Origin of the sequence: Rheinheimera sediminis, assembly GCF_004005375.1 — a bacterium.
Classification (GTDB): Bacteria; Pseudomonadota; Gammaproteobacteria; order Enterobacterales; family Alteromonadaceae; genus Pararheinheimera.
This window is the reverse complement of the sequence record NZ_RZUF01000006.1, coordinates 1-115,343: the sequence shown is the minus strand read 5'-3', so window position 1 is coordinate 115,343 and position 115,343 is coordinate 1. Positions and strand designations below refer to the sequence as shown.

Here is a 115,343-nt window from a genome sequence, read left to right as displayed (position 1 = left end):
CAGTTCAGAAGCGAACATTTAAAACAACCCATGGTTGCCGAAACCGACCCCCGCTTAAGCTAATAAAAAAGGGGTCAGATCTGACCCCAAATTTTTATTCCACGCCAATAAAACCGCCGGTTTGGTGGGCCCATAACTGAGCGTAAATTCCACCTTTGGCGATTAGTTCCTGATGGCTGCCTTGTTCAACGATACGGCCCTGATCCAGTACTATCAGTCTATCCATCGCTGCAATAGTAGAAAGACGGTGTGCTATGGCTATCACTGTTTTACCTATCATGAGCTGAGTTAAACTTTGTTGAATAGCAGCTTCTACTTCAGAATCCAGCGCTGAAGTGGCTTCATCCAGAATAAGAATTGGAGCGTTTTTCAGTAGAACTCTGGCTATCGCAATCCGCTGACGTTGGCCGCCGGATAGTTTAACGCCACGTTCACCCACCTGAGCATCATAACCACTGTTGCCCTTCAGATCAGTCAGTTCCTGAATAAAAGTATCAGCTTCAGCTAAACGTGCAGCGTCTATCATTTCTGCTTCAGTAGCACCAGGGCGACCATACAGAATGTTTTCCCGCACGGTGCGATGCAATAAAGATGTGTCTTGAGTGACCATAGCTATCTGAGCGCGTAAACTTTCCTGCGATACAGTTTTGATGTCCTGTCCATCTATTAAAATCTGACCTGAATTGACATCGTAAAAACGCAGCAGTAAGTTCACCAGCGTAGATTTTCCGGCACCGGAACGGCCAACCAAGCCAACTTTTTCTCCGGGTTTAATAGATAAATCCAAGCCATCGATGACAGGACCTTGATCCCCAGCTACTTTGCCATAGTTAAAGTTTAGGTGTTTAAACTCAATCTGACCTTGTGGTACCGCAATAGGCTTAGCATCTGGCAGATCCTTTATATGTTGAGGTTGCGAAAAGGTAGCTATACCATCGGCCACAGTGCCTATGTTTTCAAACAAGGCACTGACTTCCCACATGATCCACTGAGACATACCATTCAAACGTAAAGCCAGGCTAACGGCTATCGCAATAGAACCTACACTGACAGCGTTTACAGTCCAAAGCCAAATGGCCAGCGCCGCAATAGAAAACACCAGCAAATAATTCAGGCACTGCACGCTGACATTCAGCCAGGTGGCTAAACGCATTTGTTTATACACCGGCACCAAAAATAGCTGCATGCTGTCACGGGCATATTGTGACTCGCGGCTGGTGTGAGAAAATAGCTTGATAGTGCTGATGTTAGTGTAACTGTCGACAATACGGCCAGTCATTTCCGAGCGCGCATCAGCTTGCTCCGTCGCCACTTGCTTCAGGCGGGGCACAAAATAAAACTGCAGACCAGTGTAAAGAATGAGCCAGGCAAGCATCGGCAATACCAGACGCCAGTCTGCTTCTGCAATCAGATACACCATAGCGCCAAAATACACCACCACATAAACCATGACGTCTAAAAGTTTGGTGGCTGTTTCTCTCACCGCCAGCGCGGTTTGCATCACTTTAGTGGCAATACGGCCAGCAAACTCATTCTGGTAAAAGCTCAAACTTTGTTTTAATAAATAGCGGTGTGCCAGCCAGCGAATCGACATAGGGTAGTTACCCAAAATGGTCTGATGGATCAGTGCTGAATGTAAAAACACTAAAAATGGCAAAACAACTAACATCACCACGGCCATGGTGATCAACGTATCTTGCTCTTCTTGCCAGAATGTTTCTGGATTTTTGCTAACCAGCCAGTCAACTAATTGCCCCATGAAGCCGAACAAAGACACTTCAAGGACTGCAAGCAAGGCGGTCGCTAACGACATGAGCAACAAAGGAAGTACCATGCCTTTACTGTAATGCAGACAAAACGCAAATAGAGTTTTCGGCGGTTGTGTGGGCTCGTCTGCAGGGAAGGGGTTAGTTAATCGTTCAAAAAAGCCCAGCATAAAATTCCTCAAAGGCGGCAAAAAAATAATCAGTTAGTGTACGCTAAAGTATAACCTACAGATGTAACTATTTGATGAAAGACTATTTTCCCGCGACGGCTTTTGTACTTGTTTAATTGGAACAAAGCGATTCAGGTTAAATTTTGTATAAAAAAATATGAAAAATTCAAGAGTCCTGAACGCATATGAAGTCAGCAGCTTAGCATTTCGTCTGGAAAGAGATTCGGTAAATATCGAAAAATCTATAACTTCCATCCGATGCTTAGGGCTTGCAAAGTTAAACAAGCTTTCTACACTAAAAAGCGAAAAGTACCTGATTTAGGTCGAGGTTTCGTTTCAAAGGAGTGATGAAATGGATACCAAAGAACTTCTGTTGTATCTAAGGCAAGCGCAATTGCAATGTGAGTTGATTATGCAGTCCGGACAGCAACTAGATAATGCGATAAAACAATTGCAAGATTGGTCAGAAGATTTGAGTTGTCAACGGCGGGCTTGCGAGGATATGTACCATGCGGTGCATTTTATTATGATCCATTGCTATCAGCTTTCCAGACTGTTTTGGCCAGCTAAGTGCTGCGGCGAGGTAGGGCTGGACAATTGCCACAGAGCTATGACACTCCGGACTGAAATCAACATGCCTGATTTGCAGCATCCGCTTCGTAACGAAGCATTGTGGCGTCATGCCGAGGCGTTGGACTATTCTGTAAGTGAGGCTAACTCATTACAGCGTTTCAAGCAGCACCATGTGACCAGTGTCAACCATCTGATCACCTGGATGGACAGCGAGGCTATGCTCAGCTGGTTTGACCCCGTAACTGGAACCTTTGTATTTCACAACGAGGAATTTGCGCTCACCGAGTTACTGACATCAGTAAAACAATTACAACAGGATATACTCCACTATCTCCATAATCAGCACTAATACAGCCAGATTTAACCTCGTATCAAAGGAATTAAGCTCACTCAATGTGAGCCTCCCAAAAACACCCAGTTAAACTGGCTACTGAAAGACTATTTAGTAATCCTGATAAAGCCATAACTTTGGATGTCCTGCACTTTGTTCAGTTGTAAACTTTGAGCAACTTCTGCCTGAAAGTCTTCAACATACAAGTGTAGGTCGTCCTGAAACTCTTCATCAAGTCGGCTTCGTTCCTCAGCATCACTTGCTCTTTGCACATAAAAAGCTTGCATACAAAGTTTATGTGCTCGCTGCTCCATCTGCTGCGACACTCTTTGCTCAATCTCGCTGACAGTTAAGTTTCGGCAGGTTTTTTTGTAGAAAAATATGCCGGTACACAGCAAAACAACAAGAATAGTCAATGATAACAACTCGATCATAAAACGATTCCTTTTTTAGTAGCTTGTATGTCTTTAACAAACCAGTACACAGCGAATGGAACTACTGAAATATTTATAGATACAATGACGTATTTATAAATTGCTATCAGCAAGTTAGTATCAAACACAGCTCTATCAGCGTAACGCATAAACTGCAACGCACAAAGGCTCAAAAAACATACCATGATATACCGGGTAAGTTGACTCACTTGTATATCGTGTACAGTATGGATTTTATAGATACACCAAACACACAATACATCGATTGCGCTCCATGCTATATACCACATTGATGCTCCAGCATCGCCATAAGCCGTTGCTAAGTTCATTACAATAGGTTGAGCTTTATCCATCACAAGATTGCCAGCTATCCATACAGTTAACGCAATTCTGGAAGATATATCTAGTTTACAAACTATTGATATGATTAAGAGCAAGAAACATACAAGCCAAATTACTTGATCTATTTTGTAAGCAAAGTCTCCCACCTTAGACTAATCCTGGCTTTTGTCCCCGTCTTCGTCTTTGTCTTTATCTCCACTCATCGGAGGTTCATTACCAGACCCATTGCCCATAGTCTGCATTGGTGGCTCGTATCCCAAACCACCGCCCAAAGTTGCAGTAGATGATTCGTATCGTACCTCAGCTTCAAATCTAGCTTTTGCTTCAGCTGATAAAGTTACAGTATCAGTTGCAGCAGGCGCTGGTGAAGTAGTAGTAGATTTTGTCTGGGTAGCAGGTGCAACAGGGGATGTAACAGAAGTTCCAGCTGCAGTAGCGGTGTTTAAATTGACTTGCATAACGGTTCCTTTTTGTTGTTACTAAATCAGAAAATAACTTTACACGAACTGTTTGTTAAAAAGCCAATAGTTTTTTTGCCAAATTAGTATATTTTTTCCAAGGTCAGGATTTTAACATTTGCGTCTCTGCTGGCTGGGCTGGGCGAGAGGTTTTAACTTTCTTACGTTTTGATTTTTGTCTAGCAAGGTGTTGTTTTTCAATGGGTTGATCAGAGTTTCAGCTTAATGCTATATCGCTGTTGCGAAATGGTTAGATGTTGCAGCTTGATTCGATGTAGTTGGAGGAACCCGGGTAGACAGGGTAAATCAGGCTCAGTCGAATTTTCGTGCTTAGATCCTGTCAGGTTCATAGTTCAAAGCATTTTCCACGCACAAAGCTACAGCAGGCATATTAAGGAGGCTTTACTCAGAGTTGGTGTCAGTACAGTGAAAGAAGGTGTAAAAAAATGCGTTAAACTGCTGCGACTGTCCAAAGCACTCGACAAATACCAGCAACAGAATCTGAAGCTGTAACTAAAAAGGATGGTGTTCAGTGATCCAGTAAGATAGGGAAAGCGCGAAGCAATTAGGCCACTAAATGGTCGGTACGAGAGGATTTGAACCTCCGACCCCTTCACCCCCAGCGAAGTGCGCTACCAAGCTGCGCTACGTACCGACATTGGGCCTTATAGTACTGTTTTAACCCGTAAAAGCAATGCCCATTAGTTTGACTGCTTTTTTTTTGTTCGGTTTGACCGCTTTTAGCTAATTTTTTAGCGCTAATTCAACCCAATACTGATACACAGGTATAGCGAGGAGCACGTTTACAGGGAAGGTGATACCCAGCGACGCCAGCATAGCTAAGCCAATATTAGCGTCAGGTATACTGGCTCGCACTGCGGCCGGTGCAGCAATATAGGAAGCACTGGCTGCTAAAGTGGTCAGAACCAGCAAAGTACCTTGTGGCAAATCAAGTAGTAACCCAAAAAACAAACCTAAAGCACCTAGCGCAAAAGGAGCCAGCGCAGCAAACAACATTAAACGCCAATGTTTCAGTGGCAGTGGGTTACACACTTTGGCTGTACACAAGCCCATTTCCAGTAAGAATAAAGCCAGCATAGTTTTAAAGCCACCAATCAACGCTGGTGCTATAGGGGCCAGACCTTCAGGGCCATACAAATATCCTATCAGTACGCCACCGCCTAACAACAATACACCGCGGCTGGTGAGTGCTTCATGCCAAATATGAGCTTGCTTCCCTTTGCCCTTTAATGCGCCATACAAGCCTAACATGATCACGATAGCAGGTAACTCGAGCATCACCAGATAAAGGGTGGTTTCTGGCAATAAAGGCATACCAGACTTTTCGGCGATAGCCAGTACCACTGCAAAAGTACCTGCACTGACAGAGCCATAATGTGCCGCAATACTAACTGAGTCTGCGTTGTTCAGCCGTACCAGATACCTGAGTAGTGGATAACATATCAGTGGGATAATTAAACCCAGAGCACCAACAACCAACAGATCTGTGACCATACCGCTATGGGCTTGACCATGCAGTGCCATACCGCCTTTAAGGCCCAGTACCAGCATCAGCAAGATAGATAGAGTTTCGTAAATTGATTGAGGAACCTTTAAATCCGACTTTAGCAAGCCTGCAATTAGACCAAAGGCGAAAAACGCAATCACAATATCTGGCATCACCCAACTCCATAGCTGTTAATGGCTGGAGATTGTGCCTGCCTTTGGGTATATTGGATAATTAATTGTTCGCCATTTTGGTATTGATGATTATCTATGGATGTTAGGCATTTAAGTTTTAGATTACTGCAGGTTTACATTCAGGTGGTGCGATTCGGATCTGTATCAGCTGCTGCGCGTTTATTGCATCTAACCCAGCCCACAGTGTCTTTGCAGCTTAAAAAGCTGGCGGATGAAGTAGGGCAACCTTTGCTGGAATACAGGGAAGGAAAAGTGCATACCACTTATATCGGCGATGCCTTGTTTCAGGCTGCATCTGATGTGTTAAGTCGCTTTGATGACTTTTCTTCTTTACTGGAAGAGGCCAAAGGCGGACGTAGTGGCAAGTTAAGTTTAGGCATAGTTACCACTGCTAAATATGTGATGCCAACTATTTTGGGGGCTTTCGACAAAGCCAACCCAAAAGTTGAAGTGACGCTCAATGTCGGGAATAGGGCTCACATTCTCAATCGGTTTGCGCATCAGGACGATGATCTTTATCTTTTCAGTCAGCCTCCAAGCGGAGAACTGGTGCAGGCTTGCCGTATTATTAAAAACCCGCTGCAACTGATAGCACCTGCAGAGCACTGGGCATCCCGTTATTGTGCAGAAGGCGGCGAACTTGATTTTACAACACTTAAAAATGAACGTTTTTTAATGCGTGAACCAGGTTCTGCCACTCGTATGCAATTTGAAGCCTGGCTAAGTAGTCAGGGCGTTGAATTATCTAAAACGATGCAAATTGAAAGTAATGAAGCCATACGACTTAGTGTTAGCAGTGGTTTAGGTCTAGCGGTTTTATCTGCTTATACTTTAGACCAACACAATGAGCAGTTTAAGGTGCTGAAGGTGAGAGGTTTTCCGCTAAATAGCCATTGGTATCTGGTGGCACGCAAAGATAAAAGGCTGAGCGCTTCAGCACGACGTTTGATCCAGTTTATCGCACAACATCTGACCGACTGCATTGAAGCGCAGTGGGTGGTTGACGATATAGCTCTGTTAGATGAGCATTTCAGCTAAACAGCGGGTAAAAGCTTTGCCTTCATTCTCTGAACAAGGCATCATTTTGTTTTACTGATTTTTGGAAGTCTACATGTCTTTATGGATCCCTTTTACGCTGCTGGCTGCTTTTATGCAGGCAATGCGTAACGCTTTGCAAAAACAATTGAGTAAAGACGTACCAGTGATGGGTGTAACTTTAGCTCGCTTTATTTATGCCGGGCCTTTAGCCCTGTTGTATTTAATTGGGCTTTACCAGTGGCAGGATTACGCCATACCTCATTTTAATTTCTGGTTTGTGTTTTATGTGCTGGCGGCATCCGCGATGCAAATTCTGGCAACAGCCTTGATGGTGGTGTTATTCAGGCTAAAAAACTATGCGATTGGGGTAGGTCTTGCCAAAAGTGAGGCTATTTTGGCCGCTATTGTTGGGGTAATGTTTTTTGGTACCTACATCAGTCCTCTGGGTTGGGTAGGCGTCTTTATTGGTGGCATCGCGGTGTTTCTGCTTACCGGAGCTACCAGCATTGGTTCATTATCTGCAAAAACTCTGGCTTTAGGTCTGGGCAGTGGTTTGGCTTTTGCACTGACATCGCTCTGGGTACGCGAAGCCAGTCTGACTTTGGGATTGCCTTTTTTACCCGCAGCAGCCTGGGTACTGTTTTTTGTGATCACCACTCAAACTGTTGTTTTACTGATGTATCTGGCGCTAAAGGATAAAGCGACCTTAGTGAAGTTATGGCAAAGGCCACAACTAACTTTGGCCACCAGCATTACCAGCTGTTTAGGCTCATTGGGCTGGTTTACGGCGATGAGCCTGCAAGCCGTGGCTTATGTCAAAACGCTGGGGCAGGTTGAAGTCCTTTTTACACTACTAATCTCTGTCTTCGTATTAAAAGAAAAACTAAAACGTCAGGATCTGTTGGGTCTGAGCTTCATTGTGCTGGCTGCTGTACTGGTAATGTGGGCTTAGTGTGTTGATGATCAAAAAGTAAATATTGTGTGTTTAATTTAAGCAGTTTGTCATAGAGCTGAGCTAATCTTGTGTGCTCTGACGGAGAAGCAGAGTCAATTTGGGGGCAGGAAGCAGATCCTCACACCATAACAAGAACTCACAGGATTACTAATGAAACAGATCTCAACCTTATCGCTGCTTGCTGCAGCGCTTTATTGCAGCAGCAGTTTTGCCAGTTTGCTCATCACCGAAGTACTGTACGACGCCCCTAATAACGACAACACTGAAGAGTTTGTTGAGCTCTACAACAACAGCTACACAGCCATTAACCTGCAAGGCTATAGCCTGCAGGACAACGGCGGCAGTTTTAACTTATCCGGCACTGTAGCGCCACGTAGCTATTTCCTGGTGGCAAAAAATACGGCGGCGATGCAAGCCTTATACGGGGTCACGCCACACTTATCGGGTTTGACTCTGGCTTTTGGCAATAGCGGCGACTACGTCAGGCTGAGAAATGGCAGCACAGAAATTGATGCGGTAGGCTGGGAAAATGGTTTATCCGGTTGGTCTATTAATGCTGTGGATAAATCCATTAGCCGCAATAAAACCACAGATAATAATCTTGTGTCTGACTGGGTTGTCTCGAGCAATTATGGCAATCCGGGTAGTGGTGTCTTCATAGCGACCTGCAGTGGAGGCGGTGGCACAGGCCCTGTGATTACCCAGCCCACCTATTATGCAGCTGCTGCGGGGAAAACAGGTAGTGAACTGAAAACAGCACTGAACTCAATTTTACGTGGCCATGTGCGGTTAACTTATAGTCAGGTGTGGGAAGCATTGTCTTACACAGATGAAGATGTAAACAACACCGATAACGTGATTTTGTTGTATGCCGGACGTTCGGTTGCCAAAACATTCCGCGCTGGTCAAAGTAATTCACTGGATGCCTGGAATCGTGAGCATGTCTGGGCCAAAAGCCATGGTTTCCCTAGCGAAAGCCAATATGCTTATACCGATATCCATCATTTACGGCCTGCCGATGTATCTATTAACTCCAGCCGCGGCAATAAAGACTTTGATACAGGTGGTACACCATTAACTGAAGCGCCGGAAAACAAAACTGATTCTGACAGTTTTGAACCCCGTAATGCGGTTAAAGGCGATGTCGCCCGTATGATGTTTTATATGGATGTGCGCTATGAGGGGGGGGATGAAACAGGCACGCCTAACCTGATTTTGCGTAACTTTGCACCTACCGGCAGTTCAGCGCCTGAAATGGGCAAACTCTGTGTACTGCTGCAATGGCATATCCAGGATCCGGTCGATAGTTTTGAAATTCGTCGTAATAACCGTATTTACGAGTGGCAACAAAACCGCAATCCCTTTATCGACAACCCACACTGGGCTCAGTCAATTTATGGCGCCAGCTGTGGCTTGTAACTGTTAGCTTGGACAGCTGCTTTTCAACAGAAAAGCAGCTGGACTGTATCTGCTCGCAGGTTAGAATAGGGCAACTTAAAAAAGGCGCTTAAGCGCTGGAGCCCGGAGCATCTATGAAGCCTGAAACGCTGTTGCAGCAACTGCAGCATGATCCTGATTTTCTTAAACTTACCTTAGCTCATCCTGATTTTTTACCTTATGCCAGCTATGCACTGCACAATGGCACAGAGGTCCAGATCTGGGATACAGGAGTGATCTATTTTCAGCCTGAGCAATTCGGCACTCAGGACATAGTGCTGTCCAGCGGTGTGCACGGCAACGAAACTGCACCTGTTGAGCTGTGTTCAGAGCTGTTAAATAAGGTTTTGGCAGGCAAGTTGCTGCTGACAGAGCGCGTGTTGTTTTTATTTGGTAACCCACCTGCTATCAATGCAGGCGTGCGTGAAATTCAGGATAATTTAAACCGCTTATTTTCAGGCCATCACAGCAAAGAATCAGGTGTACAAAGCGCTGAGCGCGAGCGGGCGAAAAAGTTAGAGAGCTATGTGCTGAAGTTTTTCAACGAAGCGCCGCAAGGCTTACGTGAGCCTAAGCTCTATGATTTACATACCGCTATTCGAGGTTCACGTTTTGAGAAATTTGCTGTGTATCCGTTTTTACATGGCAAAAACTGGAGCAAAAGCCAGTTTGAGTTTTTAAAAGCCTGCGGTGCAAATACTGTACTTCTGATGCAAACTCCTGCCAGTACCTTTAGTTATTTTGCCGCTCAAAGCTGCAATGCGCATGGTTTTACCATTGAACTTGGCAAGGCAAGACCTTTTGGCCAAAACGATATGAGTCGTTTTGCCGACGCAGCTGCGGCATTCAGTGCCCTGATCTCAGGTGGCGAACTTGCCACGACTGAATTTAACGAAGCCGACTTTAATCTCTATGAAGTGCGCCGTTCTATCGATAAAACCACAGAAGCCTTCACGCTACATTTTGCCGATAACATTGAGAACTTCACAACTTTTGAACTCGGCACTGTGCTCGCCAGCGATGCCAGTGTGGAATACAAAGTGGAAGTAGAAGGCGAAGCCATTATTTTCCCTAACCCTAAAGTGGCTATTGGCCAGCGCGCTATGCTGATGGTGAAACCTGTTTCAGTAGCAGGCAAAGTAAGCTAAGCAGTCACAAAACAGCCTTTCATAGTACAAAAAATCTGACAGCTGGCCCTGCTTTAGTGCATGGACCAGCTGTTTTTATTTCTGCCTCTGGTTGCAATGCAGTTTACGTAAAGGTAAAGTTGCGACCGAAAAATAGAAGAAAATAGCCATACTGATTAAAACACGTAAAACAAAAAATAATGGTCAGGGCAAACGGGGAAACGCAATCCATTTACCAAGAGTGGTCACCAAGCCACCATGCGTTCATACCCAAGTAACTTGATGTTGCGGCGAGGCGACAAGCCATTGAGACCCCAGGAGCATAGTAAACCTATGTGACTGGGGCGAAGTGGCGAAGCCAACAAAGCTGCAGCTTCAAGTACGACGGGTATACCCTTTGTCACAGTCTGACGGATACAACCAAAAGAGACACCTATGACTAACCCCAATAACGCAACCATCTCTACAGTGCACACAGCTGAATTTACCAGCGGTCACGCGTTACAAATTCCTACGCTGCGTATCCTGCAGGATGACGGCTCTATCTACCCTGGTGCAGAAGTACCGCAGCTCGACCAAGCCACAGCCCTTAAAATGTACGACAGTATGCAATTTATCCGCATACTGGACGAACGTATGTTGGCTGCTCAGCGTCAGGGCCGTATCAGTTTTTACATGCAGTGTTTAGGCGAAGAAGCCGCCACTGTCGGCAGCGCTGCGGCGCTGGATGATAAAGACATGATTATGGCGCAGTACCGTGAACAAGGCGCTTTGCGTTATCGTGGTTTTAGTCTTGAACAGTTTATGAATCAGCTGTTCTCTAACGAAAAAGATTTAGGTAAAGGCCGCCAGATGCCGGTGCATTACGGCAGCAAAGACATTTACTACATGACGATTTCCTCACCGCTGGGTACACAAATTCCTCAGGCCAGTGGTTACGCTTATGCGCAAAAGTTACGCGGACTGAAAAACACCACCATTTGTTATTTTGGTGAAGGTGCAGCCTCTGAAGGTGACTTCCACGCCGGTTTAAATATGGCCGCAGTGCATAAAGCGCCGGTGATTTTCTTCTGTCGTAACAATGGTTACGCTATTTCAACCCCTGCCAATGAGCAGTTTAAAGGCGATGGTATTGCCTGTCGTGGTGTGGGTTATGGCATGAAAGCTATTCGTGTCGACGGTGCTGATATTCTGGCTGTCTACAAAGCCACTCAAATGGCTCGTGACTATGCTCTTGAACACGAAGAGCCAATTTTAATTGAATCTATAGCCTACCGTTTAGGTGCGCACTCATCTTCAGATGACCCAAGTGGTTATCGCTCTAAAGAAGAAGAAGAGCTGTGGCGTAAAAACGATCCAATTTCCCGTTTCCGTTTATGGTTGGTGAAACAAGGCTGGCTGAATGAAGACGAAGATAAAACCAAGTCGGATGCTTTGCGTCAGGAAATTCTGGATGCATTAAAAGTGGCTGAGAAAGTGGCTAAGCCTGGTATCGAACATCTGATGAGTGATGTGTACGAAACACCAATTCCACTTTTGAACGAACAATTAGAAGAGCTAAAAGCACATATCAGAAAGTACCCGGATGCCTATCCGGTGACGGCGGGGAGATTTGAATAATGGCTAAGATGAATATGTTACAGGCGATCAATAACGCCTTAGATTTAGCCATGGCCAAAGACGATGGTGTTGTTTGTTTTGGTGAAGACGTTGGTCACTTTGGTGGTGTATTCCGTGCCACCAGCAAGTTGCAGGAAAAATACGGCAAAGCCCGTTGTTTCAATACGCCTTTAACTGAACAAGGCATCGCTGGTTTTGCCAACGGTATGGCGGCTCAGGGCATGAAACCTGTGGCTGAAATTCAGTTTGCTGATTATATCTTCCCGGCCTTTGACCAGATTGTGAATGAAACAGCTAAGTTCCGTTACCGCTCAGGCAACGAGTTTAATGTGGGTGGTTTAGTGTTCCGCACGCCATACGGTGGTGGTATAGCTGGTGGTCATTACCACAGCCAGTCGCCTGAAGCGTATTTTGCCCATACGCCAGGTTTAAAAATTGTAGTGCCACGTGATCCTGCGCAGGCCAAAGGTTTATTGTTGGCTGCCATTAACTGCCCGGATCCGGTGATTTTCTTTGAACCTAAGAAGTTATACCGCGCTTCTGTCGGCGAAGTATCGGAAGAGTATTACGAAATTCCATTAGGCAAAGCCGAAGTGTTGCAACAGGGCAAAGACGTGACAGTTTTAGCCTGGGGCGCGCAGATGGAAATTATCCAAAAAGCTGTGGATATGGCACAAGCCGAAGGCATTTCCTGTGAAGTAATTGATCTTCGCAGTATTCAGCCTTGGGATGTCGACACTGTGGCAGAGTCGGTGATGAAAACCGGCCGTTTAGTCATTAACCATGAAGCGCCATTGACGGGTGGTTTTGCCGCTGAGATTGCATCAACCATTCAGAAAAAATGCTTCCTGCACCTGGAAAGCCCGATTGAACGGGTCTGTGGTCTGGATATTCCTTACCCGCTGGCACTGGAAAAAGAATATGTGCCCGATCATCTGAAAACTTACGAAGCGATAAAACGCTCGGTGAACTTCTAAGGATAGCCAGATGAAAAAAGATTTTATTCTGCCGGATATTGGCGAAGGCATAGTCGAGTGTGAAATCGTTGAGTGGCTGGTGAAAGAAGGTGATCGGATCACTGAAGATCAGCCAGTTTGTGACGTGATGACCGACAAAGCTTTGGTGCAAATTCCAGCTGTGTACGACGGTGTGGTCACTAAGCTCTATTACGCCAAAGGTGATATAGCCAAAGTGCATGCGCCTTTGTTTGAAATAGACACGGACGGCGCAGCGCCAGCTGTTGCAGCTGTGTCTGCTCCTGCTCAAGCGGCCCCTGCAGCTGCCGCCACTGGCAAACAGCTGGAAGACTTTATCCTGCCTGATATAGGCGAGGGTATTGTTGAGTGTGAAATTGTTGAGTGGCTGATCAAAGAAGGTGATGTATTGGCCGAAGATCAACCAGTCTGCGATGTGATGACCGACAAAGCTTTAGTGCAAATTCCTGCCAAATACGCTGGCAAAGTGGTGAAGCTGCATTACGCCAAAGGTGAAATTGCCAAAGTACATAGCCCGCTGTTTCAGCAGGAAATTGCCGGTACTTCAAGTTCTGCTCCGACAGCAGTTTCGGCGCCAGTCGCCACACCAGCTTGTGCTGCTCAAGTAGCCTCTGTTGCCGCTTCAACTGCGGCTCCTGTGGGCAATGGCAAAGCCTTAGCCAGCCCTGCAGTGCGCCGTTTAGCTCGGGAACTGAATATCGACTTATCTTTAGTGCCAGGCTCTGGCGACAAAGGCCGGGTGTATAAAGAGGATGTCAAAGCTTATGCCAATGGTGGAGCTACTTCTGCTGTAGCCAAAGCTGCTGCAACGCCGGTTAAAGCCGCTGCGACCGTAGCTGTTGTGACCAGCGCTGGCGGCAGCCGTGTTGAGCCTATCAAAGGCATTAAAGCGGCGATGGCGCGTCAGATGCAGGATTCTGTGTCGAGCATTCCGCATTTTACCTACTGCGAAGAAATTGATTTAACAGAGCTGATTGCACTGCGCAGCCAGCTGAAAGATCAATATGCGAAGCAGGGTATTAAGCTGACGCTGATGCCGTTTTTTATGAAAGCCATGTCGCTGGCCATTAGGCAGTTCCCTATTATGAACAGCCAGGTCAACAGCGACTGTTCAGAGCTGACGTATTTTGATGATCACAATATTGGTATAGCGGTCGACTCGAAGGTGGGTTTGCTGGTGCCGAATATTAAAGGCTGTCAGAACAAGTCGATCGTGCAAATTGCTCAAGAGCTGACGAAGTTAACAGACGCTGCCCGTGAAGGTCGTGTTAGTCCGGCTGAACTGAAAGGTGGCACTATCACCATCTCCAACATTGGCGCAATTGGCGGCACCGTGGCGACTCCTATTATCAATAAGCCGGAAGTGGCGATAGTAGCGCTGGGTAAAACCCAGCTGTTACCACGTTTCAACGCCAAAGGTGAAGTGGAAGGCCGCTCTCTGATGCAAATCAGCTGGTCTGGTGATCACCGCGTCATAGACGGTGGCACCATAGCCCGTTTCACTAACCTGTGGAAAAGCTATCTGGAACAACCGTCATCCATGTTGCTGTCTATGGTCTAAACCATTGACGAATAGCTGGTAATTGGCATCGTTCTTTGTTACAAAACCCGGATGATCTTAAAGATCCTCCGGGTTTTTCGTTTTAAGGACTGTACGACGGGTAATGCATGGATAAACATCAGCTTCGTAACTTCTACATCCCCGAAGAGCAGTCGGTTTACCTGCTAAACGCCAATGATGCCAAAAAGCTCAAGGACTGGGTGGCGCTTTGTATCTCTGAACTGGAGAAACTGGGCTATCGTCAGATTGAGCTGGTGGGCAAGGGCGCTTATGGTTTTGTCTTTGCTGGCCTTGATCAAAAGCAGCAGGATGTGGTGTTTAAGTTCTCCCGCATTAATTTACCGCAGCATATTCAGGAACGCTTAGCCGACGAAGGTTATATGTTATCGCAGGCTGCTCATCCCAATGTACCGCCGTTTTTCACCTATCAGTTGGTGAAGAAGCAGGGCATTTTGATGATGGGCCGCGCCAAAGGCGTGGATTTGGAGCAATATAGTCTAAAACATGGCCGGGTGCCGGTGCGGTTATTATTGGATATTGCCACTCAGCTTGCCAGTTTGTTAGTGGCGCTGCGCCAACATAAAAAAGACGGCGAAGCTGCGCCCATAGTGCATGGTGATATTAAGCCGTCTAATATCGTCTACGACGAAAGTACTAATCAAATCAGTCTGGTGGATTGGGGCTCATCGGTATTTGCCCAGCTTGACAGTGAAGGTCATTACATTGGTAACAATGTGATGCAGCTCATGTCGGCAGACTTGCAAACATCGAATGCCCGACTAGGTGATGTGTATTTTATTGGCCCGGAGCAGCGCTCTGGTGCTTTATCCAGCCCACGCTTTGATGAGCAGGGCGTGGCCAGCACTTTGTATGCCTTGGCGTCCGGTCAGTCCTGTCGTTTTGGCCGCAAGGCGATCCCAGCGCGTAGCTTAGCTTTGCCGATGGAATTTGCCACTATGCTCGACAGTATGCTGTCTGATGATTTGCTACTGCGTCAGCAAGCAGGCGATTATTTCTTAAAATCTATGCCACGCTTACATCATCTGGTCACTCCTGACTTGCCAATTTTAAGCACAGAGTCAGTATTACCGGTTTGGATCAGCGACAAAGCGCAAGAATTGGATACAGTGGTCTATTCGTCGCGTAAATCCTTTTTGCGGGAGCACAGCGATGAAGAAGGTATTCAGTACATTGACGATGTGCAGCTGGAACGCTATTACAAAAACTACCTCGAGGGCATGGGCGAAACTGAAAAGGCATTCGTTGCTGCCGTCAGTCGTTTAGGTCGTTATCCTGTGGTCGGCGGTATTGCTATTCATTGGCAAAGCAGTGGTGTCTATATCGATTCCAGTCTGAATCTGTTTGACGAGCGCCTGCACAGGGCTTTTGCTGTTGCTGTGAACAATGTAGTGCAACTGGCACGTTGTATCGGCAAGGTGGGTATTTTTAAAGCCTGTTTATTTGATGCGCGCCAGACTATTCACATAGCACGGGACAGCACAGATGTGCCCTTTGTGGTACCACAAGGTACAGCGCTAAAATATGAACTGGGCCAAAGCCATTTTGACGACAGCAGCGCTCAGCACAGTTACTTTGAAGATGGCAAAGACCCAGACGAACAGTTGGTGTTGCCAGACAGCATTATGGATGATTTAACAGCACTGAATTTAATACGCCACACCGGCTGTATTATTTTTGAAGTGACGCCTTTGTATATGAAAATACACAATTATTATCGTTTGCTTGAACCAGCTGCTGAAACACAATTTGCCGCTTTGCTGCAGAGTATTTTGGCAAAAGTGCCTTTAATCAGCGGTGAAGGCGTCGGTGGTTTTATGAAATTGCCGCACAAAGATACCCGGCATTTCAGTCACCAGAGCCAGCAGGAACTTTGTTATTATCCTGCCAATCCTATGAATTACATTAATAATTAGTTTCGGAGTAAGAAAATGCGTGTTGTGCTGCTGTTGCTGGTTTTATTTTGCGCCAGGGTTCAGGCAACGGATCCCCATAGTTTCAGCAACTTTACTTTAGTCAGCCACCCGGAGCTGAAGCTTGATTTAACTGCAGATTTTGATAAGCAGCAATTACAGGGTTTTGTTGAGCTGAAACTGGACTGGCACTATCCGGACGCACGTCAATTGGTGTTAGATAGCCGTGATCTGACTATTGAAAACGTAGTGGGGCAATCTGCCGAAGGCCGTTGGCACAGACTGAGCCATAGTTTTGGTGACAAATCTCGCTACCATGGCCAAGCGTTATTGATTGAATTCCCGGCACAGTTTCCTGTAGTGCGTATTTATTACCACACCAGCCCACAAGCTTCAGGCCTGCAGTGGCTGACTAAAGAGCAGAGCAGCGAAAAACAGCAGCCTTTTATGTACAGCCAATCGCAGTCCATTCACGCCCGCAGCTGGATCCCATTGCAAGACACGCCAGCAGTGCGGTTGAATTATCAGGCTCGTATTCGCACACCTAAGCAGTTGTTAGCGGTGATGGGAGCGGATAACAGTGCCAATACCGAAAAAGATGGCGACTACTTTTTCCGTATGCCTCAGGCTATTCCTGCTTATTTGATCGCCTTGGCAATAGGGGATTTAGAATTTAAAGCTATGTCGGAGCGCACTGGCGTGTATGCCGAAAAAGTTTGGCTGGATAAAGCTGTGGCTGAATTTTCTGACACAGAGCAGATGATGCAAGTTGCAACGGCCTTGTATGGCGATTATCCATGGGGCCGTTATGACTTGTTGATATTACCTGCCAGTTTTCCTTTTGGCGGTATGGAGAATCCACGTTTGTCTTTTATTACGCCTACTGTGATAGCGGGTGATAAAAGTCTGGTCAGTTTAATAGCTCACGAACTTGCGCATTCCTGGTCTGGTAATTTAGTCACTAATGGCAGTTGGCACGAACTCTGGCTGAACGAAGGTTTTACCAACTATGTTGAAAACCGTATTATGGAGCAAGTCTTTGGGCCAGAACGCGCTTTATTGGAACGCCAACTATCGGTTCAGGATCTGGAAAATGATTTGCTGCAGCTCGATGCCAAAGACACCTTGCTGATCACAGATTACACAGGCCGTGATCCGGATGAGGCCTTTACTCAGGTGCCTTATATCAAAGGCATGTTGTTCCTGCAGTTTTTAGAGCAACGTTTTGGCCGTGCCGTATTTGATCCTTTCCTGAAAAATTATTTCCAAACCTTTGCTTTTCAAAGCATGGATACTGAAAAGTTCCTGCGTTATATGCGTAAAACCTTACTGAATGACCCGGATATTGTCTCTATGGGCGAAGTGCTGGAATGGCTGTATCAGCCCGGACTGGCTGGGACTTTTGTTGCACCAGAGTCTGATGCTTTTAAGCAAGTGGATTTACAACTGGAGTTATGGCAAAAAACCGGCAATCTGGCCGAATTACAGACAAACAGTTGGAGTATTCACCATTGGTTACATTTTATTGGTCAATTGGCTGCTACTGTCGACATTGCTCAGCTACAACAGTTGGATCAAGGCTTTGGCTTAAGCCAGAGTAAGAATGCGGAAGTAGCGACAGCCTGGTTTAAAGTGGCGCTGGCGAAAAACTATTCAAAGGCAATACCAGCGCTGGAGCAGTTTTTACTAAAAGTAGGGCGGCGTAAATTTGTGGTGCCTTTGTATCTGCAGCTCAGTCAGAACCCTGAGTATTTAGAATGGGCTAAAAATCTGTATCAGAAAGCAAGGCCGGGTTATCACCCTTTAACTCAGTCTGCTGTTGATAAGGTATTGAAGCTGAATTAAGTTTTAAGTGGCGGTTCAGCTTGGCCTGGTAGTCTGTACTGAACAGATAGCGTTGAACAGGATTAAAAAATGAAAACGAAATTAGTAGCTTTGGTTGTGTGTACTTTAAGTTGCGTCGCTTTGGCTGATACAACAGCGGTAAGAAGTGTCACAGTATCAGGCTCTGCCGTTATGCAGGCGAAGCCTGACGCTGTGCGTTTAACTATGCAAATTCAGCAGACTGCTGAAAAGGTCAGTGACGCCAAACAAAAAGTAGATGAGCAGGCTGCTGCATTAACTAAAGCTTTGCGTAAGCTAGGTGTAAAAGATGATCAACTGAACAATGCACCTTTGCGTATTCAGCAGGATTATCAGCACGACCCTGAACGTAAATTGCCACAGCGTTATCAGGTCAGCCGCGATATCCTGGTGTCTTTAAATGATTTATCGCTGTACAGCACCGTATTGCAACAAGCCGCTGATTTAGGTGTGACGCAGATGAATCAGGCTGAATTTTTAGTCAGCGGCTCGGATGAGTTGTATCAAAAAGCACTGCAGCAGGCGTTTTCTCAGGCTAAAATCAAGGCCGGTTTATTGGCAACAGCCAGTGGTTTAAAACTGGGTTCTGCACAAAAAATCAATGAACAAGGCTATGCGCCAGCGCCTGTGATGAAGATGGCCAGAGCCATGTCAGAAAGCGCTGAAGTCAGCTTTGGCCAGACCGATATCAGAGCCGAAGTATCAGTTGAGTTTGAAATGAACAGCCATTGATTGTTAATTAAGCAAAGACTGCTAAATCTTTTTGTAGCAGAGGTTTAAATTTCGCGACAAAACAAGTAATGTAGGGACCTTCGTAGTTATGGTAGAACCTATATTTCATGCGTGAGCAAAAATCAGAATTTTATCAGCTGCTGCAACAGCAGGCTCAGTCTCTGATCGAAGACGAAACGGACCTGATTGCTAACATGGCAAATCTGAGTGCTTTACTCTTCAATGAAATGCCTGATCTGAACTGGTCAGGCTTTTATATTTTAAGGGATGATGTTTTAGTTTTAGGCCCTTTTCAGGGGAAAGTAGCTTGTGTCCGTATACCAGTTGGCAAGGGCGTCTGTGGCACTGCTGTGGCAACAGGTGAAATTCAGCTGGTCAAAGATGTGCACGAGTTTCCTGGTCATATTGCTTGTGATGCGGCCAGTAATTCCGAAATAGTGCTGCCCGTCCGTCACGACGGAAAAATTATTGCCGTGTTGGATATTGATAGTCCAGTTCTTGCGCGCTTTGACGAGGATGACCAGCAAGGTTTAGCCGCTGTGGTCGAGCTATTCGAACAGCATCTGGCCAGGACTTTATGAAAGATCTAGTCAATATACAGGATTATTTGTTTCAGGTTGCCGATGTAGGTGACTGGGAAGGCGAAGAAGAAATCGTAGCTGATCGAATCAACGCCATTTATCACGCCGTATGGCGCCGTTTTCCTGATGATATTTTGCCAGCCGAAATCGAGCATTTACTGATTGCACTATGGAACGAGCTACGAGGTAGCTTGGTTTTATTAGAAGCAGACGAAGATGAATTAGTCGATTGGGCTATCTGTTACGTTAATAACCAACTAGAAGAAGGCATTAAGTTAAACGATGCCGCTGATGAAGAAGAGTAATTTTGCATGACAACCCCAACTGAACAAATTCAAGCTCAACCCGCAGGCAAAGATGTGAAACAAATCCTCGCCGAACTTAGCGAAAAGTTTCCTCTGTGCTTCAGCCAAAGTGGTGAGGCTAAACCCCTGAAAATCGGTATTTTTCAGGATTTAGCACAGCGGTTGTCTGAAGAAGATGGCATCAGCAAAACGCAAATTCGTCATGCGTTACGTTTGTATACCTCCAGCTGGCGTTATTTGGCTGGCGTTAAAGTGGGGATCGCTCGTGTTGATTTAGATGGTCAGGCAGGCGAACTGATAGACGAGCAACAAGCTGCTCATGCCGCTGAAACTTTAGAACAAAGTAAAGCCAAAGCTGCTGAAGTGCGTAAAGCCAAAGCAGCAGTAGAGCGTGCGAAGCACAAAGAACAGCAAAAAGAACTGGCTAAAGTGGCGCAAACCGACAAATCTGCTTACAAAAAATCTCAGCCAAATAAGGCTGCTGTCGCTGAGAAGGCTGCCAGACTGAAGTCGAAACCTCAAACTACTGAAAAAGTGGTTCAGGACCAAGTTATTGAACTTATTGCATTAAATACAGCCACATTAAAAGTTGGTAGCTCAGTGCAATTAAAAGTTGGCTTAAAACCAGTGCCAGCCACTGTCCTTGAAGTCGTTAAAAATGATGTTGTGGTACAACTTGCCTCAGGTATGGTGATTAAGACCCAAGGGGATAAGCTGTTCCAGGCTTAACAGAGATGAGTGTTTAATGAAAAAAATTTCCAGCGTAGCGGCGTTTTTTCTGGTGATGGGCAGCAGCGTAGCTGCGCCCGTGATTTCCCCTGTACCAAATCTGGCGCAGGAACCACAGCATGCAACAGCCAGTAAACGAGTCACCAATTACTTTACCCGAGAGCATTATTTAGGCTTGCGTATTGACGACGAGTTGTCATCAAAGGTCTTTGATCGCTATCTGAAAAGTCTGGATTTTTTCCGTAACGTTTTACTTAAATCTGACGTAGATGGCTTTGAAAAATACCGCAAGGAATTTGACAACGGTTTAGCCAAAGGCCAGTTCGATTTTGCCTATCAAATGTTCAATCTAAGCCAGACTCGTCGTTTGGAGCGTTACGACTACGCTATTGGACTATTAGATAAACCTTTTGATTTTACACAAAAAGACAGTTACGAATTTGAGCGGGAAGATGCGCCTTGGGCTGCTGATGTGGCTCAATTAAACGAGCTGTGGCGTCAGAAGGTGAAGTTTGACGCGCTCAATTTGAAATTAGCAGGTAAAACAGCAGAAGAAACAACAAAGCTGCTGAAAAAACGCTACGAAAATGCAAAAAAGCGTTTATTACAAACCGAAAGCGAAGATGTGTTTCAGATCGTAATGAACTCTTATGCGCGCAGTATTGAAGCTCATACCTCGTATTTATCACCACGTAATGCAGAGCGTTTCCAGCAAGAAATGAATCTGTCGCTGGAAGGTATAGGGGCTGTGCTGCAAAGTGATGATGATTTCACTGTGATTATGAGTCTGGTGCCAGGTGGCCCGGCTGATATGACAAAAAAAATCAAACCCAAAGATAAGATCATTGGCGTAGCTCAGGGTGATGAAGAATTTGTCGATGTGGTTGGCTGGCGACTGGATGACGTCGTTGATCTGATCAAAGGTCCTAAAGGTTCTACTGTGCGTTTGCAGGTCTTAGTCGGAGGAGATGCGTCCAAAGGGGTGCCTACTCAAATTTCTATAGTGCGGGACAAAATCCGTTTAGAAGATAGAGCTGCCAAAGCTGAAGTGCTGGAGCCTAAATTAAGTCCTTTGGGTAAAAAGATTGGTGTAATTAATATCCCAAGCTTTTACAACAATCTGACTGAAGATGTGAAAAAAGAAATAGCCAGCTTAAAGCAACAAAACGTGGACGGTATTATTGTTGATTTACGCGGAAATGGCGGTGGTTCTCTCCCTGAGGCTGTGACGCTGACAGGCCTGTTTATAGAGAAAGGTCCTGTGGTACAAATCCGTGAAGCAGGCAACCGAATTGGTATCAGTCAGGATCAGGATGGCAGTATTTTTTACGATGGTCCTTTAACTGTTATGGTAGACCGTTACAGTGCCTCTGCCTCTGAGATTTTTGCTGCAGCCATGCAGGACTATGGTCGTGCTCTTATTGTGGGTGAACATACTTTTGGTAAAGGTACTGTGCAGCAACATCGCGGTTTAGGCCGTGTTTACGATATGTTTGATGAATCTTTAGGTTCAGTACAGTTCACTATCGCTAAGTTTTATCGTATTGATGGTGGCAGTACTCAACATAAAGGCGTTACTCCTGATGTTCTGTTTCCATCCCCTATAGATCCGGCTGAGTGGGGCGAAAGCAAAGAAGAAAATGCTTTGCCTTGGGATAGCATTCCAGCAGCACAATACAGTGCATCAGATGAAATTAAAAAAGCTATCCCAGTTTTACTGCAGAAGCATCAGGAGCGATTCAGTAAAGAGCCTGAATACAGCTATCTGATGGATGATATTGCGCTTTATACCAAAGAAAAAGACGAAAAAACGATCTCGTTAAACGAGCAGGAGCGTCTGAAGAAAAAAGACGAAAACACGGCCCGTGATTTACAGCGAGTGAATGAACGTTTGGCACGGCTTAAGTTACCAGCTGTGAAAGATCTGGACGATTTACCTGAAGTTCTGGAAAAGCTGGATCCGTTGTTAGAGGAAACAGCGCAAATCACCGCTGACATGTTGAGTCTGGGTCATTTGGCAAAGCGTGCTCATTAATTAAATACTAAGGGGGCAGAGTGATGGGTTGCAAGCAACTCATGACTCTGGCCCTTTGCTCATTACAACAGAAACTGGCTGAAGCCAGTCGTGAAGAGAAGCCCCATGGAACATCAATCTGCACCACGCCTTGTTAAAGCTCCCAGTTTTTTAGATGCCAGCATACCTCTTATTGTTTTAGTTGTTTTACTCAGTCTGTCTGTTTACCTTTATGGCAGTGATTCTTCTTATGGTGCCAATCAAATCGCTCTGTTTGTGGCTGCTTTTGTTGGCGTTATAATAGGTCTGAAAAATGGCTATGGCTGGGCTGATATTGAGCAGGCCATGGTCAAAGGCATTTCATTGTCTTTAGGCGCCTTGTTAATACTGTTTTCAGTCGGCGCTCTGATAGGTACCTGGTTATTGGCTGGGACTGTACCATCACTGATTTATTATGGACTGCAGCTGCTGGATCCGTCGTGGTTTTATGCAGCCAGTTGTATCTTGTGTGCCATAGTGGCTATCAGTATTGGCAGTAGCTGGACTACAGCGGCCACTATAGGTGTGGCCTTGATTGGTGTGGCGGCGGGCTTAGGTATGTCGCCTGCAGTCACAGCAGGAGCTATAGTTTCAGGTGCTTATTTTGGTGACAAAATGTCTCCTGTCAGTGAGACGACCAACCTGGCTCCTGCTGTGGCGGGTTCGAACTTATTTGACCATATCCGCCATATGACCTGGACTACAGTTCCCAGTCTGGTTTTGGCCTTGATAATTTTTGCTGTGATGGGCTTTAACGCAGATGCTGCAGCTGATGATTCTCAAATCCGTGCCATCAGTGAATCTTTAAAGCAGAATTTTAATATCAGTCCTGTGATGTTGGTACCTTTGCTGGTATTGATGGCGATGGCTATTAAAAAAGTACCTGCTTTCCCGACCGTATTTATTGGCGCTTTGTTAGGTGGACTTTGGGCTGTACTATTTCAGCCTGAGTTGGTGGCTAAAATGGCAGATCCTGCATTAAATACTTTTCTTGCTACTTTAAAAGTAGTCTGGAGCACTTTGCATGGTGGTTTTGTCATTGAAACCCAAAATGCGCAGTTGGATAAGCTACTGAACGGGGGGGGGATGGTAAAAATGCTGAACACCTGTTGGCTGATTTTTTCGGCCATGATGTTTGGCGCTGTGCTGGAGCATGTAGGTTTGTTGCGTAAGTTTGTTGAAGCCATTTTGCATAAAGCCCACAGCACAGGCTCCTTAATTACCAGCACCATAGCCACGTGCATTGCGACTAATATTTTAACGGCCGATCAGTATATGGCCATTGTGATGCCAGGCCGCATGTTTAAAGAAGAGTATGAGCGACGTGGTTTAGCTCCGGTCAATTTGTCCCGCACTTTAGAAGACGGCGGAACTATTACCAGTCCATTAATTCCGTGGAATACCTGTGGTGCTTATATGCATGGCGTATTGAATGTGAACCCGCTGGATTATGCAATCTATGCATTTTTTAACTTGATTAATCCGGTTCTGGCTGTGATTTATGCCTATATGGGCATTAAGGTATTAAAACTGACACCACCTGACACGCCAATCACAGCGGCCGTGCAGGGAAAATAATAGAAAAGGCCAGTTTTAACTGGCCTTAATTTTTTCAGAGCAATTTTAAGTAAAGAAGAGAGTTTTGCGATGAGCGAGTTAAGCAGCCGTCAGGCGAAAAAACTAAGTGACTATAAAGCGCCAGAATTTACCATTACGGATGTTGAGCTGAGTTTTGAGTTAAGCCCTGAAGCGACTGCGCTGACTGCCGTCTATCAGGTCGTATCAGCCAGTGGCAAAGCAGGTACGCTAATTCTGGATGGCCAGGAGCTGAAGTTGTTGTCTGTGTCATTAGATGGTCAGTTATTAAATGCTGATAGTTATCAGGTGACTGCTGAGCAGTTGATCCTGCCGGGCATGCCAGCCAAAGCACAACTCGAACTTAAAATTGAGTTAAATCCAAAAGCCAATACGGCGCTGGAAGGTCTGTATTTATCCAATGGAGCCTATTGCACTCAGTGTGAAGCTGAGGGCTTTCGCCGTATCAGCTATTACCTCGACCGACCTGACGTTTTAGCCCGTTTTACCACTCATATTATTGCTGATGACAACACTTATCCGGCGCTACTAAGTAACGGTAATCTGGTCAGCTCCACTTTGTTGCCCGATGGTCGTCGTCATGTAACCTGGGTCGATCCATTTCCAAAGCCCAGTTACTTGTTTGCCTTAGTGGCAGGGGATTTTGACTGTTTAAAAGGCAGCTATACTACGGGGTCTGGCCGTGAAGTCGCGCTGGAATTTTATGTCGATAAAGGCAATAAGCAGCGTGCGCACTTTGCCTTAGAGTCGTTAAAACGCGCTATGCTGTGGGATGAACAAAGCTTTGGTCTGGAATACGATCTTGATGTTTATATGGTCGTCGCTGTCGACTTTTTTAATATGGGGGCGATGGAAAATAAAGGCTTAAACGTATTTAACAGTAAGTATGTATTAGCCGATCAGTCCTCTGCGACAGACACTGATTTTTTTAATATTGAATCTATTATTGGCCATGAGTATTTTCATAACTGGACAGGCAACAGAGTGACCTGCCGCGATTGGTTTCAACTGAGCTTAAAAGAAGGTCTTACAGTATTTCGTGACCAGCAATTTAGCGCTGATATGGGGTCTGCAACCTTAAACCGAATTGATGCGGTAAAAACTATTCGTACAGCACAATTTGCCGAAGATGCAGGTCCTATGGCTCACCCTATTCGGCCACAGCAAGTGCTTGAAATGAATAATTTTTATACTGTGACAGTGTACGATAAAGGCGCTGAAGTCATTCGTATGCTGCATACCTTATTAGGGCAAGCCGGCTTTAGAAAAGGCATGGATTTATATTTTAAACGCCATGACGGACAGGCCGTGACCTGTGATGACTTTGTCAGCGCAATGCAGGATGCTAATGGCCGTGATTTGACTTTATTCAGCCGTTGGTATCAGCAATCCGGTACCCCGCAGTTAAAGGTTCATAGTCACTATGACGCTAAAAAACGTGAGTTTAAGCTATTGATGCAACAACATACTGCGGGTACAGCTGATCAGGCTGAAAAGTTGCCTTTGTTGCTGCCTGTGCGTCTTGAGTTATTGGCTGAAGGCAAAAGCTATCCATACCTGCTCGAAATGACAGAAGCAGAGCAGGAATTTACTTTTGCAGTCAGTCAGAAACCCATACCAGTACTTTTGGCCGATTTCTCTGCGCCGGTGAAATTGCACTATCAGTACCAGATGGATGAGTTGTTGCTCATAGCTCGTGATGCAAAAGACGGAGTAGCGCGCTGGGATGCAATACAGCAACTGTGGCAAATGCAGGTCATAGCTGCTATCGATGCGAAAAACACAGGCGCAGAGTATCTGCTGCCGGGTGAGTTGCTTGAGTTTTATCGACAGTTATTGGCAAAGCCTTTGGAAGACTTAGCCTTTACTGCGGAATTACTGACAGTGCCAGGGTATGACATGGTCGCTGAGCAGTTTGATGAAATTCCGGTGCAGGATCTGGTGTGGGTTTTACAAAATTTTCAACAGCAACTGGCGACCAAACTAGTGGAACAGTGGCGGCTTTGTTATAAATCATTACACCCAGCAGCCTATCAGTATCAAGAGCAACACGTGGCTAAACGTGCTTTGCGTTCAGTCTGCTTACAGTATCTGGCTTTTGTTGTGGGTTCAGATGAATTATTACGTCAGCAATATCAGCACAGCGATAATATGACTGACCAATTGGCGGTGCTGCGTTCTTGCCGTACAGCCTCTCATCCATTATTCGCTGAGTTGATGGCGGATTTTGAACAGCGTTGGAATAATGATGTTTTGGTATTGGATAAATGGTTTAGTTTGTCGGCTTCTTATCCGCAATCCTCTGTGTTCGACACATTAGAGCAATTGACTGCGCATCCACAATTCAGTTGGCAAAACCCAAACCGGGTTCGGGCTGTGTTTGGTGCTTTTTATCAGCAAAATCCGCAGATGTTTCATTCAGCGGATGGCAAAGGCTATCAAGTACTGGCAGATGTAGTACTGAAAATGGATTCAATTAATCCTCAGGTTGCTGCCCGTTTAGTCACACCTTTGTTGTCCTGGAAACGCTATCAAGCTCAATCTCAGTTGCAGTTAAAGTCTGTATTGCAGACTATGCTGGCAAAGGATCTGAGTGACGACCTCTATGAAAAAGTGAGCAAGAGCCTGAATTGAAATGCGTCAGTATAAATTCAGATTGATACTGGATGTGGAACAGTGCCTGGCTTTTTATCAAGGCCTGTACACAGACGTGGTGGTGCAAGCCGAAAATGGCCAGACGGTGCAATTGCCTCTGCGCCATTTTAGACCTTATATCAGCCACAGCGGAGTGAACTCAGGCTTTGTTTTAACTTTAACCGATCAAGGCAAGTTCATCAGTTTAGAGAAAATAAATTAGAGCTATTACTTAAAACAGCAGCTTAAAACAAAGCAGGTGAAATTCACCACTTTAGCTATAATTTTCATTAAGTTAGATGATCTTTTGTCAACTGGTCAAACCGGATTGTGTCGAAGCCTGCTGTTTGTAGTGCGTTAAAGCGGAAAAACTGAATAAAAATCAACAGATTTGACAGTTCGCAAGCCTTGCGCCACGATCAAAATGATGTAATGATTTCTTTGATACAAGCTGACCTCCGATCAGTTGGTGAGCTAAAAATAAAAAATAACAAAATACCTGCAGGGACAGGGGGGGGATAACGAATGAATACTAAGCCAGGTGCCTTCGTCAGAAGTACTTTAGCTCTGGGTGTTGCTTCAGCATTATTGGCCTTGTCGGCCACCAGTGTTCAGGCTGCGACCTTCGACTTTGATGATGTGGAAGTTGTTTTCGACTCTACGTTTTCCTACGGCGCCAGCTGGCGTGCGGAAGATCGCGATTGGGACACTATCAGTAAAGTGAACCATCCTCGCTTCAATTGGACTGGTTATACTGCTTTTGCCAATCCACCTCTCTACACCAGCCAACAAATTTGGTCCCAACCCGGGGCTTACTCCAGCAATGGCGATGCAGGAAATCTGAATTACGACCGTGGTGACATGTTTTCTGAAGTGTTTCGCGGCACACATGAGTTATCTATTAAAAAAGATGATTTCGGTTTTTTCGGCCGATTCACTTACTTTTATGATTCGGCTTTAATGGACGAGGAAGGTGCATATACCAATCCTTTGTCGATGAAAAAAGTAGACCCATGCGCTGATGATGACGCAAAAGCTCTGGCCTGTCGTGACCTGCGTTTATTAGACGCTTATATCTATGGCAACTTCGCGTTAAATGATGGTGCTAATCCTTTATCTGTTCGTATTGGTAATCAGGTATTGAGTTGGGGTGAAAGCACCTTTATTCCTCATGGTATCAATATCACGCCAGTTGACGTTGGTGTGTTACGCAGCCCAGGCGCTGACTTAAAAGAGGCCTTTATTCCAGTTGGAATGGCATGGGCTTCGCTGGGGTTAACAGAAAATCTGACTGCAGAAGCTTTTTATCAGTACGAGTGGAAAAACAGCTATTTGCCAGTGCCAGGCACTTATTTTTCAACCAATGATTTTGCGGGCAAAGGCGGATACGAGCAGAATATTCAACTAGGTTTTGCAGGCAACCCGGATATCGATCTGGATTTCCTGGTCAAAGAAATGAATAACTTGTCTCAACTGGCTCCTGGTCTACTTGCAGCTTTAGCAAATCCCGCAGCTCCTGCAGCCGCAAAAGCTGCCGCAGTCAATGCAATGCTTGCCTACTCCACGAAGGTTACCTTGAGACCGCAAGGTTCAGCAGGAGAAATTGAACCTGAAGATGGTGGTCAGTATGGTGTTAAATTTGAGTATTTCTCACCTGAGCTGAACGATACCGAATTTGCTGTTTACCATATGAATTATCATAGCCGTACGCCGTTGATTTCAGGTATAGCGTCAAATTTTGGCACTAAAGATCCAGTCACAGGAGCTCCTCGTCTTGAAGGCGTAGCACAGTCATTACAGTATTTGGCCGCAAACGTGGGTGGTATCACTAAAGAAAACATCGGCAACTTGTCTGTGTTCTCTAAAGGTCTTATTGAGTACCCTGAAGATATTAAGCTGTATGGCTTTAGTTTTAATACCACTTTGGACGGTACTTCAGTGGCGGGTGAATTGTCTTATCGGCAAGATGAGCCTCTGCAAATTGACGATGTAGAAATTCTTTACGCTGGTATGCCTGAACAGTTAGCCAACTCAGGTTTAGCCACTGGCGCACCTCTGGAAGGGATCAGCCAGATCGGTCGTTTTGATGGCAAGAAAGTTCAGCCTGGTGAATTTGCACAGGGTTATATTCTGTCCGATACCACTCAGGCTCAGGTCACTGTAACTCACTTGTTTGGTCCAATGTGGATAGCTGACAACTTCACTATGTTAGCTGAAGTGGGTGGTATAAAAATCAATGATATGCCTGATCCGTCAGTATTGCGTTTAAATGGACCAAATACAGATCGTAGTGGCGGACCTTTATTTGGCACCATCAATGGTGGCCCTTTAGTGAATAAAGATGGTGTGCATACGGCGTTATCTAATGGCGCTGAGACCAACCCATTCCCAACCGCGTCAGCCTGGGGTTACCGCTTATTAGCTAAAGCGGATTTCAATGATGTGTTTGCTGGCGTCAATATGTCGCATCGAGTGGTGTTCTCCCACGACGTAAACGGTATAACGCCTGACCCATTGTTTATGTTTTCTAAAGACAAAAAATCTGTGGGTTACACTGTCGCTTTTGATTATCTGAACCGTTGGTCTTCTGAGTTTTCTTACAATGCCTTTTGGGGTGGTGTAGGCACAACAAACAACACAGCTGACCGTGATTTTGTATCTTTTAACATTAAATATTCTATTTAAGGGACGAGGCGAGAACCATTATGAAAAAACTCACCCTGATTGCATCCACTATCGCGCTAGTCCTTAGTTGTGGTGCTATTGCTAAGTTAACTCCGGATCAGGTTGCCCGTTTGGGAGCCGATTTAACGCCGCTGGGCGCTGAAAAAGCAGGTAATGCAGATGGCAGTATTCCGGCATGGGAAGGTGGTATTACAGCTGCACCTGCTGGTTATAAACCAGGTGATCACCACCCGGATCCATTTGCTGGCGATAAAGTACTGTTCACTATTGATAAATCCAATCTGGCGCAATACAAAAACATGTTAAGTCCAGGTCAGATCAAACTGTTTGAAGCCTACCCAGACAGTTACAAAATGAATGTATATCAAAGCCGCCGTACAGCGTCTTATCCACAGTACGTTTATGATGCAACTAAAAAAATTGCAGCAAATGCAGAGCTGGTTGAAGGTGGTAACGGCATTATTAATGCAGCCATTGGTATTCCTTTCCCTATTCCTGCGAACGGTTTGGAAGCCATCTGGAACCATATCTTACGGTTCCGTGGTGTCGCCGCCAGCCGTAACGGTGGTCAGGTAGCACCAACAGCTTCGGGTGACTACGTGACCATAGGCTTTGATGAACAAATTATGTTCAAATATTCAGCGCCCGATGCCACTGTAGAAGCTCTGGAAAAAGAAAATATTCTTTTCCGTTTCAAGCAAGCTGTAACTACTCCAGCTCGTCTGGCTGGTACTGCATTGTTAGTTCATGAGACTATGGATCAGGTAAAAACACCTCGTCAGGCATGGACTTATAACACAGGTCAACGCCGTGTACGTCGTGCACCAAACGTGGCTTATGACGCGCCAGGTACAGCGTCTGATGGTTTGCGTACCACAGATGACTTCGATATGTTCAACGGTTCACCAAACCGTTACGACTGGAAGTTAGTCGGCAAACAAGAGCTGTTTATCCCTTACAACAGCTATAAACTGCACAGCAAAGACGTGAAGTATGCGGATCTGGTAAAGCCAGGCCATATCAATCCGGACTACGTGCGTTGGGAAAAACACCGTGTTTGGGTTGTTGAAGCTAATCTGAAAAGCGGTACCAGCCATGTCTACGGTAAACGGGTATTCTTTATTGACGAAGACAGCTGGCAAGTTCATGTAGCTGACTTGTATGACAACAGAGGCGAGTTATACCGTGTTGCCGTGGCTCATGGTCTAAACTACTACGAAGTACCAACTCACTGGAGTACTTTGGAAGTTTTCCACGATCTGAATACCCGTCGTTACATTGCGATTGGTTTAGACAACGAAGACAAGATGTATGACTTCTCTGTGCCGTTAACAGACAATGACTTTACTCCAGCGGCTCTGCGCCGTGAAGGTACCCGTTAAACTGTAAACAGTAGTTAAACGGTTGGCTTGATGCCAACCGTTTTTGTTTTTAAATTGAAGCTGAGTGAAAACTCTAATGATGGTTAAACTTTTATCCTCAGTCGCAGCATTGCTGCTGACAACCCATATTCACGCTGAGTCTGCAGTTGTGCCAACGCCTTCTTTTCTTATGCCTTTGGCAGAAAAAGCAGTGTTAACGGATTTGATCCGGGTCAATGAGCAGCTTTTCGTCGCTGTTGGCGATCGTGGTCATTTACTGGTCAGTACAGACAGCATTAGTTGGAAGCAAATTCAGAGCCCAGTGCAAAGCTTGTTAACCTCAGTGTATTTTTCTGATGACAAACACGGTTGGGCTGTAGGGCACGATGCCACTATTATAGCGACCCAAGATGGTGGTCAAAGCTGGCAGTTGCAGCAATTTAAGCCAGAAACGGACAAACCTCTGTTTGATGTTTTATTTGTTGATTCCAGCCATGGTATAGCCCTCGGCGCTTATGGCATGTTTTACCGTACAACTGACGGCGGAAAAACCTGGTCGGATGAATTTCATCTTGAATTGGTGGGTAGCGAGGATCGTGAGTATTTAAAAGAGCTGCAGGAAACAGACCCTGATGCTTATTTGGATGAACGGGCATCGGTATTGCCACACTTTAATCGTATTTATCAACACAGTAATGTGTTGTACATGATTGGTGAATCTGGCTTCTTTGCCACCAGTTCAGATTTTGGCAAAAGCTGGACACGTCATCCGGAGTTTTACAACGGTTCTTTGTTTGGTTTAGCTATGACAGCAAAGAACACCCTGATAGCTGCTGGTTTACGTGGCAATGTATTCAGAAGCACGGACTTAGGCCAAAGCTGGCAGGAAGTGCAACTTAACCAGACCGCCACATTAAATAGTGTGCTGACAGATGCCGCAGACCATGTTTATTTGACGGGGAATGCCGGTACTTTGCTGGTCAGTCGCGACGATGGTCTCAGTTTTGAGCCTGTAGAGACTAAAGACAGTAAAGCAATTTTAAATGCCGTTGCAGTCAAGGAACAGCTGGTGTTAGTCACCGAAGCTGGAATTAGAACCCTAGCACTTAAGAAGCCGGAATAACATGAGTCTGAATCGAATTGTAACCAGTTGCGAGACGGTATTATTTCGCCATCGTATGGCTGTCATCGTACTTTTTGTACTTGCCACTTTGTTTTTATTATTTAAAGCCACACAAATAAAACTGGATGCGGCTTTTACGAAAAATATCCCGCTGCAACACGAATATATGCAGACTTATATGCAGCATTCTAAAGATTTTGGCGGTGCCAATAATATTCTGGTGTCAGTCTGTGATGCTAAAGGTGATATTTTTAACCCGGATTTTTTTGCATCTTTTAAAAAAATTCATGACCAAATTTATTATCTGCCAGGAGTAGATCGTAGTCTGGTCAAATCCTTATACAGCCCAAGCACCCGTTTTGTTGAAGTGGTTGAAGATGGTTTTGCCGGTGGCCCTGTTATTCCTGCGGAATTTGCGCCTACAGCAGAAGGCTTGGCAGTGGTCAAATCTAACGTCGAAAAAGCCGGTATTGTCGGCCGTATGGTGGCGGACGATTTCAGTTGCGCTATGGTGACTGCACAATTGCTGGATGTTGATCCCGATACTCAGCAGAAGCTAGACACTATTAAATTTGCGGCTGAGCTTGAACAGCAGGTCCGTGGCCAGTATCAGAGTGAAAATCTGACTCTGCACATTATAGGTTTTGCCAAAATGGTAGGCGACGTCGCAGACGGAGCCAAAGGTGTATTGGCGTTTTTTGCCGTTGCCATCGTCATTACTGCCATTATGGTGTATTTGTTTAGCGGCTCAGTGATGTTGACGTTGTTACCTATATCTTGCTCACTGATTGCAGTCATTTGGCAAATGGGTACCCTGACCGTCTTAGGTTTTGGCATTGATCCTATGTCGATACTGGTGCCCTTTCTGGTGTTTGCAATAGGCGTCAGTCACGGCGTACAGATGATTAATGCCACAGGGAAAAACGTGGCTTTGGGTATGGATGCAAAAACTGCAGCTCAGGCCAGTTTCCGCAAACTGTTGATCCCTGGCGGTATTGCGCTGTTATCCGACACAGTGGGCTTTTTGACCCTGCTGATTATTGAAATAGGCGTGATTCGTGAACTGGCTATCACCGCAAGTTTGGGTGTGGGCATTATTATTCTGACCAACCTGATTTTATTGCCTGTGCTGATGTCTTATGTGAAATTCAGCGACAAGTACAAGCAAAAAGTACAAAGGCCTCATCCACGTATTGAAAAGTTCTGGTACGGGTTGTCGGCTTTTGCTACGCCTAAGTACGCAGTGGTGATCCTGATTGCGACTGCTGCACTCTTTGTTTTGGGCTGGCAGCAAAGTTCGTACCTGAAAATAGGTGATTTGCACCCTGGTGCTCCGGCCTTGCATGAAAGTTCAGTTTATAACCAGGATACTTTCCTGATCACTGACCGTTATGCTATTTCTGTCGACTACATCAATGTGATGGTAGAAACACCGGCTAACGGTTGTACTTTCCACGATGTGATGAACCGGGTCGACCAGTTCCAGTGGCAAATGGAAAACGTTCCAGGTGTGCAGTCTGCCGTGTCGCTGGCGTCCGTGTCCAAGTCCATCAATGCAGCCTTTAATGAAGGCAATATGAAATGGAAGGTGTTGCCACGTACTACCGAAAGCTTAGTGCAATCTTCCAGTCGGGTAGAAACCAGTACGGGATTACTGAACAGTGATTGTTCGGTGATGCCGGTGATCTTATTCTTAAACGACCATAAAGCTGAAACTATTGAAACTGTGGTCGCTGCTGCGAAAAAAGCTGGAGCTGAACTTAGTACAGACGATGTGAAGTTTAAATTAGCTTCAGGCCCTGTGGGTGTCATGGCAGCTACTAACGAAGCTGTCGCTGCAGCTCAGACTCCTATGATGTGGTATGTCTATGGCGCAGTTATAGTGCTGTGTTTAATCAGTTTCCGCTCTATTAAAGCTACAGTTGCCGTCATAGTGCCGCTTTACGTAGTATCTGTTTTGGCGACTGCTTTGATGACTAAATTGGAAATAGGTTTAACAGTGTCTACTTTGCCAGTGATAGCGCTTGGTGTAGGTATAGGTGTCGACTACGGTATTTATATCCTGTCGAATATGACGCAATTGCTGCGTGATGGTATGCCACTGCGCCAGGCTTATTTCAATGCGTTAAAAGAAACCGGCAGTGCCGTATTGTTTACTGGTATTACGCTCGCCATTGGTGTCAGTACCTGGGTGTTCTCGGCACTCAAATTCCAGGTAGATATGGGTATACTGCTGACCTTTATGTTCTTGGTGAATATGTTGGGTGCTATTTTGGTGTTACCAGCCTTGGCGGCATTTTTCTGGCGAAAAAACAGCTGATTTACTTATTTAAAATAATGAATGTTTAAACGAGAAAATGGCCGTAAGGCCATTTTCTATTTACAGCGGATGAATAACTTGTCAAATCAGCTATTTTTATTCTGGTACAACCAGTAGTAAAGACATAAATAAAGCTCGAAAAGCCCGTCAATACTCAATAAACTTCGCACCTGACACGCTCTGTATGTAAGTAAACCCGGCATCAACAGGCCGAGGTTTCAGAAAAGGATACAAAAAATGGCACTGATAGACGGTCAACCCTCTGTTCTACTACAAAATGTAAGTAAGCTTATTCGTTCTAAAGTCAAAGATCAGGTCGAGCTGGTCGAAAAATTTGCCCACACTTTGTATGGCAATATGTCCCATGAAGATTTGTTTGGTCGTAACGACAGTGATCTGTATGGTGCAGCATTGAGCTTATGGCAAAGCTTTAACGGTCATACCGAGGGCAAAGCACTGATCCGGGTATTTAACCCTGAAATTGCAAAACACGGCTGGGAATCCAAACACACTATCGTAGAAATAGTGGTGAAAGACAGCCCGTTTTTAGTGGACTCTGTTCGTATGGCGTTAAGCCGTCAGTCCATTACTACTCACTTGTTACTGCATTACCCATTACAAACTCTCCGTAACGATAAAAACGACATCACGGATTTTTTTAAATTGGGCACTGTTGAGCAAGTCAGCACAGAACAGACTGTGTTCCATATCGAAATTGATCGTATGACAGACAAAGCAGCCGTTGAGGCTCTTACTGCTGAACTGCAATCTGTGATGGAAGATGTGTCTTTAGCAGTACAGGACTGGAAACCTATCCGTGCCAAACTGCTTCAAGTGATAGCTGATCTACCAAAACAAGCTGCTGTAAACGTGACTGAGCTTGAGCAAGCCACCGAATTCTTAAACTGGATGGCAAAAGACAATTTCACTTTGTTGGGGTATCGGGAATACCGTATCAAAGCGGTGGAAGGCGATCATAAAATTGAAAGTGTAAACGACAGCGCTTTAGGTTTAATGCGCCGTTCTACCTCACGTGATTTAATGTTGTCTGATTTACCAGAGCAAGCCCGGAAACAAGCTTTAAATGCTTCGTTGCTGATCCTGACCAAAACCAATAATAAATCCCGTGTGCACCGTCCTGCCTATATAGATTACGTTGGCATTAAACGTTTTGATGACAAAGGCCATGTGATAGGGGAAGACCGCTTTATTGGTCTGTATTCTTCTTCTCTGTACAACAACAGCGCTGCTGACATTCCTCTGTTAAAAAATAAACTGGCTAAAGTCATGGCCAAGTCCGGTTTTGCTCAGGGTACTCATGCTTACAAAGCGCTGTTAAATATTCTTGAGACTTACCCACGTGATGAGTTGATCCAGGCCACCACAGAAGAGCTGCTGGATGTGTCGACTGGCGTACTGCAAATGCAGGAACGTGACATGACGCGTTTATTTGTGCGCAAAGACGCTTTTGGCCGTTTTGTCTCTGCTATGGTGTATGTGCCACGTGAGCGTTACAACACTCAGCTGCGTAAAGACACCCAACAAATACTAGCCCAGTCTCTGGGCAGTACTGAGGCTGTGGAATTTACCACTTACTTCTCTGAGTCTGTGTTGGCGCGTACCCATTATTTCGTTCGGATCAACGATAACAATATCGAGTTTAATGTGAAAGAAATTGAACGCAATTTAGTTGAAGCGGCCCGTACCTGGGAAGACAAACTGGAAGCTGCGCTGGTTGGGCACTACGGTGAAGCCCGTGGACGTGAATTAGGACGTAAGTACCTGACCGCCTTTCCTTCGTCTTACAAAGACGAAATGTTGCCAAACGATGCTGTAGTTGATATTGAAAAAATTGAATCTTTAAACGACGAACATCGTTTAGATATGCTGTTTTACCGTCCACAGGAGGAGCGTAACGACAGCAAAGCTGTACGTTTGAACCTTTTCCACAAGGACCATCCAATTCATTTGTCTGATGTATTGCCCATACTGGAAAACTTTGGTTTACGTGTGATAGGCGAGACGCCTTATGCGGTGCGTTGTCCAGAAGGTTCTGTTAGCTGGATTTTAAACTTCACCATGGAAATCAACGGCACCATGCCAACAGACTTCGAGCAGGCGCAGCTTTCTTTCCAGGAATCTTTTGCCAAGGTATGGAAAGGCGATCTGGAAGACGATGGTTTTAACCGTTTAATTTTAGGCGCAGGTTTAACAGGCCGTGAAGCCTCGTTATTACGTGCTTATGCCAAATACAAACGCCAAATCGGCGGCACGTTTAGCCAGTCGTATGTAGAAAATGCTTTTGCCCGTTATCCAAAACTGGCGCATTTGTTAGTGCAACTGTTTAACACTAAGTTTGATCCACAAAACACTGGTGATGCTGCTGCTATCGAAGCCATTGAAAAGCAGTTAAACGAGCAACTGGATAACGTAGTGAACCTGGATGATGACCGTATCATCCGTCGTTTTGTTGCCATGATGTCCGCTACTTTAAGGACCAACTATTTCCAGCCAAGTGCCCAGGGCCAGCAGAAAAGTTACATTTCCTTTAAGGTAAAATCGTCTTTGGTGCCGGATATGCCGTTGCCGGTGCCTGCTTTTGAGATTTTTGTCTACTCACCACGAGTTGAAGGTGTGCATTTACGCGGTGGTAAAGTTGCACGCGGTGGTCTGCGTTGGTCAGACCGTCGTGAAGACTTCCGTACTGAAGTTTTAGGTCTGGTCAAAGCTCAGCAAGTGAAAAACACTGTGATAGTGCCAGTAGGTGCGAAAGGTGGTTTTGTTTGTAAGAAACTACCAGAAACAGGTGGTCGCGAAGCGTTCTTAAACGAGGGTAAAGAATGTTATCGCACCTTTATCCGTGGTTTGCTGGATATCACAGATAACATAGTGCAGGGCCAGATAGTCCCGCCTAAATCTGTGGTACGTTTGGATGAAGATGATCCCTATTTAGTAGTAGCTGCCGACAAAGGCACAGCGACGTTCTCAGACATCGCTAACGCTATTTCTGCTGAGTACAACCATTGGTTGGGCGATGCTTTTGCTTCAGGTGGTTCAAACGGTTACGACCACAAAGGTATGGGTATCACGGCCCGCGGTGGTTGGGAGTCGGTTAAACGTCACTTCCGTGAAGTCGGCATCGACTGCCAGACCACAGATTTCACTTGTGTGGGTATAGGTGATATGGCGGGAGACGTCTTTGGTAACGGTATGCTGTTATCCAAACATATCCGTCTGCAGGTCGCATTTAACCATATGCACATTTTTGTAGACCCAAACCCTGATGCAGCCAAAACCTTTGTTGAACGTGAGCGTATGTTTAACTTACCAACCTCTACCTGGGATGACTTTGATAAGTCATTGATCTCAGAAGGTGGTGGTTTGTTTATGCGTAGCGCCAAATCCATCAAGCTGACACCACAAATTCAGCAGATGTTAGGCACCAATGCAGTTAGCCTGACACCAAACGAATTTATTCGTGCCGCGCTGATGATGGACGTGGATCTGATTTGGAACGGTGGTATAGGGACTTATGTTAAAGCCACTGATGAAACTCATGCGGAAGTCGGCGATCGTGGTTCCGAAGCTGTTCGCGTCAACGGTAAAGAAGTCAAAGCCAAAGTGATAGGCGAGGGTGGTAACTTAGGTACTACTCAACGAGGCCGTATTGAATACGCGAACAACGGTGGTCGTATCAATACTGACTTTATCGATAACGTAGGTGGCGTAGACTGTTCAGATAACGAAGTAAACATCAAAATACTGTTAAATGCTCTGGTAGCCAGCGGTGATATGACGCTGAAGCAACGTAATGAGTTGTTAGCTGCAATGACCACTGATGTGGCCGACATCGTGATTAACGACTGTTACCGTCAAACTCAGAGTATTTCTGTGTCTTCAGTGCTGGGCGCTGAGCAAATGAAAGAGTACACCCGTTTTATCCATGCCTTGGAAAAAGACGGCAAGTTAAACCGTGAACTGGAGTTTTTACCTTCAGATGACGCCTTGGCTGAACGTACCGCTAAAGGCCAGGGTTTAACCCGTCCTGAGCTGGCTATTCTGACTGCATACGGCAAAATGGTGATGAAAGAGTGGCTGGTACTGCCGGAAATTTATGAAAACAGTTACTTCAAACGTCATCTGTTTACTGCATTCCCGAAAGTGCTGCAGCAAACTTATGCCAAAGAGATGGAGACTCACCCGTTAAAGGCTGAGATTATCGCTACTAAACTGGCTAACCTGATAGTCAACGATATGGGCGCTAACTTCGCCCAGCGTATGATGGAAGAAACAGGTTCTTCTATTGCTGAAGTAGCAGTGTGTTACACCATAGCCCGCGACTTGTTTGACGTGGAAGCCGTATGGCACAAACTGGAAGAGTTGGATAACGTCATTCCTGCAGCACTGCAGATTAAGTTATTCCACCAGTTGCGCCGTACTATGCGCCGCACGACACGTTGGTTCTTACGTCATCGCAATAAGGCGCTGGATATTCAGCAGACGATAGATTTCTTCAAACCAGCTTTTGTTGAAATCAGTAATAATCTGCAAAAATTACTGGCACCGGCCGAAGCGGAACAACTAGCCGCCAACGAGCAAGCTTTTATTGATCAAGGCGTGCCTGCGGATGTGGCCCGTTACTTGGCTCAGCTGAGCACCTGTTTCTCTGTGATGGACATAGCTCAAGTGGCTGATGCTGAGAAAAACGCTCTGCTGTTGAGTGCGGAAATTTATTTCAAGCTGGGCGATCGTTTGGATCTGCACTGGTTCCTTGAGCAAATTACTCAGCAACCTGTGGCAAACCACTGGCAGGCTCTGGCCCGCGCTTCATACCGCGAGGAGCTGGATTGGCAACAACGAGCTTTATCTGCAGTCGTCATACGCGGCTGTGCCGGGGGTTGTGACGCAGAAGCTGTTATAGCGAGTTGGATCACTGAACATGAACCAGTACTTTCACGTTGGCACCATATGCTAGCCGAGTTCAAAACTACGAAGAGCCATGAGTTTGCTAAATTCTCAGTGGCACTGCGTGAACTGATGTTACTCAGCCATCACTGTGACCCTGTGAAATAATTCAGCTACCAGCTAGAATACACCGGCTCTTTTTAGGGCCGGTGCTTTTTAGAGCACACTCAAATTTTAACTTTCCCTTTTACTGACAAAAGCAGGTTGTTATGTTCTATTCACTGGCGCGTTCTTTAATGTTTTGTACAGATGCTGAGTTTTCACATCACCTGGCCCTTGGCAGCTTAAAGCATTTAAAAAATACCCCGGTCTCAATGCTGTGGCGTCAGGATTTACCGAAAAAACCTGTGACAGTAGCCGGTATTCATTTTGATAACTCTGTGGGTTTAGCTGCTGGTTTAGATAAAAACGCTGATTGCATCGACGCTTTTGGCCAGATGGGTTTTGGTTTTATCGAAGTCGGTACAGTGACGCCTCGACCTCAGGTCGGGAACGACAAACCACGTTTGTTCCGTTTGCCTGAAGCCAACGCCATTATTAATCGCATGGGATTTAATAATAAAGGTGTGGATTATCTGGTTGAGAACGTAAAGAAGTCGAGCTACAAAGGTGTGCTGGGTATCAATATCGGCAAAAACAAAGACACACCCAACGAGCAGGGCAAAGACGACTATATCGAATGTATGCGTAAGGTCTATGCTCACGCCAGCTATATTACAGTGAATATTTCTTCACCTAATACGCCAGGCTTGCGGGATCTGCAGTTCGGTGATGCCTTATTTGATTTACTGCAGGCGGTGAAGAACGAGCAGCTGGATCTACAAGCGCAGCAAGACAAATATGTACCTGTTTTTGTGAAAATTGCACCTGACATGGATGAAGTTGCGGTGCAGCAAGTCGCTGAGACTTTGCTGCGCAGCAAAATGGATGGGGTGATTGCCACTAACACAACCCTGGATAAAAGCTCAGTGCAACATTTGAAGCATGGCAATGAGATGGGAGGGCTAAGTGGCTTACCAGTACAACAAAAAAGTACAGAAATCATTCGTCAGTTCCGCGCGGCCTTAGGCCCACAGATGCCAATTATTGGCGTAGGTGGCATAGATTCAGCTAAAGCAGCACAGGACAAAATGGACGCGGGAGCGAACTTGGTCCAGCTCTACTCTAATTTTATTTATCAGGGGCCAGCTTTGATCAAAACGATCGTTGAAAGCCTGAAATAGCCTTATAAGGATCAGTTTTTGATCCTCATTTGCTAGTCCAAAATAATCTTTAACAGCGGTTAAAAACAGGTGTAGAAAAACAACATTTGAATTTGCAAGGATAAAATATGTTGTCTGTATGCCCTGACTGGTGTTGGCAGTATTGCACTGAGCAAGATCGTTTGGTGTTGCAGATGTCGTCTGGCCAACACATAAAAACCGCTTTTTCTGCTAAAGAGCTAACAATACTACCAAATCAGCAAAGTCTCTGTATGGAACAGGCTCAGGTGTTTATGGACTTTGCCGAGGCTTTGGAAGGTTTATTGCCCTATTGTGAGCTGCTCAATATAGCGGTTCATGCCGTTGCGGCCTTATATTTTGTGAAGACACCGAACCAAAAAAGTCATCTGTTTAAATTTTCCAGCATAGAATGCCGCACCGAAGTGATGGGTATGGCGAAGCTAGAAGGCGTAAATCGTGCTAAAGTGCTTTTGGTTGCCAAATCTGATCCTATAGTGGACTGCCTGCTGCTTGAGCCTGTAGAGCTACTCAACGGCAAGACTATGTCTGCAGGCCAGTTGGTAAGGGTACAACAAAACCGCCTGATACCACTGCAATTGTCATCTCTCTACGCGTTAACAGCCTAATAAAGCATCAACTACCAAGAGATCGGGCCAGATTGCTCTGGTTATCCGTCTGACAACGGGTAGAATAGTCTTCATTACAAACTTTGGGTTTAAAAGCTGTGCCAAATCAAACGGATCTCTTTCAGGATATTCGCCCTTATTTTGACCATGAAGTACCAGAAGCTATTAGTCGTTTATTGGACGACGCCGATTTTTTGCATGCCATTTTAAATTATCGCCTTGCAGGCTGGCCTAAAACCATCCGTTATTTGTTTACACCGCTGTTGCGCTGGTTATTAGCGCGCAAAGCCAAAGGCTTGCGCACTGTGGCTGATGTGCAAAATATGGTGGCTGACTTTTTACAGCAAAGTCTTCATAAAAGCTGTGCTGGTGTCAGTGTCAGCGGTCTGGAGCATTTAGATCCAAAGCAGTCTTATCTGTTCATTTCAAATCACAGAGACATCGCTATGGATCCTGCGCTACTGAACTGGTGTTTGCATCAGAAGGGGATGGATACTGTGCGCATAGCAATAGGTGATAATTTGCTAAAGATGCCATGTGCCACTGAGCTGATGAAACTGAATAAAAGCTTTATTGTAAAACGCTCTATTAAAGCACCACGCGAAATGCTTAAAGCCCTGAGTCATTTATCGGCGTACATCAAAGATTCGCTGGAGACTGGTCATTCTATTTGGATAGCGCAAAAAGAAGGCCGTGCTAAAGATGGGTTGGATCAAACCGACGAAGCCATCTTAAAAATGTTTTTTATTGAAGGTAAAAAACGAGGTATGGATTTTGCGACTTATATGCAGTCGCTTAATATTGTGCCTGTGTGTTTATCGTACGAATTTGACCCTTTAGATCATGCTAAAGCCAATGAGCTTTATCAGCTCGCCAGTACTGGCGAATATAAAAAGTCAGAGATGGAAGATATCCAAAGCATAGTGCAGGGCATTGTGGGTCAAAAAGGTCGTGTACATGTGCATTTTGGTGAGGCTATTCGGTCAGCTTTTCAGGATCCTGCTGCTTTATCCGCCGAGATTGACCGCCAAATTTGGGCTGGTTATAGGTTATATCCGGTGAATTATTTAGCTGCACAATTGGATGTAGAGTTGGAGCAATGTGAAGATGGCTTGTGGTATCAAACTAAAATGGCATCTTTGCCCGCAGAGCTTAGAGCTTATGTACAGCAAATGTATGCAGCACCGGCACTGAAACAACAGCAGACCATACAGCAGTAAGAACAGCTGGCGACGCAACCTAAGGAGCTGAAAAATGGCGCGGCATATCAGTTACAAATACAAAGGTGAGTGGAAAAAAATTCCGTTCAGCTACGACAAATACCCTGACAGCTACGAGGCCGTAGCGGCAGCTGAAAGTATAGACCTCACTGCATTTCGCAAAATGGAGCAACAAGTGGCTATGACCGCCAAAGGCACAGGTGCATTAAAGGATTATCGCAAAAACGCTTTTGTAAAAATGGGTTTTAGCGAAATTCTGCTGCTGCGGGATGATCAGGAGCCTTTTAATCTCTAAGCCTTATAATCTGCATGGCGTAATGATCCGTTACGCCATTAAGGCATCCTCCTTGGCTATTTATGTCTCGTTATCTTTGACCAATCTGACCTTTATCTGTATTTCTACTACATTTTTTCCTGCTCATACTAATGAGCTTACGCTATTTTTATAGCACTAGATACTAGTGTGGAAGGCTTGTATGGCCGATCTTTATGACGTAACAGCACCAAAAATAGCAGCGAATCTTTCGGTGAACAGTGATCTGTTGCTGAAAACACGGGCATTAAATATCAATCTCTCCGCCACTTTGGAGCGTTCGCTGAAGGAAGAGTTGGCGAAATACGAGGCGGCTCCATAGGTTGAAGATAATAGTGCAGCCATTAAAAGCTATAACGAATTTGTTGAACAACATGGTTGTTTTGGTGATGAATTCAGCAGCTTTTAATGGCTCAGTTTGCTGTGTACGCTCATCCCAGTAGTCATAAGCCAAGCCCATTATCCCTATCTGGTTGATATTCAAAGTGCCGTGCTTACTGACCTTGTTATTCGTATCGTTATTCCTTTACGCAGGAGTTCAGCTTTTGGTGCTGGGGCGATTAACCGGCTGACATCACTGATCAGTTTCAAGGGAGAGCAGTTGCTGTTGCTCACGCCACAGATTGCGTCGATACCAGTGAAACACCTGAAAAATCCCGTCGGTACTTTAGCTCATTTCAGAGAGCGGATAGTAGCGGCTTTGGATCTTGCGATTAAGGGTATTTAATTAACCTGAACTCGTTATATCTAGGTCAGGTTAATTGGCCTTTTAACTGCAATTGTAAGTTGAAGTTGGGTATATCGATAAGACCGGGGTTGCAATGCCGCTTTACGGCGATTGCAACCTCCAGCTCTCATCAAGTTCGATTAATCACACTTCTTCCCACAGCGAATAATCTTAGTGCCTGCTGCTAAACCCTGAGCTTTAAACCAACCTTGAGGCATTTCCAAAGCACCTATGGCTGGGCCTTGAGATTTTTTGCCTTTTTCATCATAGGGATAAAGATACTGTATCGGTTCTATAGTCCAGTCGGCTTTGATATAGGCGATATCCAAAGGTACTTTGGTATTTTGCATCCAGAACGACAAAATGCGTTCTTCTTCGTAAATAAATAACATACCATTTGCTACTTTGTCGCGATACATCAGGCCACGAGCGCGTTGCTCTGTGGTTAAAGCCAATTCTACTTCTAATTCAAGATGACCTACTTTGATCCATTCTTTTTCAAATTGGATATCCTCAATAGCAGCTACTGAAAAACTTAAAGCAAAAAGTACAGATAACAGATAGTTCATAAGAAGTAACCTTTGAAAATCAAGTCGAAAGACTAACGGAATTTAACCTAAAAAAAAAGGGCGACCTAAGGCCGCCCGATTAATTAATGCTGCAGAAATTACAGCGCAGCTAACACTTGCTTAGGTTCAACAAATGGCAGGTTTAACGCGTCAGCTACGTGTTTGTTCACCACATGACCGTTGATCACGTTTAAGCCGTTTAACAGGTGCGCATCGTCCAGCAGTGCCTGTTTGTAGCCTTTGTTGGCTAAACGGATGATAAACGGCAGAGTGGCGTTGTTCAGAGCAAAAGTAGAAGTCAGTGGCACTGCGCCTGGCATGTTGGCCACACAGTAATGCACTACGTCATCCACAATGTAGGTTGGATCAGCGTGCGTAGTAGCTTTAGAAGTCTCGACACAACCGCCTTGATCGATAGCCACGTCGACAATAGCTGAACCTGGCTTCATACGTTTGATATGATCTGCAGTCACCAGCTTAGGAGCTGCAGCACCTGGAATTAACACGCCACCTATGACTAAGTCAGCAGATAACACATGTTTTTCCAGTGCATCTACAGTGGAGTACACAGTTTTGACTGCGCCATTAAACTGAGCATCGATACGACGTAACACGTCCACGCTGCGGTCCAGCACGACCACGTCAGCACCCATGCCCACAGCCATCTGCGCTGCGTTGGTACCCACCATACCGCCACCGATAATGACTACTTTGGCAGGTTCAACGCCTGGCACGCCGCCTAATAACATGCCACGACCGGCACATGATTTCTCTAACGCACGGGCACCAGCCTGGATAGACATACGGCCAGCAACTTCAGACATAGGAGCTAATAATGGTAAGCCGCCACGATTGTCTGTGACTGTTTCGTAGGCAATACAAATAGCTTTTGATTTGATCAGATCTTCAGTTTGTGGCAGATCTGGTGCTAAGTGCAGGTAAGTGAACAGGATTTGGCCTTCACGCAGCATAGCGCGCTCCACCGCCTGTGGCTCTTTCACTTTAACAATCATGTCTGCATTAGCAAAAACTTCAGCAGCAGTAGTTAATACTGTGGCACCAGCCGCCTGATAAGCGTCATCACCAAAACCAATGCCGCTACCTGCATTGTGTTCAACAAAAACACTGTGGCCAAGAGCCGTCAGCTCACGCACGCTGGCAGGGGTCATACCGACGCGGTATTCGTGGTTTTTTATTTCTTTAGGTACGCCAATAATCATGATATTCCGCCTGTGTAGGGTTGAGTAAAATTTTTGCCTAGTATAGTGCGAGATTTGTAGTTTTACCTGTTGTTTTTATAATGAAACGCAGTTATAAATCCTGCTATAAATTAAAAAGTGAAATTTTTATCTGCTATGTACGAAACCAGTAAAAGTGTCAAAAAGTTAGACAGAATTGACCGTAAAATTCTGACCGAATTGCAACAGGATGGTCGTATTGCCAATGTTGAATTGGCGAAAAGGGTAGGGTTGAGTGCTACGCCTTGCCTGGAGCGGGTGCGCAAGCTGGAGGCTGAAGGCTATATATTGGGCTATACAGCACAGGTCGACCCGAATAAAGTAGGTTCCGCGTTACTGGTTTTTGTGGAAATTACCTTAAGTAAAACCTCGCCTGAGGACTTCGACGAATTCAGCAAAGCAGTGCAGAAACTGCATGAAATACAGGAATGCCATTTAGTCTCGGGGAGTTTCGACTTTCTCCTAAAAACCAGGGTGGCCAATATGGCGGCTTATCGCGAACTATTGGGCGAAACTTTGTTACGTTTGCCCAGCGTAAGGGAAAGTCGCACCTATGTCGTGATGGAAGAAGTGAAACAAACTACTTTTGTTGCTGTTAACTGATGTGAAAACCTCGGTGATTCAATCTTTTGTACAGCGGTCATTCAGTATTACTGGCTTATACAGCTTGAGTTGATGAACGTGTAGTTGGAGTCACTCGGGGATAAGTGGGTGCATCAGAGTCGTCTCTCTGGTATCTTAAGTGGGTAGAATTCTTAGAATAAATGGGATTTGTTGTGTTGAGTGAAGCCAAAAGGTTGCGAGCCAAATTATTGTTTTCTTTAAACGGAATGCAGCGTTTATCTGAAGTAGGTTTGATACTGAGCTTTGGTTTTGCTGCTTTTATGTTATTGGCTTTGATGTCATTCGACCCGGCCGACCCGAGCTGGTCTCAGGCGGGTTATCAAACCGCAGTGCATAACTACGCTGGGCCCAAGGGAGCCTGGATAGCAGATATACTGCTTTTTACCTTTGGTTGGATTGCCTATCTAGTACCGCCCTTGGTTGCATTTATTGGTTACCTGCTAACCCGCCGTAGTAAGGCTTTACTGGAAATGGATTTTTTGATCCTGGGGATGCGGCTGATAGGCTTAGTCTTAACTCTGCTTTGTGCCAGTGCTATTAGCAGTATTAATTTCAACGACATCTTTTATTTCTCGTCTGGCGGTGTAGTGGGGGATGTAGTAGCTGCTATGTTACTGCCGAACTTTAATTTTATTGGTACCACTTTGCTGTTGTTATGCGGTTTGTCAACTGGCTTAACCTTGGCCACAGGCATCTCCTGGGTTACGGTTGCCGATGAGTTAGGAGCGCTCACAATAGGGGTTCTGGTTGCACTGTATCAGGCACCTACCCGTTTAGCCTATCATTTGATGCAGCGTTCTGTTGAGAAACAGGCGTCAGCTTTGTCCATTCAAGCCGAGCCTGTTTTGCCTGAAAAAAAGCGCGAGCCGCAGATGTTTGGTGAGACGCTACCAGAAACGACCCGCCAGTCCATGACCAAAGCAGTTGAGTCAGTTGACGAGATGCTTTTTAAGCCGTTACAGCATGACAATAACGCTGTAGAGTCGAATACAGCAGCAGAAGAACAGCTGCCGTTACCTCAGCTTGAAGAAGTTCAAACGCTATCAAGCCGCGGTTATTTTGCTGATAAGCAAAGAGTAGAGCCTTTACCTTTTGCACCTTTGGATGAAAAAACCGAGGCGGTCGCTTTTGTAAGTGTCGATACTCTGGCGGATGATGACTTAAGTTTCAGTGCGGTGGATGACGGCTATTATCCTGAGCAGTTGCAGCAGCTTGAACAAAGTTTTGCGGACATAGAACGTCAGACGGTAACACAGGCTGTAGTGATGGATGAGGATGAGGATGATATACCAGCCTCTACTCACTTTAGCCCTGATGATTTGCCATCCTTAGCTCTATTAGACAGACCAGACAAAGCAACCAACCCAATAGATCCAGCCGATTTGGAGCGGGTATCACGTTTAGTGGAAACTAAGCTGCTGGATTTTGGTGTAGAAGCTAAAGTTGTGGCTGTGCTACCTGGTCCTGTAGTTACTCGTTTTGAGCTGGATTTAGCTCCGGGTGTGAAGGTCAGTAAAATTACCGGGTTATCTAAAGATTTAGCCCGCTCTTTGTCTGCTATCAGCGTGCGGGTGGTCGAAGTTATTCCTGGTAAATCCTATATAGGCTTGGAGCTTCCGAACCAGTTCCGTGAAATAGTGCGTTTATCTGAAGTGATAGGCGACGAAATTTTTATTCAGGCCAAATCCCCTTTAACTATGGTGTTAGGGAAAGATATTGCTGGTAAATCCGTAGTGGCTGATTTAGGCCGTATGCCGCATTTGTTAGTGGCTGGTACTACAGGCTCTGGTAAGTCGGTGGGGGTCAACGTGATGATTTGTAGTTTGCTGTATAAATCCACGCCTGAAGAAGTACGCTTTTTAATGATTGACCCCAAGATGCTTGAATTGTCCGTGTATGAAGGTATTCCTCATCTATTGACAGAAGTAGTCACAGATATGAAAGAGGCTGCCAATGGTCTGCGCTGGTGTGTCGGTGAAATGGAAAGACGTTATAAGTTGATGTCGGCCCTTGGTGTGCGTAACTTAAAAGGCTATAACCAAAAAATTCAGGATGCAATAGCAGCAGGTACACCAATTCGTGACCCGATATGGAAGCCAAGCGATAATATGATGACCATGCCACCAGAGCTGGAGAAGTTGCCTTCTATTGTGGTGGTCATTGACGAATTTGCCGACATGATGATGATAGTAGGTAAAAAAGTAGAAGAGCTGATTGCCCGTATAGCGCAAAAAGCCCGTGCTGCAGGTATTCACCTGATTTTAGCGACACAGCGTCCGTCAGTGGATGTGATCACAGGTTTGATCAAAGCCAATATCCCAACCCGTATGGCGTTTCAGGTGTCATCGAAAATTGATTCCAGAACTATTTTGGATCAGCAGGGCGCTGAGAGCTTATTAGGTCAGGGCGATATGTTGTATTTGCCTCCAGGTTCTGGTGTGCCTACCCGGGTGCATGGCGCTTTTGTTGACGACCATGAAGTGCATGCTGTGGTGTCGGACTGGAAACGCCGTGGCAAACCGAATTATATTTCCGAGATTTTAAACGGCGAGCCCTCGGAAGATAGCTTATTACCAGGCGAGAGCATGGAAGGTGACGATGCTGAATCCGATCCACTCTTTGATCAGGCCGTAGCTTTTGTCACCGAAAGCCGTAAAGCATCGGTTTCAGGTGTACAAAGACGCTTCCGTATTGGCTATAATCGGGCAGCCCGTTTAGTTGAACAAATGGAAATGAGCGGTATCGTCAGTGGTGCAGGCCACAACGGTAACCGTGAAGTATTAGCGCCTCCTCCTCCTAAAGTATTTTAACTAAGGTGTATATGAAGAAAAACTTTGCGAAAAAAGCTGTCGCTCTGATGCTGTCTGTAATAGTTCCGGCTTTTATGGCAGTTGCGGATCAAGCTGAAGCTTTACAGAAAAAGCTAGCACGTTTAACCAGCTTTCAGGCCAGTTTTGACCAAACCGTAGTGGATGCCAGCAATAAGCTGATCCAGCAGGGTGAAGGCATGTTGTCGCTAAAGCAACCGTCATTATTCCGGTTTGAAACTCAGACGCCAGAGCCTAACCTTTTTGTTGGTGATGGTAAGACCTTGTGGTTTTACGCGGAAGTTTTAGATCAGGTCAGTATTTTTGACGCCAAAGAGCAAGTGCAGAAAACCCCTTTTGTGTTGCTTACTTCACACGACCCTAAATTATGGGCTCAGTACAATGTCACTGGCGCTGATGAGCTATTTGATATCACACCAAAAGATCCAGGCAATGCAGTGAAAAAACTCAGCCTGAAATTTTCTGGTCTGGCGTTATCACAAATGGTGGTGATGGACAGTAATGGTCAAAACAGCACTTTTGATTTTAATCTGGTGCAATACAATACACCGCTGGCATCAGAGCTGTTTCAGTTTGCAATTCCGGCATCAGCTGAAGTAGATGATCAACGCGTCAAGTGAACAACCTCGGCTTTGAATTCCACGACGATATAAGGCCTCTTGCAGCGCTGCTAAGGCCAATAAAGTTATCGGATTATGTCGGGCAGCAGCAAGTGCTGGGCCCTGGCACACCGCTACGTAAGGCGATAGAAGCAGGGCGCATCTCCTCTTTGATTTTATGGGGCCCTCCTGGCACAGGTAAAACCACCCTGGCAGAGCTGATTGCCATTTATGCAAAGGCTGCTATTGCCCGTTTATCTGCTGTCACTGCTGGTGTCAAAGAAATACGCGAAGAAATTCAGGCAGCGAAACAACGTTTAGCGCAAAATCAGCGCACCTTGTTATTTGTCGATGAAGTGCACCGTTTTAACAAAGCCCAGCAAGATGCGTTTTTACCTCATATCGAAGATGGCACTATTATTTTTATTGGTGCCACCACAGAAAACCCTGCGTTTGCACTGAATAACGCTATGTTATCCCGCGCCCGTGTCTGCATTTTAAAAAAGCTGACGGCTGAGGATCTGACCTTAGTTACAGAACGAGCCGTGGCACATTACCAGCAACATGGCCAGCAGATTCTGATCAGCGCTGAAGCGCAATCCTTATTACTGCAACTAGCAGATGGTGATGCCAGACGTTTATTAAACCTGTTTGAGCAAGCCGTTGAAACTGCACAGCAGGGCACAGCAGTGACTGAACTGACAGCGAACTTATTCCGTCAGTTAGTACCGCGGCAATTACCAGGTTTTGATCAGCAGGGCGATATTTTTTACGACTTAATTTCTGCTTTTCATAAATCGGTGCGTGGCTCCAACCCCGATGCCGCTTTGTATTGGTATTGCCGTATTTTAGAAGGCGGTGGAGATCCTTTGTATGTAGCTCGACGATTACTCGCTATCGCCAGTGAAGATATAGGCAATGCTGATCCTCGCGCTTTAACTATTGGTTTGGATGCCTGGGATACTTTTGCCCGGGTAGGCCCTGCTGAAGGCGAACGAGCCATAGCTCAGGCGGCTGTCTATATGGCGCTCGCGCCGAAATCCAATGCGGTGTACAGTGCTTTTAATTCAATGCGGCAGTATGTGCAGCAACATCCATCTTTTGAAGTGCCTGATCATTTGCGCAATGCGCCGACCGCGCTGGCTAAACAACAAGGTTTTGGCAAAGCCTATCGATACGCACATAACGAACCAGGCGCTTATGCGGCTGGAGAAGTTTATTTACCAGCGGAAATGGCAGGGATGAAGTTTTATCAGCCGACTGAGCGCGGTTTAGAGAAACAATTACAGGACAAAATGGCGTACTTAGCCATGCTGGACAACCAAGCAAAAGGACAGGACTAATGCACGCCTATCTGGCTGTAGCTATTGGTGGCGCTTTAGGTGCCTGTTGCCGTTTCGGCTTAGGCGAATTTATCCTGCATCTTTTTGGTAAATCATTCCCTTTTGCCACTTTGCTGGTTAATATTCTCGGGTCTTTTGTATTAGGTCTGCTTTATGGCCTGTTTTTAGCCGAACATCTGACGGTCAATCCGTGGAAGACCTTGATCGGCGTAGGTTTTTTAGGTGCCTTTACTACCTTTTCGACTTTTTCACTCGACACCGTTTTACTGCTGCAACAAGGCGATTTGGTGAAAGCCAGCCTGAATGTTGTGCTAAACGTGCTGATTTGTTTAACACTCGCCTGGCTGGGTTTAAAGCTGGGCTCAATGAAGTAATTATTATGTTAGATGCAAAATTTTTAAGAGCCGAATTAGCTCAAACTGCCCAACGTTTGGCAGACCGTGGTTTTGTACTGGATGTCGCGATCTTACAACATCTGGAAGAACAGCGCCGCGAGTTACAAATGGCGACTCAGGATTTACAGAATTCGCGTAATACTAAATCCAAGGCGATAGGCCAGGCTAAAGCCCGAGGTGAAGATATTACGCCATTGCTTGCTGAAGTAGATGGTTTAGGTGCACAACTGGAAGACGCCAAGCAGAAGCTGGACGCCGTATTAGCGCAGTGGGACGCTATTGTTAGCGCTATTCCAAACTTACCGCATGAGTCTGTGCCAGCAGGTAAAGATGAGACAGGTAATGTGATAGTGCGCCAGTGGGGCGAAGCCCGTGCTTTTGAATTTGAAGCTAAAGATCATGTGGCTTTAGGTGAAGCGCTGGATAAAGGCTTAGATTTTGAAAATGCAGTAAAAATTGCCGGTTCACGTTTTGTCGTGATGCGGGGCCAAATAGCCCGTCTGCACCGTGCTTTAAGCCAGTTTATGCTGGATTTGCACACAGAGCAGCACGGTTACACTGAACTGTACGTGCCTTATCTGGTGAACGCTGCTTCATTGTACGGCACTGGTCAGTTGCCAAAGTTTGGTGCAGATTTATTCCATACCAAGCCAGCGACAGAAGAAGGTGTCGGCATGTCGTTGATCCCAACGGCTGAAGTGCCTGTCACCAACTTAGCCCGTGATTGCATTTTTGAATTAACGGAGCTGCCACAAAAATATACAGCGCATACGCCATGTTTTCGCAGTGAAGCTGGCTCTTATGGCCGCGATACCCGTGGTTTAATTCGTCAGCATCAGTTCGACAAGGTCGAATTAGTGCAGTTAGTGCATCCGGATCAGTCCTTTGCTGCGCTGGAAGAATTAACAGGCCATGCAGAAAAAGTACTACAGCTGTTAGGTTTGCCATACCGTACTATGTTACTTTGTACTGGTGATATGGGCTTTGGTTCAACCAAAACCTACGATTTGGAAGTCTGGCTACCGGCGCAAAATACCTACCGCGAAATTTCTTCTTGCTCAAGCATGGGCGATTTCCAGGCTCGCCGTATGCAAGCACGCTTCCGTCCGGGCGAAGGTAAAAAGCCTGAGCTGCTTCATACGTTAAATGGTTCTGGTTTAGCTGTAGGTCGCACCTTGGTCGCTATTCTGGAGAATTACCAGCAAGCAGATGGTTCTATTCAGATCCCTGAGGTTTTACAGCCTTATATGGGCGGTAAAACTGAGATCCGCTGTTAAGCTCAAGTCAGTGTTATTGTTTCAGGAGCAGCCTGTCTGCTCCATTGTATTTGGTAAAACATATGTCACAGACAAAAGAACAAGAAAAAGTGAATAAAACTCCGATCCCACAGCATGTCGTAGTACGTAAGACGCGACAAAATCCGGTGAAGCAGATGTTACGTTGGGTCTATTGGCTAGTGTTGATAGGAGTCATTATAGCTGTTGTCTTCACCAGTTTAGATGCGGGTTTGAGTTTGTATAAAGAGCCTTAATAGCTCTTTAAAACACCAGAATTAGAGGCATTTTGCTGGTTTAGGTAAACCAGCAATACGTGTTGCCTGTTTGGCTGGCCCTTCCGGAAACAACAAAAAAAGATACTTGCTATTGCCCTTGTCTGGTCCCAGCTTTTCTCCCATGCTTTTCACTAATAAACGTATAGCAGGTGAGGTTTGATAGTCCTGATAAAAAGCACGCACAAAATTCACCACCTCCCAGTGAGCTGCTGTCAGAGATATATGCTCCAGACGGGCAAATTCCTCAGCAAGTTCAGGTGTCCAAAGTGTCAAATCAGCCAGATAACCATGTTTATCCAGTGGATAAACATGGTTGTTTAAAATAAGTTCATTCATCAGAGTTGTTGCTTCGCTTCTAGTACTAAATCCAGCCATTGGCTATCACTGAGTGCGGTAAAAGGTGCACAGATAAGGATACCGCGTACTGCGGCATCCGTGGTCAGACAGCAGAGAGAGCAGGGCAAGTTATTCAGCGCTCCTGTTGTCATTAAGTAGACTGCTTCTTGTCTTAACAAAATAGTATCTTCAGCCCTGACCAGACTCAGTAGCTCTGGAACTTTGTTACAGCTCAGATCAAATAGTCTCATATCAGGCCTTAATCAAATGCTGGTGCGCAGAAAGTAGCTGGTTCAATTCATCGTGCTCAATCGGCTGTATGTTCAACACAAGCTCATTGGCGTGCAATTGACGCTGTCTCAAAGAGGCCGCACAGACGTAAAGTTGTTCAATATCATAAAGCTCAAACAGTTTAAAACTACGTCTAAAGTCTTTTACCATAATATCTGTACTGGCATCTGATTTAACCAACTGATACACAGCATCACCGCTAAAGATGACGCTGACCTGATGATCAACTGCGGCCATAGCAAAGATTAAATCCAGACTTTCCCGTGCCGCTATACCATGCAAGGGTAAGCTGGTTACTAATACTGCTATGTTCATGAAAACTGTACCAGTTTATCAACCTGTGCTAAACCCATGGCAAACTCAGCCAAACCGGCAGCTGTATAGCCTTCTGCAGCTGCTACCTCGTTAGAGCAGACACCACGTTTTTCAGCCGCCGTGATGCAAAATAGTAAAGGGATTTGATGTGTCTGACAAAATTGTTGCAATTTGACGGACAGATCAGGCTCGTCTGAAGGTAAATCAATCAGTGCAGAAGCAGCAGCTACTGCATCACGGTACAAAAATACCGAATGGATACTATGTTTAGCCTCTACGGCGTGCTGCAAAAAGCGCAAGGCACTGACAAAACTTTGGCCTTGTAATACCGGGCCTTCAATTAGAACGGCAAAACTGGTCATTGGTCTAGCTTCCGCAAATTATTCGTAAACAGAGCACAAAAAAATACCCCGCATTAGGCGGGGCATTTTACTGCAACATCAGCTGATCTCAAGCCTTAATTAATCATCGCTGCCCATGATACCCAGTAACTGCAGCAACGAAGTAAAGAGGTTAAAGATGTTCAGGTATAAGCCGACAGTAGCGCGGATATAGTTGGTTTCACCACCATTGATAATACGACTGGTATCAAACAGGATTAAACCAGACATAATCATCACCACAGCTGCGTTAATAGCCAGGTGCAACGCAGGGATTTGCAGGAAAATGTTAGCCAAACCTGCGACTATCGCCACGATCAGGCCGACAAACAAGAAGTTGCCCATAAAGCTGAAATCTTTACGTGAACTTAAGGCATATGCTGACAGAGAGAAGAACACCACTGCAGTTAAGCCTAAAGCTTGCATGATCAGCTCAGGGCCGTTAGCCGTTGCCGCGAAGCGGTTTAGCATAGGACCAATAGAGGCGCCTAAACATCCTGTCAGGGCGAATACCCAGAAGATGCCGCTGGCACTGTCGGCTTTTTTCTGTACGACAAAAATTAAGCCAAAAGCGACCAGAGAAAATACCAAACCCATGCCAAAACCGAAGTTCATCGCCATGGAAATACCGGCTGTGACGGCGCTAAAGGCTAAAGTCATGGCCAGCAGGAAATAGGTATTACGTAATACTTTGTTGACTTCAACGCTGTGACCAATGTGGCCAGCTTGGGTGTTTTGGTTGTAGGACATTGCTGTTCTCTCCATTCAATAGTTACTTTTCTGACTTTATATTACTTGGGAAGTTCCCAAAGTACCAGCAGTTATCTTTACAAAACAATTCAATCGGTTAAGTTATTTTATCAAAGTTAAAAAAAATGCTTTTCTTTCTAAAGCGATCTGATTATTATACGCGGCGCCGGAGGGGTGGCAGAGCGGTTTAATGCACCGGTCTTGAAAACCGGCGAAGGTTAATAGCCTTCCGAGAGTTCGAATCTCTCCCCCTCCGCCATCATTCCAAAAAACCCGTATCAGCGAGAGCTTATACGGGTTTTGTTGTTTTTTGGTTTTTGGTTTTTAGCATTCTAATGCGATAGAACTAATGCGATAGGAAAAAAGCCGCACGAGGCGGCTTTTCGATCAACTGTTTAATTCACTGCTTTACAACTGAAACAAACAGAGTAGATACCTTTCGGATCGTTAAATTGCCCTAGCATCTGAAAGTCTTGATTAATTTGCGTCATCATTTGCTTCAACAGTGGGCCAAACGCTGACTCTTTCGCTGCTGGCAACATCGACTGTACCGTGCTTGAGGCGAACATATCGCGCAGCAACTGTTCTGTTGGTGTTAATTCCTGCTCCATGACTTTGATGTCATATTGCTTTAAACCTGCTTTTTCGGCAGCGGCAGCAATAGCGTCATCGAAAGTGCCAAGCTTATCGACCAAGCCAAACTCCAGCGCTTTGGAACCCGTCCAGACGCGACCTTGAGCTACAGCGTTGACTGCTTCTTTGGTCATGCCCCGATTTTCAGACACCATGCTGATGAATTCGTCGTAACCTTTATTTATCATCAGTTGAAAGATGCCAGACATCTCCGGTGTTAATCCTTTAAACAAAGGTAAACCAGCGCTCAATCCTGCTAATTCAGTAGTACCTACACCGTCAGTATTCAAACCTAATACTGGCATCGCATTTTCCAGTGTATGGAATAAACCGAAGATGCCAATGGAGCCTGTAATGGTCGTAGGAGAGGCCCAGATTTCATTAGCCGGTGCAGCTATCCAATAACCACCTGATGCAGCCACTGCACCCATAGAAGCAATGACTGGCTTGCCAGCTGCTTTTAATAGTTTGATTTCCTGACCTATGATTTCAGAAGCAAAAGCGCTACCGCCACCACTGTCTATACGTAAGACCACAGCTTTTACATTTTCGTCAAAGCGCGCACGGCGTAACAAGGCCGCAGTTGTATCTCCACCTATAGTGCCAGCTTTAGCTGAACCGTCAACTATAGTGCCGCGTGCCACCACGATCGCAACTTTTTCAGTCAGTGGGTTATCGTATTGCACTGGTGGTAATACCTGAGCCTGATAGTCTTTATAATGGACCTGATTAAAAGAGTGTTTTTCGCTTTCTCCTACCAAGGCAATTAAATCCTGACGAAACTCTTCGCGGGTTTTTATGCTGTCGACTAACTTCGCATCCAGCGCGTACTGTGTCATATCGCCATCAACGGCTTGTAATTTTTGATAAAGCGCAGCAACAGTTTCATCAAAATTATCTACCGCAAAGCCACGACGTTCAGCAACCTGCTGCTTATAGCTGGCCCACAATTCGTCTAACCAGGCTTTATTAGCTTCTTTCGCTTCGTCCGACATCGTATCGCGAGTGAAAGGTTCGACAGCGGACTTGTACGTACCCACTTTAAATACGTGAGTGGTGATTTTTAGCTTCTCTAATGCCGATTTGTAATACATCGGATAACTGCCAAAACCCTCTAGTAAAACAGTACCCATCGGATTTAAGTTGATGCTGTCGGCATAAGAAGCAAGGTAATATTGGTTTTGGTTATAGTAATCCCCAGTTGCAAATATCTTTTTGCCGCTGGCTTTGAACGCGTCTAATGCAGAACCGACCTGCAGAAGTTTGTCAATCGAACCTCTGCCAAAAGAAGAGAGCTCAAGCACTATGGCTTTTATACGTTGATCTTTTTCCGCGGCTTGAATGGTTTTCACTAAGTCTGTGACCAAAATTTCAGGTTCTTCCTCCTGAGATCCCATCCCCTCATTAACAATTTGATCGAAAGGGTCTACGTGCCGTTTTTCCTCAACTAAGTCACCAGACAAATTGAGTATTAAGGCGGCGCTTTCAGGAATTTTAACTTTATCGTCGCTGCTGAAAACAGACACCAAAATGAGAATGAATAGCAAGGCAAAAATTAAATTAAATGTGACATGACGAACCAGACTGATAGCGCGCCATATGCCACCAAAAAAGCGTCTTAGGATCCCAGGTTTTTTCTCAGACATATGATGTACCTATAATTTTGGCAAAGTAATAGAGATCTATGCTAACTAATTTAACGCAAAAGCTCAGGTGGAATTTGTAAGTAAATGTATATTGATTTGCGGGAATCAGTGCTGTAACAGATTCTCAATCTGCTCAGTACTGCAGTGGTATTAGCCATGAATTGTCAACATTTTAAGTGTTCGATGTTTTGCTATATCAGCAATTACTATGAGCACATCTTGCGATAAAACTATAAAACGGCTACATTCACTGCATTCAACAGGTACGACCAGAGAGAAGACTGTGGCATATCCGCACTTATTGTCCCCACTTAATTTGGGTTTCACTCAGTTAAAAAATCGCGTCATTATGGGTTCGATGCATACTGGCCTCGAAGAAGAAAAACACGGCTTTGATAAACTTGCTGCTTTTTATGCCGAACGAGCGAAAGGCGGCGTAGGTTTAATTATCACAGGAGGTATCAGTCCGAATTTCCGCGGCAACCTGGTTCCTTTTGGTAGTCAGCTCACGTGGTGGTGGCAGGCTGCAAAACATAAAAAAGTGACGGACGCTGTGCATCAGCATGGCGGAAAAATATGTGTACAGCTTTTGCATGCAGGTCGTTATGGCTATCATCCGTTTAATGTAGCACCCAGTGCAGTACAATCACCCATCACGCCTTTTAAGCCGAAAGCTTTATCTGATAGTCAAATTCGCAGCACCATCTCTGATTTTGCGTATTCTGCTAAGTTAGCTAAAAAAGCAGGTTACGATGGCGTAGAAATTATGGGTTCAGAAGGATATCTGCTCAACCAATTCCTGTGCGCCCGGACTAATCAGCGTACAGACCAGTGGGGCGGAAGCTTTGAGAATCGTTGTCGTTTTGTACTTGAAATATTAAAGGCTGTGCGCGAAGCCTGTGGTAAAGATTTTATTATTATCTATCGGCTATCGATGCTGGATTTAGTCGAAGATGGCAATAGTTTTGACGAAGTAATAGCGTTGGCTGCATCTGCGGCTAAAGCTGGCGCTACTATGCTGAACACAGGTATCGGCTGGCATGAAGCCAGGGTGCCCACCATTGGGACTATGGTGCCTCGTGCTGCTTTTAGTTGGGTGACTGAGCAAGTTCGTCAACATGCCAGTATTCCTGTGATTGCAACTAACAGAATAAATGACCCCCAAGTGGCCGAAACTATTCTTGCTTCGGGTCAAGCGGATATGGTTTGTATGGCGCGGCCATTTCTGGCTGACGCTGACTTTGTTAACAAAGCGGCTGCTGATCAGGCGCACTTAATTAATACCTGTATCGCATGTAATCAGGCTTGCCTTGATCATGTGTTTCAAAAAAAGCGCGCTAGTTGTTTAGTCAATCCGCGGGCTTGTTACGAAACAGAACTCAATTTTGAAACAGCCACAACCAAGAAAAAAATCGCGGTCGTAGGCGCAGGTCCGGCTGGTTTAGCTTTTAGTGTTTATGCGGCGTCACGTGGTCACGACGTTAGTTTGTTTGACCGTGGCAGTGAAATTGGTGGCCAATTTAATTACGCAAAACAAATTCCGGGTAAAGAGGAGTTTCACCAGACGTTGCGTTATTTTGGCGAGATGCTCAAGGTAAACAAAGTAAAGCTGCAGTTAAACTCTGAGCAAACCGCAGAAAGCTTAGTCGCAGGTGGTTATGACCATATCGTCTTGTCAAGCGGGATTAAAGCACGTCAGCTCGATATACCGGGCTTTGATCATCCTAAAGTATTAAGTTACCTGGATGTGTTAAAGCACCATAAGCCTGTTGGTCAAAATGTCGCAGTGATTGGAGCTGGAGGTATAGGATTTGACGTATCTGAATACTTAACGGAACCACATTCACTGACCTTGCAACCCGATGCCTGGTTAAAAGACTGGGGCATAGATAAGCAGTATCAAAGCCGTGGTGCTTTGTTAGCTGATGCGCCAAGCCAGCCGGCAGAACGTAAAGTATTTTTGTTACAACGAAAGACCAGCAAAGTCGGCGCAGGACTGGGTAAGACCACAGGGTGGATCCACCGCAGTTCATTAAAGAAAAAAGGCGTGGAGATGCTGTCCGGTGTGAGTTACAACAAAATTGATGATTCGGGCCTCTGGATAAGTATGAATGGTCAGGAGCGTTGTCTTGCCGTCGATAACGTAATAGTCTGTGCTGGCCAGGAACCAGAGCGGAGTTTGCAACAGCAACTGCTGGATGCAGGCCAGCAAGTGCATCTGATAGGTGGCGCCGATGTTGCCGCTGAACTGGATGCAAAACGTGCTATACGTCAGGGCGCTGAACTCGCTGCTCGCCTTTAGAGTTAAACTGCTTTTTTAAAGCCACTGCCAGACTAGAGTCGGGTGGTGGCTGTTCTGAATAGGTTGTTTTTAGTTTTGATCTATACCTTGAAATATATTTTTCTAAATTTCACTTGCTAACCCCACCCAATTCCCGCTATTACTCAGTTCGTGATTGCATTCGTATGCATTAAGTTCAATATCAATTCTGGTGCATTAGCGTTTTGCTGCACCAAAATGGAATTTTTTCATACCTTTGTCATCTGTGGTTCCTAAATTAAATCTGCTCTGAAGCGCTGATTCATTCACAAAGCAGTTTTTTTTCATAGGAATGCATGTTGTGGTACTCGCTTTGCTTTCACAAACACAGAATAAAAATACAAGTTGAGTTGTCGGGTTTATTAACAGGGAGACTAATATGTCTGGTGTGCTTACCATGATTTTAGCGGGGGGAGAGGGGACCAGATTGGCACCTTTGACCGGAGTCAGAGCCAAACCTGCTGTGCCCTTTGGTGGCAATTATAGGATTATCGATTTTGTGTTAAACAACTTTGTGAATTCAGATTTATTACAGATTTTTGTGATCACTCAGTTTAAGTCGCATTCATTAATGAAACATTTAAGCCGGGCCTGGCGAGTTACTGGCTTAACCAACAGATTCATCGACCCTATTCCTGCGCAAATGCAAACAGGGAAACATTGGTATCTGGGAACTGCAGATGCAGTCTATCAGAACATCCATTTGATACATGGCATAGACCCCGAAGAGGTCTGTGTATTTGGTGGGGATCATATTTACAAAATGGATGTACGGCAAATGCTGAACTTCCACCGACAAAATCATGCTGTGCTGACCGTTGCAGCCATTCCTGTGCCCGTGTCGCAGGCGCATGAGTTTGGTGTTATTGAAGTTGACCACACCGGGAAGATGATAGGTTTTGAAGAAAAACCCAAATCAAATGCTAAAACTATTCCGGGTCGGCCTGATTATGTATTGGCCTCGATGGGGAATTATATTTTTGATGCCAAAACCTTAGTCGAAGTATTGAACGAAGACGCAGCGCAAATTGATTCAAAACATGATTTCGGTCACAACATCATTCCGAAGATGTATCCAGCGGGCAATGTGTATGTTTATGACTTTTCAACAAACATGATCCGGGGTGAGCAAGAGGAATCTAAAGGTTACTGGCGTGATGTGGGAACTCTCGATTCTTATTACGAAGCCAATATGGACTTGATTTCAGTGCAACCGCCTCTGGATTTGTACAACAAGTACTGGCCGTTGCGCAGTTACACCCCTCCCATGCCTCCCGCAAAATTTGTGCATGATGAAGCCAACAGAACAGGGCAGGCGATAAGTTCTATGGTGGCATCCGGCTGTATCGTCAGCGGTGCTATCGTTTATCAGTCTATTTTGGGATATAACACTGTTGTTCATAGTCATGCTTATATTGAAAAGAGTGTGTTGATGGGAAACAACGATATTGGTCGGGGTTGTCGTATACGCCGTGCTATTATCGATAAAGATGTGAAAATTGCCCCTAACACTATTATCGGTGAAGATCCTGTGCTTGACCGTCAGCGTTTCCATGTGTCCGCTGATGGGGTTGTGGTGATCCCAAAAGGGGCAATGGTTGGATTTGACTGAACCTCTGGTTGTAGAGGCCGTAGGTTAAAAGCGGCCTTTAATGGGAAATAATCAATGCGTGTGTTGTTTTTGTGCAGTGAATTTGAAGGCGTTATTAAAACCGGTGGTTTAGCTGATGCTAGCCGTGGTTTAGCAACAGAGATGCAAAAACTTGGGCATGAAGTGCGAGTTGTGCTGCCGCGTTATGGCAGCATTTACTCTGTACCTGTTGAAGAAAAATGGCAGTCTGTTTATTTTGCTTTGGCCGGGAATCCTCAGGGCTGTGCTGTTCGCTATGCATTGAATTCAGAGGTGCCGCTGGCGCTGGTCGAACACCATGGTTACTTCGGCCGGCATAGACCTTATGACGACGGTCAGCACGCTTATTCAGACAATGTCTTACGTTTTGCATTTTTTTGCAAAGCAGCTTTGCAGTGGTGTGTAGATACTGGCTGGGTGCCTGAGCTTATTCATGGTCATGATTGGCAAACGGGTATAGCAGCCTATTACTTGAAGCAGTTTTATCAACAGGCTTTACCTGGCACTAAAATGCTGTTTACCATTCATAACGGCGCTTACCAGCAAGCGCTGTCTGCTATGGATCGGGCTCAAACCGAAGTGTACTGCTCCAATGGTTTGGCAAGTTCGAGTATGTTGGCGCTGGGTGTGGCTTATGCGGACAAAGTTAATACCGTCAGCAAAGGTTATGCTGCTGAGTTAGTGTCCGAACCTGCTGCGAATGGGTTATCCGCCTTGTATCAGGGCCGCGGCGTTGATTTCTCTGGTATTCTCAATGGCTGCGACTATGAGCAATGGGATCCTGCAACAGACCAGTATTTAGCCGCTCGCTATAGCGCCTGTGAACTTGAAGGCAAACAGCTTTGTAAAGCCGAGTTAAAACAACGTTATGGCCTGGGACACACTACCGCACCACTTTTTGTATTGGTGAGTCGGGTGACTGAGCAAAAAGGCTTTGCATACTTATTGCCTGCTATAGAGCAATGGCTGATGACTGCAGATGCTCAGGTACTGATGATGGGCACGGGGGAGCAGGCTTATATTGAGCGTTTGCGGGCTCTAAATGAGCGTTTTCCGGGCCGCTTCGTTTTTCTTGAAGGCTTTGACGAAGCTTTATCTCATCAACTGGAAGCCGCGGGTGATTTTTTTCTGATGCCATCCCTGTTTGAACCTTGTGGCCTGAACCAGATCTACAGCTTACGCTATGGTACTGTGCCTCTGGTTCGTTTGACTGGTGGGTTAAAAGATACTGTCACTGATTTAGCGGACAGCGAGCCTACAGGTATAGGTTTTAGTGAGCCTGGTGTGGAGTCATTGCTGGTTGCACTTGATAGAGCCTTGGCATTGTATAGCCAGTCTGCTTTGTACAAAGAAGTACAACAAAGGGGTATGCAACAGCGCTTTGGTTGGGCAGAATCAGCTCTGCAGTACCATGCATTGTATCAACAGCTGAACACCTGAGCTGGGCACCTTGACATCAATGCGTTTACTCCTTGAGCAAACAAAGACTCTTGGTTGAAAACTGTTGTGTGAACAAAATAAAGTTTGCTAGCCTAAGCGAAGTTATTGGCTTTACATGAGCTAAATCAAAAGGTTTTATTTATGGATGCTGTTACATTATTAACAACTCGTTGTTCTTCTGCACGTCTGACTGAACCTGCCCCAAGTGGCGAAGCGCTGGCTATCATCAAACAAGCCGCTTTGCAGGTGCCTGACCATGGTCATTTAAGGCCTTGGCGTTTTGTTGTTGTCCAAGGGCGCAAATCACTTGAAAAGTTAGGTGACGTCTTTGCTGAGGCTGCGCTGGAAGAAAGTCCTTCTGCGGCCAATGAGTTGATAGAACGTGCCCGTCAGTTGCCATTGCGAGCGCCTATGGTGATTGTGTGCATTGCTAAATGTGTTAACCATCCAAAAGTTCCTTTGACTGAGCAAATCCAGTCGGCTGCTTGTGCTGTGATGGCAATGCAACAGGCTGCTTTTGCTTTAGGTTATGGTGGTATTTGGCGCACTGGTGCTTACACTCAATATGAATTTGTAAAGCAGGCGTTTGAACTTGACGATGACGATGAAATTGTTGGCTTTCTTTATTTAGGCACCAGTGCTCAAGAACTGCCTGCCAGGACACCTTTGGTTGCAGAAGAGTTTTTCAGTGATTATCAGTGAGTCATCTTAAAGGATCAGGTCGTGAGCATGGATCAACAACAGGTGTTTATTACAGAGGCCAGAAGGCAATTTGAGCAGCTGTTTCAGGCAAAAAAAGCGGGCAAAAATCTAGTAGTGTTAAAGCACAGGATTGAAGGTTTTTTTTACGCCGGTGAATTACTCGGGCTAGTGGATAAAGATCTTTTGCAACAGTTGATGGAGCAAAGTTACTTTGATGTTTTTGGGGTGAGCTTGAGTAAGGCTGCTTCTTACCAAACTGAACGCAAGCATGCGTTAGAAAACGAGTTTTATCAGTATTTTGAAGAGCCGGCGTTTAACCGCGTGCGCTATTAAAGTGAATATACAGTTTTATCGCTAGTGAAAAGGCCTCAGAAGAGGCCTTTTTTGTCGCCTGAGCAAACCGCTTAAAAGTCAGCGTTACCCGGTGTACGAGGGAAGGCAATCACATCACGCACGTTGCCTACGCCTGTCACGTAAGATACCAGACGTTCAAAACCCAGGCCAAAACCAGCATGTGGCACTGTGCCGTAACGACGCAGATCACGGTACCAGCTGTAGTCATCTTTATTCAGACCCATCTGATCCATACGTGCATCCAACTGCTCTAAACGCTCTTCACGTTGGCTGCCGCCGATGATTTCACCAATGCCAGGTGCCAGAATATCCATAGCAGCTACAGTTTTACCATCTTCATTCATCCGCATATAAAAAGCTTTGATGTCTTTTGGATAGTTTTGCAGAATAACCGGAGCACCTACATGCACTTCAGCTAAATAGCGTTCGTGTTCTGACTGTAAATCCACACCCCATTCCACAGGGTAATCAAATTTCTTACCGCAATTTTTCAGAATTTCAACGGCGTCTGTGTAATCCATCCGAACAAAGCTCGAATCGATCATGTTCTGCAGACGGCTTACCGCATTTTCATCTACACGTTCAGCAAAAAAAGCCATATCATCTGCGCGTTCATCCAATACCGCTTTGAACACAAATTTCAGCATATCTTCAGCCAGTTGTGCCACGTCTTTTAATTCAGCGTAAGCGACTTCGGGTTCAATCATCCAGAACTCGGCTAAGTGACGGGTAGTGTTAGAGTTTTCAGCACGGAAAGTAGGGCCGAAGGTATAGACTTTAGACAAAGCACAGGCGTAAGTTTCAACGTTCAGCTGGCCTGATACCGTCAGGAAGGTTTCTTTACCGAAAAAGTCCTGTTTGTAGTCAATAGCACCTTTGTCGTCACGTGGCAGGTTTTCCATATCCAGCGTACTAACACGAAACATTTCACCAGCGCCTTCCGCATCAGCACCTGTAATGATAGGTGTGCTGATCCAGTAGAAACCACGCTCGTGGAAGAAACGATGAATGGCCTGAGCCAAGCAGTGACGTACACGGGTAATAGCGCCCACCATGTTTGTACGGGCTCGTAAATGTGCCTGTTCACGCAGGTATTCCATGCTGTGGCGTTTTGGTGCCATAGGGTAGGTGTCCGGGTTTTCTACCCAGCCAACGACTTCAACACTGGACGCCTGAATTTCAAAAGCCTGGCCTTGGCCTTCAGATTTTGCGATAGTGCCAGTTACAATAACAGAGCACGCCGTGGTCAGACGCTTAATTTCGTTTTCATAATTATTCAAATCAGCCGGAGCAACGGCCTGAACTGCGTCGAAGCAGCTGCCGTCGTGCACGGCTAAAAATGAGATCCCTGCTTTGGAGTCACGCTTAGTGCGGATCCACCCTTTGACTGTGACTGTATCACCGATCTGATACTGGCCAGACAGTACATCTTTGATTACTGCATGCGTCATGCAACCTGCTCCAACTTACTAATTGACTTTAAAAATGCGAGAGATGACATCATACTGAGGCGAAAAACGAACACAAGTAAAAGTTTTAGGAAAACGATGATGGAAGAGCCTGTTGTACCTGAAAGAGTTTCAAGAAGGCGAAGGGATCGCCGTAAAGGCTCAGATTGGCTGATGCGTCTGCTCGCCTTGCTGAATGTAAGCTGTTGGGGGCTCTTGCTGTTGGTGCTGAATCTGGCACATTTTGCCAAACCTGAGTTTAACAGTGGTCTTGTCCAGTATTGGGGACTTTCTACAAAACCTGGTTGGGATGCGGAACAAGTCAGGCAGCTACAGATTATGCTGTACTGCTGTTTGGGCTTTACCTTGGTGACCCTACTGATCCACCAGTTTAGGAACAGACGCCGCAGTGACAGTAAAAGATTGAACTTATTGTTTGTTGCTTTAGCTTGTGCTGTCGCACTCTATATTTTTTCAACTTTGTAAACTTAAATCGCTATTACAGATTCAGGCGCCTGGCAGCGCCTGGATCTGTTCGTCCAGCTTACGCTGGCAAAGTATGCAAAGTGCTGATGTCAACCTGGACAGTTGTGTTGCACTAATACTGTATGGTGGCATGATATACAGCAGCGTCCCAAAAGGCCGGATCCAGACACCCAGTTCAACAAAAGCTTTTTGCATAGCAGCCACATCAACGTTCTGTTTCATCTCCACCACACCAATGGCACCCAATACCCTTACATCAGCGACATAAGGCGAAGTGAGGCAGGGCTCCAGCTCGTTTTTTAATTGATGCTCTATGGCTTTGACCTGTGCTTGCCATTCATTCTGCTGCACCAGTTGTAAGCTTTTCAGTGCAACGGCACAGGCCAATGGATTGGCCATATAAGTAGGGCCGTGCATTAACGCAGGTACAGCACCTTGGGCTATGCCATCCGCTACTTTATCGTTGCACAGAGTTGCAGCTAAGGTTAGATAGCCGCCTGTTAAAGCTTTACCCAAACAGATAATATCCGGGCTGATACCTGCATGCTGGCAGGCAAACAATTTTCCGGTCCGACCAAAACCTGTGGCTATTTCATCGGTAATCAGCAGCACCTGATACTGATCACAAAGCCTTCGTGCCAGCTTTAAATAATCCGGATGATAAAACCGCATACCGCCAGCGCCTTGCAGTATGGGCTCGAGAATAAAAGCCGCTAATTGCTGGTGATGCTGTTCGAATAATGCCGTGAGCGCCAGTGCATCTTCTGGCAAAAAATCGCCATCAAAGCGGCTTCGTGGCGCTGGAGCGAATAGCTGCGGGATGATTTGATCTTTAAACATCGAATGCATGCCGTCTATTGGGTCGCAGACTGACATAGCTGCAAAGGTATCGCCGTGATAACCCTTTTGAATGGTCAGTAACCGGCTTTTCTCCGGGTGATTTAAACCTAACCAGTACTGAAGGGCCATTTTTATCGCGACTTCAACCGATATCGAACCGCTGTCAGCAAAAAAGACCTTAGTTAAGCCTGCGGGCACCATCTCCAGTAATAACATCGCCAGGTCCACAGCAGGCTGATGGGTAATACCGCCAAACATCACATGACTCATTTTCTGGCTTTGCGCCACCAGTGCTTGATTCAACTCTGGATGATTATAGCCATGTATAGCCGCCCACCAGGACGAAGTACCGTCAACCAGAGTTCTGCCATCTTCCAGCATCAGCTCGCAGCCATGGGCGCTGACTATAGGGTACACAGGTAAAGGTTTACTTAACGAGGTGTAGGGATGCCAGATATGCTGACGGTCAAACTCAAGATTGATGCTCATAAAATAACCTGCAGTAAACTTTGTGAACTGGTTGGCGTTGACATGGCGCTAAGGGCCGATAGACTAACGGAAAATTTAAAAGACCACAATTTGTCTGTGGCTTGTCTTCGGGGAATTTTATGTCTGCAGTTTTACCACTTCGTCACAACTGGACTCTGGCTGAAGTAAATGCCTTATTTGCTCTACCTTTTAATGATTTAGTTTTTCAGGCTCAAACGGTACACCGCCAGTTCTTTAAACCTAATGAAGTGCAGATCAGCACTTTGTTGTCTATTAAAACCGGTGCTTGTGCTGAAGATTGTAAATATTGCCCTCAAAGCGGTCATTACAATACCGGCCTTGAGCGTGAGCGTTTGCTGGAAGTGGAAAAAGTATTAACTCAGGCCAAAGCCGCCAAAGACAAAGGCGCCAGCCGTTTTTGCATGGGCGCGGCCTGGAGCAATCCAAAGCAACGCGATATGCCGTTCCTGATGGAAATGGTCAAAGGCGTCAAAGAGATGGGTTTAGAAACCTGTATGACGCTGGGTAAACTCGATGCTGGTCAGGCGCAGGAGCTAAAGCAGGCAGGTTTAGATTACTACAACCATAACCTGGATACCTCGCCTGAGTTTTACGGTGAAATTATTACCACCCGTACTTATCAGGACAGATTAGACACTTTGCAGCATGTGCGTGATGCCGGTATGAAAGTCTGTTGTGGAGGCATAGTGGGCATGGGCGAAACGGCAAACGACAGGTCGGCACTTTTAATGCAGCTGGCAAATTTGCCAGAGCATCCACAAAGTGTGCCTATCAATATGCTGGTGAAAGTGCAGGGCACGCCGATGGAAAATGTCGAAGACTTAGATGGTTTCGAATTTATCCGCACTATAGCTGTTGCCCGCATTATGATGCCTCAAAGCCATGTGCGTTTATCCGCTGGCCGCTCTCGTATGAATGAACAAATGCAGGCGCTGTGTTTCCTGTCTGGTGCGAACTCGATATTTTATGGCGATAAGTTGTTGACCACAGAAAACCCTGAAGCTGATGCTGATATGTTGTTATTTGCCAAACTGGGTATCAATCCAGAGCAGCGTCACGATGTATCAGACGAAGCCCACGAAGCGGCTTTAGCCGATGCCATCAAAGAGCAAACTACACCATCATTGTTTCACAGCGCGGTTTAACTAAGGTTATGGACAGGATACAGCGCTTTGCGCAGCAGATCGCCGATCGCAAAGCAGCTGGCTTGTATCGGCAGCATCCGGCTATTGATTCATATCAGGGCCGTTTGCTGCAAAATAAGCAGGGCGCTTATCTTAATTTCTCCGGTAATGACTATCTGGGTTTAGCCACTGAGCCACAGCTTGTAAAAGCTCTGGTCGAAGGTGCTGAACGTTTTGGTGTCGGCAGTTCAGGTTCGCCTCTGGTGACCGGGCATCATTACGCGCACAGGGCTCTATCAGATGTTTTGTGTGACTGGCTGGGAGTGGACGACGTTCTGTTGTTTTCCTCTGGTTTTGCCGCCAATCAGGTGATGCTGCAGCATTTAGCCGATAAAACTGATCAACTGCTGTTAGATAAACTCTGTCATGCCTCGTTGATCGACGCTGCGCTCAATAGCGATGCTCCTTACAAGAGATTTCCACATCAGGATCTGGCCGCGCTTGACATGCTATTACAACGTTACCCATCTGCTTTAGTGGTGACTGAAGGCGTGTTTAGCATGGATGGTGATAGTCCGGATCTAAGTGCTGTATCTGCGCTTTGTAAAACTAATAAAGCGGATTTGCTACTGGACGATGCGCACGCTTTGGGTGTGCTTGGTAACGAAGGCAAAGGCAGTTGGGATGCGCAGGGCCTTGAGTCCGGCGATATGCTCTGCCTGATGGCAAACTTTGGTAAAGCTTTAGCAGGCCAGGGCGCGTTTTTAGCAGGTTCTGCCACAGTGATTGATTATCTGCGCCAGTTTGCCCGTCATTATATTTACAGCACAGCATTATCTCCCGCTTTGTGCTGGGCGATGAAAACCTCCGTTGAGTTAAGCCGCAGCCAAGAGTGGCGCAGAGACAAACTGAATGACAATATTCAGCTGTTTAAAACTCTGGTCACCGGTGCTGGTTTGACTTTATTGCCATCGAATACCGCCATACAACCGCTGATTATTGGCGATTCAGACAAAGCCATGTTGATAAGCTCCTCACTGAAAAAACAAGGTATTTGGTTAAGTGCCATACGGCCACCGACAGTGCCGCAGGGGAGCGCCAGGTTACGCATTACTTTATCTGCTTTGCATCAGAGCGATGATATTCACTTTTTAGTACAAAAGCTGGAGCAATTGATATGAATGCGCTGGCATTAACGGACGATATAGCCCGACATTTTGGCCGTGCCCGCGAAAGTTACGAACAGGCAGCCCGGCTGCAACGTTTAGTTGCTGCAAAAGCCCTGAGTTCATTAACTCCAACGGCTGGATTGTTATTGGATTTAGGTTCTGGCCCAGGTTGGTTCCATCCAAAGCTTAAACAGCACTGTGCTGACCTTATAGCCTTGGATCTAAGCCATGATATGCTACAAAAAACCAGGGCGGCACAGCAGGCCTCTCTGGTAGTTCAGGCTGATGCTCAGTCTTTGCCTGTAGCAAGTGAAAGCATCGACAGGGTCTTTTCCAGTCTGATGCTGCAATGGTGTGAGCAGCCTGTACTAGTATTGCAGGAAATTAATAGGGTTCTAAAACCTGGTGGTTCAGCTGTTATCAGCACTTTGCTGGATGGCACCTTACAGGAATTTAAACAGGCCTGGTCGCAGGTGGATACTCATCAGCATATCAATCAGTTTTTGCCTTTTGATTTTTTTCAACAGCTCAAGCAGAGCTTTCCGGCACTAGGTTTAGAATTACAAACTGCACTGGTTCAGCTGGATTATCCGGATGTATTGGCGTTAGCGAGAGAATTAAAAGACTTGGGCGCAAATACTGTGACTCAAGGCCGCAATAAAGCCTTAACGGGCAAACAACGCTGGCAAAAAGTGCAGCAGGCTTATCCAGCCCGTTGTATCGATGGCCGCATCAGCGCCAGTTATCAGGTGTTATATCTGACGCTGACAAAGTAGAGTGGAAAATTAATAATGCAGACAGTTTTTATCACAGGCACAGACACAGATGCCGGCAAAACTTATGTTGCAGTTGCGCTATTGCGGGGCTTAAAGGCTCTTGGCTATAAAACTGTGGCACAAAAACCCGTCGCGGCCGGAGTCAACGCTTCAGGTTTTAATACCGATGCGTTACAACTACAGCAGCATAGTACAGAGCCACTAAGTTATGAATTGGTGAATCCTTGTTGTTTGACTGATGCTGTAGCACCGCATTTAGCTGCAGCCAAAGCCGGGATTGTGATCGGTAGGTTCAGTTTGACCCAGGAATTAGAAAAACTTCAAGCCGTTGAAGCCGATATAGCCTTAGTAGAAGGCGCTGGTGGTTGGTTATTACCTTTGGATGATCACAATACTATGGCAGATTGGGTCACGGAGCAGCAACTGCCGGTCGTCCTGGTTGTAGGAATGAAACTCGGCTGCTTAAACCACGCTTTGTTGACGGTACGGGAGATAGAACGCACAGGCCTGAAGCTACTGGGCTGGGTAGCTAATTGTGTTGACCCGGATATGGCGTATCAGCAGGAAAACATCAGCTATTTGCAGCAGAGGCTGACGGTACCTTGCCTTGGTGTGTTGCCTTATAAATCCAAACCAGATTTGAACATTATTCTTGCCCAAGAACTGATCAACCAGCTTTAGGGCAGAGTGATACAGTGCACAGACAGCTCCATTCATCTTTATTTACAATTGCTTGTCGCACTTTCATTGAAAAATGGCTTCTAAGCCATATAGTACAAGAAGTTGCTTAATAAACGAGGTATCTATGAAGCGAATTATATTGTTCCTTGCTACAAACCTGGCGGTGATGTTGGTGTTAAGTATTGTACTGAGCATCCTGTTTAAAGTGCTGGGCATTGATAGTCGTAGCATAGGCGGCTTGTTAGTCTTCGCGGCCGTATTTGGTTTTGGTGGTTCTTTTATTTCACTTTTTATGTCGAAGTGGATGGCAAAACGCTCTACTGGAGCAGTGGTGATCACCCAGCCACGTAATGCCACTGAGCAATGGTTATTTGATACGGTGCGTCGTCAGGCTCAGCAGGCTGGTATCGGCATGCCTGAAGTGGCCATTTACGACTCACCTGAAATGAACGCTTTTGCCACAGGTGCCAGTCGTAACAACGCGCTGGTTGCTGTAAGTACAGGCTTGATGCGCAATATGCGTGAAGAAGAAGTCGAAGCCGTACTGGCGCACGAAGTCTCCCATGTCGCCAATGGTGATATGGTGACTCTTACGCTTATTCAGGGGGTGGTAAACACTTTCGTCATTTTCTTTGCCCGTTTAATTGCTGGTGCGATCAGCGGTAACCGCAATGAGGAAGGCGGCAGCAGCAATGGTTTTGCTTATATGATCACTGTGTTTGTGCTGGAAATGGCCTTTGGTGTACTGGCAAGCATCATTGTGATGTGGTTCTCCCGTCAACGTGAATACCGCGCTGATGCAGGTGCAGCCAAACTAGTGGGTGCTAATAAAATGGTAGCAGCCTTGGAGAGGTTGCGTAATAACCACGAAAGTCAGTTGGAAGGTTCTATGATGGCATTTGGTATTGCCAGCAAACCTGCAACGTCAGAGTTGTTTTTAAGCCATCCGCCGCTGGAAAAACGAATTGCTGCACTGCGTGGTGGTTTTTAAAATTTTGTATACACACTAAGCAGAAAAGCAGCGTAGCTTGCTGTTCTGCTTAGTGGTAGACAATCAATTCATCGCAATCTGATTGCGACCTGCGGCCTTCGCCTGATACAAAGCTTCGTCGGCCGCCTGAATCAAGTTAAAGGCTGTAGAGCCGTGTTCTGGATAAACGGCTATTCCGGCAGACACAGTGATAGCTATGCTTTGGTGTTTTGCAAAGATCTCAGATTGCTCTACATGCACTCGCCAGTTTTCTGCCAGATGCTTGGCTTGCGCTGCACTGGTGTTCGGCAAAATAATCAGAAACTCCTCGCCACCATAGCGGAATAAAATATCTGTTTTTCTGCTTTGGCGAAGTAAATGCTTAGCTACCAATTCAATAACCTTGTCTCCAGTTTGATGGCCAAACTGGTCGTTCAGCTGTTTAAAATGGTCTAAGTCCAGCATGACAACGGCTAAAGGTTTTTGGTTACGCCTTGCTAGTGCGAGCTCACGCTCCATGAATTCATTCAGAAAACGACGGTTAAATAAATTAGTTAATGGATCTCGAATAGCTTGTTCACTGATCCGATTTTTAAGCAACTCTATATCATTAAGGCGCTTTTGCAGCTCGTCATTCTGCTGTGATAACAACTGCAGGGCATGCTGCTGCTCGCTGATGTCTTGCAAAAACAGCAGTTGGCAGGATGGCAGTGAAGGGTCTGGTTGTTCAAGTTGTATCCTGAAATGCCTACAGTCGCCCTGTACTGATGTGAGGCACCAGAATTGTGCTGGTGCAGACTGACCCAAAAGCTGCACTTGATTGACAAAGTCGGCTGGTAGCTTATTCAGGCTAGGTGCTCTTGATCTCAGCGGCGACCTAAACAGTTGCTGAAAGGCGGTGTTGCATCGCAGCAGTTTTATTTTGTTATTTCGCTGGCGTTGCAACAACACTATAGGCATAGACAAGGCTTGAAATAAGTCTGTCCATCCAGCATAGCTATGTGGTGTTAAATGTCCTTTTATCACAGAGTACACAGCTTCTTAACCTTTATCTGACTGTAGCCAATGACTGGCCAAAAATGCAGCAACCTGAAGTAAACATAGTCGATTTTTTCTGGTTGGGAATAGATTGCAGAGGCTATCGGCACTTTTTCTGGAAAATTTCTTAAATAGAGTCTAGCTTCTAGCAAAACAACGACAAAGGAAACAACAATATGCCTGTAAACTCGCAACTGAATGATGAAATTCGTATTTTGACTTTATTTAATCTTGATACCTCACTCGAGGGTATTAAAGCCCATAAAACTGCCGAGCCCGGTGCAAAAGAGGCCATCGCACGTTTGCATAAAAAAGGCTTACTAACTCAGTCTGATGGGGGCTACCTGACCGATTTGGGGCGTAATTGTGCTGAGCATTTACAAAGTGCATTGCGGATCCTGAGCAGTAGTCAAGACTAAAGTTCTGAAGTATGCCAACTGATGGAGTAGTTTGAAGTCGTGGTGCTACTCCCTTTTTGTTTTCCGTCAGATGGGCCAGTTGTTGTAAAGCCCAGGCTTTGATAAGCATCCTTCAGATGTTCACTTTTTACCGTCAAGGAGAACAAAAAAGCTTGAATTTTTCAGAAGTATAGACATCTGGGTGTTTTTTCGAACTAATTTCGGATAATTTATAAATTTAAGCCCAATAAAGTCATTTAAGCATTGAATTTAACCGCCAATAAATTTACTTTGTCTGCGGATAAATAACCTAGCGACCTTAACTATCATTTCAAAACTATAGGACTACTTAAAGTGACGACCTGGACGCCTCAAAGTTGGCGAGCTTTTCCAATCCAACAACAACCCCATTACGATGATCAGGCTTTACTGAGCACTGTTGAGCAGCAATTGCATAAGTATCCACCTTTGGTGTTTGCACAAGAGACTCGTGATCTCTTTAGCCAGCTCGGGCAAGTTGCAGAAGGTAAAGCATTTTTACTGCAAGGTGGTGATTGTGCGGAAAGCTTTAGTGACTTCAATGCACCGAAGATCCGTGACACATTTAAAGTATTACTGCAAATGGCTGTAGTCCTCACCTTTGCCGGCGGTTGTCCTGTAGTTAAAGTCGCACGTATGGCTGGCCAATATGCCAAGCCTCGCTCCAGTGATTTAGAAACTATAGCGGGCGTTTCTCACCCAAGCTATCGCGGAGATATAGTCAATAGCTTTGAATTTACTGCAGAAGCCCGCAAGCCTGATCCAAACCGTTTAATGACGGCTTATCATCACTCTGCTGCTACCCTGAACCTACTTCGCGCTTTTGCACAAGGGGGATTAGCAGACTTACATCAGGTGAGTCGCTGGAATCTGGGCTTTGTGGACGCCAATCCGTTGAAGGGGCGCTATCAGGATGTCGCTCAGCGCATTCAGGAAGCGCTGCGCTTTATGGAGATTTGTGGCATCACAGCGGAGAATTCGCCTTCTATTCGGGAAACTTCTTTGTATACCTCGCATGAAGCGCTTTTGCTGAATTATGAAGAGGCCTTGACCCGTCGCGATTCATTGACAGGTGATTGGTATGACTGTTCAGCTCACATGGTCTGGATAGGCGAACGCACCCGCCAGTTGGATCATGCCCACTTGGAGTTTTTCCGCGGTATCAAAAACCCTGTAGGTGTCAAAGTAGGTCCCGGTATGGACGAAGTGGATTTGTTGCGTTTAATTGATGCTTTAAATCCTGAAAATATTCCAGGTCGTCTGACTCTGATCACTCGAATGGGTGCGGATAAACTGGCTGAAAAACTGCCTGCGTTAGTACGTCGCGTTGAGCGCGAAGGCCGTAAAGTGGTCTGGAGTTCAGACCCAATGCACGGTAACACTGTGAAGGCCAGCAATGATTACAAAACCCGCGACTTTGAAGCCATTTTGCGTGAGATCCGTTATTTCTTTGCGGTGCATCAGGCTGAAGGTACTCATGCTGGTGGTATTCATCTGGAAATGACGGGCGATAATGTCACCGAATGCACGGGTGGGGCTTATGGTTTGTCTGAAAACGATTTGAGCAAGCGTTACACCACACAGTGTGATCCCCGGTTAAATTCTGATCAGGTGTTGGAACTGGCTTTTCTAATCGCTGACACTCTTCGTGCGGTCCGCAAATAAAAATGCCGTTGTTGAACTGTTGTCTGATTTTTCAGCCAGCAGTTCAACTCCGCTGCGTGTTGCCATAGTTGGCGCTGGTGCTATAGGTTGTTACCTCGGTACTATGCTTTCTCAGTCTCCAGTTTTTGAAGTATTTTTTATCGGGCGTGAAAGAATGGCGCTTGAAGCTGCAGCTTATGGCTTAACAGCTCAGGATTTACATGGTGCCTGTTACAGAATTGTATCACCTGCTGTTTATACGGAGCTTGAAGTTCTTCGTGACGCAGAGCTGGTGCTGGTTACAGTCAAAGCCCGGGACCTGGAGTCAGTGTTACCCCAGCTTGTACATCATCTTTCGGCCGATTGCATAGTTGTCGCTTTGCAAAATGGCGTTTCGATCAAGCCCTTGTATCAGCAGTTTTTAACTCAGACAGTGATTCGAGCCATAGTGCCTTTTAATGTGGTGAAAATAAGCTCTGGTTTTTATGCCCGCACTACGGGATCGGACATGGTTTGGCAACAGACTGCTGACTGGCGAATTCAGGCTGTCCTGACTCAGTTGCAGCGTCAGGGTATCAAATCAAAACAACAAGACAGTATGAAAGCGGTTGAGTTTGGTAAATTGTTGCTTAACCTGAACAATGCAATTAACGCTTTGGCTGATATTCCGTTACAGCAGCAACTGTTACAAAGACCTTATCGGCGATTACTGGCTGCTGCCATGCTGGAGCTGCTGGACTTATGCCGCCGTTTTCAGATGGATACCTACTCTTTTACCAGCATTCCTAACAGTTATATTCCGTTGTTGTTACAGAGCCCCAATTGGTTGTTTAAGCGACTGGCAAAAAAAATGCTAGCTATATCGCCAGATGCGCGTTCTTCCATGTGGGATGATCTTCAGGCTGGCAAGGTCACAGAAATAGACTTTCTCAATGGAGCTGTTGTAGCTTTGGCTGCGCAATTAAAGCTGGACGCACCGGTCAACAGATTGCTGGTGCAGCTGGTAAAACGTAAAGAACAAGGCGAACTGGTCCGGCTTTGCCCCTTGCATGCACAGCAGTTATTGCAAGAGGCGCTTAAGCATCTAAGTAGCCGTTAATATTTCTGCCGTTTTAAACCGGTTTGCGACAAAATTTTCGCTGAAATTTCCTCAATAGATAAATGAGTCGAATTTAGAAAAGGAATTTTTTCTTTCTGATACAAAGCTTCGACTTCATCCAATTCCAGCTTGCACTGACGCAACGACGCATATTTGCTTCCCGGACGACGTTGTTCCCTAATTTGGCTTAATCGTTCAGGGGTGATGGTTAAACCAAACAGCTTGTTTCTTTGCGTTTTAAGTTCTGGTGGCAAACGCAGCATATCCATATCTTCCTGTACAAAAGGGTAGTTGGCCGCCTTAATACCGTATTGTAAAGCAAGATATAAACTAGTAGGGGTTTTGCCGGAACGGCTAACACCAACCAAAATAATATCTGCTTTAGCATATTCTTTCAGATTTACCCCATCGTCGTTAGCCAGCGCATAGTTCACAGCGTCAATACGAAAATCATAGGTTTTTTCGTGAATGCTGTGTGTGCGATGAGTTTTAGGCATGGCTGCTATACCTAATTCCTTTTGCATAGGTTCAATAAATGCGTTTAAAAAGTCATAACAGACACCATCGCTACTATTAATGATCTGCCTTAATTCTTCATCGACAAAGGTTTGAAAAATCAAAGGCCGGATTCCGGTTGTTTTATAACGATCGTTTATTCGTTTTTTTGCCTGTAAGGCTATCTCAGTGCTTTCAACAAATGAGATGGTAATATGGTCGAACTCTGCCGGAAACAGTGACAACAGAGCATGTCCAAACACTTCTGAGGTTATGCCTGTACCATCAGATATATAAAAGGCTGTTCTCACATTTTTCTCCATTTTGTCGTTATAAAATTACATCGAAATTAAGGTTTTATTTAGCTTTCTGCCCAGTGTAGAATTGCTGTGCTTATGTGGCTCGTCATGTAAGCTTACATAACCTGCAACAAAAATTGGAGACTCATTGTGCAAGAATTCGTTGTTTGGTACCAGGACCTGGGCATGCATGACGTTCCTCGCGTTGGCGGAAAAAATGCTTCATTGGGTGAGATGATCAGTAACCTGGCAAATGCAGGGGTGCAAGTTCCGGGTGGTTTTGCCACTACAGCTTTTGCCTTTAATCAATTTCTTGAACAGAGTGGTCTTAACGAGCGCATTTATCAACTGTTGGACGGATTAAACGTTGATGATGTCAATGCTCTTGCAAAAGCAGGTGCACAAATTCGCCAGTGGGTAATAGACACGCCATTTCAAGCTGAATTTGAGCAGGCCATTCAAACGTCCTATCAACAGCTGCAACAAGGTTGTGCTGAGGATGTCTCCTTCGCCGTTCGTTCGTCAGCTACGGCGGAAGACATGCCAGATGCATCTTTTGCGGGTCAGCAGGAAACCTTTTTAAACGTGCGTGGCTATGATTCCGTCATCGAAGCCATTAAACACGTATTTGCGTCATTATTTAACGACCGCGCCATATCCTACCGTGTGCACCAAGGCTATGACCACCGTGGTGTGGCTTTATCAGCTGGTGTTCAGCGTATGGTGCGTTCAGACTTATCCGCCTCGGGCGTGATGTTTAGTATCGATACTGAATCTGGTTTTGAAGATGTGGTCTTTATCACTTCCTCTTATGGTTTGGGCGAAATGGTAGTGCAAGGTGCCGTTAACCCTGACGAATTTTATGTCCACAAGCCTACAGTAATGGCCGGGCGTCCTGCTGTGGTGCGCCGTAATTTGGGCAGCAAGTTGCTACAGATGGTGTATTCCAAAGATTTAAGCCACGGCAAACAGGTTGTAATCGAAGATGTACCTGCTGCAAATCGTCGGCATTTTTCACTGACAGACGCGGAAGTACAAGAGTTGGCGAAACAAGCCGTCATCATCGAACAACACTATGGCCGCGCCATGGATATCGAATGGGCCAAAGATGGTCAGGACGGTAAGCTCTATATAGTTCAGGCTCGTCCTGAAACTGTACGTAGCCGCGAAGACAGCAACGAAATGGAACGGTTCCAGTTGCAAGGTACTGCGCCTGTCGTGGTTGAGGGGCGCGCCATTGGTCACAAAATTGGTTCAGGTAAAGCTAAGGTGCTGTCCAGCATCGCGGATATGGATCAAATTCAACCAGGCGATGTGTTAGTCACTGACATGACAGACCCGGATTGGGAACCTATCATGAAACGCGCTTCAGCTATAGTTACGAACCGTGGTGGCCGTACTTGCCATGCTGCCATTATTGCGCGCGAGCTGGGTATTCCTGCTGTAGTGGGTTGTGGTGATGCCACCAAAAAAATCAAAAATGGTCAGGAAGTGACCGTATCCTGTGCCGAAGGCGACACGGGTTTTGTTTACGACGGCATTTTAGGTTTTGACGTGATGACGTCCCGTGTTGATCAGATGCCTGCGCTCAAGATGAAAATCATGATGAATGTAGGCAACCCTGAACGTGCCTTTTCCTTTGCCAAGCTGCCACACGCTGGTATTGGTTTGGCTCGTCTGGAATTTATTATCAACCGAATGATTGGTGTACATCCAAAAGCCTTGCTGAACTTTGACGATCAAACCGATGAACTGAAAGCCACTATCACTGAGATGATGGCGGGGTACAGCTCTCCGGTTGAGTTTTACACTATGAAGCTGGTTGAAGGTATTTCTACCCTGGCTGCAGCTTTCTCGCCAGAGCGGGTGATAGTGCGGATGTCCGACTTTAAGTCGAATGAATACGCCAACCTGGTGGGGGGGCGTCAGTACGAGCCACATGAAGAAAACCCTATGATTGGTTTCCGTGGTGCATCGCGTTATATCTCTGAAGATTTCCGTGACTGTTTTGCGATGGAATGTGAAGCCTTAAAACGGGTTCGTAACAAGATGGGTTTTACCAATGTGGAAGTGATGATCCCATTTGTTCGTACGCTGGAAGAAGCTAAAGCCGTGATTGAACTGCTTGAAGCTCATGGTTTGAAACGCGGTGATAATGGCTTAAAAGTCATTATGATGTGTGAATTGCCGTCCAACTGCTTGCTGGCAGAGGAGTTTCTTGAGTACTTTGATGGTTTCTCTATTGGCTCAAATGACTTAACTCAGTTGACTTTAGGTTTGGATCGCGACAGTGGCTTAATCGCACATCTGTTTGATGAGCGTAACCCTGCGATTAAAAAGCTGCTGTCTATGGCCATTCAAACCGCCAAAGCCAAAGGCAAATACGTCGGCATTTGTGGTCAGGGCCCTTCGGATCACGAAGACTTTGCGGCATGGCTGATGGATCAAGGCATAGATTCAGTGTCATTAAATCCAGACACAGTGCTGGAAACCTGGTTATATCTGGCAGAAAAGTACGGTCAGTAATTCGAACTTATGACGCCAAAGGCCAGCTTCTATGCTGGCTTTTTATTTTTATGCATTGTCTATTTAATTGATTTTAAAGCGAAGTGCTTTGCTTCTTTGTTGCAATACCTTATATATTAGTTCAGTGTAACTATCAGCATGAAACGGCTCTATCTAACAACGGAGGTCTGCATGAGTGACCCGGTGCTCAAATCTAAAGCGCTTGGTTTGATGTATGGCTTATTAGCCGGCGATGTTTTAGGCTCTGCTGTCGAAGGTTTAGAACACAATGAACGCGCTGAGCGTCTCGGTGTTGAACTGACTGAAATTATGCTGCAAAACCCTTGGCAAACATTAGCCGGACAAGCAAGCGACAGTGGTGAGTTGGCTGTGTTGCTTTGCCGCTTATTAGCTCATTATGGTGAATATCAGGAAGAGGGAGCTTGGCAAGCCTACGAATATTGGCTGAGAACCGAACCCTTTGCCGTACCAGAAGAGTTAAAATGTGCTTTGCTATCTGCGCCGAATGAAGACTCTGTTGCTTGCACTGCTCTGGCAAGAGTTGCTCCAGTGGCGTTGATGGTTCCACAACAGTCTTTACCTCAGCTTGCGGCATGGGCTATGGCAGACACGGCGTTAACGCATCCGAATATGCTATGTCAGCAAATCAGCGGCTTGTATGTGATGGCGCTTGGCCATCTGTTAGAAAACGACTGCAGTGCCGATGATTTGTATCTGCTGCTGAAGGACTGGGCTTCCCAGCTCAAAGTAGATAAACGCATTATCCGTGTTATTGACGAAGCCTTATTCGTACCGCCAGCAGACTTCGAACAGCCAGATAGTCAGGCGCTGATTTGTTTCCAGAATGCAATCTGGCAGTTGTTGTACGCACAGGATTATCTGGATGCCATGTTTGATACCCTCAAAAGAGGTGGAGATACCGCCAATAATGCTTCAGTGACAGGAGCTTTATTGGGTGCTTGTTATGGTGTGGCAGAAGTGCCGCAATTACTGCGTAACGCCATTACGCACTGCAGACCTTTAAAAGGGCAGTTTGGCGTACGTCAACCACGGCCTGAGTGCTGTTGGGCCAATGAGGTTGACTATTTAACAGAGCAGATCTTAACAGGCAAAAAAAAGCCGGTTTAACCGGCTTTATAAAGAAATTCACAGTTTTATTTGGTATTGCGGGTCTCTTCGCAGGACTTTTTATCCACGCACTCACCGTACAGATACAAACTGTGGTGTGTAAGTTTGATCCCATTTTTTTCAGAAATTTCGAGCTGTTTGCGCTCTATATCGTCGTCTTCAAACTCGATCACTTTACCGCAGTTCAAGCAGACCAAGTGATCATGGTGATCAATACGGCTTAATTCAAATACAGACTTACCACCTTCGAAATGATGACGTGTGACAATACCTGCATCATCAAATTGGTTTAACACCCTGTACACAGTAGCAAGACCAATATCTTCACCCAATTCGAGCAAAATCTTATACACATCTTCTGCACTGATATGCTGATGATTTGGGTCCTGCAAAATATCGAGGATCTTCACTCGTGGCAGTGTGACCTTAAGGCCTGCTTTACGTAATTCGGTATTATGATCTGACATGGACTCTTCTACTCTTTCTTGAATTTCAAATGATTATAAGGCCATTACCAACAGAAGCAACCTCTAAATCTGCCACTTAATACGTGCAAAACGAAGACAAAGCCCAAACAAGGGGTTAGAATCCTCAGAAAGAGGTCTTACCAGAGGTTGTTATGCGTTGGGCGTTTAATCCTGCCGTGATGCGGCATTTATTAAATTTGTGGCCACCATTTTTTTTTAGTGGTATCAAAGTTGTGGAGCTGGCACAGGACTACAGGTATTGCAAAGTAGAACTAAAAAACAGGCCCTGGACTCGTAACATCAATAGTAGTCAATTTGGTGGTTCTATGTTTGCGATGACAGACCCTATCTATCCGCTGATGCTAATGGGGTCTTTGGGTAAAGAGTATATGGTCTGGGATAAGCAGGCTGATATCAATTACATTACACCCGGCCGTGGCAAATTAATTGCTGAGTTTTTACTGACAGACAGCGAGCTTGAACATATCAAACAACAAACCGAAGCAGGAGAGAAATATTTTCCTGATTTTGTGGTACATGTCAAAGATTCTAAGGGTGAATTGGTGTGTGAGGTAAAACGTAAGGTCTATGTTCGTAAAAAACCTAAGTACCGCGAAGCATTAAGTTAAACCTTGCTGTACTATTTTACTTTAGAGGGAGTCACATGAATGCTGGTGAATAAAATGGGTCAGCTCTGATTGTTAACTGTTCACAATCGGAGCTGACTCCATGTCAGGATTATAGATTCTCCAGCTCTTTTAAGCTCAATTCATCATAAATCTGCTTACACCACTGTTTGACTCGTTGTTCTGTTAATTCAGGCTGACGGTCTTCGTCTATGCCTAAGCCAACAAAGTGATCGTTGTCTGCCAGTGCTTTAGAGGCCACGAAATTGTATCCTTTGGTTGGCCACTGGCCGACCAAAATTGCGCCTTTTGGCTCAATAATGTCACGCAGAGTGCCCATAGCATCGAGGAAATACTCGGCGTAATCTTCCTGGTCACCGCAGCCAAAAATAGCGACAAGCTTATTGTTGAAATCAATGTTTTCCAGCTCTGGAAAAAAATCATCCCAATCACATTGAGCTTCACCGTAATACCAGGTCGGTATACCTAACAGCAACAAATCATAACTGGCAATTTGCTCTTTCGTGCTTTTTGCAATATCCATGACGTCGAACAGATGCTTGCCCAGCTCTTTTTGAATCATCTTTGCGATATGCTCAGTGTTACCTGTATCGCTTCCAAAAAATATACCTACAGTTGCCATAACTTTCGCCTTCTACCCGGTCAACGCTTGTTCTAAAACCCATTCAATATAGGCACTTCGTGTCATATTTTTTTGCTCTGCTGACAAACTGAGTCGTTCGTACAACTGCTCTGACACCTTGCATTCTATACGCTTTAAACCTTTACTTCGATCGCGTTTGATTTGATTACGCTTGTTCAGCTTGAGCTGTTCTTCCCTTGGCAAAGGATTGGTCCTTGGCCTGCCGGGACGTTTTTCATGCGCAAACAAATCTATTGTTGTGCGATCTGTGGCTATTTTAGCCATGTCGCGCACCTCATTTATTCGACAAAATACTCAAAGATCACTTTAGCTAAAAAAGCTGCTGGTGATAAAAACAGCACTAACCACACAAAAATTTTGCCAAACCGAGGAGCGTTACTTTTTTTAAGTACATCCCAAATGGCCATCACAATAAACAGATAGAGGGCCCCTACACCCAGAAACAGACCCAAGGTCTCAAACTGCTCAATATTCATCATGACCTACAGCCCCCAAAAATTGCGCGCACTATAGCACAATTTTATTGGGAATTAATTGTGCTCACTCAATAAAAAGTCTGTGACAATTTTCGCAAAAGCGACGGGTTTTTCGGCATGAAGCCAATGTCCTGTGCCCATAATGACTTTTGCTTTGCTTTGAGGAAACAGAGTTGTGATCAGACTCTGGTGTTCTGGCAGTAAGTAGTCTGACTCTGAGCCTTTGATAAAAAGCGTCGGTCCAGGGTAGGGTCCCTTGCTCGGTGGGGCGTCTAATAATTGCAGATAATTGGCGATTAAGGCCTTGAGGTTAAAGCGCCAACGAAACTGGTTTTGTTCTTTATATAAACTTTTGAGCAGAAACTGCCGCACACCAGTTTCCGAAATCGTTAACGCCAGTTGCTGATCAGCTTCTTGCCTGTTTTGCAGACTAGTTAAATGAATAGCATCCAGCGCTGATAAAATTTCCAGATGTCGTGGTCTGTTTTGCACTGGCGATATATCAGCCAGAATGAGTTTACTGACTCTGTCTGGGTAGCGCAGTGCAAATTCCATCGAGACCTTGCCACCCATAGAATGGCCTAATAGCACCACTTGATCCAAACCCAAGTGGTCAAGAGTATCTTTAATATCCTCTGCCATCAATGCATAGGACATGTTATCGTGCCAGTCAGAACGACCATGATTGCGCATGTCCAGATTGATCACCTGCCATTGTCCGGCTAAAGCCCTGGCGATAACGCCGAGGTTCTCATAACTGCCAAAAAGGCCATGGATCAATACAATTGCTTGACCTTGGCCTGTGATCTCGGTATGTAATATCATTATTGTTTCCGATTAAACGACTCGATGTAACAACAGAGTGGCATGGTATCAAAACTGCTGGCTGGCGTCAGCGACTGCCGCTTTATATAATGGCTTCATTTTCTAAAACGCGGAATAACTTCATGAAAACCATCGAAATAGATGACGATCTTTATCAATTTATCGCCAGTCAGACTCAACAGATTGGTGAAAGCGCCTCCGATATTCTGCGCCGTCTGCTTATTGTTCGTTTGACAGAAGCTCAAGAACCTAGTGTACCGGCCACCAAAGCTGCAGCTAAACCAGAAATACAAGCGGTAGTTGAACCATCGCCACAACCGCCTGCAAAAAAGGTAACAACTGCAGCTGTGGAAAAAAATGCTTCTGTTTTTGATTTCATCAGCCCGCAGGACTTATCTGCTGAGCAAAGTGTGGTGGGGCGGTTTTTGTTTATCTTGTCGGCTCTTTCCAGAGCGCACAGATCCGATTTTGCTCAGGTGCTGGAAATCAAAGGCCGCAACAGACTGTATTTTGGCCAATCTGAAGCCTCTCTATTAGGGGCGGGAAGCAGTACCAATCCCAAACCTATTCCAAATACCGACTTTTGGGTGATTACCAATTCTAATACCACACGAAAAAAAATGATGTTGACGGAGGTAGCCAGCAAACTAGGCTATAGCTCTGTTGAGGTTGAACGGATCCGCGATTTATTATAAGGAGGCTTTATGTCGTTACACCCGCTGGCAGGACAAACCGCTCCGGCCGCTATGTTACCAAATGTAGCTCAACTGATGGCTGCTTATTACAGCCTGAATCCTGATGTGGCTATTGCCAGTCAGCAGGTAAGTTTTGGCACCTCCGGCCACCGAGGGGGAGCATTACTCAAATCCTTCAATGAGTCTCATATTCTGGCTATAGTGCAGGCTGTCGCCGAATATAGACAGCAGCAGGGTTTTAGCGGCCCATTGTTTTTGGGTAAAGATACTCACGCTTTGTCTGAAGCTGCTTTTGTCACTGCGTTGCAAGTATTAATTGCCAATGGTGTTGAAACCAGAGTTCAACAGCAGGGCGGTTTTACGCCTACCCCTGTGATATCACACGCTATTTTGGGTTACAACAAAAACCGCACTTCAAACTTAGCTGATGGTCTGATTATTACACCGTCACACAATCCACCTGAAGATGGCGGTATTAAATATAACCCTCCTCACGGTGGACCTGCCGATACCGATGCGACAGATTGGATTCAAAGGCGTGCTAATGAGCTGTTAGCTACTCAACTCGCCGGTGTGCTGAAACTCAGTTATGAAGCTGCAGTCGCGTCCCCTTTATGTGTTCAAATTGACTATGTGCAGCCTTATGTCGATGACTTAGTTAACGTCATTGATATGGCAGCTATTGCCAAAGCAGGCGTCAAAATTGGTGTCGACCCTCTGGGAGGCTCTGGTATAGCCTTTTGGCCCGTGATTGCCAAAACATATGGCCTGAACATCACTGTGGTTAACGACCGGGTTGATCCGGCTTTTGGCTTTATGCCTTTGGATAAAGATGGAAAAATCCGTATGGACTGCTCCTCTGCTTATGCCATGGCAAACCTAATCCAACTCAAAGATCAGTTTGATATAGCGATAGGTAACGATCCTGATTTTGACCGTCATGGCATAGTGACCAGAAGCGGTGGCTTGATGAATCCAAACCATTACTTGGCTGTGGCTATTAACTATTTATTAAGCAACAGACCTTTATGGTCAACCGACTTAGCTATAGGAAAAACATTGGTATCTTCGGCCTTGATTGACAGAGTGACCGAAGGCCGTGGACGTAAAGTCTACGAAGTGCCTGTTGGATTTAAATGGTTTGTCGATGGACTGCACAAAGGTACTGTGGCGTTTGGCGGCGAAGAAAGTGCAGGCGCCAGTTTCCTGCGTTTTGACGGTAGCGTTTGGTCGACCGATAAAGACGGTTTTATTCTGGGTTTACTGGCTGCAGAAATGCTGGCGAAAACCGGCGTGGATCCGTATCAGCAGTATCAGGCATTAACCAAGGAGTTTGGCTCACCGCTTTATCGGCGTTTGGATGCAGCAGCCAGCGCTGAGCAAAAAGCGGCGTTAAAAAATCTTGATGTCAGCAGTGTGGTGCAAACAGAACTTGCCGGAGATCCGATACTGGCAGTGCTGACAAAAGCGCCAGGTAACAACGCTAGCATTGGTGGTGTGAAAGTGGTGACTAAAAATGGCTGGTTTGCGGCACGACCTTCTGGTACAGAAAATAGTTACAAAATTTATTTAGAGAGTTTTGTTGACCAACAGCATTTAATTCAGCTTGAATCTGATGCTAAAGCCTTTGTAGACGCGGTGTTTGCAGCAATTTAAGCATCGGAAACAGCTTGTAAGCCTGTTGTAATAAAATTACGATAACAGGCTTTATTTTCGCTAATTCTTGACTATTGCTCATTGTTTTTGTAATTTTTCTACAACTACAGTTATAAAAAAAGCGGCTCACCGCATATTAAACCGGGAATTGGCAATGAAAAAATCAACTTCAAAGGCAAAAGCTTCTGTAGCTATTGCAGCGCTTCCGAGTACGGAAGAATTAAAAAACAGCATCATTAAACATTTACATGGCAGCCTTGGCACTGATGTCAACAAAGCAAGTCCTCAAGCTTGGTGGCGTGCTACGTGCGCTGCAGTGAATGAATATGTCTATGACGGTTTACGAAACACGCAACGTACGCACTATCTACAAAATACTCGCGCAGTGCACTATTTCAGCCTTGAATACCTGATGGGGCGTTTGTTCAGCAATAACCTCCATAACATCGGTGTGTACGACGCTGCCAAAGTGGCGTTGGCTGAACTGGGATTAAATATCGCTGATCTGGAAGATCAGGAAGAAGACATGGCATTGGGTAACGGTGGTTTGGGCCGTTTAGCTGCCTGTTTTATCGATTCAATGGCTACTTTGAACTTTCCTGCCATTGGTTACGGTATTCACTACGAACACGGTTTATTTAAACAGGAATTTTCTGACGGTCGTCAGATCGAGCGACCTGATAGTTGGCGGGAATATGGTAATCCATGGGAAATTTGTCGTCCTGAGTCAATTCAAGAGATCTCTGTGTATGGTTATGTAGAGACCACTTACGACCTGCAAGGAAAAATGAAAAAAGTCTGGCACCCAGGCCGTATTATCAAAGGTGTACCCTGGGACATTCCAGTGGTAGGTTATCAGGGTAGCTCTGTCAATGTGTTGCGTTTGTGGGAGAGCCGGGCCAGTGACTTCTTCAACTGGGATGTGTTTAACTCAGGCGGTTATATTGATGCTGCGCGTCAGAATATTGAAGCTGAAACTATTTCTAAAGTTTTATATCCAAACGACGAAACTGACGCGGGCAAAGAGTTACGTTTGATTCAGCAGTACTTCTTTTGCTCTTGTTCACTCAAAGATATTATTCGTCGTTATAAACGTGCGAATGGTGACGACTGGAGTAAATTTCCGCAACAAGTTGCGATCCAGCTCAACGACACTCACCCTGCAGTTGCTATCCCTGAATTGATGCGTATTTTGGTCGACCGCGCCGATATGGGCTGGGACGATGCCTGGAACATTTGCCAGCATGTGTTTGCTTACACCAACCATACCTTATTGCCAGAAGCTCTGGAAAAGTGGTCAGTGCGGTTGTTTGAAAAAGTGTTACCACGCCATTTAGAAATTATTTACGAAATAAACCGTCGGTTCCTGGTAGAGCAAGTGGATGTGTTATGGCCTGGCGATAACGACAAAAAACGTAAACTTTCTATCATCGAAGAGAGCCACGAGCCAATGGTGCGTATGGGCCATCTGTCTGTAGTAGGCTCTTTCCGTGTTAATGGTGTTGCGCAAATCCACTCTGAGTTAGTGAAATCTGATTTATTCCCAGAAATGGTTGCCTTATGGCCTGATAAATTTACCAACGTGACCAACGGTGTCACACCGCGTCGTTGGTTAAAAGCCTGTAACCCACGGTTAGCCAAATTACTGGACGAAACTATAGGGGATGAGTGGCCACGGGACTTAAAGCAGCTGGAAAAATTTGCCGCTTTTGCTGATGATCCTGCTATTCAGGACGCTTTTATGGCCATCAAGCAGCAAAACAAAGCTGATCTGGCTACTGTAGTGAAAAAACTGACTAACATCAGTATTGACCCTCATGCAATTTTTGATGTTCAAATTAAACGTTTGCATGAATACAAACGCCAGCACTTGAATCTTTTGCATATTTTGGCTTTATACCGTCGTATTCTGCAAAACCCAGACTATGACATGGTGCCTCGGGTATTCCTGTTTGGTGCTAAGGCCGCTCCGGGCTACAAGCTTGCCAAGGAAATTATCTACGCTATCAATAAAGTGGCCGAGAAGATCAACAATGATAAGCGGGTTAAAAACCGTTTAAAAGTAGTGTTTATGCCGAACTACCGTGTCACGCTGGCTGAGAAAATGATCCCTGCTGCTGATGTATCAGAACAAATTTCGACTGCAGGTAAGGAAGCTTCAGGTACAGGTAATATGAAGTTGGCGCTAAATGGTGCTATTACTGTTGGTACTCTGGACGGCGCTAATATTGAGATCGCTGAGGAAGTAGGTCCTGACAATATTTCAATCTTCGGTTTGACGGTAGATGAAGTAAAAGCGTTGCAGGCCAAAGGCTATCACAGCTGGGATTACTATTATCAGGATACTGAAATCAAAGCTATTCTGGACTGGCTGGAAACCGACTACTTTACACCGGGTAAACCAGGTGAGTTGTCTGCGATCAAACGTAGCTTATTGGAAGGTGGTGACCCGTATTTAGTACTGGCCGATTTCCAATCCTATGTTAAAGCGCAAGAAAAAGTCGAATCTTGGTATCGTGACCAGTCTGGCTGGGCCAAGAAGGCCATATTGAATACTGCTCTGATGGGTAAATTCACCTCAGACCGCTCTATTGAGGACTATGTAGAGCGAGTTTGGAAACTGGATGCTTGTAAAATCAGCCAGGATTAAATGAGCACACTTGCAAAAGAGCCCACTTAAGTGGGCTTTTTTTTTTTTTTTAACTGCTGTTATGGCATTTCACAGCCCAGACTGAACTTTTTGTTACACTTTGCAGTCTGACGCCGCATTGGAATTTGGTTTTAGTATCCCCATTTAGTTTTTTACAGCCGTTTGGCGTTTTAAAGAGAGCATTGAATGAATTATCAACAGCAAGCCCAACAGTGGCAGGCGTTATTCCGCCAGAAACAGCAGGGCAGTGTCCTCAGCCGTGTTCTGCTTTGGCTGGTTGCAGGTATTATGCTGGTGTTTGCCATGGGTGTGTTACTTTTTGTCCTACTGCTCAGCTGGTTACTTATTCCGGTATTTTTATACAAGAGGCATCAGTTGCGCAAACAAGGTAAGTCTTTTTTCCAACAAAGACAGCAGCAAAGTCGAGCTGCAGAAAGTCCAGGCCGGGTGATTGAAGGCGAAGTACTTGAGCGTAAAAGTGATCACTAAGTTTTCCTCAGACTAATGTAAGCAAATCAGGGCATTGGAAAACTAGTAATTTTTCTTCAACGTCCTGACCATCTATCCTGCGCTTTGGTATACTCGGTCCAGTTCTAAATCTGGTGCGTCTTATGATCCCGAAGTTAACTGCGACAGAAACACTCAATCCTCAAGTTCAGGCTTATGTTACTGCTTTAACAGCTGCTGGTTTTGCTGGCGATATTGAAGTCAGTTATGCCAGTCGTTTAGCTGTTGCCACAGACAATAGTATTTATCAGCAGTTGCCAGCAGCAGTGTTACTGCCAAAAAATACTGCTGATGTGCAGCTCATTTGTTCTTTGGCTCAGACTGTGAGTTTCAGAGACATCAAATTTACCCCTCGCGGTGGTGGCACCGGCACCAATGGTCAAGCTTTGACTTCAGCTGTAGTGGTGGATTTATCCCGCCATATGCGTGAAATTATTGACATTAATGTCGAGGAACGCTGGGTTCGAGTACAGGCTGGTGTAATTAAAGATCAGTTAAATGCCTTTTTAAAACCTTATGGTTTTTTCTTCTCACCGGATTTATCTACCTCAAACCGGGCTACTATAGGTGGCATGATCAATACTGATGCTTCTGGACAAGGGTCCTTGGTCTATGGGAAAACCAGTGATCACCTGTTGTCTCTTGATACTGTTTTGATTGATGGCACAATGCTGCATACTCATGCCATGCCAACAGCGCAAGCAGAGCAGTTGGCTGAGCGTCAGGACAGCATTGGCCGTGTTTATCGTCAGGTGTTATCCAGTTGCCGCGATTTCCGTGCTGATATACTAAAAACCTTTCCGCGTTTAAACCGCTTTTTAACAGGCTATGACTTAGAGCATGTGTTTAACGAGGATTTAACTCAGTTTGATTTATCCCGTGTTATCACAGGTTCTGAAGGCTCTTTGGGTTTTGTCACCGAAGCCAAATTAAATATTACGCCTATTGCCAAGTACAAATGTCTGGTCAATGTAAAGTACGACAGCTTTGAAAGTGCGCTGAGGAATGCGCCATTTTTAGTAGCTGCTCAGGCCACCTCAGTGGAGACTGTCGACAGCAAAGTGCTGGATTTAGCCCGTAACGATATCATTTGGCATCAGGTCAAAGACTTTATAGAAGATGTACCGGGCAAAACTATGCTTGGTCTGAATATGGTTGAATACAATGCTGAAGACGAAGCGGATATGGCGCTAAAAGTCCAGCAATTAGAGGCACGCTTGCAACAGTCGGTTGCAAACGGCGAGTCGGGCATTATTGGCTATCAGCTAACTTTTGACAACAAGGCTATTACCCAGATTTACGCGATGCGTAAAAAGGCGGTGGGCCTTTTGGGCAACGCCAAAGGCAGTAAAAAGCCTATTCCTTTTACCGAAGATACCGCAGTTCCTCCTGAAAATCTGGCTGATTTTATTATGGAATTCCGCGCTTTACTCGACAGTCACGGTCTGGCCTATGGTATGTTTGGTCATGTTGATGCTGGTGTGTTACATGTGCGTCCGGCTTTGGATATGTGTGACCCGGAGCAGGAAAATCAGTTACGCGTTATCTCTGATCAAGTGGTTAAACTGACGGCTAAATACGGTGGCCTGATGTGGGGCGAGCATGGCAAAGGCTATCGCAGTGAATATGGCCCGGAATTTTTTGGTGAGGTTTTATTTACCGAACTTCGTAAAATAAAAACGGCGTTTGACCCATTCAACCGAGTCAATCCAGGCAAAATTTGTACGCCTATCGACAGTACTGAACAGTTAGTCAGTGTCGATGATGTCAAACGTGGTTTTTATGATAGGCAAATTCCTGTTGTAGTAAAAGAAAGTTTCGATAGCAGCTTAAATTGCAACGGCAATGGCCTCTGTTTTAACTACGAAGAAAATTCCCCCATGTGCCCGTCCAGCAAGGTCACCAAAGACAGACGTCATAGTCCAAAAGGCCGTGCAGGCTTGATGCGCGAATGGCTGCGCTTAATGAGTAATCAGGGCGTAGATGTATTAACACAAGAACAAGAGCTGTTGAATAAATTTCAGACGCTATCGGGTTTAGTGGCCAAAATCAAAAACAGCTGGCAGAAAAAACAAGGCCAGTATGATTTCTCCCATGAAGTGATGGAGGCAATGGAAGGCTGTCTGGCTTGCAAAGCCTGTGCAGGCCAGTGTCCTATCAAAGTAGATGTGCCATCCTTCCGTGCCCGTTTTATTCAGCTGTACCATAGTCGCTATTTACGGCCGGCCAAAGATTATCTGGTCGGTAACATTGAACGTTCAGCGCCTTTGCTTGCCAGCATGCCGAAACTGGTAAATTTTTTCCTGCAACAAAGCTGGATGGCCACACTACTGAAAAAGACAGTGGGTTATGTCGATACACCACAATTATCAGTACCGACCTTAAAACAAAGGGTTGAGGGCCAGTACCACTTTGATTTAACAGCTCTGCAAGCCTTGCCAGAGAATGAAAAGCAAAAGTTAGTGCTGGTGGTGCAGGATCCTTTCACCAGCTTCTACGAAGCTGATTTAGTGGCTGATGCGCTGAAGCTGATAGCAAAGCTGGGGTTCAGGCCTGTCTTGTTGCCATTTTTACCGAATGGCAAGCCCCAGCATGTCAAAGGCTTTTTACGTGACTTTGCCAAAACCGCGAAAACAGCCTCGGACTTTTTGAATCAGGTGGCCGCTTTAGGTGCACCGCTGGTGGGGTTAGACGCCTCTTTAGTGCTGGTGTACCGCGATGAATATGTCAAAGCTCTAGGCTCGCAGCGTGGTGACTATCAGGTGGCTTTGTTCCATGAATGGCTGATAAAGCAAGAATTACCTGCTATACAGACGCAGCAGAGCTTTAGGTTACTTGCGCATTGCACCGAAAAAACGGCATTGCCATCGACAGAAAACCAATGGAAGCAGATTTATGCTAAAGCCGGATTGGAGCTTAAAGCTTTGTCTGTTGGCTGCTGTGGTATGGCCGGCACTTATGGTCACGAAGCGCAGAACTTTGATAACAGCAAAACACTATACGAAATGAGTTGGCAGCAACCCGTACAAAACACTGGAGCCGATCAGGTATTGGTGACAGGTTTCTCTTGTCGCAGCCAGGTGAAACGTTTCGAAGGCGTTAAACCTAAACATCCGCTGCAGCAACTGTTGTTGTTGATCTAGTTAATTCTGTTGCTGTTGGAGCAGGCCAAAAGCCTGCTCCTGTACACTCCCACTAAAAGTCATCAAGTTCAGCTAAGGTTTATGCCACTGGGCTATGCTATCGATCAGCTTTATTTTCAGGTCGCTCAATTATGATTGACCCAAAGTACAAAGGACCCAAAGGAAAATGGATATGAATTGGTTTAAATGGCTGCTGGCTGCCCTTGTTGGTCTTATCGCAATAACGGTATTTTATCTGCTGGTTCTGTTTGATTTAAATGACTTTAAAGCAGGCATTACCCAAAAGGTTCAACAACAAACAGGACGACAACTGCACATCTCAGGCGATATAGGCTGGACTATTTATCCAAGTTTGGGCCTGTCGCTCTCTGATGTCACCTTATCCAATCCTGAAGGTTTTGTGCCGGAGCAAATGCTGGAAGTCTCAACAATGGTGGCAGCAGTGGCGTTGATGCCACTGCTGAATAAAGATCTGCAAATTCAGCAACTGCATTTAGACGGTGTGACAGCCAATCTGGTCACTGCTAAAAATGGCAGAACCAGTATGGATGGCCTAACTTCAGACAAAGCTGCAGTCTCTGCTCAGGCAGAAACAACGGCTCTGGCCTCACAGCAACTGCAACTGGAAGATGTGTCCATTCGCAATCTGCAATTAAATATGATCAGCGAGGGCAGCCCGACTCAAAGCTTAACGCTGAAATCATTAAATTTAACTGATTTTAAAGCTAATGAATGGGCTCCACTGGATTTTGAACTGCTGGTTAAGTCCGATCCAACCCAGTTGAGTGTGAAAGGTTCAGCACAGTTGCAACTGAGTAACAACAATCAGTTGGTGCAGCTGAAAGACTTTGTGTTGGATACTGAGTTTCAGGGCTTGCCTCTGAAGCAGTTGGTATTGGAGACAGATTTAAAATTAGCATTGGATACAAAACAACTTGACTGGCAATGGCAGAAACTTGAGTTGGATGACATCAGAGGTTCTGGCCAACTGGCAGTGAATTACGCTAAACAAGCCGTGGTTAAACTGGACTTGAAGTTGGATGAGGTGGATGCAGCTGCTTATATGGTGGAAAACACCTCGACAACAGAAGCCGAAGTAGCGGCGAACACTGAACCTGATTTAACCGCGTTGCGCCAGTTTGAACTGGATTTAAAACTGGCAGTCAAGACTCTGAAAGTGAGCGGCTTGCATACGGAAAATCTGCAACTTTCGTTAACCAATAAAGCAGGGTTGGTTCAAATTCAAAATGCCAGCGCAGATTTATACGATGGCAAAGTGGTGGCCAAAGCCACGTTGGATGCTCGCAAAACGCCTGTCAGCTATAGCTTCAATCAACAGCTGTCCGGCTTGGCGCTGCGTCGTATGCTGATAGATGGAGCTGATATTGATTTATTAAGTGGCACAGCAAAACTTAGTATTGAGGGCAAAGGCCAGAGTTTATTGCCAGAGCGAATCAAGAAAAACCTGCTAGCCAATGGCAGCTTTGAAATCACAGATGGTTCTTTGTATGGCGTCAATATTGCGCAAATGATCCGTAATGCCAAAGCCACTTTAAAAAATGAAGCGCAAAGCACGGACAATACAGAACAAAAGACTGATTTTTCCAGCTTAACAGGCAGTTTTAATCTGACGGATGGGCTACTAACCAATCCTGATTTAAAAATGGCGGCACCCTTATTACGTCTTGCTGGGAAAGGCTCTGCTAATTTGCTGACAGAAGCTTTGGATTATCAATTAATTACGGCGCTGGTGAATACCTCTAAAGGTCAGGGCGGTAAAGAAAAAGACGAACTGGTTGGTGTGGAAATACCCCTGAAAATCAGTGGTACTCTACAAGAGCCGAAGTATTCATTGGATACCAAAGCCTTGTTTGAAACTCAATTGAAAGACAAGGTTGAAACACAAAAAGACAAGCTTAAAAACAAGCTGCTGGAAAAACTTGGCGGGCTTTAATGAGTTTTAGCTAAACCAACCTGAACTCGGGATAAGCCGTGCCACTGAATAGACATCTTTTCGCGCCTCTCTACGTTGCTCCGTCAAGCCATAGCTTGCTATGGCGTACGGCAAAGCGCCTTGAGATCCACAAAAATCTGTGCAATCAGTCAGCAAAGACTTTGGTTGCTTAACGTAACAATGTTACTTCGTTGATTTAATTCATTAAATCGAAAAAAGTCGACACTCATTATCCCGAGTTCAGCTTAAACCAGATTACAAAACAGGGGGTATAGAAGCCCCTGTTTTTGCTTTAAGCTGTTGTTATTGCATGGAATGCACTGCGACTTTATTGCCTTCAGTATCAATAAAACTTCCGATAAAGCCATGTTCACCTATCGGCATTTTTTCCATCACCAGGCTACCTCCGGCTGTAACTACTTTAGCCAGAGGCTGATTTACATCGTCGACAACAAAATACACCAAAGTCCCAGTGGTGGAGGGCTGATAATCAGGATCTTTGACTAAAGCTCCGGCACAACCAGGCGCAGCCTGATCGTATTTAAACATGGCCATCAGACTAGGCCCCATCTCCATCATGTCAAATTCAACGCCTAAAACAGCAACGTAAAATGCACAGGCACGGTCCATATCCAGCACCGGGATCTCAAACCAGCCTACGGGGTTTGTTGCGGACATAAAAGCTCTCCTTGTTGTCAATCACAAACGAAATAAAAAAAGTGTAGCGGAGCGTTGGAAGCGTGGCGAGATAATTGAGATTAAAAAGTGTTGATGAATTCAGAAACAAAAAACGGAGCCCGAAGCTCCGTTTTTTTAATCAGAACTCATCATCAGAAGGCAGACGTGTCCTGGAATAAACCTACTTTCAGCTCTTTTGCTGTATAGATCTCGCGACCATCTACACTGACAGAACCTTCGGCTATGCCCATAAATAATTTGCGTTTGATCACGCGGGTCATATCGATACGGTAAGTCACTTTTTTCGCAGTAGGCAGAATTTGACCGGTAAATTTCACTTCACCTACGCCTAAAGCACGGCCCTTACCTGGGCCACCAGCCCAACCCAGGAAGAAACCGACCAGTTGCCACATCGCATCTAAACCTAAGCAACCTGGCATCACTGGGTCTCCTTTAAAGTGGCAATCAAAAAACCATAATTCAGGGTTAATATCAAATTCAGCGACAATTTCCCCTTTGCCATATTTGCCACCTTCTTCCGAAATGTGAACTATACGGTCAATCATCAGCATATTGTCGACAGGTAACTGGCTGTTACCTTCGCCAAATAATTCCCCACGGCCACAGGCCACTAAATCTTGTTTTGTAAAGCTATTCTTAGTCATGTATGTTAGATCCATCATCAAGGCTGGGCCACTTTAGCGAACACTTGTAAGCTTAACAAGTCCGATTAGTCAAGCTAAGCGTCCAAAATCAAATTAACAACTCAAGATAGAAGCATTATGACGGAACAAGTAAAAAAAAGAATTTCTAATGCTGAAAAACAACAGCGTTACAGAGAGCGCCAAAAAGATTCCGGTAAGAAAGAATTGCGGGGCTATTTAACACCCGAAGCTTTAGCCTGTTACCAGGAAATCCAGCAAAAAACCGATTGGAACGACAGTGTGTTGCTCAGCAATGCAATACGTTTGATGTATGCAGCTCACAAGCTTGGACAAATAGGTTTACTGAACGGTTGGCTGACTGAACATAAAAAATGAAGCCAACTTAACGGCCTTAACGTATTGCTTTATAATGCCATCACTTATTGCTGTTACAGCGCTATCCGGAAGTATTTTATGATTTTATTTGTCCGCGATCTAACCGTCATCGATTTTTCGTACCTTTGCCAACAGCGTGGTTTGTTAGGCGAAAGTTTTATTGTTGATGTGGAGTTGCATGGGGATCTTGATCAGGCTTCTATGGTATTTGATTTTGGTCTGGTGAAAAAAGTCATTAAAAAGGCCATAGATCAGCTGTTAGACCATAAATTAGCTATCCCTGCCTTGAGCACCGCTACGCAAATTATTCACGGTGAAGTGGAGCAGGTCCAGTTCAATAGTGCCAGAGGGCTACTGCAAGTTGCATCACCGGCGGAAGCTTTTGCTGTCATTCAATCCGATAAAGTAGACATGGCCTCAGTGATAGATTTTTTAACCGAACAAATTAAGCCCTTGTTGCCAGAGAACGTTGCTAAATTAGTGCTACAGCTGCGTACTGAACAAGTCAGTGGTTTCTCTTACCAATACACTCATGGGCTGAAAAAGCATGATGGCAACTGCCAACGTATTGCTCATGGTCATCGTTCTACTATTCAGATTTTTGACAACGGCATGTTATCACCTAAGCTGGGAAAATATTGGAGTGAGCGTTGGGAAGATATTTATCTGGCGACTGCTGAAGATAAGTTAGACGCCGCTGCTTTAAAGTATTTGAAAGCTCAGAATGGAGCTTTGAATTTTGCATACACTTCAGCTCAGGGCTACTTTGAGATTTCTTTGCCTGAGAGCACCTGCGAGGTAGTGCCATGCGATACAACAGTTGAATGTTTGGCTGAGTATATAGCGGCTACATTAAAAGAGTCACATCAGCTTAATGCTGTCAAAGTGGTAGCTTTCGAAGGTGTTGGTAAAGGTGCCATTGCTTTCGCTTAACCGGAATGGGCGTCAAAGCACAGTGTGAACAATTAACATTGTGCTTTGACGCCATTTTTATTTTGTTAAGTCTGACAGCGGTAATTGAGTTTTACCAAGAACTCGCTGATACAACCAGTTGAAACTTGCCGCGTTATCGCGTGGAAAAGCCAGTTGCACAGGCTCTTGAGGTTGCTCATTGGTTGCGATCACGAAACTAAAGCTGTAAATAGGCGCCATGCCCATTCTCAGGTCCGTCAGCAGTAACTGCTCGTCTTTTTGCTCCAGTTGATAAAAACCATGACTAAACCAGGCTAATCGAGCTACTGCAGGGTTCTGTTTCCATTGTGCTATCAAAGCAGCATCTCTTGGAAAACTTCGCCATTGCATTTGTGTTGAGCCATCAAGCAAAGAGTAGTAGCCCTCAAGGTACTGATCCTCGTTCACCACCACAGCCCGCCACAATAAGGTATTGAAGGGTGTTGCAGTCACGAGCAGTCGATCGACATGTTGGCCTGAATCTGCGAGTTGTTGTTCAACCTCTGCGTAAGCAAGTTGCTGCGCTACTAAGCCAAATAACAAATAACTAGTACTCACAGCAAGGCCTAGGGTATTCCAAAAGGGGCTAGACCAAAACGCAATCAGCAGACCAAGCAGCAAGGGCAGTGTATAAAGCGGGTCTATAATAAAAATGCTACCTACTCCAAAAGGATAGTCGCTAAAAGGCAATGCAAGCTGGGTCCCATAAATAGTCATGGTGTCTAACAGCGCATGGGTCAGCAGTACCAGTAATACCGCCAGCACAGCCTGTTTCAAAAGTAGCGGGCAACCTAATAACTTGACTAACAACCAGGCAAAAAGTGGTGAAACCAAACTTAAGTAAAACAAGGAATGGCTTTCAGTGCGGTGCATGGTCATGTCGCTGATAGGATCGCCATGTGATATCAATACATCCAGATCCGGCAGGGTGCCAAACACAGCGCCTGCAGCAGCTGCCTGCCAGAGTTTTATTTGTTTATTGCGTATTGGTTTATTGAAAACCGCCACACTGACGGCTGCACCCAGCGCTATTTGTGACAAAGAGTCCATATTATTCCTGTGTTTTGCCAAGCCATGCTGTGGCTTTATCCTGATCAACAAGCTGCAAATAAGTCAAAGTTTCAGCCGCAATTTCAACTGGCATCGACAATTGCACCAAGCGTTGTTTACGAAATACATGCAAGCTCAGTACGCTGCCAATAGTGCTTTGGTTGAGCTGACGCCAGAAATTTTGTTCTGTGGCTTTTACTGCATTAATTGCGATTAACTGATCCTGAGCCATCAAGCCTGCTTTGTAAGCGACAGAAGCCAAGGGCACATGGATGATCTTTAAGCCCTCAGTTGAACTGCTAAAGGCGGCTCCAAAGGCCCGCACTGGATATGCCGGCGTTTTGTTGCCGGATAAATCTTTACTGTGTTCCTGTTGGCGAAAGGCTGTATTTAAACCAAGGTGGGGCAAAAGTTCGGCCAATGGTAAAGCCGTTTTAGTATGCACCCAGCTGTATAAATTGCTTGCGACCTCTTTACCGGCATAGTCGGCACAGATTTGAATAAATTGTTGTTCAGAGCTACCTGAAGCCGGTTCGCCATAGGCTCTCCATGCCAACTGCATTAAGCTGTCCAGCGTCAAACCTTTGCTGCGTAACAAGGCATCCAGACAAAGAGCAATCAGGCTACCTTTGGTGTAATAGCTGACTACTGCATTCACCGCATTTTCGTCTTGTTTGTAGTACTTAGTCCAGGCATTAAAGCTACTTTCGGCTACAGATTGAATTTGTTCTGAAGGGCTAAGTTGCACTCTGTTGATGGTTTTTTCCAGCGCCGCAAAGTATTGTTCCTGCGTCAACAAGCCACAACGTACTAAAGCCAAATCATCGTAATAGGAGGTAAAACCTTCATACAACCAAAGCTGGCTGGTGTATTGCTCTGTGTTTAACTTGTAGGGCAAAAACTGGGCTGGTTTAGCGCGTTTTACCCACCAGGTATGAAAATATTCATGGCTGCAAAGACCAAGCAAATTCTGATAATCAGCTGTGCTCTCTTCAGGACGTTGTAAATTCGGCAGATCCTGATGAGTCAGCAGTAATAGAGTCGAATTATGGTGCTCCAGCCCGCCATAGCCTGAATCTGTCACCCAGCACAAAAACCAGTATTCTTTTAAATCAGAAGGCAAGCCAGCAAACACTTGCTGTTGTTGCTGGCAAATAGTCTGCAAGTCAGTCTTAAAGCGTTGCAAATCCACCTGCTCATGGCCGGCAAGTACCAGATAATGTGGAACGCCACAGACAACAAATTCCTCAACATCAAGCTTGCCGAGCATCAATGGTGTATCGACCAGTTGCTGATAGTTGTCAGCCTGATACTGGTAAGTGCCCAGTAGTTGGTTGCTGCCAGACCGTTGCAACCCAGTCGCTACTTGCCAGTCCAGACACTCTGGCATCCATAGACTTAACTGGATAGGTTCAGATTCCATCCCTTTGACTTCGAGACATAAGGCTGCCGGGTTTAAAATCGCCAGTTGATCATCGATGTAACAACCTCTGACTGATAAATCAAAGGCATATACCTTATAGCGTACAGTTAAACTTTGTTGATGATGTTTCAGTAACCAGCTTTGTTTATCCATTTGAACCAGAGATAAAGCACCTGATCCATCAAAAGCCTCAATAGCATGCAGGTGCTTCGAAAAATCACGCACCATATAGCTGCCAGGGATCCAGCAGGGCAAGCTCAAGGTGACGGCTTCTGCGCATTGTGGTGTAAATTGCAATTCAACAGTGACAAGATGTGCAGTAATGTCAGCAATACTAAGCTGGTAAGCCAATGGCGTCATACCCTATACTCCCGAAAGTGATTTAAGCATTATTTTATAAGGATCTTTTGATGGCCCAAGAAACTATTTTCAGTAAAATTATTCGTCGGGAAATTCCGGCTGACATCTTATATCAAGACGATTTAGTGACGGCTTTTCGCGACATAAATCCACGTGCTCCAATTCATATCCTGATTGTCCCCAACGTTTTAATTCCTACGGTAAACGATGTAGAGCCACAACACGAGCTGGCTTTAGGACGTTTATTCACTGTGGCCCGTAAACTGGCAGCGGACGCAGGAATAGCTGAAGATGGATATCGCTTGATCATGAATTGTAACCAACACGGTGGCCAGGAAGTTTATCATATTCATATGCATCTGGTCGGCGGAAGAGTTTTAGGTACAATGGTGGCGCGTTAAGCTATTTTTGTCGGCTAAAAACCGGTGATTGCCTTGCAATTACCGGCAAAACTTCTAAAATTCGCGCCTTATTTTTGCCGGAGAACCTTATGACTGACGATGCTCTGCTTGCTAAACGTATTGAATATGCGGTGACCCGCGTTACAAAAACTGTATTTCCTGGACGCACCAACCATCATAACACCTTGTTCGGTGGCGAAGCTTTGGCCTGGATGGATGAAGCAGCTTTTATTGCGGCCACTCGTTTTTGTCGTAAACCCCTGGTCACTGTCTGTTCTGATCGAGTGGACTTTAAGGAGTCCATCCCTGCGGGCACTATTATCGAACTTGTAGCCCGTATTGAGCATGTAGGCCGCACCAGTATCAAAGTCAATGTGGATATTTTTGTCGAAAATATGTACGACGATGACCAGCATAAAGCGATTTCGGGTAACTTTACCTTCGTCGCATTAGGGCCTGATCGCAAGCCAACTCCAGTTTTAGGCTGATCCCATTCAGAATAGCCAGAGTTACAGATGGGGTTGGTCTCAGGACCACGACAGAATCACTAACAGTATCAGGGCTATAATGGCTATATTATGGCAATACAGAATAGCCTCTCTGGGTGGCTTTTTCTGGCTATAGCTCGCTAGGGTGAACGACAATGCCCCCTTAGAACCACAAAAATCTGCGCGTCCCGTCAACAAAGGCTTGATCTGGTAAAACGAGTTATCTTATCTATATGATTTATGGATTGAAATGAAATATGCTTGCGGCTCGTTATTTCAGGTTCAGGTGATTTGGAACAGCGGGCTGAGTAGCTCACCGAATCACAATGTGAATTCAAGTAGTAAAGTATTGCGACTAATGGAGAGCAAACCAAGTCTAATCCCCAGCCTGGACCTCTTAAACTTGGCGTTGCTGAGATACAATACATAGAAGCATTTTTTTAGTTGTATTTACTTTGCAAAAATTTTTCGAAGACCGCCATCGTCTGTTTTGGTTACTACACACTCTGGGTTGGGTGGGTTTTGCCCTAATCAGTTATTTGGGTTCACTTTTTCAGGAAATGCGCAGTGCTTATTGGATAGTGGTCACTCTGGATGCATATGCCGGGTGGTTGCTGACGATACCCTTGCGCTATGCATTTCAGCGGGTTTGGCACTGGGAGCCCTGGAAGATGCTGCTTAGCGTGCTTCTGGTTGCTATCCTGATCGCTGCCATCTGGACTGTATTTCGTAATTTCAACTACTGGGAAATTTATCGGCATGGCTTCAGACCTGACAGCTGGACTCAGTATTTCCGTCAGACCACAGTGGGTTTTTACGTATTATTGAGTTGGAGCGGTTTGTATTTCGGTATTAAGTATTACCAAACGCTACAGCAGGAAAAGCAAAAATCGCTGACAGCCAGCAATAAGGCCCACCAAGCACAGCTGAAAATGTTGCGTTATCAGCTCAATCCACACTTTTTGTTTAATACCTTGAACGCAATATCTACTTTAGTCTTATTAAAAGAATCCGACACAGCGAATAAGATGCTGATACGGCTCAGTGATTTCTTACGTTATTCACTTTACAAAGACCCGATTAAAAAAGTGCCTCTGCAGCAAGAGTTATATGCTGCCAATCTTTATCTGGAAATAGAAAAGGTTCGGTTTTCAGAACGTCTGACTATTATTTATGACATTGATGAAGCAGCTGATCAGGCTTTAGTGCCAAGTTTGATTCTGCAACCTCTGGTTGAGAACGCCATTAAATACGCAGTAGCCAGCCAAACCAGTGGTGGCAAAATTATGATCACAGCGCAAAAGTTTGGACACGATTTACTGATGGAGGTGGCGGATGATGGTCCAGGAATGATGATTTCTGACGGTCTGCCAAAAGGGGAATCTGGCGGGGTAGGTTTGGTCAATACCAAAGAGCGATTAGCGGCATTGTACGATCGCAATTTTTCTTTGGTCTTAACACACAACCATCCACAAGGTTTGAAAGTAAATATCAGAATACCATTTGAAGTAGAGAGTACAGATGAAACAAATGCTTAAGGTCATAGTGGTCGACGATGAACCGTTGGCTCGCCGTGGTATGTTGGTGCGTTTAGCTGACTTTCCTGAACTGGAGATAGTTGCAGAGTGCAGTAATGGTGCTGAAGCTGTAGCTGCTATCCGTGAACATCAGCCAGATGCTGTATTTCTGGATGTTGAAATGCCTGGGCTGGACGGTTTTGGCGTGTTAAAACAATTGCAACAACAACAGATCAACTTGCCTTATGTAGTTTTTGTTACGGCCTACGATCACTATGCATTAACAGCCTTTGAAGTTCAGGCACTGGATTATGTACTTAAGCCAGTTGAGAAAGAAAGACTGGCTGCAGCTGTTGGGAAGTTGACGAAAAACTTTGAAGCTAAAGATGATCAGCGTCATAAAGGTCAGTTAGCTGCTGTGGTTGCACAATTGACTGGTGAGAAAACTGATCAGATCTTACAGCGCTTGGACCAATCACAGCCTGTGATGAACGAGCGTTTTCCTGAAGCTATCAGCATCAAAGACAGTGGTGAAATAACCCGGGTACCAGTCAGTGCAATAGATTGGGTTGACGCTGCAGGTGATTACATGTGTATTCATACCCGCGATGGGCAAACTCATATTTTACGCCGTACTATGAAAGAGCTGGAGCAAGAACTGGACCCTAAATTATTTGTGCGGGTTCATCGTAGCGCTATAGTCAATGTGAACACCATCGCCAAGTTACAAATGCTGGCGAATGGCGAGCATCAGTTAATGCTGACCAATGGTCAGGCAGTGAAAGTCAGTCGAAGCTACAAAGACAGGGTCAAGATGGTATTTAATTCTTAGATTGTTTTCGCCTAAACAAACTTATAGCCCCTCGTTTGTTTAGGCGTGTTCTTTCAGTATTGTGCAATTTGTTGTTGCCAGCGGAGTAAGTAACTGTCGACCTGTTTTTTCTTATCTCCAGTATGTGCGAGAGGGTACAATCCAGCTTTGGCATTGATTTCTCCTGCCATCATTAAATGTGCACCATGTATTAACTGTTCCACAGCAAAAGCACCTAATTTAGTGGCAAGAATTCTGTCGGCGCCAACAGGGCTGCCACCGCGCTGAATATGACCCAAAACAGAGGCTCTGGATTCGATACCACGTTGTTCCAAAGCTGCAGCTAAAGCTGAAGCGCCACCCTGATACATAGTCTCAGCCATCACAATAATGTAACTGCAGTTTCCTCTATGTTTACGAGCTTGTTCTACATGTGCTGTAATTTTGTCCAAATCCAGCTCTGATGCCAGTTCAGGACAAATTATTTGTTCTGCACCTGCAGCTATGCCAGCAGCAACTGCCAAATAGCCGGTATGACGACCCATGACTTCAACTATAAAAATCCGCTCAAAAGCGTCTGCGGTATCGCGGATTTTATCTATCGCATCCAGAGCTGTGTCTAAGGCTGTGGCAAAGCCAATTGTGAAATCTGAACCGTCTACATCATTGTCTATGGTACCAGGTATACCTAGCAACTTACCTTTGTAATAAGGTGCAAGTTCAATAGTGCCGCGAAAGCTGCCGTCGCCTCCTATCACTAACAAGCCATCAATGTCCAAATCATGTAAATTGTCGGCAACGCGTTGCAAGCCCTCTGTTGTGTGCATGGCTTGGCAACGTGCACTTTTTAGCAGAGTGCCGCCATCCTGGATGATGCCACTGACATGATAGGGTAATAAGGTCTGGTACTGCTGCTCGATCACACCATTAAATCCATGCTGAAAACCAATGACTTCGATTTCATTTGCATGAGCTGTCAGCACTATAGCCCGAAGACAAGCATTCATGCCCGGAGCATCGCCACCTGAAGTTAAGACGCCAATTCGTTTCATCTTTTCATCCCCCTGATACCACGACCTTTTATTAAGCCAATCCTAACCTATAAAAAGTCTGGAGTATTGATCTGCGGCAACAACAGTACATTCCGACGTATTTTCTGAGGTGAAGGCCGAAGGACGCAGACAAGAGTTAAGGTTCTGGAGGATAATGCTGGGAATAAAAAGGAGAGGATATGCATCAATCGTCTGGCCGAGCTGGTCTGGGGTTCAGTTTAGCGTTATTGACGGCGCTACTATGGGGATTATTGCCTATAGCGCTGAAATGGTTGTTAAACTCGATGTCGGCTGGCACCATCACCTGGATCCGTTTTATGGTCGCCGCCGTGCTTGTGGGTTTTTTATTACTGGCCCGAAATAAAATCCCTTCAGTTCGCGGTTTATCCCTGCGCATAAAAATGTTGATCCTGCTTGCTGTTGCCGGCTTGTTGCTGAACTACATTTTGTATCTGAATGGTTTGTTTCTGCTCACGGCAGAAACAGCTCAGGTGGTGATCCAACTGGCGCCATTTTTAATGATGTTAGGCGCGGTTTATTTGTTTAAAGAACGTTTATTGGTATGGCAAAAAATTGGTGCCTGGTTATTAGTCGTTGGCTTGTTGCTGTTTTTTAACGACCGGCTGACCTTATTGCTCACCCAGTTTGGTGATGAAGGTTTTGGTGTTCTGCTGGTGATAGTCGCAGCCGTATCCTGGGCTTGCTATGCCTTAGCGCAAAAGCAATTGTTGATGAGCTTTAACTCCCAACAAATTATGTGGCTGATTTATATGGCCGGTGCTTTATGTTTTATGCCAATGGTCGAGCTAGCTCCTGTGCTGGAATTGTCGGCCTGGCAGTGGGGCATAGTGGTATTTTGTTGTTTGAATACAATAGTAGCTTACGGTGCCTTTGCAGAAGCCCTGCAACATTGGCAAGCAGCTAACGTCAGTGCAGTGCTGGCTATTACACCTTTATTGACTATAGGTTTTGCCCAGTTACTGGCTTATTTTTATCCACAGTTTCCCAGTGAATCGCTAAATGGCTGGGCTTGGCTCGGTGCTTTACTGGTGGTGATAGGATCAATGCTGACGGCGTTAGCGCCAATGCTCAGGCAACGACTTTAAGCTTTTGAGACTTAGCGACAAAAAAGGCGCCACTTCATCAATAAGTAGGCGCCTTTTTCATGAAATCAAGGTCTTAGTTGATTTGTACTATCTTACATGTGTTAGACGCGCCAACAGTTTCCATCATATCGCCATAAGTCAGTATCACTAAATCACCACTTTTTAAGTGAGCAATTTCCTGAACTGCTTCAATAGCGGCCGCTGATACCTTTTGTTGACCCAGGTTTTGAGTGCTGTCAAAAAACACCGGATACACGCCGCGGTACAGAGCCATTTTATTTAAAGTCTTCTGATGACGTGATAACGCATAAATAGGTTGAGACGAGGTGATACGTGACATCAACTTGGCAGTATAGCCCGATTCAGTTAACGAGATAATGGCTTTAATACCCGTTAAGTGGTTCGCAGCATACATAGCGGACAAAGCAATAGTTTCGCTGATTTCAGTAAAAGAGATATCCATGCGATGTTTGGAGCTTTGCACTCGTGGGTGCTTCTCGGCACCATCACAAACGCGGGCCATAGCTTTTACGGTTTCAATAGGGTATTTACCAGCTGCTGTTTCACCGGATAACATTACTGCATCTGTACCATCCAACACGGCATTAGCCACGTCCATGACTTCAGCTCGGGTTGGCATTGGGCTTTCGATCATCGACTCCATCATCTGAGTCGCAGTGATCACTACGCGATTGAGCTGACGTGAGCGGGCAATAATACGCTTTTGCTGACCAACTAACTCAGCATCACCGATCTCGACACCTAAATCACCACGGGCAACCATCACAGCATCAGAAGCACGTATAATATCATCTAAGGTTTCGTCATCAGCTACAGCTTCCGCACGTTCAACTTTAGAGACGATAAGGGCCTCAGAACCTGCGGCACGAGCCAGTTCACGGGCAACACGTAAATCATCACCACAACGTGGGAAAGATACAGCCAGATAATCTACATCGATGTACGCAGCTAAGGAGATGTCTGTTTTATCTTTTTCAGTCAGAGCAGGAGCTGACAAGCCACCACCTAAGCGGTTAATACCTTTATTGTTGCTGAGTTTACCAGCGACAGAGACTTTGGTATGAATGCGTTGACCTACCACGTGCTCAACGATCATTTGAATACGACCGTCATCTAATAACAGCACATCACCAGGCTGCACGTCAGCAGGTAGTTCTTTATAGTCGATACCGACCTGAGTTTCATCGCCTTCGCCTTTTGGCAAATCAGCGTCTAAAACAAAGTGTTGATCTTCTTCTAAAATGACAGAGCCATTTTTAAAGGTAGATACGCGGATTTTTGGGCCTTGCAAATCACCCAGAATAGCGACGTGAGCGCCGGTTTTTGCTGCTGCAGCGCGAACCATTTCAGCGCGTTGTTTATGATCTTCGGCGCTGCCATGAGAAAAGTTAAACCGAAATACGCTGGCACCAGCCAGAATCAGTTTTTCAATAACATCTTGTGAATTCGTTGCAGGTCCGAGCGTGGCGACTATTTTAGTTCTTCTGGGCATCAAGAGCTCCTAAAAGCTTATCTATGGATGGGACAGTTTTAGTGTAATGTAATTTTATTACAGAATATAGCTGAAGTTTGAATAAAACTTTCAGATTATGGTGCTTGTCAGACCTGTTAAGACAAAAAACATCGGAAAAAAGAGGGGCTTCTTACAGAAAGCCCCTCGAGATTACAAAAATACCCTTATTTGCGGAATCTGCAATTTTATTGACTGCATACTCAATCTCAAGTTACACAGCTTAGTAGATTCCTGTGTTGCAGGCTTTTTTTGCCAGCCTGCAACAGAAATACTTTGGCTATGGCTCCTGAGTAAGTCATTAGTTTTGAAAGTCTTTCTTATCAAAACGAGAACCACGTAAGCTATCTTTAACCTTCTTCAGGTTTTCACGGAATTTAGTGCCACGGCGCAGGGTAAAGCCGGTTGCGAGAATGTCAATCAGCACCAGTTGTGCCACGCGTGACGCCATCGGCATATACATATCAGTATCTTCAGGCACGTCCAGTGATAACACTAAAGTACATTCTTTAGCCAAAGGACTGTCGTAGGCAGTAATACCAATGACTGTCGCATCGTTTTCACGGGCAATAGCAGCGATGTCACAGAGGTTTTTTGTGCGTCCAGTGTGGCTAATACAAACCACTACATCGCCTTCAGCGCTGTTAATAGCGCTCATACGCTGCATAACAATATCGTCAAAACAAACCACAGGGACGTTAAAACGGAAAAACTTATTTTGCGCGTCATGCGCCACAGAAGCAGAGGCGCCCAAGCCAAAAAAGGAGATTTTTTTCGCTTGAGTCAATACATCCACAGCGCGATTAATTGTAAGAATATCAACGTTTTGGCGTGCAGCATCCAAAGCTGCCATAGTAGATTCAAAAATTTTGGCTGTATAAGCCTCCGGGCCATCATCTTCTTCCACATGACGGTTTACATAGGGGGTACCGTTGGCCAGACTTTGGGCCAAATGCAGTTTAAAGTCCGGGAAACCTTTGGTATCCAGTCGACGACAAAATCTGTTCACCGTAGGCTCGCTGACATCTGCCATTTTGGCGAGAGCCGCTATACTGCTGTGAATAGTAGTTTGCGGATTGGCCAGGATCACGTCGGCGACTTTGCGCTCTGACTTACTGAAGCTGTTGACGCTGTTAATTATTTTTTCCAACACATTCATCGGATAGTCCTGACTGAGAAACACTGAACAACACAGTGCAAAATGTTGTAACTCGCTTTGTTATACAACCTGGTGCCACTGCAAAAAAGTGATAAAGTTACGACAAAGCAGCTGATTCATTGCCTAGGCTGCCTTATTATATGAGAATAGTCAAAACTTTAGCGTCTCTGTAATTTAATTACAACTTATCTGGTTTACATCTGGCTTTTGCTCGGCTAGTATGCGGTTAAGTGTTGTAAAATTACATCTAATCAAGGGTCATTCATGACAACAACAGCACCACTGAACAAAGCCTGTGATCTGATTCTCTTTGGCACCAAGGGTGACCTTGCACGCCGCAAACTTTTACCAGCTCTCTATCAGTTAGAGAAATCCGGTCTATTGCACGCTGAAAGTAAAGTGATAGGCGTGGCTCGTGACGAATTAGATCTCGATGGCTACAAGGAGTTGGTTGAAACCAACTTACAGAAATTCATTAAAGAGCCGCTTGATGCTGAAGTATTAGCGCGCTTAAAAGCCAAACTGCAGTATGTGCAGGTAGATTTAACCAAAGAAGACCACTACAAGGCATTAAAAGCTGTAACTGACCCGAAAAAGCGTATTCCGGTCAGCTACTTTGCTACTGCTCCTTCTTTATTCGGCAATATTTGTAAAGGCTTGTCGATCGCGGGTTTATCGGCTGAGCCGGCCCGTGTGGTGCTGGAAAAACCTATAGGCCATGATTTAGCTTCGTCCAAAGTTATCAACGATGAAGTTGCCAAATATTTTGGCGAGTGCCAAATTTACCGTATCGACCATTATTTAGGTAAAGAAACAGTACTGAATTTGCTAGCGCTGCGTTTTGCCAACTCTATTTTTGCCGCCAATTGGGACCACAATGCCATTGATCATGTGCAAATTACTGTGGCCGAGGAAGTGGGTGTCGAAGGGCGTTGGGGTTACTACGATGACGCCGGTCAGATGCGTGACATGGTGCAAAACCACTTACTCCAGGTATTGTCGTTGATTGCGATGGAGCCGCCAGCTCGCCTGGACGCCGACAGTATTCGTGATGAAAAATTAAAAGTACTCAAAGCACTACGGCCTATTAACGTAGCCAATGTGCAAGAAAAAACTGTGCGTGGTCAATACGCGGGCGGTTATGTGACTGGTACTCCGGTGCCCGGTTATCTGGATGAAGAAGATGCGCGTCCAAACAGCAAAACTGAAACTTTTGTTGCTATTAAAGTGGACATCGACAACTGGCGCTGGGCTGGCGTGCCGTTCTATTTAAGAACAGGCAAGCGTATGCCGAAAAAAATGAGTGAATTAGTTATTTGCTTTAAGCCGCAGCCACACAATATTTTCTTCGAAACCTATAAACAGTTACCAGCCAATAAGCTGATCATTCGTTTGCAGCCAGACGAAGGCGTAGAAATTCAGATCATGAATAAAATTCCTGGTTTGGGTGAAAGCATGCAGCTGCAACAAACCAAACTGGATTTAAGTTTTGACGAAACCTTCAAATCGCAGCGTATTGCTGATGCCTATGAGCGCTTATTACTCGAAGCCATGTTAGGTAACCAGTATCTGTTCGTGCGTCGCGATGAAGTGGAGCAAGCCTGGAAATGGGTCGATGGCATTCTGGATGCCTGGAAAGTCACAAACGAGCCACCAAAACCTTATCAGGCTGGTACCTGGGGCCCTGTTGCCGCTATTTCATTATTGGCACGTGAAGACAGAAACTGGGACGAATGATAATGCAGCTTCATACTTTTGACTCCAGTGCAGCCTTGAATCAGCAATTTGCCGGTGAAATCAGCAGTCGGTTGGCTGCTGCTATTACCGAGAAGGGCACTGCTACTTTAGTGGTATCCGGTGGTAAAACGCCTTTACCATTGTTTAAAGCCTTATCTGAAACAGATTTAGATTGGTCTCGCGTGACCATCACTTTGGCGGATGACCGCTGGTTGCCAGAGACTCATGCCGACAGCAATGAAGGCTTAGTTAAGGCTAACCTGTTGCAAGGCAAAGCGGCAACAGCTCGTTTTATCAGCTTGTTTGACAGTGAATCACCAGACGATGCCTACAAAGGTGCAGCAGCAGTTGCTGCTCGTATCGCTGAATTGCCAGTATTTGACGTGCTGATATTAGGCATGGGTGAAGACGGCCACACAGCCTCTTTATTTCCATGCAGCAAAGAAATTCAGGCAGGTTTAGCAGCGCAAGCCCCGGTGGCTTTAGCTGTGACTCCAGCTACTGCTCCTTATCAGCGTTTGAGCTTAAGCAAAACACGCTTGCTCAACAGCGCAGTAATTTATTTACATTTGGTTGGCCCCAAGAAGCTAACCGTTCTGGAACAGGCCATGGCAGGTCAGGACCCTTTGCAAATGCCAGTACGGGCTTTTTTGCAACAGCAGCAGGTCCCTGTACATGTAATGTTCACAGCTAACTAATCGACAAGACGAGGTTAACATGAATCCGGTTATACAACAGGTCACAGACAGAATAGCGGCACGCAGTGAAAAAAGCCGTGCGCTTTATCTGCAGCGGATGGAACAGGCCCGTGCCAAGGGGCCGCATCGCGGTGCTCTGGCCTGTGGCAATCTGGCTCATGGTTTTGCAGCTTGTTCTGCTCAGGAGAAAACTGATTTACGCAGCTTAACCAAAGCGAATATCGGTATTATTTCTTCATACAACGATATGCTGTCTGCGCACCAGCCTTACGAAGCTTACCCAGCCATTATTAAAGCCGCTGTGGCTGAAGTAGGCAGTGTGGCTCAGTTTGCTGGTGGCGTACCTGCCATGTGTGATGGTGTGACTCAAGGTCAGCCGGGCATGGAACTGAGTTTACTAAGCCGTGACATTATTGCTATGTCTGCAGCTGTTGGTCTGTCGCACAATATGTTTGATGGCGGCATGATGCTGGGTATCTGTGACAAAATAGTACCGGGTTTATTAATGGCCGCTTTAAGCTTTGGTCACCTGCCTTTTGTGTTTGTGCCTGCTGGCCCAATGCCATCCGGCATTCCGAACAAAGAAAAAGCCCGTGTACGTCAGTTGTATGCAGAGGGTAAAGTAGGTAATGACGAGTTATTAGATTCTGAATCTGCCTCTTACCATAGCGCTGGTACCTGTACTTTCTACGGTACTGCCAACTCCAATCAGCTTGTGGTTGAAGTCATGGGCTTGCATTTACCAGGTTCTTCTTTTGTCAATCCAGGCACGCCATTGCGTGATGAATTAACTAAAGCAGCAGCTCGTCAGGTAACGCGTTTGACCGACTTAGGCACAGACTATTTGCCGATAGCACATATAGTTGATGTAAAAGCTGTAGTGAACGGTATTGTTGGTCTACTGGCCACTGGTGGTTCAACTAACCACACCATGCACTTAATAGCCGTGGCCCGTTCTGCTGGTTTTATCGTGAACTGGGATGACTTTGCCGATTTGTCGCATGCAACACCACTGATCACCAGAATTTACCCGAACGGTCAGGCCGACATTAACCACTTCCAACAGGCTGGTGGCATGGCCTATTTGATCCGTACTTTATTAGACAACGGCTTGCTGCATGAAGATGTTAATACTGTGGCAGGGCCAGGCTTACGTCGTTACACCCAAACTCCTGTGATCCAGGATGGCAAATTGGTCTGGGTCGATGGTCCGACTGAGTCCTCAGATTTAACAGTACTGGCCGATGCCGCTAAACCATTTAAAGATCACGGTGGTTTGCAGGTGTTATCCGGCAACGTAGGCCGTGGTGTCATTAAAACATCAGCGCTGCGTGAAGGTACTGAAATAGTTCAGGCGCCTGCAGTGGTGTTCTCCAGCCAGCACGAATTAGATGCAGCTTTTAAGGCCGGTGATTTAAACAAAGATTGTGTGGTGGTTGTGCGTTTCCAGGGGCCGCGTGCTTGCGGTATGCCAGAACTGCATAAACTGACGCCGCCACTGGGTGTATTGCAAGATCGTGGTTTTCATGTGGCTTTAGTCACAGACGGTCGTATGTCTGGTGCTTCAGGTAAGGTGCCTGCGGCTATCCACGTCACACCAGAAGCGGTTGATGGTGGTGTGATCGCTAAAATCCAGACCGGCGATATGATGCTGGTGGATGGTATCAACGGTGTATTAAAAGTACTGGTTTCTGATGAAGAACTGGCGAAACGTGAAGTGGCCACCCGCGATATGACCGACAGTCATTGGGGTATGGGCCGCGAAATGTTTGGCGGTATGCGTACTGTGATTACAGGTGCAGAACAAGGTGCCTGCAGTCTGTTTAATACAGAGGAGCAGTACCATGGCTGATGTGCAATTCGCTATTGTTGCTGATATTGGTGGCACCAATGCGCGTTTTAGCCGCGTTGATTTAGACAGCCTGCATTTAGACAAAGTAGCGGTGTATCCCTGTGCTGATTTTGATACCTTGGCCGACGCTTTACAGTTTTACCGTGCCGAGCAAGGGTTAACAGACGTTCGTCATGTGGCTTTGGCCATTGCCTGCCCAGTGACTGGTGATTTAGTTAAAATGACTAACTTTCGCTGGCAGTTTTCTGTAAGCCAAATGAAAGCCGATTTGGATTTGGCCGAGTTTATCGTGCTGAATGATTTTACTGCTGTAGCCATGAGCTTACCTGCATTGAAACAGACCGAGCTGGTTCAAATTGGTGAAGGCCACGCCGATCAATTTAAACCTATGGCGGTGTTAGGTGCTGGTACTGGTTTGGGTGTAGCGCATTTAATTCCAACGGCTTTAGGTTATGTGCCATTACCGGGCGAGGGCGGTCATGTCGATTTTACCGCCCAAACTGACCAGGAATGGTTCATTCAAAAGTTCCTGGCGGCGAAATACGGTCATGTCAGCCCTGAACGCTTGTTATCAGGTCCTGGCTTGGAAGATTTGTATTTGGCAATAGCCGCTTTTAACAACAAAGTGGTGGAACCGTTAAACGCAGCCCAGATTGCTGGTAAAGCTTTAGATGGCAGCTGCGCTTTGTGCAAAGCCGTTATCGAGCAGTTTTTTGCCAGCTTAGGTGGTTTGGCAGGGGATTTAGCCCTGACGCTAAGCACCTTTGGCGGTGTTTTTGTCGCTGGCGGTATTACCCCAAAATTATTGTCGCTGATGAATCAAAGCGAATTCAGAAGCCGATTTGAAGCAAAAGGCCGGTTTAAAGACTTCAACCGCCGTATTGCAACTTTTGTCGTCACTGCAGAACAACCAGGCTTAACTGGCTGTGCAGTCTACTTAAAACAACATATGGCGAGTTAACACTATGGCATTTGAAAATTGGCAACTACAACCTGACGTTTTGTTCGCACAAGGCCCTGTGGTGCCCGTCATTGTGATCAAAGATTTAGCTGATGCTGTGCCTATGGCGAAAGCCTTAGTTGCTGGTGGCATTAAAGTATTGGAAGTAACTTTACGTACGCCAGTGGCTTTAGAAGCCATACGTTTATTGGCCACTGAAGTACCTGACGCCATAGTAGGCGCTGGTACTGTCACTACGGCTAAGCAACTTGACGACGTTATAGCAGCGGGCGCCCGTTTTGCTATCAGCCCGGGTTCGACCCGCGAACTGCTGCAAGCCGGTAAAGACAGCGTGATCCCTTTAATTCCAGGCATTGCCAGTATTTCGGAATTAATGGAAGGCACAGCAGTAGGCTACACCCACTTTAAATTTTTCCCGGCAGAAGCTGCAGGCGGCGTAAAAACCTTAAAGTCTATTCACGGCCCATTCTCTGATATACGTTTTTGCCCAACAGGCGGCATTAACGAGAAAAACTTCAAAGAATACTTAGCCCTACCCAACGTACGTTGCGTAGGCGGCAGCTGGATAGTGCCGGACGATGCCATTAAAAACAAAGAATGGCATAAAATCACAGAGCTGTGTTTAGCAGCAGTAGAAGAAGCGAAGACAGTGCAGAAGTAATGCTTTTGTGTTGTTTAGTTTGATACGAGAAACCCGGCTTTGGTCGGGTTTTTTATTGGCTTTGGATTACAAGGGTGCCACTGTTAAAAAACACAGTAGTACCTCTTGAGTAAAATTCTGAACAACTAGCGTACAGCTTGTACAGATTTTGTCGGCCAGGATTTTAGTGATTTCAGAAAAATCTGTTGAAATAGAGATACATCAGCGTTAGTTTGGTATGAGTAAAAATCATGAAAGAAGGCGGAAAAATGTTCGACTTGCGGGCAGAAACCCTTCTATTAAATTGTTATATGCCTACAGGGAATGTTCAACGATGGATGAAATAATCGAGGTCGCAGGCCGAGGATTTTTGCGGGTTGTTAAATGGATAATCATCGACGCATTTATTGAGTTTTTTCTTTATTTTGTCGGTTACGTTACGCTAAAAGTCGTTACATTTGGTAAGTATCCCAAAGCAAATCGGGATAACGACACATTGTGCTGTGTTACTGGTGCCGTTGTTTTGTTATTTGTTGTTGCTGTAATAGCTTTTTATAACTCGAAGTAGGCATATAACAAGTTGCTAAATTTCGTTCCGGCCACAAACGGCGTGGCCTCCACAGGACTGCCTACGCTGCGCTGCGGCAGCCCATTAGCAATGCGTTATGTTCGAGAGGTCTAAGATGTCTGAGTATAAAGAATTACTTGTGTTTTCTAGACCTGATTTCGTAACAGAGTTGCTCGCAGTTCGGTCTCAGGAGCAAGGCTCCCTGAATGTAACGTTGAAAATAGATGCTGAAGGTTTTGAGAAACAGATTTTTCTTTCGGGTTTTGAAGAGTTGGCTGATGCATTAGGAGATTTATTTAAAGCTGAGACCGTAATAATTTCGAGAGAGATTAACTCTGGTAAAGAGTTTGGCTCAGTCAAGATTCAGTGTTGGGCTGACGAATGTTATTCGGAATATTTTTGTGATTTGGCAAAACAATAAACATAACAAGTTGCTGTTGTCGCCGCTTCGCGGCAGGGACAGCCTACACGGCGCTGCGCTATGTTTCGGCAGCCCCAAAGCAAGTAGTTATACCGTAGGTGAAACCCACAATGCTTGAGTTGATCTTGAAATTTGGTTTAGTTAGTGGAGGGACTGCGGTAATAGTAATGTTCCTAGTAGTGTATTGCCTTGCCGAATCAAATAAGGAGATATCTTTTTGGGGAATAAAATTTCATAAAAAATGGACGCCGAAGAGAAAGTTTTCTTGGAGGAGATTACCGAAAGTTATACCGCCTGAGTGGCAAGCCATACTGTTGGTGTTCAAAACTTCTGACGCTCACAGACTCAATGAACGCGACCTTTATGAGAGAGCTCACATTTCGTCAGGATTAACTGAGCTTAAAGTAAGAGAAGTTTGTGTTGATATGGAAAAATACGGTTTGGTTGAGTATTCATTCAACTGTTACTTTTTACAAAAGCGGTCTTATAAATTAGTTAACAGTCTAAATTCGGTATAACAAACAAAGGCAACGCGACGCCTACCGCGGGCTGGCTTTGGGCTTTATAAGCCAAGGAGCACGGCTTGAGTTTTGATAATTTACCGCTGCATGATGCCGTGTTAAAAACAATTGTTGTCGATTGGGGCAGTGCTGAGATCATATTGTCTGTATCTGCTTTTGTGATTAAAGGCGAGGCAGCAGCCCCTTATTTATTAGGGTTTTCATCGGTAACTATGTTTGAAGGCTCTCGGTTCAATGAGTGGGGGGCATCTAACTCGATCTTAGATGCAAAGGCGTTGGGCACAGAGTTTATTATTCAAATGCAAAGTGGCGATGTAATAAAAATAATGGCTGCAAGCTATGCGTTTCAATCTGGCAGCTTATAACAAGCCGCGTCATTTGCAGCCTTCGGCTGCAGCGACGCTCACAAGTTCGCGCGCATGCGCGGGTCGTTATGTAATCGGAAGCTGAAATGTCATCTGTCCCACAATCAAAAACTGAATTACTCGCAGCTATAAACTCGGTATTTCCTAAGTTGATGGCTGACTATCAAGTTGTTCCTGAAACTCTGTCACGCAAGTGTGAAGTTGAAGGTAACTGCGTATTCTGATTTATCTGAACACCTA

Annotated in this window: 103 protein-coding genes, 2 tRNA genes and 1 pseudogene (1 of these 106 running past the window's edge); 76 read left to right on the top strand and 30 right to left on the bottom strand. The window is 45.5% G+C overall.

The window, feature by feature from the left end; translation table 11 throughout:
• Positions 1–63, top strand: partial view of a glutathione S-transferase family protein gene (locus tag EMM73_RS05590; protein WP_127685468.1) — the 3' portion only. It extends 513 nt beyond the left edge of the window; 63 of the gene's 576 nt are visible here — the last part of the coding sequence; its start codon lies beyond the left edge, outside the window; it ends in the stop codon at positions 61–63.
• A 31-nt stretch (positions 64–94) separates the two neighbouring features.
• Here EMM73_RS05590 and EMM73_RS05585 read toward each other — a convergent pair whose 3' ends face one another.
• Positions 95–1,936 carry an ABC transporter ATP-binding protein gene (locus EMM73_RS05585; protein WP_127685467.1) on the bottom strand — a complete coding sequence of 614 codons (1,842 nt, stop codon included), beginning with the start codon at positions 1,934–1,936 and terminating at the stop codon, positions 95–97.
• Positions 1,937–2,288: 352 nt separating this feature from the next.
• Here EMM73_RS05585 and EMM73_RS05580 point away from each other — a divergent pair, with 352 nt between their 5' ends.
• Entirely contained in the window at positions 2,289–2,858 is a 570-nt protein-coding gene (locus EMM73_RS05580) for a hypothetical protein (RefSeq protein ID WP_127685466.1), read from the top strand.
• Between the two features lie 89 nt (positions 2,859–2,947).
• Here EMM73_RS05580 and EMM73_RS05575 read toward each other — a convergent pair whose 3' ends face one another.
• From EMM73_RS05575 to EMM73_RS05555, 5 genes are all read right to left on the bottom strand, one after another.
• Positions 2,948–3,274 carry a hypothetical protein gene (locus EMM73_RS05575; protein WP_127685465.1) on the bottom strand — a complete coding sequence of 109 codons (327 nt, stop codon included), beginning with the start codon at positions 3,272–3,274 and terminating at the stop codon, positions 2,948–2,950.
• Positions 3,271–3,627, bottom strand: coding sequence for a hypothetical protein (locus EMM73_RS05570; protein ID WP_127685464.1), 357 nt, complete (start codon positions 3,625–3,627; stop codon positions 3,271–3,273). Before EMM73_RS05570 ends, EMM73_RS05575 begins: the two co-directional genes overlap by 4 nt.
• Before the next feature lie 141 nt (positions 3,628–3,768).
• Entirely contained in the window at positions 3,769–4,074 is a 306-nt protein-coding gene (locus tag EMM73_RS05565) for a hypothetical protein (protein WP_127685463.1), read from the bottom strand.
• Positions 4,075–4,652: 578 nt separating this feature from the next.
• Positions 4,653–4,729: transfer RNA gene (locus EMM73_RS05560), tRNA-Pro, on the bottom strand.
• An 89-nt stretch (positions 4,730–4,818) separates the two neighbouring features.
• A complete protein-coding gene (locus EMM73_RS05555; protein ID WP_127685462.1) occupies positions 4,819–5,754 on the bottom strand; it encodes a sodium-dependent bicarbonate transport family permease in 936 nt (311 codons plus the stop codon).
• Between the two features lie 96 nt (positions 5,755–5,850).
• Here EMM73_RS05555 and EMM73_RS05550 point away from each other — a divergent pair, with 96 nt between their 5' ends.
• The 28 genes and pseudogenes from EMM73_RS05550 to EMM73_RS05415 all read left to right on the top strand — a co-directional run bounded on the left by EMM73_RS05550 (position 5,851) and on the right by EMM73_RS05415 (position 43,495).
• On the top strand, positions 5,851–6,813 hold the full coding sequence (locus tag EMM73_RS05550) for a LysR family transcriptional regulator (RefSeq protein ID WP_127685461.1): 963 nt from the start codon (positions 5,851–5,853) through the stop codon (positions 6,811–6,813).
• A 73-nt stretch (positions 6,814–6,886) separates the two neighbouring features.
• Positions 6,887–7,765, top strand: a complete 879-nt coding sequence (locus tag EMM73_RS05545) for a DMT family transporter (protein ID WP_127685460.1) — start codon at positions 6,887–6,889, stop codon at positions 7,763–7,765.
• Between the two features lie 153 nt (positions 7,766–7,918).
• A complete protein-coding gene (locus tag EMM73_RS05540; RefSeq protein WP_127685459.1) occupies positions 7,919–9,187 on the top strand; it encodes an endonuclease in 1,269 nt (422 codons plus the stop codon).
• A gap of 113 nt (positions 9,188–9,300) precedes the next feature.
• Complete coding sequence (astE, locus tag EMM73_RS05535; RefSeq protein ID WP_127685458.1) at positions 9,301–10,353, top strand: succinylglutamate desuccinylase; 1,053 nt, start codon at positions 9,301–9,303, stop codon at positions 10,351–10,353.
• A 414-nt stretch (positions 10,354–10,767) separates the two neighbouring features.
• A complete protein-coding gene (locus EMM73_RS05530) occupies positions 10,768–11,952 on the top strand; it encodes a thiamine pyrophosphate-dependent dehydrogenase E1 component subunit alpha (protein WP_127685457.1) in 1,185 nt (394 codons plus the stop codon).
• Positions 11,952–12,929: an alpha-ketoacid dehydrogenase subunit beta gene (locus tag EMM73_RS05525; protein WP_127023184.1), complete on the top strand. Its 978-nt coding sequence runs from the start codon at positions 11,952–11,954 to the stop codon at positions 12,927–12,929. The genes EMM73_RS05530 and EMM73_RS05525 overlap by 1 nt, the downstream gene beginning before the upstream one ends.
• A 10-nt stretch (positions 12,930–12,939) precedes the next feature.
• Complete coding sequence (locus EMM73_RS05520) at positions 12,940–14,508, top strand: dihydrolipoyllysine-residue acetyltransferase (protein WP_127685456.1); 1,569 nt, start codon at positions 12,940–12,942, stop codon at positions 14,506–14,508.
• Positions 14,509–14,615: 107 nt separating this feature from the next.
• Positions 14,616–16,442, top strand: coding sequence for a protein kinase domain-containing protein (locus EMM73_RS05515; RefSeq protein WP_127685455.1), 1,827 nt, complete (start codon positions 14,616–14,618; stop codon positions 16,440–16,442).
• A 15-nt stretch (positions 16,443–16,457) separates the two neighbouring features.
• A complete protein-coding gene (locus EMM73_RS05510; RefSeq protein WP_127685454.1) occupies positions 16,458–18,284 on the top strand; it encodes a M1 family metallopeptidase in 1,827 nt (608 codons plus the stop codon).
• Between the two features lie 69 nt (positions 18,285–18,353).
• Positions 18,354–19,034, top strand: a complete 681-nt coding sequence (locus tag EMM73_RS05505; protein ID WP_127685453.1) for an SIMPL domain-containing protein — start codon at positions 18,354–18,356, stop codon at positions 19,032–19,034.
• A 107-nt stretch (positions 19,035–19,141) separates the two neighbouring features.
• Positions 19,142–19,615 carry a GAF domain-containing protein gene (locus EMM73_RS05500; RefSeq protein ID WP_127685452.1) on the top strand — a complete coding sequence of 158 codons (474 nt, stop codon included), beginning with the start codon at positions 19,142–19,144 and terminating at the stop codon, positions 19,613–19,615.
• The gene (locus tag EMM73_RS05495) at positions 19,612–19,920 is read left to right on the top strand and encodes a hypothetical protein (protein WP_127685451.1); all 309 of its coding nucleotides are present in this window, start codon (positions 19,612–19,614) and stop codon (positions 19,918–19,920) included. Before EMM73_RS05500 ends, EMM73_RS05495 begins: the two co-directional genes overlap by 4 nt.
• Before the next feature lie 6 nt (positions 19,921–19,926).
• A complete protein-coding gene (gene proQ, locus EMM73_RS05490) occupies positions 19,927–20,649 on the top strand; it encodes an RNA chaperone ProQ (protein WP_127685450.1) in 723 nt (240 codons plus the stop codon).
• Positions 20,650–20,665: 16 nt separating this feature from the next.
• Positions 20,666–22,684, top strand: coding sequence for a carboxy terminal-processing peptidase (gene prc / locus EMM73_RS05485; protein WP_127685449.1), 2,019 nt, complete (start codon positions 20,666–20,668; stop codon positions 22,682–22,684).
• 105 nt (positions 22,685–22,789) lie between these two features.
• A complete protein-coding gene (nhaC, locus tag EMM73_RS05480; RefSeq protein ID WP_127685448.1) occupies positions 22,790–24,280 on the top strand; it encodes a Na+/H+ antiporter NhaC in 1,491 nt (496 codons plus the stop codon).
• 69 nt (positions 24,281–24,349) lie between these two features.
• Positions 24,350–26,932, top strand: a complete 2,583-nt coding sequence (pepN, locus tag EMM73_RS05475) for an aminopeptidase N (protein ID WP_127685447.1) — start codon at positions 24,350–24,352, stop codon at positions 26,930–26,932.
• Between the two features lies 1 nt (position 26,933).
• Complete coding sequence (locus EMM73_RS05470) at positions 26,934–27,155, top strand: DUF2835 family protein (protein WP_127685446.1); 222 nt, start codon at positions 26,934–26,936, stop codon at positions 27,153–27,155.
• Between the two features lie 302 nt (positions 27,156–27,457).
• Positions 27,458–29,617 carry a DUF1302 domain-containing protein gene (locus EMM73_RS05465; protein ID WP_127685445.1) on the top strand — a complete coding sequence of 720 codons (2,160 nt, stop codon included), beginning with the start codon at positions 27,458–27,460 and terminating at the stop codon, positions 29,615–29,617.
• A gap of 20 nt (positions 29,618–29,637) precedes the next feature.
• Positions 29,638–30,999 carry a DUF1329 domain-containing protein gene (locus EMM73_RS05460; protein WP_127685444.1) on the top strand — a complete coding sequence of 454 codons (1,362 nt, stop codon included), beginning with the start codon at positions 29,638–29,640 and terminating at the stop codon, positions 30,997–30,999.
• A gap of 76 nt (positions 31,000–31,075) precedes the next feature.
• Positions 31,076–32,101, top strand: a complete 1,026-nt coding sequence (locus tag EMM73_RS05455) for a WD40/YVTN/BNR-like repeat-containing protein (protein ID WP_127685443.1) — start codon at positions 31,076–31,078, stop codon at positions 32,099–32,101.
• 1 nt (position 32,102) lies between these two features.
• On the top strand, positions 32,103–34,421 hold the full coding sequence (locus EMM73_RS05450) for an efflux RND transporter permease subunit (RefSeq protein WP_127685442.1): 2,319 nt from the start codon (positions 32,103–32,105) through the stop codon (positions 34,419–34,421).
• A gap of 237 nt (positions 34,422–34,658) precedes the next feature.
• Positions 34,659–39,494 carry an NAD-glutamate dehydrogenase gene (locus EMM73_RS05445; RefSeq protein ID WP_127685441.1) on the top strand — a complete coding sequence of 1,612 codons (4,836 nt, stop codon included), beginning with the start codon at positions 34,659–34,661 and terminating at the stop codon, positions 39,492–39,494.
• 101 nt (positions 39,495–39,595) lie between these two features.
• On the top strand, positions 39,596–40,609 hold the full coding sequence (gene pyrD / locus EMM73_RS05440) for a quinone-dependent dihydroorotate dehydrogenase (protein WP_127685440.1): 1,014 nt from the start codon (positions 39,596–39,598) through the stop codon (positions 40,607–40,609).
• A 107-nt stretch (positions 40,610–40,716) separates the two neighbouring features.
• A complete protein-coding gene (locus EMM73_RS05435) occupies positions 40,717–41,235 on the top strand; it encodes a cell division protein ZapC domain-containing protein (protein WP_127685439.1) in 519 nt (172 codons plus the stop codon).
• Between the two features lie 98 nt (positions 41,236–41,333).
• The gene (locus tag EMM73_RS05430) at positions 41,334–42,455 is read left to right on the top strand and encodes a 1-acyl-sn-glycerol-3-phosphate acyltransferase (RefSeq protein ID WP_127685438.1); all 1,122 of its coding nucleotides are present in this window, start codon (positions 41,334–41,336) and stop codon (positions 42,453–42,455) included.
• Positions 42,456–42,489: 34 nt separating this feature from the next.
• Entirely contained in the window at positions 42,490–42,750 is a 261-nt protein-coding gene (locus EMM73_RS05425; protein WP_127685437.1) for a DUF2960 domain-containing protein, read from the top strand.
• Between the two features lie 181 nt (positions 42,751–42,931).
• A pseudogene (locus tag EMM73_RS05420) lies at positions 42,932–43,177 on the top strand (type II toxin-antitoxin system CcdA family antitoxin).
• A gap of 9 nt (positions 43,178–43,186) precedes the next feature.
• On the top strand, positions 43,187–43,495 hold the full coding sequence (locus EMM73_RS05415; protein WP_222422602.1) for a CcdB family protein: 309 nt from the start codon (positions 43,187–43,189) through the stop codon (positions 43,493–43,495).
• 140 nt (positions 43,496–43,635) lie between these two features.
• Here the strand turns inward: EMM73_RS05415 and EMM73_RS05410 are convergent, their stop codons facing one another.
• Positions 43,636–44,064, bottom strand: a complete 429-nt coding sequence (locus EMM73_RS05410; protein ID WP_127685436.1) for a DUF192 domain-containing protein — start codon at positions 44,062–44,064, stop codon at positions 43,636–43,638.
• A 98-nt stretch (positions 44,065–44,162) separates the two neighbouring features.
• Positions 44,163–45,284, bottom strand: coding sequence for an alanine dehydrogenase (gene ald, locus EMM73_RS05405; protein ID WP_127685435.1), 1,122 nt, complete (start codon positions 45,282–45,284; stop codon positions 44,163–44,165).
• A gap of 135 nt (positions 45,285–45,419) precedes the next feature.
• Between ald and lrp the strand changes: the two genes are divergently transcribed.
• The 7 genes from lrp to EMM73_RS05370 all read left to right on the top strand — a co-directional run bounded on the left by lrp (position 45,420) and on the right by EMM73_RS05370 (position 52,622).
• Positions 45,420–45,905, top strand: a complete 486-nt coding sequence (gene lrp / locus EMM73_RS05400; protein WP_127685519.1) for a leucine-responsive transcriptional regulator Lrp — start codon at positions 45,420–45,422, stop codon at positions 45,903–45,905.
• Positions 45,906–46,066: 161 nt separating this feature from the next.
• Complete coding sequence (locus EMM73_RS05395) at positions 46,067–48,736, top strand: DNA translocase FtsK (protein ID WP_261373334.1); 2,670 nt, start codon at positions 46,067–46,069, stop codon at positions 48,734–48,736.
• 11 nt (positions 48,737–48,747) lie between these two features.
• The gene (lolA, locus tag EMM73_RS05390; RefSeq protein WP_127685434.1) at positions 48,748–49,374 is read left to right on the top strand and encodes an outer membrane lipoprotein chaperone LolA; all 627 of its coding nucleotides are present in this window, start codon (positions 48,748–48,750) and stop codon (positions 49,372–49,374) included.
• Positions 49,371–50,696: a replication-associated recombination protein A gene (locus tag EMM73_RS05385; RefSeq protein WP_127685433.1), complete on the top strand. Its 1,326-nt coding sequence runs from the start codon at positions 49,371–49,373 to the stop codon at positions 50,694–50,696. Before lolA ends, EMM73_RS05385 begins: the two co-directional genes overlap by 4 nt.
• Positions 50,696–51,070 (top strand): fluoride efflux transporter CrcB, encoded by a 375-nt coding sequence (gene crcB, locus EMM73_RS05380; protein WP_127685432.1) that lies wholly within the window; start codon positions 50,696–50,698, stop codon positions 51,068–51,070. The genes EMM73_RS05385 and crcB overlap by 1 nt, the downstream gene beginning before the upstream one ends.
• 5 nt (positions 51,071–51,075) lie before the next feature.
• Positions 51,076–52,368 carry a serine--tRNA ligase gene (gene serS, locus EMM73_RS05375; RefSeq protein WP_127685431.1) on the top strand — a complete coding sequence of 431 codons (1,293 nt, stop codon included), beginning with the start codon at positions 51,076–51,078 and terminating at the stop codon, positions 52,366–52,368.
• A 62-nt stretch (positions 52,369–52,430) separates the two neighbouring features.
• Positions 52,431–52,622: a hypothetical protein gene (locus EMM73_RS05370; protein ID WP_127685430.1), complete on the top strand. Its 192-nt coding sequence runs from the start codon at positions 52,431–52,433 to the stop codon at positions 52,620–52,622.
• Between the two features lie 21 nt (positions 52,623–52,643).
• Here the strand turns inward: EMM73_RS05370 and EMM73_RS05365 are convergent, their stop codons facing one another.
• The 5 genes from EMM73_RS05365 to EMM73_RS05345 form a co-directional block, all read right to left on the bottom strand.
• Complete coding sequence (locus EMM73_RS05365) at positions 52,644–52,979, bottom strand: TusE/DsrC/DsvC family sulfur relay protein (protein WP_127685429.1); 336 nt, start codon at positions 52,977–52,979, stop codon at positions 52,644–52,646.
• Complete coding sequence (locus tag EMM73_RS05360) at positions 52,979–53,230, bottom strand: DsrH/TusB family sulfur metabolism protein (protein ID WP_127685428.1); 252 nt, start codon at positions 53,228–53,230, stop codon at positions 52,979–52,981. Before EMM73_RS05360 ends, EMM73_RS05365 begins: the two co-directional genes overlap by 1 nt.
• Before the next feature lies 1 nt (position 53,231).
• Positions 53,232–53,585, bottom strand: a complete 354-nt coding sequence (gene tusC / locus EMM73_RS05355; RefSeq protein WP_127685427.1) for a sulfurtransferase complex subunit TusC — start codon at positions 53,583–53,585, stop codon at positions 53,232–53,234.
• Positions 53,582–53,947 carry a sulfurtransferase complex subunit TusD gene (gene tusD / locus EMM73_RS05350; protein ID WP_127685426.1) on the bottom strand — a complete coding sequence of 122 codons (366 nt, stop codon included), beginning with the start codon at positions 53,945–53,947 and terminating at the stop codon, positions 53,582–53,584. Before tusD ends, tusC begins: the two co-directional genes overlap by 4 nt.
• A gap of 99 nt (positions 53,948–54,046) precedes the next feature.
• Positions 54,047–54,715 carry a Bax inhibitor-1/YccA family protein gene (locus tag EMM73_RS05345; protein WP_127685425.1) on the bottom strand — a complete coding sequence of 223 codons (669 nt, stop codon included), beginning with the start codon at positions 54,713–54,715 and terminating at the stop codon, positions 54,047–54,049.
• Positions 54,716–54,883: 168 nt separating this feature from the next.
• On the opposite strand from EMM73_RS05345, the gene EMM73_RS05340 reads away from it, so the two are divergent.
• Positions 54,884–54,974: transfer RNA gene (locus tag EMM73_RS05340), tRNA-Ser, on the top strand.
• A gap of 136 nt (positions 54,975–55,110) precedes the next feature.
• Here the strand turns inward: EMM73_RS05340 and sppA are convergent.
• On the bottom strand, positions 55,111–56,994 hold the full coding sequence (gene sppA / locus EMM73_RS05335) for a signal peptide peptidase SppA (protein WP_127685424.1): 1,884 nt from the start codon (positions 56,992–56,994) through the stop codon (positions 55,111–55,113).
• Between the two features lie 283 nt (positions 56,995–57,277).
• On the opposite strand from sppA, the gene EMM73_RS05330 reads away from it, so the two are divergent.
• From EMM73_RS05330 to EMM73_RS05310, 5 genes are all read left to right on the top strand, one after another.
• Complete coding sequence (locus EMM73_RS05330) at positions 57,278–59,296, top strand: oxidoreductase (protein WP_127685423.1); 2,019 nt, start codon at positions 57,278–57,280, stop codon at positions 59,294–59,296.
• A gap of 397 nt (positions 59,297–59,693) precedes the next feature.
• A complete protein-coding gene (gene glgC / locus EMM73_RS05325; RefSeq protein WP_127685422.1) occupies positions 59,694–60,926 on the top strand; it encodes a glucose-1-phosphate adenylyltransferase in 1,233 nt (410 codons plus the stop codon).
• Positions 60,927–60,980: 54 nt separating this feature from the next.
• Complete coding sequence (locus tag EMM73_RS05320) at positions 60,981–62,384, top strand: glycogen synthase (RefSeq protein WP_127685421.1); 1,404 nt, start codon at positions 60,981–60,983, stop codon at positions 62,382–62,384.
• A 141-nt stretch (positions 62,385–62,525) separates the two neighbouring features.
• Complete coding sequence (locus tag EMM73_RS05315) at positions 62,526–63,086, top strand: NAD(P)H nitroreductase (RefSeq protein WP_127685420.1); 561 nt, start codon at positions 62,526–62,528, stop codon at positions 63,084–63,086.
• A 27-nt stretch (positions 63,087–63,113) separates the two neighbouring features.
• A complete protein-coding gene (locus tag EMM73_RS05310) occupies positions 63,114–63,419 on the top strand; it encodes a hypothetical protein (protein ID WP_127685419.1) in 306 nt (101 codons plus the stop codon).
• Positions 63,420–63,490: 71 nt separating this feature from the next.
• Here the strand turns inward: EMM73_RS05310 and asnS are convergent, their stop codons facing one another.
• Entirely contained in the window at positions 63,491–64,891 is a 1,401-nt protein-coding gene (asnS, locus tag EMM73_RS05305; protein WP_127685418.1) for an asparagine--tRNA ligase, read from the bottom strand.
• A gap of 99 nt (positions 64,892–64,990) precedes the next feature.
• Between asnS and EMM73_RS05300 the strand changes: the two genes are divergently transcribed.
• The gene (locus tag EMM73_RS05300) at positions 64,991–65,374 is read left to right on the top strand and encodes a hypothetical protein (RefSeq protein ID WP_127685417.1); all 384 of its coding nucleotides are present in this window, start codon (positions 64,991–64,993) and stop codon (positions 65,372–65,374) included.
• Positions 65,375–65,395: 21 nt separating this feature from the next.
• Here EMM73_RS05300 and bioA read toward each other — a convergent pair whose 3' ends face one another.
• Entirely contained in the window at positions 65,396–66,703 is a 1,308-nt protein-coding gene (bioA, locus tag EMM73_RS05295) for an adenosylmethionine--8-amino-7-oxononanoate transaminase (protein ID WP_127685416.1), read from the bottom strand.
• A gap of 119 nt (positions 66,704–66,822) precedes the next feature.
• On the opposite strand from bioA, the gene bioB reads away from it, so the two are divergent.
• The 5 genes from bioB (at position 66,823) to htpX (ending at position 71,465) form a co-directional block, all read left to right on the top strand.
• Positions 66,823–67,869 (top strand): biotin synthase BioB, encoded by a 1,047-nt coding sequence (bioB, locus tag EMM73_RS05290; protein WP_127685415.1) that lies wholly within the window; start codon positions 66,823–66,825, stop codon positions 67,867–67,869.
• Between the two features lie 8 nt (positions 67,870–67,877).
• Entirely contained in the window at positions 67,878–69,029 is a 1,152-nt protein-coding gene (locus EMM73_RS05285) for an aminotransferase class I/II-fold pyridoxal phosphate-dependent enzyme (protein ID WP_127685414.1), read from the top strand.
• Positions 69,026–69,793, top strand: a complete 768-nt coding sequence (locus tag EMM73_RS05280; RefSeq protein WP_127685413.1) for a methyltransferase domain-containing protein — start codon at positions 69,026–69,028, stop codon at positions 69,791–69,793. The genes EMM73_RS05285 and EMM73_RS05280 overlap by 4 nt, the downstream gene beginning before the upstream one ends.
• A 15-nt stretch (positions 69,794–69,808) precedes the next feature.
• Positions 69,809–70,474, top strand: a complete 666-nt coding sequence (bioD, locus tag EMM73_RS05275) for a dethiobiotin synthase (protein WP_127685412.1) — start codon at positions 69,809–69,811, stop codon at positions 70,472–70,474.
• Positions 70,475–70,598: 124 nt separating this feature from the next.
• Positions 70,599–71,465 carry a protease HtpX gene (gene htpX / locus EMM73_RS05270; RefSeq protein ID WP_127685411.1) on the top strand — a complete coding sequence of 289 codons (867 nt, stop codon included), beginning with the start codon at positions 70,599–70,601 and terminating at the stop codon, positions 71,463–71,465.
• A 63-nt stretch (positions 71,466–71,528) separates the two neighbouring features.
• Here htpX and EMM73_RS05265 read toward each other — a convergent pair whose 3' ends face one another.
• Positions 71,529–72,479 carry a GGDEF domain-containing protein gene (locus EMM73_RS05265; RefSeq protein WP_127685410.1) on the bottom strand — a complete coding sequence of 317 codons (951 nt, stop codon included), beginning with the start codon at positions 72,477–72,479 and terminating at the stop codon, positions 71,529–71,531.
• A 179-nt stretch (positions 72,480–72,658) separates the two neighbouring features.
• On the opposite strand from EMM73_RS05265, the gene EMM73_RS05260 reads away from it, so the two are divergent.
• The 3 genes from EMM73_RS05260 (at position 72,659) to EMM73_RS05250 (ending at position 75,662) form a co-directional block, all read left to right on the top strand.
• The gene (locus tag EMM73_RS05260; protein ID WP_127685409.1) at positions 72,659–72,901 is read left to right on the top strand and encodes a TIGR02647 family protein; all 243 of its coding nucleotides are present in this window, start codon (positions 72,659–72,661) and stop codon (positions 72,899–72,901) included.
• Positions 72,902–73,234: 333 nt separating this feature from the next.
• Entirely contained in the window at positions 73,235–74,584 is a 1,350-nt protein-coding gene (locus EMM73_RS05255; protein WP_127685408.1) for a class II 3-deoxy-7-phosphoheptulonate synthase, read from the top strand.
• The gene (locus EMM73_RS05250) at positions 74,568–75,662 is read left to right on the top strand and encodes a 2-dehydropantoate 2-reductase (RefSeq protein WP_186435136.1); all 1,095 of its coding nucleotides are present in this window, start codon (positions 74,568–74,570) and stop codon (positions 75,660–75,662) included. Before EMM73_RS05255 ends, EMM73_RS05250 begins: the two co-directional genes overlap by 17 nt.
• On the opposite strand, the gene ppsR is transcribed toward EMM73_RS05250, so the two are convergent.
• Positions 75,659–76,480: a posphoenolpyruvate synthetase regulatory kinase/phosphorylase PpsR gene (gene ppsR / locus EMM73_RS05245; protein WP_222422601.1), complete on the bottom strand. Its 822-nt coding sequence runs from the start codon at positions 76,478–76,480 to the stop codon at positions 75,659–75,661. The two genes, EMM73_RS05250 and ppsR, sit on opposite strands and share 4 nt — an antisense overlap.
• A 126-nt stretch (positions 76,481–76,606) precedes the next feature.
• Between ppsR and ppsA the strand changes: the two genes are divergently transcribed.
• Complete coding sequence (gene ppsA, locus EMM73_RS05240) at positions 76,607–78,982, top strand: phosphoenolpyruvate synthase (protein WP_127685406.1); 2,376 nt, start codon at positions 76,607–76,609, stop codon at positions 78,980–78,982.
• 171 nt (positions 78,983–79,153) lie between these two features.
• Positions 79,154–80,110: an ADP-ribosylglycohydrolase family protein gene (locus tag EMM73_RS05235; protein WP_186435135.1), complete on the top strand. Its 957-nt coding sequence runs from the start codon at positions 79,154–79,156 to the stop codon at positions 80,108–80,110.
• Positions 80,111–80,136: 26 nt separating this feature from the next.
• Here the strand turns inward: EMM73_RS05235 and fur are convergent, their stop codons facing one another.
• Positions 80,137–80,577 (bottom strand): ferric iron uptake transcriptional regulator, encoded by a 441-nt coding sequence (fur, locus tag EMM73_RS05230; RefSeq protein ID WP_127685404.1) that lies wholly within the window; start codon positions 80,575–80,577, stop codon positions 80,137–80,139.
• 152 nt (positions 80,578–80,729) lie between these two features.
• On the opposite strand from fur, the gene EMM73_RS05225 reads away from it, so the two are divergent.
• The gene (locus EMM73_RS05225) at positions 80,730–81,206 is read left to right on the top strand and encodes a DUF4442 domain-containing protein (RefSeq protein WP_127685403.1); all 477 of its coding nucleotides are present in this window, start codon (positions 80,730–80,732) and stop codon (positions 81,204–81,206) included.
• 109 nt (positions 81,207–81,315) lie between these two features.
• Here the strand turns inward: EMM73_RS05225 and fldA are convergent, their stop codons facing one another.
• The 4 genes from fldA to EMM73_RS05205 are packed head-to-tail and all read right to left on the bottom strand — an operon-like array spanning position 81,316 to position 83,168.
• The gene (gene fldA, locus EMM73_RS05220) at positions 81,316–81,846 is read right to left on the bottom strand and encodes a flavodoxin FldA (RefSeq protein WP_127685402.1); all 531 of its coding nucleotides are present in this window, start codon (positions 81,844–81,846) and stop codon (positions 81,316–81,318) included.
• 12 nt (positions 81,847–81,858) lie between these two features.
• Positions 81,859–82,131 (bottom strand): LexA regulated protein, encoded by a 273-nt coding sequence (gene ybfE / locus EMM73_RS05215; protein ID WP_127685401.1) that lies wholly within the window; start codon positions 82,129–82,131, stop codon positions 81,859–81,861.
• A 14-nt stretch (positions 82,132–82,145) separates the two neighbouring features.
• Entirely contained in the window at positions 82,146–82,346 is a 201-nt protein-coding gene (locus tag EMM73_RS05210; RefSeq protein WP_261373333.1) for a DUF2788 domain-containing protein, read from the bottom strand.
• 51 nt (positions 82,347–82,397) lie between these two features.
• Complete coding sequence (locus EMM73_RS05205; protein WP_127685400.1) at positions 82,398–83,168, bottom strand: alpha/beta fold hydrolase; 771 nt, start codon at positions 83,166–83,168, stop codon at positions 82,398–82,400.
• 122 nt (positions 83,169–83,290) lie between these two features.
• Here EMM73_RS05205 and seqA point away from each other — a divergent pair, with 122 nt between their 5' ends.
• The 6 genes from seqA to EMM73_RS05175 all read left to right on the top strand — a co-directional run bounded on the left by seqA (position 83,291) and on the right by EMM73_RS05175 (position 93,773).
• A complete protein-coding gene (seqA, locus tag EMM73_RS05200) occupies positions 83,291–83,863 on the top strand; it encodes a replication initiation negative regulator SeqA (RefSeq protein ID WP_127685399.1) in 573 nt (190 codons plus the stop codon).
• A 9-nt stretch (positions 83,864–83,872) separates the two neighbouring features.
• Positions 83,873–85,519, top strand: a complete 1,647-nt coding sequence (gene pgm / locus EMM73_RS05195; RefSeq protein WP_127685398.1) for a phosphoglucomutase (alpha-D-glucose-1,6-bisphosphate-dependent) — start codon at positions 83,873–83,875, stop codon at positions 85,517–85,519.
• A 154-nt stretch (positions 85,520–85,673) separates the two neighbouring features.
• Positions 85,674–88,169, top strand: coding sequence for a glycogen/starch/alpha-glucan phosphorylase (locus tag EMM73_RS05190; RefSeq protein ID WP_127685397.1), 2,496 nt, complete (start codon positions 85,674–85,676; stop codon positions 88,167–88,169).
• A gap of 186 nt (positions 88,170–88,355) precedes the next feature.
• Positions 88,356–88,658 carry a hypothetical protein gene (locus tag EMM73_RS05185; RefSeq protein WP_127685396.1) on the top strand — a complete coding sequence of 101 codons (303 nt, stop codon included), beginning with the start codon at positions 88,356–88,358 and terminating at the stop codon, positions 88,656–88,658.
• 122 nt (positions 88,659–88,780) lie between these two features.
• Positions 88,781–91,819 (top strand): D-2-hydroxyglutarate dehydrogenase YdiJ, encoded by a 3,039-nt coding sequence (gene ydiJ, locus EMM73_RS05180; RefSeq protein ID WP_127685395.1) that lies wholly within the window; start codon positions 88,781–88,783, stop codon positions 91,817–91,819.
• A gap of 172 nt (positions 91,820–91,991) precedes the next feature.
• The gene (locus EMM73_RS05175; protein ID WP_127685394.1) at positions 91,992–93,773 is read left to right on the top strand and encodes an AsmA family protein; all 1,782 of its coding nucleotides are present in this window, start codon (positions 91,992–91,994) and stop codon (positions 93,771–93,773) included.
• A gap of 303 nt (positions 93,774–94,076) precedes the next feature.
• On the opposite strand, the gene EMM73_RS05170 is transcribed toward EMM73_RS05175, so the two are convergent.
• Both EMM73_RS05170 and fabA read right to left on the bottom strand, forming a co-directional pair.
• Positions 94,077–94,451 carry a VOC family protein gene (locus EMM73_RS05170; protein WP_127685393.1) on the bottom strand — a complete coding sequence of 125 codons (375 nt, stop codon included), beginning with the start codon at positions 94,449–94,451 and terminating at the stop codon, positions 94,077–94,079.
• Positions 94,452–94,603: 152 nt separating this feature from the next.
• On the bottom strand, positions 94,604–95,116 hold the full coding sequence (gene fabA, locus EMM73_RS05165) for a 3-hydroxyacyl-[acyl-carrier-protein] dehydratase FabA (RefSeq protein WP_127685392.1): 513 nt from the start codon (positions 95,114–95,116) through the stop codon (positions 94,604–94,606).
• Positions 95,117–95,233: 117 nt separating this feature from the next.
• Here fabA and EMM73_RS05160 point away from each other — a divergent pair, with 117 nt between their 5' ends.
• On the top strand, positions 95,234–95,491 hold the full coding sequence (locus tag EMM73_RS05160; RefSeq protein ID WP_127685391.1) for a hypothetical protein: 258 nt from the start codon (positions 95,234–95,236) through the stop codon (positions 95,489–95,491).
• A 78-nt stretch (positions 95,492–95,569) separates the two neighbouring features.
• Entirely contained in the window at positions 95,570–96,424 is an 855-nt protein-coding gene (locus tag EMM73_RS05155; protein ID WP_127685390.1) for a 6-carboxytetrahydropterin synthase, read from the top strand.
• Between the two features lie 57 nt (positions 96,425–96,481).
• Here the strand turns inward: EMM73_RS05155 and EMM73_RS05150 are convergent, their stop codons facing one another.
• Positions 96,482–97,492, bottom strand: a complete 1,011-nt coding sequence (locus EMM73_RS05150; RefSeq protein WP_127685389.1) for a metal-dependent hydrolase — start codon at positions 97,490–97,492, stop codon at positions 96,482–96,484.
• A gap of 1 nt (position 97,493) precedes the next feature.
• Positions 97,494–99,275 (bottom strand): M61 family metallopeptidase, encoded by a 1,782-nt coding sequence (locus tag EMM73_RS05145; RefSeq protein ID WP_127685388.1) that lies wholly within the window; start codon positions 99,273–99,275, stop codon positions 97,494–97,496.
• Positions 99,276–99,325: 50 nt separating this feature from the next.
• Between EMM73_RS05145 and hinT the strand changes: the two genes are divergently transcribed.
• The 4 genes from hinT (at position 99,326) to EMM73_RS05125 (ending at position 102,513) form a co-directional block, all read left to right on the top strand.
• Positions 99,326–99,676, top strand: a complete 351-nt coding sequence (hinT, locus tag EMM73_RS05140; protein ID WP_127685387.1) for a purine nucleoside phosphoramidase — start codon at positions 99,326–99,328, stop codon at positions 99,674–99,676.
• An 89-nt stretch (positions 99,677–99,765) separates the two neighbouring features.
• The gene (locus EMM73_RS05135; RefSeq protein WP_127685386.1) at positions 99,766–100,164 is read left to right on the top strand and encodes an acyl-CoA thioesterase; all 399 of its coding nucleotides are present in this window, start codon (positions 99,766–99,768) and stop codon (positions 100,162–100,164) included.
• A 455-nt stretch (positions 100,165–100,619) separates the two neighbouring features.
• On the top strand, positions 100,620–101,702 hold the full coding sequence (locus tag EMM73_RS05130) for a sensor histidine kinase (RefSeq protein ID WP_127685385.1): 1,083 nt from the start codon (positions 100,620–100,622) through the stop codon (positions 101,700–101,702).
• The gene (locus EMM73_RS05125) at positions 101,686–102,513 is read left to right on the top strand and encodes a LytR/AlgR family response regulator transcription factor (RefSeq protein WP_261373332.1); all 828 of its coding nucleotides are present in this window, start codon (positions 101,686–101,688) and stop codon (positions 102,511–102,513) included. Before EMM73_RS05130 ends, EMM73_RS05125 begins: the two co-directional genes overlap by 17 nt.
• A gap of 53 nt (positions 102,514–102,566) precedes the next feature.
• Here EMM73_RS05125 and EMM73_RS05120 read toward each other — a convergent pair whose 3' ends face one another.
• Positions 102,567–103,544 carry a 6-phosphofructokinase gene (locus tag EMM73_RS05120; protein ID WP_127685384.1) on the bottom strand — a complete coding sequence of 326 codons (978 nt, stop codon included), beginning with the start codon at positions 103,542–103,544 and terminating at the stop codon, positions 102,567–102,569.
• A gap of 179 nt (positions 103,545–103,723) precedes the next feature.
• Here EMM73_RS05120 and EMM73_RS05115 point away from each other — a divergent pair, with 179 nt between their 5' ends.
• Positions 103,724–104,650 carry a DMT family transporter gene (locus EMM73_RS05115; RefSeq protein ID WP_127685383.1) on the top strand — a complete coding sequence of 309 codons (927 nt, stop codon included), beginning with the start codon at positions 103,724–103,726 and terminating at the stop codon, positions 104,648–104,650.
• A 73-nt stretch (positions 104,651–104,723) separates the two neighbouring features.
• Here EMM73_RS05115 and pyk read toward each other — a convergent pair whose 3' ends face one another.
• Entirely contained in the window at positions 104,724–106,163 is a 1,440-nt protein-coding gene (gene pyk / locus EMM73_RS05110) for a pyruvate kinase (protein WP_127685382.1), read from the bottom strand.
• A 319-nt stretch (positions 106,164–106,482) separates the two neighbouring features.
• Positions 106,483–107,340: a MurR/RpiR family transcriptional regulator gene (locus EMM73_RS05105; RefSeq protein ID WP_008900048.1), complete on the bottom strand. Its 858-nt coding sequence runs from the start codon at positions 107,338–107,340 to the stop codon at positions 106,483–106,485.
• Between the two features lie 264 nt (positions 107,341–107,604).
• Here EMM73_RS05105 and zwf point away from each other — a divergent pair, with 264 nt between their 5' ends.
• The 8 genes from zwf to EMM73_RS05065 all read left to right on the top strand — a co-directional run bounded on the left by zwf (position 107,605) and on the right by EMM73_RS05065 (position 115,103).
• Positions 107,605–109,077, top strand: a complete 1,473-nt coding sequence (gene zwf / locus EMM73_RS05100) for a glucose-6-phosphate dehydrogenase (protein ID WP_127685381.1) — start codon at positions 107,605–107,607, stop codon at positions 109,075–109,077.
• A 2-nt stretch (positions 109,078–109,079) separates the two neighbouring features.
• Positions 109,080–109,775, top strand: coding sequence for a 6-phosphogluconolactonase (gene pgl, locus EMM73_RS05095; protein ID WP_127685380.1), 696 nt, complete (start codon positions 109,080–109,082; stop codon positions 109,773–109,775).
• A 19-nt stretch (positions 109,776–109,794) separates the two neighbouring features.
• The gene (gene edd / locus EMM73_RS05090; RefSeq protein ID WP_127685379.1) at positions 109,795–111,627 is read left to right on the top strand and encodes a phosphogluconate dehydratase; all 1,833 of its coding nucleotides are present in this window, start codon (positions 109,795–109,797) and stop codon (positions 111,625–111,627) included.
• The gene (locus tag EMM73_RS05085; RefSeq protein ID WP_127685378.1) at positions 111,620–112,588 is read left to right on the top strand and encodes a glucokinase; all 969 of its coding nucleotides are present in this window, start codon (positions 111,620–111,622) and stop codon (positions 112,586–112,588) included. The genes edd and EMM73_RS05085 overlap by 8 nt, the downstream gene beginning before the upstream one ends.
• Before the next feature lie 4 nt (positions 112,589–112,592).
• Positions 112,593–113,249, top strand: coding sequence for a bifunctional 4-hydroxy-2-oxoglutarate aldolase/2-dehydro-3-deoxy-phosphogluconate aldolase (locus EMM73_RS05080; RefSeq protein ID WP_127685377.1), 657 nt, complete (start codon positions 112,593–112,595; stop codon positions 113,247–113,249).
• A gap of 662 nt (positions 113,250–113,911) precedes the next feature.
• A complete protein-coding gene (locus EMM73_RS05075; RefSeq protein WP_127685376.1) occupies positions 113,912–114,217 on the top strand; it encodes a hypothetical protein in 306 nt (101 codons plus the stop codon).
• Between the two features lie 110 nt (positions 114,218–114,327).
• A complete protein-coding gene (locus EMM73_RS05070; RefSeq protein ID WP_127685375.1) occupies positions 114,328–114,735 on the top strand; it encodes a hypothetical protein in 408 nt (135 codons plus the stop codon).
• A 65-nt stretch (positions 114,736–114,800) separates the two neighbouring features.
• Positions 114,801–115,103 (top strand): hypothetical protein, encoded by a 303-nt coding sequence (locus tag EMM73_RS05065; protein WP_127685374.1) that lies wholly within the window; start codon positions 114,801–114,803, stop codon positions 115,101–115,103.
• Positions 115,104–115,343 lie beyond the last annotated feature (240 nt).

Bases quoted from the DNA above. Each gene is read 5' to 3' on its own strand.
- EMM73_RS05585 (WP_127685467.1), bottom strand. From the start codon at position 1,936: ATGCTGGGCTTTTTTGAACGATTAACTAACCCCTTCCCTGCAGACGAG.
- EMM73_RS05580 (WP_127685466.1), top strand. From the start codon at position 2,289: ATGGATACCAAAGAACTTCTGTTGTATCTAAGGCAAGCGCAATTGCAA.
- EMM73_RS05575 (WP_127685465.1), bottom strand. From the start codon at position 3,274: ATGATCGAGTTGTTATCATTGACTATTCTTGTTGTTTTGCTGTGTACC.
- EMM73_RS05570 (WP_127685464.1), bottom strand. From the start codon at position 3,627: ATGGATAAAGCTCAACCTATTGTAATGAACTTAGCAACGGCTTATGGC.
- EMM73_RS05565 (WP_127685463.1), bottom strand. From the start codon at position 4,074: ATGCAAGTCAATTTAAACACCGCTACTGCAGCTGGAACTTCTGTTACA.
- EMM73_RS05555 (WP_127685462.1), bottom strand. From the start codon at position 5,754: ATGCCAGATATTGTGATTGCGTTTTTCGCCTTTGGTCTAATTGCAGGC.
- EMM73_RS05550 (WP_127685461.1), top strand. From the start codon at position 5,851: ATGGATGTTAGGCATTTAAGTTTTAGATTACTGCAGGTTTACATTCAG.
- EMM73_RS05545 (WP_127685460.1), top strand. From the start codon at position 6,887: ATGTCTTTATGGATCCCTTTTACGCTGCTGGCTGCTTTTATGCAGGCA.
- EMM73_RS05540 (WP_127685459.1), top strand. From the start codon at position 7,919: ATGAAACAGATCTCAACCTTATCGCTGCTTGCTGCAGCGCTTTATTGC.
- astE (WP_127685458.1), top strand. From the start codon at position 9,301: ATGAAGCCTGAAACGCTGTTGCAGCAACTGCAGCATGATCCTGATTTT.
- EMM73_RS05530 (WP_127685457.1), top strand. From the start codon at position 10,768: ATGACTAACCCCAATAACGCAACCATCTCTACAGTGCACACAGCTGAA.
- EMM73_RS05525 (WP_127023184.1), top strand. From the start codon at position 11,952: ATGGCTAAGATGAATATGTTACAGGCGATCAATAACGCCTTAGATTTA.
- EMM73_RS05520 (WP_127685456.1), top strand. From the start codon at position 12,940: ATGAAAAAAGATTTTATTCTGCCGGATATTGGCGAAGGCATAGTCGAG.
- EMM73_RS05515 (WP_127685455.1), top strand. From the start codon at position 14,616: ATGGATAAACATCAGCTTCGTAACTTCTACATCCCCGAAGAGCAGTCG.
- EMM73_RS05510 (WP_127685454.1), top strand. From the start codon at position 16,458: ATGCGTGTTGTGCTGCTGTTGCTGGTTTTATTTTGCGCCAGGGTTCAG.
- EMM73_RS05505 (WP_127685453.1), top strand. From the start codon at position 18,354: ATGAAAACGAAATTAGTAGCTTTGGTTGTGTGTACTTTAAGTTGCGTC.
- EMM73_RS05500 (WP_127685452.1), top strand. From the start codon at position 19,142: ATGCGTGAGCAAAAATCAGAATTTTATCAGCTGCTGCAACAGCAGGCT.
- EMM73_RS05495 (WP_127685451.1), top strand. From the start codon at position 19,612: ATGAAAGATCTAGTCAATATACAGGATTATTTGTTTCAGGTTGCCGAT.
- proQ (WP_127685450.1), top strand. From the start codon at position 19,927: ATGACAACCCCAACTGAACAAATTCAAGCTCAACCCGCAGGCAAAGAT.
- prc (WP_127685449.1), top strand. From the start codon at position 20,666: ATGAAAAAAATTTCCAGCGTAGCGGCGTTTTTTCTGGTGATGGGCAGC.
- nhaC (WP_127685448.1), top strand. From the start codon at position 22,790: ATGGAACATCAATCTGCACCACGCCTTGTTAAAGCTCCCAGTTTTTTA.
- pepN (WP_127685447.1), top strand. From the start codon at position 24,350: ATGAGCGAGTTAAGCAGCCGTCAGGCGAAAAAACTAAGTGACTATAAA.
- EMM73_RS05470 (WP_127685446.1), top strand. From the start codon at position 26,934: ATGCGTCAGTATAAATTCAGATTGATACTGGATGTGGAACAGTGCCTG.
- EMM73_RS05465 (WP_127685445.1), top strand. From the start codon at position 27,458: ATGAATACTAAGCCAGGTGCCTTCGTCAGAAGTACTTTAGCTCTGGGT.
- EMM73_RS05460 (WP_127685444.1), top strand. From the start codon at position 29,638: ATGAAAAAACTCACCCTGATTGCATCCACTATCGCGCTAGTCCTTAGT.
- EMM73_RS05455 (WP_127685443.1), top strand. From the start codon at position 31,076: ATGATGGTTAAACTTTTATCCTCAGTCGCAGCATTGCTGCTGACAACC.
- EMM73_RS05450 (WP_127685442.1), top strand. From the start codon at position 32,103: ATGAGTCTGAATCGAATTGTAACCAGTTGCGAGACGGTATTATTTCGC.
- EMM73_RS05445 (WP_127685441.1), top strand. From the start codon at position 34,659: ATGGCACTGATAGACGGTCAACCCTCTGTTCTACTACAAAATGTAAGT.
- pyrD (WP_127685440.1), top strand. From the start codon at position 39,596: ATGTTCTATTCACTGGCGCGTTCTTTAATGTTTTGTACAGATGCTGAG.
- EMM73_RS05435 (WP_127685439.1), top strand. From the start codon at position 40,717: ATGTTGTCTGTATGCCCTGACTGGTGTTGGCAGTATTGCACTGAGCAA.
- EMM73_RS05425 (WP_127685437.1), top strand. From the start codon at position 42,490: ATGGCGCGGCATATCAGTTACAAATACAAAGGTGAGTGGAAAAAAATT.
- EMM73_RS05410 (WP_127685436.1), bottom strand. From the start codon at position 44,064: ATGAACTATCTGTTATCTGTACTTTTTGCTTTAAGTTTTTCAGTAGCT.
- ald (WP_127685435.1), bottom strand. From the start codon at position 45,284: ATGATTATTGGCGTACCTAAAGAAATAAAAAACCACGAATACCGCGTC.
- lrp (WP_127685519.1), top strand. From the start codon at position 45,420: ATGTACGAAACCAGTAAAAGTGTCAAAAAGTTAGACAGAATTGACCGT.
- EMM73_RS05395 (WP_261373334.1), top strand. From the start codon at position 46,067: ATGGGATTTGTTGTGTTGAGTGAAGCCAAAAGGTTGCGAGCCAAATTA.
- lolA (WP_127685434.1), top strand. From the start codon at position 48,748: ATGAAGAAAAACTTTGCGAAAAAAGCTGTCGCTCTGATGCTGTCTGTA.
- crcB (WP_127685432.1), top strand. From the start codon at position 50,696: ATGCACGCCTATCTGGCTGTAGCTATTGGTGGCGCTTTAGGTGCCTGT.
- serS (WP_127685431.1), top strand. From the start codon at position 51,076: ATGTTAGATGCAAAATTTTTAAGAGCCGAATTAGCTCAAACTGCCCAA.
- EMM73_RS05370 (WP_127685430.1), top strand. From the start codon at position 52,431: ATGTCACAGACAAAAGAACAAGAAAAAGTGAATAAAACTCCGATCCCA.
- EMM73_RS05365 (WP_127685429.1), bottom strand. From the start codon at position 52,979: ATGAATGAACTTATTTTAAACAACCATGTTTATCCACTGGATAAACAT.
- EMM73_RS05360 (WP_127685428.1), bottom strand. From the start codon at position 53,230: ATGAGACTATTTGATCTGAGCTGTAACAAAGTTCCAGAGCTACTGAGT.
- tusC (WP_127685427.1), bottom strand. From the start codon at position 53,585: ATGAACATAGCAGTATTAGTAACCAGCTTACCCTTGCATGGTATAGCG.
- tusD (WP_127685426.1), bottom strand. From the start codon at position 53,947: ATGACCAGTTTTGCCGTTCTAATTGAAGGCCCGGTATTACAAGGCCAA.
- EMM73_RS05345 (WP_127685425.1), bottom strand. From the start codon at position 54,715: ATGTCCTACAACCAAAACACCCAAGCTGGCCACATTGGTCACAGCGTT.
- sppA (WP_127685424.1), bottom strand. From the start codon at position 56,994: ATGTCTGAGAAAAAACCTGGGATCCTAAGACGCTTTTTTGGTGGCATA.
- glgC (WP_127685422.1), top strand. From the start codon at position 59,694: ATGTCTGGTGTGCTTACCATGATTTTAGCGGGGGGAGAGGGGACCAGA.
- EMM73_RS05320 (WP_127685421.1), top strand. From the start codon at position 60,981: ATGCGTGTGTTGTTTTTGTGCAGTGAATTTGAAGGCGTTATTAAAACC.
- EMM73_RS05315 (WP_127685420.1), top strand. From the start codon at position 62,526: ATGGATGCTGTTACATTATTAACAACTCGTTGTTCTTCTGCACGTCTG.
- EMM73_RS05310 (WP_127685419.1), top strand. From the start codon at position 63,114: ATGGATCAACAACAGGTGTTTATTACAGAGGCCAGAAGGCAATTTGAG.
- asnS (WP_127685418.1), bottom strand. From the start codon at position 64,891: ATGACGCATGCAGTAATCAAAGATGTACTGTCTGGCCAGTATCAGATC.
- EMM73_RS05300 (WP_127685417.1), top strand. From the start codon at position 64,991: ATGGAAGAGCCTGTTGTACCTGAAAGAGTTTCAAGAAGGCGAAGGGAT.
- bioA (WP_127685416.1), bottom strand. From the start codon at position 66,703: ATGAGCATCAATCTTGAGTTTGACCGTCAGCATATCTGGCATCCCTAC.
- bioB (WP_127685415.1), top strand. From the start codon at position 66,823: ATGTCTGCAGTTTTACCACTTCGTCACAACTGGACTCTGGCTGAAGTA.
- EMM73_RS05285 (WP_127685414.1), top strand. From the start codon at position 67,878: ATGGACAGGATACAGCGCTTTGCGCAGCAGATCGCCGATCGCAAAGCA.
- EMM73_RS05280 (WP_127685413.1), top strand. From the start codon at position 69,026: ATGAATGCGCTGGCATTAACGGACGATATAGCCCGACATTTTGGCCGT.
- bioD (WP_127685412.1), top strand. From the start codon at position 69,809: ATGCAGACAGTTTTTATCACAGGCACAGACACAGATGCCGGCAAAACT.
- htpX (WP_127685411.1), top strand. From the start codon at position 70,599: ATGAAGCGAATTATATTGTTCCTTGCTACAAACCTGGCGGTGATGTTG.
- EMM73_RS05260 (WP_127685409.1), top strand. From the start codon at position 72,659: ATGCCTGTAAACTCGCAACTGAATGATGAAATTCGTATTTTGACTTTA.
- ppsR (WP_222422601.1), bottom strand. From the start codon at position 76,480: ATGGAGAAAAATGTGAGAACAGCCTTTTATATATCTGATGGTACAGGC.
- EMM73_RS05235 (WP_186435135.1), top strand. From the start codon at position 79,154: ATGAGTGACCCGGTGCTCAAATCTAAAGCGCTTGGTTTGATGTATGGC.
- fur (WP_127685404.1), bottom strand. From the start codon at position 80,577: ATGTCAGATCATAATACCGAATTACGTAAAGCAGGCCTTAAGGTCACA.
- EMM73_RS05225 (WP_127685403.1), top strand. From the start codon at position 80,730: ATGCGTTGGGCGTTTAATCCTGCCGTGATGCGGCATTTATTAAATTTG.
- fldA (WP_127685402.1), bottom strand. From the start codon at position 81,846: ATGGCAACTGTAGGTATATTTTTTGGAAGCGATACAGGTAACACTGAG.
- ybfE (WP_127685401.1), bottom strand. From the start codon at position 82,131: ATGGCTAAAATAGCCACAGATCGCACAACAATAGATTTGTTTGCGCAT.
- EMM73_RS05210 (WP_261373333.1), bottom strand. From the start codon at position 82,346: ATGATGAATATTGAGCAGTTTGAGACCTTGGGTCTGTTTCTGGGTGTA.
- EMM73_RS05205 (WP_127685400.1), bottom strand. From the start codon at position 83,168: ATGATATTACATACCGAGATCACAGGCCAAGGTCAAGCAATTGTATTG.
- seqA (WP_127685399.1), top strand. From the start codon at position 83,291: ATGAAAACCATCGAAATAGATGACGATCTTTATCAATTTATCGCCAGT.
- pgm (WP_127685398.1), top strand. From the start codon at position 83,873: ATGTCGTTACACCCGCTGGCAGGACAAACCGCTCCGGCCGCTATGTTA.
- EMM73_RS05190 (WP_127685397.1), top strand. From the start codon at position 85,674: ATGAAAAAATCAACTTCAAAGGCAAAAGCTTCTGTAGCTATTGCAGCG.
- EMM73_RS05185 (WP_127685396.1), top strand. From the start codon at position 88,356: ATGAATTATCAACAGCAAGCCCAACAGTGGCAGGCGTTATTCCGCCAG.
- ydiJ (WP_127685395.1), top strand. From the start codon at position 88,781: ATGATCCCGAAGTTAACTGCGACAGAAACACTCAATCCTCAAGTTCAG.
- EMM73_RS05175 (WP_127685394.1), top strand. From the start codon at position 91,992: ATGAATTGGTTTAAATGGCTGCTGGCTGCCCTTGTTGGTCTTATCGCA.
- EMM73_RS05170 (WP_127685393.1), bottom strand. From the start codon at position 94,451: ATGTCCGCAACAAACCCCGTAGGCTGGTTTGAGATCCCGGTGCTGGAT.
- fabA (WP_127685392.1), bottom strand. From the start codon at position 95,116: ATGACTAAGAATAGCTTTACAAAACAAGATTTAGTGGCCTGTGGCCGT.
- EMM73_RS05160 (WP_127685391.1), top strand. From the start codon at position 95,234: ATGACGGAACAAGTAAAAAAAAGAATTTCTAATGCTGAAAAACAACAG.
- EMM73_RS05155 (WP_127685390.1), top strand. From the start codon at position 95,570: ATGATTTTATTTGTCCGCGATCTAACCGTCATCGATTTTTCGTACCTT.
- EMM73_RS05150 (WP_127685389.1), bottom strand. From the start codon at position 97,492: ATGGACTCTTTGTCACAAATAGCGCTGGGTGCAGCCGTCAGTGTGGCG.
- EMM73_RS05145 (WP_127685388.1), bottom strand. From the start codon at position 99,275: ATGACGCCATTGGCTTACCAGCTTAGTATTGCTGACATTACTGCACAT.
- hinT (WP_127685387.1), top strand. From the start codon at position 99,326: ATGGCCCAAGAAACTATTTTCAGTAAAATTATTCGTCGGGAAATTCCG.
- EMM73_RS05135 (WP_127685386.1), top strand. From the start codon at position 99,766: ATGACTGACGATGCTCTGCTTGCTAAACGTATTGAATATGCGGTGACC.
- EMM73_RS05125 (WP_261373332.1), top strand. From the start codon at position 101,686: ATGAAACAAATGCTTAAGGTCATAGTGGTCGACGATGAACCGTTGGCT.
- EMM73_RS05120 (WP_127685384.1), bottom strand. From the start codon at position 103,544: ATGAAACGAATTGGCGTCTTAACTTCAGGTGGCGATGCTCCGGGCATG.
- EMM73_RS05115 (WP_127685383.1), top strand. From the start codon at position 103,724: ATGCATCAATCGTCTGGCCGAGCTGGTCTGGGGTTCAGTTTAGCGTTA.
- pyk (WP_127685382.1), bottom strand. From the start codon at position 106,163: ATGCCCAGAAGAACTAAAATAGTCGCCACGCTCGGACCTGCAACGAAT.
- EMM73_RS05105 (WP_008900048.1), bottom strand. From the start codon at position 107,340: ATGAATGTGTTGGAAAAAATAATTAACAGCGTCAACAGCTTCAGTAAG.
- zwf (WP_127685381.1), top strand. From the start codon at position 107,605: ATGACAACAACAGCACCACTGAACAAAGCCTGTGATCTGATTCTCTTT.
- pgl (WP_127685380.1), top strand. From the start codon at position 109,080: ATGCAGCTTCATACTTTTGACTCCAGTGCAGCCTTGAATCAGCAATTT.
- edd (WP_127685379.1), top strand. From the start codon at position 109,795: ATGAATCCGGTTATACAACAGGTCACAGACAGAATAGCGGCACGCAGT.
- EMM73_RS05085 (WP_127685378.1), top strand. From the start codon at position 111,620: ATGGCTGATGTGCAATTCGCTATTGTTGCTGATATTGGTGGCACCAAT.
- EMM73_RS05080 (WP_127685377.1), top strand. From the start codon at position 112,593: ATGGCATTTGAAAATTGGCAACTACAACCTGACGTTTTGTTCGCACAA.
- EMM73_RS05075 (WP_127685376.1), top strand. From the start codon at position 113,912: ATGTCTGAGTATAAAGAATTACTTGTGTTTTCTAGACCTGATTTCGTA.
- EMM73_RS05070 (WP_127685375.1), top strand. From the start codon at position 114,328: ATGCTTGAGTTGATCTTGAAATTTGGTTTAGTTAGTGGAGGGACTGCG.